Here is a 115,343-nt window from a genome sequence, read left to right as displayed (position 1 = left end):
ATCAATAAAAATACGTGCTTCCTGAAACTGCTGCATCGCATGCGTGATATGACTCCAATCCTCGGCGTTAAGATGACCTGAGCGCATACGTTGCTGATCTATTTTACCGACAGAGCCCAGCATACGGTGCGCCAATTGAGCGGCCCCCATCTCCATAGAAAATACCGCCACCGGCAGTTTCTCGACCAGTGCCACATGCTCGACGATATTCATCGCAAAGGACGTTTTACCCATAGAGGGACGTCCCGCCACGATTAATAAATCGCCACTATGTAAGCCAGAGGTTTGTGTATCGAGATCGGTAAAGCCACTCGGTGTGCCTGTGACATCGCCCTCGCGGCCTTCAAGTTCGTGCAAATTATCCAATACCTGCGTCAGTGCCGCATTAATTGAAATAAAGTCCTGTGTGCCGCGACTCCCTTCCTGTGAGATTCTAAACAGATCAGCCTCGGCTTCATCAAGTAATTGTCGTGCTTCTTTGCCTTTAGGACTCAAGGCCTGAGAGGCGATATGATCGACCACCGTTAAGATTTTGCGTCGAATGGCCGCTTCACGAACAATGTCGGCATAGGATTTGATATTTGCGGCTGAAGGCGTGTTGTGCGCCAACGAATTGAGGTAGTCTAAACCACCACAATCTTCATAATCCCCACTTAAGCGGGCCGCATCAGATACGGTTAACACATCTGCTGGACGTTCAATCTTGATGAGATTTTGGATGTGACGCCAAATCAAACGATGATCTTGGCGATAAAAATCATCCTCTAATAAAATATCACTCACCAACTCAAAGGCAAGATTGTCCAACAATAAGCCACCGAGCACCGCTTGTTCAGCCTGAATCGAGTGCGGTGGCAAGCGGATGTCTTGCAGTGCTTGATTGGAGCGGCTATCAGCCGTTAATTCTTGAGGAGCAATGGCAGGGTCGTTGTCGCTTGGCATCATATCAACTGAGAATTTAACGAAAGTTTAATGGTCTATTTTAAACTAGGATAAGTAGTTTTCCTTAAGCTATCCCAAGCCAATGACCATAAAAAAACGGCTGAGCAAATCAGCCGTTTTTGGGGAGCACTTAATGAACGATTATAAGCGATTCCTCGCTTTTATAAGACCTACGCACTAAGACACTAGGCCTTATGCACAAACATCATTAAGCCATTTCACCTTGAACAATGACGAGGATTTCGGTGTTGACGTCTGCATGTAAGTGCAATTTAACTGGGTACTCACCCACCGCTTTAAGGGCGCCATCGTCCATGTGAACTTGGCTGCGCTCAATCGCCTCAAAGCCAGCGGCGTGTAAACCACGGGTCACGTCCATATTGGTCACTGAACCGAACAAACGACCATCCACACCTGCTTTTTGATTGAAAGTCAGTTTGTAGTCTTTAAGTTGTTCAGCCAATTTTTGGGCAGCGGCTAAGCGCTCTTCTTGCGCTTTTTCGAGTTCGGCGCGACGCGCTTCGAAATCTTTAAGAGCAGCTGGTGTAGCACGTTTGGCTTTGTGTTGTGGGATCAAGTAGTTGCGAGCAAAACCGTTGCGAACGTTTACGACTTCACCCAGGTCGCCCAATTTGCCGATTTTTTCTAATAGAATAACTTGCATGATGAGAGCCTCTTATTGGTGATTGTCAGTGAATGGCAACAAAGCTAAGAAGCGAGCGCGCTTGATGGCTGTATCAAGTTGGCGTTGATAGTGAGCTTTGGTACCGGTTAAACGTGCAGGAATGATTTTGCCTGTTTCAGTGATGAAATCACGTAATGTATCGATGTCTTTGTAATCGATTTCTTCGACGCCTGCTGCTGCGAAGCGGCAGAATTTACGACGTTTAAATAAAGGATTTTGTTGAGCGAATTTACCGCGTTTATCCTTACCCTTTTTCATGTATGCCATGATTATTTGCCTTTATACTTGGTGAGTTTTTAACTCGTATTCTTAAAAATGCAGTTTGCTTAAATAGCTATGAAACGTTGTTGGGACTGATACTGTAATCCTGAATATGTACCACAAAACGCATCGAATTCTTGCGTCGCGGGGCGATAAAACCCTGGATACAGAGTGTAGTGCCGGGGGCTAACTGAGCGATTTGTTGTGCTTTGTCACCTAATACGGTGGCATCACACTGAAAGTTAAGTTGCCGTTCGATCCCTGCTTCTAGCACTACGGAGCTATGCTCCAAAACTATATTCAAAACACTTAAACCAGCGGGTGTATATCGAATCGGATCAACTGCCAGTAATCGTGCCTGAAATCTTAGTCGATTCACAACAACATCAGTCTTGATTAAGACTCAGCTTTTTCTTGAGCTGCCTTGTGACGTGATTCTTCGCGCTCAACTGATTTCATCATGACAGATGGTTCAGTCACAGCGTGTTTGGTTTTTACCGTCAAGAAACGCAAGATCGCGTCGTTGTAACGGAAAGAGTATTCAAGCTCTTCGAGCACTTCGCGGCTGCATTCGATGTTCATGCACAAGTAATGTGCTTTCACTAATTTTTGGATGGGATAAGCTAATTGACGACGACCCCAGTCTTCGTGGCGATGAATCTTACCGCCTTGAGCCGTAATCAATGATTGATAACGCTCAACCATAGCGGGCACCTGTTCGCTTTGGTCAGGATGCACAATTAACACTACTTCGTAGTGACGCATAATTAAACTCCTTGTCTTATGGATATATATCGATCCTTGGCGATCCTTGGATCGAGAGTTTGAATAAAGCACGAACGCCTTATACAGCCACAAAAAGCTAAACTAGCCGTACGCGTTTATTCAGTTGCAATAGCCCGCTACACATATATGATCTTCAATAATTTTATGTAGAACCTTATGTAGATTCCAATCTAAAATCAATCTAGCCTACACCACTATAAAAAGATCACAAACATATAGGCGAGCAAGAAACGATAGATTATAGCACCAAACTTATATCAACCGCAATTATTTTCATTCAAAAACAAGCACTTGACTCACAAATGCAACATTATGGCGCCCGCCCTTCAAGCATGGCATAGGCTGAATGATTATGAATCGACTCGAAATTTTCGACTTCAATTTTGTAATAATTCACTTGCGGTAGTTTTTGGACTTGTAGAGCAACATCACGAATTAAGTCTTCAACAAATTTAGGGTTGTTGTAAGAAAATTCGGTGACGTATTTCTCGTCGGGGCGTTTGAGCATTGACCACAGTTGGCTAGACCCTTGGATTTCGAGTGCCTGAATCAACTCGTTAAGTGCCAATTCTCCGTCTTGATCAAGCGTCACTGTAATATGCGAGCGTTGATTATGGGCACCATATTCGGAGATTTCTTTGGAACAAGGGCATAGCGTCATGACCGGCACCACGACCTTTTTGAGTATTTTAACGCCATCTTCACGGCTAGCATACGCTTGTAAAGTGACCTGATAATCAAGCAGACTTTGGATACCACTCACAGGGGCTGTTTTATTAATAAAATAGGTAAAACTGACTTCGAGTTGTCCCTGATTGGCCTCTAATTTATCAAGCATGGTGGTTGCCATGTCCTCGAGCACCGCTACACTAAAGGCTTGCTGCCGATAGGCGCTAAGCAAGGCCATAAAGCGCGACATATGCGTGCCTTTTTTGGTGGCCGGTAGCTGTACAGTGAGGGTCCACTCACCAACGGTGGCGAGGTGATGGCCTGCGCCATCGGCGACTTTTAGGGGATATTTAACTTGTTTAATACCCACCTGATCAATCAAGATTTGGCGTTGGTCTACATTATTTTGGACGTCAGGGATAAACTCCGGTGTTGTGCTGGAGATACTCATTAAAAAATTATTATCCTTTTTGTTCTAATAGTTTGCTAAAGCGTTTTTGTATAGAGGCTTCGATACCTTCCGTGTGTAAATTGAGTTGCTGCAATAATTGTTTTTGTTCGCCATGATCAATAAAGCGATCCGGAAACCCTAATTGCAAGAGCTCAACATCTAGGTTATGGGCATTCAGAAACTCGGCAACAGCACTGCCTGCTCCGCCCATCAGAGCGCCCTCTTCGAGGGTAACAAAGGCTTGATGTGTTTGTGCCAATTGTGCAATACAGGAGCCATCTAGCGGTTTCACAAAGCGCATATCCACCACAGTGATATCGTATTTTTGGGCCAAGGGTAAAGCTTGTTGTAATAAAGGACCGAAACACAAAATAGCAATAGGACTAGCACCCTGATGACGAAGCACAGCCTTGCCAAGTGGCACAGTTTGCTCTGCGACGGCAAGATCATCACCGACGCCACTGCCGCGTGGATAACGCACACTGGCGGGACCTTGGTATTGATAACAGGTATTGAGCAATAAGCGCGCTTCGGCGCGATCCGATGGCGCCGCCACCACCATATTTGGGATACAGCGCAAATAGGCTATATCGTAATTGCCCGCATGGGTGGCACCATCAGCCCCCACTAAGCCAGCACGATCCAGCGCAAAGGTGACATCGAGATTCTGTAGCGCCACATCGTGAATCAGCTGATCATAAGCTCGTTGCAAAAAGGTTGAATAAATGGCCACTACGGGTTTGAGACCCTCGCAAGCGATCCCCGCCGCAAAGGTGACGGCATGTTGCTCGGCGATCCCGACATCAAAATAACGCTCAGGAAACTGGGCTTCAAATTCGACTAAGCCGCTGCCTTCGCGCATCGCAGGGGTGATAGCATATAATTTGCTGTCTTGTGCCGCACGATCACAAATCCATTTTGAAAAGACCTGAGTAAAGGTGCGCGGTTTTTTAGTGCCCGCACTTTGGATGCCAACATCGGGGTCGAATTTGCCCGGTCCGTGATACAGCACAGGATCAGCTTCAGCCAGCTTATAGCCCTGCCCTTTGCGAGTAACGATATGCAAAAATTGCAAACCACCCGCTTTATTGCAGTTTTCGAGTGCAGGAATTAAGGCATCTAAATCGTGGCCATCGACCGGGCCGATATAATTGAAACCAAACTCTTCGAACATGGTCGCCGAATTAGCGACGGAAGCCGTGGCATTATTGGCGGTGGTCGGGCCAATCATGCTTTTGGCGTGCCCCTTGACCTTACGCGCTAAATCAGCCATAGGCGCTGGCATATGTTCGAGTACCACCTTGCTAAAATCACTCGCTTCGCGATAGAAACGACCATTCAGTAAGTGCACTAAATACTGATTAAGCGCACCTACCGGTGGCGAAATCGACATATTATTGTCATTCAAAATCACCAGTAAATTAACGTCAGGCGTTACACCTGCGTTATTGAGTGCCTCAAATACCATACCGGCTGTCATGGCGCCATCACCGATTACGGCGATGTGACGACGTTGCTTGAGACCCAAATTACGCGCGGCGACGGCCATCCCCAACGCGGCTGAAATCGACGTACTCGAATGCGCTGTACCAAAGGCATCATAGGGCGATTCTTGACGCTTAGGAAAACCAGAAATACCGCCTAACTGACGGATGGTATGCAACTGCTCGCGGCGTCCCGTCAATACCTTGTGCGGATATGACTGATGACCGACATCCCAAATAATTTTGTCTGTCGGAGTATTAAACACATAGTGTAAGGCGATGGATAATTCCACCGTCCCCAAATTCGAGGATAAATGCCCACCTGTTTGTGACACCGATTGCAAAATAAACTGACGCAGTTCATCACTCAAGTCGTGTAATTGTTGACGATTGAGGTATTTGAGATCATCGGGACCAGATATAGTGGCTAACAATTTGCTCATCATGTTCTCTTAGTTACTGCGTTTGAGCACAAACTCGGCAATGCCACGCAGGCGATTAGCGCGCGGACCAAAATGAATAATAGTGTCAAGGGCCAATTCGTGGAGCTCTTTAGCAAAATTTTGGGCTTGCTCTAGACCCATCACAGAAACGTAGTTGGGCTTATTGTGTTGCGCATCTTTGCCCGCCGTTTTGCCAAGTTTCTCTGTGTCCTGAACCTGATCAAGTACATCATCTACTACCTGATAAGCTAGGCCCAGCACAGAACCGAAGGTTTCGAGGGCCTGACGATCCTCGTAATTAGCACCACAAGCGACTGCGCCCAGCATTACGCTACCTTCGATCAAGGCACCTGTTTTGAGGCGATGCATTTGTTGTAATTGTTCGAGCTCGAGCGACTGATTGACATACTTGAGATCTAAAGACTGACCCCCGGCCATGCCCATGCTACCTGATGCAGTGGCTAATAAACGCACCGCTTGCACGACCAAGGCAGGTGCGACCGGCATTTTGACCAGTTGCTCAAAGGCACTGGTTTGCAGGGCGTCACCTACTAATAGGGCTTGCGCTTCACCGTATTTGACATGTACGGTCGGCTTACCTCGACGCAATTTATCGTCATCCATACACGGCATATCATCGTGCACTAATGAATAGGCATGAATCAATTCGACGGCAGCAGCGGCATATTGCAGGGCTTTTAGTAATGAAGAATTAAGCTCATTACGATGCACCGCCAGACCAGTGGCCAGCACCAAGGCTGCACGCACACGTTTGCCGCCCCCTAAGACCGCATAACGCATGGCCTCATGCAATTCGTTCGGAAATTCTTGGTTGGAAGGCAAGATTTCTTTGAGAAATCCTTCCATCGAATCTTGTACATCGGCTTTGAGCCAATGCTCAAAAGAAATTTTTTCGTTCAACATGCCAATTAATCCAGCACTTCATTAAAAAAGAGCGTCATCGTGATCTGATGACGGCGTCGCTTGCCTGTCGGCAGCGCTCGTAGGCGCCTTTGTCTTATTGGCGTCTAGCCATTGATTATCTTGCAAGACCTTGACTTTTTGTTCGGCTTGCTCGAGTTTTTGGCGACAGATAGCCGTCAGTTGCATGCCCTTTTCGTAAGCTTGAATCGCTTCATCCAAGGGTAATTGTTGCTGCTCCATATCATTGACAATCTGCTGCAATTGCGCAATGGCTTCTTCAAAACTGAGTTGATTATCAACGCTCTTGGCTTTTGTGGACGGCACGCCTAACTCCCATATTTACTGTTTAGTAGCTTACTGCTCAAATCGGTGATGTGAATAGATCTAATCCATGTAATATCGGCCTAATAGTGGATAAGAAATCTGTAACATAACACTAACCCTATATTTTAACAATAAATTCACAAAATCATTTAAAGTAAGAAAAATAATAGTTAACCCTAACAAAGGATTTTTGCTTAATGAAGAGAATTTTTCTATTTTTGTTGACAAATATCGCCGTGTTATTGGTGATTTCGGTGATTTTAGCCGTATTGGGGGTGGGCAATTACACCTCACAATATGGCATTGATTATGTGAACTTATTAATTATGTCTGCGGTCATCGGCTTTACAGGCTCGATTATCTCTCTGTTGATGAGCAAAACGATCGCTAAGCACAGTATGGGCGCTCGCGTCATTGACCCACAGTCACCTGCCAACGCTTCAGAGACCTGGTTACTAAATACGGTCTCACAATTGGCTCAAAAAGCCCAAGTAGAAATGCCTGAGGTGGCTATTTATCAAGGCCCGCCCAATGCCTTCGCGACCGGTGCCTTCAAAAATAGCGCCTTAGTGGCGGTGTCTACAGGTCTACTCAATAGCATGGATGAAGAGGAAGTCTGTGCCGTGCTGGCTCATGAGATGAGCCACGTCGCCAATGGCGATATGGTGACCTTGTCGTTAATCCAAGGGGTAGTCAATACCTTTGTGGTGTTTTTATCGCGCATCGTGGCCGAATTTATCGATCGTGCCTTGCGCAGTAACTCAGACTCACAAGGCGGAGGTGGTACGTATTTCGTCTGTGTGCTGGTGCTGCAAACCGTGTTTGGTTTTTTAGCTTCTATGATTGTGGCTTGGTTTTCTCGCTATCGTGAATATCGTGCTGATGCCGGGGCCGCGCACTTAATGCAATCTAAAACCCCCATGATTAAAGCCCTACAGCGTCTCGAGCAAATCAGCAGCGCCGACAATGAGTTGCCACAAGAAATGAACGCCTTTGGGATTACAGGCAAAAACATCGCCTCTTTGTTTGCTTCACATCCACCGCTTCAAGAGCGCATCGAAGCGCTTAAAGCGCTAGAAGTCACACCACTACCTAAATAAACTTGTAGCGTTTTGCTTGCTGGCGCTAAGCCCAGTCGCCTAATGGGCTTGGCGCCAATTTTCACCCTCTCCGGTCTCGACTTCTAACCCTACCTTCAAGTCTGCCACCTCCGTCATTAGGGCTGGTAATTGCTGCAGCACCTGATCTTTTTCGGCCTCGGGGACTTCTAGCACCAATTCATCATGGACCTGCATGATTAACATGCTCTCGAGTTGTTCCTGTTCAAGAAAATGTTGTACGCGAACCATGGCTTTTTTGATCAAATCGGCCGCCGTTCCTTGCATAGGCGCATTAATGGCCGCTCTTTCGGCAGCGGCACGGCGTCTCGCTGGGGCATTTTGTAAATCCCTGAACCATAAGCGGCGGCCAAAGACGGTCTCGACATAGCCTTGTTGGACCGCTTTTTGGCGAATGCTTTCCATATAGGTCGCGACCCCTGGATAGCGTTCAAAATACCGATCGATATAGAGTTGTGCTGCTTCGCGTGTGATATTGAGATTTTTGGCCAAGCCAAAGGCGCCCATGCCGTAAATCAGCCCAAAATTAATGGCCTTGGCTGAACGCCTTTGTTCAGCACTCACCTCCTCAAGAGGAATGTTAAAGATCTCGGCCGCTGTAGCACGGTGAATATCTTGTCCCTCTTGGAATGCCTTAAGTAGATTCTCATCACCCGATAAATGCGCCATCACGCGCAGCTCAATCTGCGAGTAATCAGCCGCGATCAAACACTTGCTTTTATCAGCGACAAAGGCTTCGCGGATTTTGCGGCCCTCTTCTGTACGAACCGGTATATTTTGTAAATTCGGCTCGAGAGAGGCTAAGCGCCCCGTCACAACTGAGGCCTGCGAATAATTGGTATGGATCCGTCCAGTCTGTGGATCAATCATCTCGGGTAATTTATCGGTGTAGGTCGATTTTAGTTTGGCCAGACTGCGATATTGCAAGATGATTTTCGGTAATGGGTAGTCTTCTGCTAATTGACTCAATACTTCTTCGTCTGTTGAAGGTACCCCTTTAGGCGTCTTACGAAGCACAGGCAATTGCAATTTTGCAAACAAAATCTCGCCTAATTGCTTGGTCGAGTTCAAATTAAAGCTAGAGCCAGCCACCTCATGCGCCTTGGCCTCTAATTCCTGCAAACGCTGGGTAATTTCGACACTTTGTGCACGCAAGGTGGCGGTATCTATTTTGACGCCATTGCGTTCAATTTGGCAGATCACAGGCATGACTTGCATTTCTAGCTCATAAGTCGCTTGGTAGCCTGCTTGATCACTGATTTGTGGCTCCAATAATTGCCATAAACGCCACGTAAAGTCAGCATCTTCGCAGGCGTAGTGTGCGGCTTTGTCGATGGCTACTTGATCAAAGGTAATGGCATGTTTGCCCTTACCGCAAAGCGCTTCGTACGTCGTGCCAGTTTCACCAAGGTATTTGCCTGCCAGCTTATCGAGCGCCACCCGCTGCGCCGAATCCAGCACATAGGCCATTAACATCGTGTCATGTTTGACGCCTTTAAGGGCGATACCTTCATTGGCAAACACATGCATATCGAATTTGGCGTTATGCAACACCTTATGACTGTCCGCATCATTCAGCCAAGCCTGAAGTTGCTCTAATACATACTCTTTGTCTAGTTGTGCTTGCGTGAGTTCACCCTGATGCGCCACTGGAATATACCAGCCTTGATGGGCCGCTACAGAGAGTGAGATACCGACTAATTTGGCTTGCATGGGATGCAGAGCATTGGTTTCTGTGTCAAGCGCTACTAAAGGCGCCTCTTTAATCGCCTCGAGACATTCTTGCAACACCTCTTTAGTGACAACGGTTTGATAATCACAGGCGGTTTTGGGCTTGGCTGCGGGCTCGGGATTATCTTCAGTGCTTGCATGCCCGTCTGCAGCAGTCGACTGCGCGGTGTCATGCGCATCATAAATAGCGTTTAAAAAACTATTGAGGCCGTAATGCTTGGCAATCTGCACAAGTTTGTCAACATCGGGTTGCTTAGGCGTGAGATTTTGCAACTGACTGACCTCGTCAGAAATTGCGCAATCTTGCCGTAAGGTAATCAAATCGCGAGTTAAGCCAAACTGCTCAATACTATCGCGAAGGTTTTGCCCGACCACACCCTTGATGTCATCAGCATGTTCGATAAGATTGTCTAAGGTCTGGTATTGATTGAGCCATTTTTCTGCTGTTTTGGGGCCGACTTTGGAGACACCAGGTACATTGTCTGAGGTATCACCAATCAGCATTAAGTAATCAATGATCTGCTCTGGATAAACGCCGTATTTTTGTTTGACCCCCTTGATATCGAGCGCCTCGATATCTTGCTTACCGCGTTTCATGGTATCGAGCAGGGTTACATTGTCGCTCACTAACTGCGCCATATCTTTGTCCCCCGTAAAAATCAGAGTTTGGACATCGGCGTCACTGGCCCACTTCGCGAGAGTCGCGATGACGTCGTCGGCCTCGACCCCTGGCACAGCAATCACGGGCCAGCCCATACTCGCAATGGCTTCATGAATCGGCGCGATTTGTTGCCGTAATTCCTCTGGCATAGCGGGGCGTGTGGCTTTGTATTCTTGATAAAGATCGTGCCTAAAGGTTTTGCCTTTGGCATCAAACACACATGCCATATAATCTGCTTTGTATTCTTTGGCAATTTTACGTACCATATTGATAACGCCACTTAATGCGCCTGTGGGCTCACCATTTGGACTTGTTAGATTTGGCATGGCGTGAAATGCTCTAAACAAATAACTGGAACCATCAATTAGTAATAAGGTTTTTTTCATGTCTAACACAACAAAAAATACAATTCAGGAACAAATTAAGGAGATCAATCAAGAACTGCTAACCGCAGCTGCACACCTCAAAGGCTTGAAAAGCGCCGTCAGTATATTCGGCAGCGCCCGTACTGTAAAGAATACACACTATTACAATCAGGCCAAAGAAATCAGTAAACTCCTGTCTGAGGCAGGTTTTAGTATTATTTCTGGGGGTGGCCCAGGGATTATGGAAGCCGCTAACCAAGGTTGCTTTGAGGCCAATGGCCATAGCATCGGCCTGAATATTCAGTTACCGCACGAACAAAAAGGCAATCAATATCAATCCACCAGCTTGTATTTTAAATATTTTACGTCACGCAAAACCACTTTTTTTATGAATAGTGCCGCCTACGTCATTATGCCAGGTGGTTTTGGAACCCTAGACGAGCTGTTTGAGGCCCTGACACTCATTCAAACTCATAAGAGCCCGCCAGCCCCGATCGTATTTTATGGTCGTGCCTACTGGCAGGGCTTATTAGATTGGATTCATCAGGTCGTCTTGGATCAACATGGCTACATTAATGCCGAAGATATAGAGTTATACCATCTTACCGATGACCCGCATGAAGTGGTGCAATACATCATCGAAGAAAGACAAAAAATCCAAGAACAGAGCGATCTAGAAGTCTACCCCTACAGTCTTTAAAGTAAGCCAGCAGCGGCTCGCAAAAACCAGCTTGTTAAGACACGGGCTGGTTTTTTAGTGTCCTCCAGATGCCTGCTGCTTGCACTACTCTTCGACTTCATTCTCGTTGGCTTGCGCGGGGGCCTGCGCTGCATGGTCATTCTTGTCCTTAGGATCCTTAGGCGTGGGTCGACACGTGACATGCAGAATATGAATGGTTCGATAAATATCCTCTTTGTCATAGACGCTGCCCTTGAAATCACGCTCGCAAGAGCGCTGTAATTTGGCCAGGCAATTGGCTTGATCCTCGGGTTGACACTCAAGCAATAAATGTACATCGCCATCCGTATATAGTGGCGTGGTTTTGCAAGCACTCAAGCCCAATAATAGACTTGGCAAAAGCACCGCGAGTTTTTTCATAAATCTTTAGTCCTTGTCTAGCCGCTCTTAGCTTAATATCCTTTGCTATTGTAAAATCAGATTTTACTGGCATTCAGGTTATAATAAATTTATATTTTTTTGCCTAATTTAACGCAAAATTCACAATAAATTCATTCTAATTATTTGCTAAACACTTAGAGGCTGTCTCAGTGGCTAGATTGAGACAGCATTTATTATTTTCTATTATGCAAGAACAATACAATCCATCCCTCATTGAACAACAAGCCCAACAACACTGGCGCCAAGAACACGCTTATAGCACCACCGAACACGCGCTTAATCCTGATGGCTCCGAAAAACCAAAATTCTATGCATGTTCGATGTTGCCCTACCCAAGTGGCAAGCTGCATATGGGGCATGTGCGCAACTACACCATTAATGATGTGATGGCTCGTCAACTGCGTATGCGAGGCTATAACGTACTGATGCCTATGGGTTGGGATGCGTTTGGTATGCCAGCCGAAAATGCCGCCATTAAATCAAAGGTACCTCCTGCGCAATGGACGTATAACAATATTGATTACATGAAAAAGCAAATGCAGTCCATGGGCTTGGCCATTGACTGGAGCCGCGAGATGTGTGCCTGCGACCCCCAATATTATCGTTGGAATCAATGGCTTTTTCTGAAAATGCTCGAAAAAGGCATCGCCTACCGCAAAACGCAAACCGTCAATTGGGACCCCGTTGACAATACCGTTTTAGCAAACGAGCAAGTGATTGATGGTCGCGGTTGGCGCTCAGGCGCTTTGGTCGAAAAGCGTGAGATCCCGGGTTACTATTTACGCATTACTGATTATGCCGAAGAACTCCTCGATTACGTCAAAAACAAGCTCACTGGCTGGCCGGATCGTGTTCGAGCCATGCAAGAAAACTGGCTCGGTCGCAGTGAAGGGGTACGATTTGCCTTTACACACGAAATTCGTAACGAAGCTGGCGACTTAATCCAAGACGGCAAATTATTTGTCTACACGACACGCGCCGATACGATTATGGGGGTGTCTTTCTGTACCGTCGCTGCCGAACACCCACTAGCCGCCGAAGCCGCTCGTCGCAATCCCAAGATTGCCGAATTTATTGAGTCTGTCAAAAAAGGCGGTACTACCGAAGCCGAGATGGCCACCAAAGAAAAAGAAGGGGTGGCCACCGGCTTATTTGTGCGTCATCCAATCAGTGAGGAACTGATTGAAGTTTGGGTGGGTAATTATGTCTTAATGAGTTACGGCGACGGGGCTGTGATGGCCGTGCCTGCGCACGACGAACGCGACTTTGAATTCGCCCAAAAATATAATCTCCCTATCAAGCAAGTCGTGGCCATTGATGGCAAAGAGTACTCCACGCAAGTTTGGCAAGATTGGTACAGTGACAAAGAACACGGCCATTTAATCCATTCCCAACAGTTCGATGGTTTAAGTTCCAAACAAGCCATTGATCAAGTCAGCGAACTCCTAAGTAGCAAAGGTCTGGGCCAAAAACAAACGGCTTGGCGTCTGCGGGACTGGGGGATTTCTCGCCAACGCTACTGGGGCACCCCGATTCCTATTATTCATTGTAAACAATGCGGCGCTGTGCCCGTCCCCGAACAAGATCTGCCTGTCGTATTGCCCGAGGACTTGATTCCTGACGGTTCAGGCAACCCTTTGGATAAATGCGAAGAATTCGTTAACTGTCGCTGTCCTAATTGTGGTGCGCCTGCTCGTCGCGAAACCGACACCATGGATACCTTTGTGGACTCCTCATGGTATTTCATGCGTTATACCTCAGCCAACAATGATCAAGCCATGGTTGATCAACGCAATGATTACTGGATGCCGATGGATCAATACATTGGGGGTATTGAACATGCTGTGTTACACCTGTTGTATGCGCGTTTCTGGACCAAAGTGATGCGTGATTTGGGTCTGCTTAAGTTCGATGAACCCTTCAAAAACTTGCTATGCCAAGGCATGGTCTTAAATCAAATTTATTCTCGTCGCACCGATAAAGGCGCTATTGAGTATTTCTGGCCACATGAAGTCGAAAATATTTACGATAGCAAAGGGGCCATCATAGGGGCGCGCCTGATTAAGGATAATTCTGAAGTCGACTATAACGGCATTGGCACAATGTCCAAGTCCAAAAACAATGGGGTGGATCCACAAGCCCTTATCGACAATATGGGTGCCGATACCGCACGTTTATTCGTCATGTTTGCCAGCCCGCCAGAACAAACCCTTGAGTGGTCAGAGACGGGCGTCGAAGGTTCACATCGCTTTCTCAAACGCCTCTGGTCAAGTATTTATAAGTGGCAAGAAGCGATCAAGCAAGCGCCAGAGGTCAGTGACATCGACTGGTTGCAAGCACCTAAGGCTTTCAATGAATTGCGTTTGCAGACTCACTCCTTGCTCAAACAGGCCAATTATGACTATGAGCGGATTCAATACAACACTGTAGTCTCCGCCAATATGAAGCTGCTCAATGCAATTGAGTCAACACCATTTGATGACTCCGCCGCCAGCCATGCCGCCCTTAAAGAAGCCGTTAGCATTCTATTGCGTCTGCTCTATCCTGTAGTGCCTCATATCACTTGGCACTTATGGCAAGAACTAGGCTTTGACCAAATACAGGGTGACCTGTTGGATGCGCCTTGGCCCGTCGTCGATGAGCAAGCCTTAGTAGTTGACGAAATTGAACTAATGCTGCAAATTAATGGTAAATTACGCGGCTCAATTACGGTGGCGAGTGAAGCCACTAAGGCACAAATCGAAGCCATCGCCTTACAACACCCAGCCCTCGAAAAATTTATCAGCGGTCAGCCTAAACGCGTTATCGTCGTGCCTGGTCGTTTGGTTAATGTGGTCGGTTAAGACATTGCCAAAGGAAAACTCATGAAAGCCCATAAGCTCGCTAATTCTTTTTATTTATCATGGCATCGTGCATTTATCTTACTGATGCTTGTTAGTTTATCGTTATTAAGTGCCTGCGGCTTTCATTTACGTGGCACCACCGAGTTGCCTTTCAAGACCGTCGCGACCAATATCAACAAGAATTCTGAGTTTGGTAATCATCTTTTACGACGTCTTAAGGCAACTTCGCCAAATACCGACTTTGTGGCCGAAAATGCCAACGCTGATGTCATCTTCCATGAGATCAATAGTCAAGCTGTGCAGCGAGAGATGTCATTGGATGATAATGGCCGTGTCTCAGAATATGAATTGAGCTATATTTATCAATTCCAATTGACGGACCGCAGCGGTCAAATTCTGTTGCCGCCCACCGAAATTATCACGCATCATTTGCTGCCTTATGACGAGGATCAATCAGATGCCGACGGTCAGTTACAAGCTTACCTCTACAAAACCATGAGCCTGAACATTGCCGACCAAATCGTGCGTTACGTGACAGCACCTAAGGTCATTCAGCGCTATCGTGCCCTTCATGGCTTGAGATAAACGTGGCGCATTTATATGTAATTACGGGAGACGAATTATTACTCCGTAATGAGCAACTCGATCGTTTGCGAGCTGATCTACGCCAACAAGGCTTTAGTACCAGCTTTAAGTATTCGATGCAGGCCACAAGTCACTGGGATGAGATTTTGCAAGAGTCACAAAATGTCTCTCTTTTTGCGGAAAGCAAAATCCTAGAAGTCGAGCTCAGTAGTGGCAAGCCCGGACGTAATGGCGCCGAGGTACTGATACAACTGAGCGAGCAAATGGCCAAAAACGCGCTCCCAGATGTCGCCCTGATTGTGCTATTACCAAAACTAGATCGAGCCACGCAAACTAGCAAGTGGGCCAAGGCCCTTTTTGACAAAGCCAAAGTCTTCACTTTGCCGGTGATAACGGCTCAACAATTGCCGCAATGGATTGAGCAACGATTGCAGCAGCAAAAGCAGAGCGTTGATCGTGCCACCTTACAGTGGATTGTCGATCAAGTTGAGGGCAATTTATTAGCGGCACAACAGGAGATCCTAAAATTAGGCCTGGCGTTTGGTGAAGGGCCCATTGCTTGGCAAGATATAGAAGCCTCGATCCAAGATGTGGCTCGCTACAATGTGTTTGCCCTTTCAGAGGCTATGCTAAAGGCCCAAGCGGCGCGCTCAAGTAAAATTCTTCGCGGCTTGCAAGCCGAGGGCGAGCAATTACCGATGGTGCTGGGCTTTATGCTACGGGATATTCGCGATCTCTATGCCTTGGCGCAAGCGCGTGAGCAACATAGCCTGAATGCTAGTACCTTTAAGCAATTACGCATTTTTGGCCCCAGAGAACATCATCTGAAACAAGCCTTAAATCGTTTAAGTTTTAGGCAATTGCAAGGGATTTTGCAGCACGCTCATGATATTGATCGCGGCTTTAAGGGCTTTCCGGCTAAGCATCGTTTGAGCGATCAATGGCAGGAGCTCAATAAGCTGGCGCTACGCATCGCAGCACCCTAGCGTCGCTAGCCCCCAGAGCTGATGAACGCAGGCGCGTTCAGCACGCTTTTTACTCATGCAATCATTCTTAACGTTGATAATTTATGACGCAACTAGACATTAACGCCTATATGCAAGACTTGGGTCGACAAGCCAAACAAGCGGCTCAAGAATTACTCAAAATTTCTGGCGCCCAAAAAAATCAAGCGCTTAACTGCCTTGCTGATTTCATCGAGCAGGAACAAGCGGCTCTTCTGGCCGCCAATCAGGAAGACCTACAAGCAGCACGCGCCAAGCAACTGGCGGCTCCCTTAGTCGATCGTCTCAAAATAACTGAAAAAAGCATAGCGCTCATGACACACGGATTGCGTCAGATTGCTAATATGGACGAGCCTATCGGCACGCTCAGTGCCAGCAAAATTCGGCCCAATGGCATGAAAGTGGCACAAATGCGTGTGCCACTTGGTGTGATCGGAATTATTTATGAATCCCGCCCTAATGTCACCATTGATGCAGCAGCCCTTTGTCTTAAGACCAGCAACGCTTGTATATTGCGAGGAGGCAAAGAAGCCTTCGCCTCTAATCAACTGTTAGGTCAGCTAATCCAAAAAGTCCTACAGACCTGTGATATCCCCGCGCACGCGGTACAAGTGCTCAATACCACCGATCGTCAAGCCGTTGATGCCCTCATTACACTGACGGAATTTGTGGACGTTATCATCCCACGTGGTGGCAAATCGCTATTACAACGCTTGTCTGAGCGTGCTCGCGTGCCGATGATTATGCACCTAGAGGGAAATTGTCATATGTATATCGACGCTGAGGCCGATCCCGCCATGGCGATTAAACTAGCACACCATGCGAAGACCTATCGCTATGGTATTTGTGGCGCTCTAGAAACCCTTTTAGTGCACCAGCAACAGGCCAAACAAGTGTTGCCGACCTTGGCGCAGCTGTTCGAAACGGCCGGGGTTAAGGTCCATGCTTGTAAACGCAGCATTGGTTTTTTTAAAAATGCACAAGCCGCCACGACTGACGATTGGCTAACCGAATACCTAGCCCCAGAAATCGCCATTCGTATCGTCGATAGCCTCGAAGAGGCCATCACTCATATTAACCGCTATAGCTCAGGACATACCGAGAGCATTATTAGCAATAATCTGCAAAATGCCGAAAAATTTCAGCGCTGGGTCGACTCTAGTTCGGTGCTGGTCAATCTGCCAACCGTATTTGCCGATGGCTTTGAATATGGCCTGGGGGCCGAAATTGGCATTTCTACCAACCGTCTACATGCCCGCGGACCGGTAGGTTTAGAAGGCTTGACTACGTATAAATGGGTCTTATCTGGAAATGGTCAAACCCGTCACTAGACTGGACTGTTATAAAACTCATTGTGTAATTTATTCTGTCTTTTTTGGCTAATGTCATGACCTATTTATGGCTCAAAGTCTTTCATATTGTGATGGTAGTCAGTTGGTATGCTGGCTTATTTTATCTACCGCGAATTTTTGTGAACCTGGCTATGCAAACCCATCCAGAGGTTTACGGTGCCTTGCTGGGCATGTCTAAGCGTTTATTACGTTTTATGACGATTATTGCCGCTGTGGCCCTACTAAGCGGCTTGGGTTTAGTGCACTTTATTGGTATTGCACACCCCTGGCTATGGCTTAAGCTCGCGCTAGTTGCCTGTTTGCTCGCTTATCACTATAGTTTGTGGCGCATGTATCGCAAGTTTAACCAAGCGCGCAACCAGCAATCACATGTGTTTTATAGATACTACAATGAGTTACCGTTATTACTACTACTGCTCATAGTGGCCTTAGTAGTCATCAAACCGTTTTAATTATGACTGACGATCAAAACAAGCGCACCACGATTTCTCTCAAAAACAAACCCTTACAAACGCGTAAAGGCCATGAAAATAAGCGCCTAGGGGCGAGGGCTAGGCGCGTCGAACAGGCCCATTATCAACAACAGATCAGTGCCACGGCAGCCCAGACAGAAACCGTGTCGACTAAGCCCGCGAACTCATCGACGGCTAACCGCGTCGTACCAGTTAGCAAACATGCCCAAAAAAACCACACCAAAATCGCCAAACCACATCTCTTTGGTGCTTTTGCTTCTTGCCCTCAAGGTTTAGAACAAGCCTTGTTCGATGAACTCAGTCAGCTGGGATTTAGCCATTTGCAACGCACCCATGCGGGGGTCTTGTTTAGCACCGATATGCAAGGCATTTATCGTGCTAACTTATACTCTCGTATCGCGACACGGATCTTATTGCAACTTAAACAGGCCAAGGTCTACGATGAAGACGAGCTATATGAATTTGCTATGAGTATTGCTTGGGAAGACTGGTTTGGTCCCGAGCATCGTCTACGTGTCGACACCTCGGCAATTCGCAGCCCTATGCAGAGCCTGCAATTTTGTAATTTGCGTGTCAAAGATGCGATTTGTGATCGTCTACGTCAGAAAGAAGGCGCGCGTCCGTCGGTAGATACGGTGCGCCCCGATGCCAAAGTTCATCTTTTTCTCAAAGAAAATCAAGCCACTTTGTATTTAGATAGCTCTGGCGAATCACTGTTTAAACGCGGTTGGCGTCTAGACAAGGCGCAAGCACCGATTCGTGAAAATCTGGCGGCGGGAATTCTCGCACTCTCCGGTTGGCAACCGGGCGAGACGATTCTCGATCCTTTTTGTGGTAGTGGCACGTTACTTATAGAAGCCGCTTGGCAAGCGCAAAATGTGCCACCAGGACTACTGCGGCCGTTTCAATTTCAGCGCTGGCGCGGCTTTAAACAGTCACAATGGATTGATGTCAAAGAACAGGCGCGCGCCCAAATCTTGCCACGCCTAGAAACAGCCTTATTTGCCTCTGATATCAATCCTAATATGCAGTTGCTGTTACAACAAAATTTGCAGCGTGCTAATCTCAGTGCGCAAACGATACAGTTTCGGGCATGTAATGCGCTGGACATAGAAGCACCTGCCAGTTCTGGTCATATCATTACTAACCCACCCTATGGTGAGCGCCTTGATGATGATATCGAGGCCTTGTGGCATCCTTGGTCAGCTGTGCTGAAGCAACGTTTTGACAATTGGCAAGCCCATATTATTACCAGTGATTTAGAATTACCCAAAAAACTGCGTCTCAAACCTCAACGACGTCATCCTTTATACAACGGTAAATTAGATTGCCGTTTATTTACCTTTACTTTAGTCAAAGATAGTTTTCGGAAAGAAGCATGAGTTCCTCTTCATCCACTGCCGCTGCGACTCGACCGAATGTAAAACCCGCTTCTCGCTTCAAATTATTTGCCGCCATGATGTATGAGGGGGTTTTATTATTTGCTGTGGTGTTTATTGCAGCTTTTTTATTTGATACGCTGACACAAAGCCGTAGCGGTCTGCAGCTTCACTGGCAGCGTCAATTCGTGGTGCTTATCGCTATCGGTATCTATTTTGTCCTTTGTTGGTACCGTCGCCAACAAACGGTCGCCATGAAAGCTTGGCATCTCAAACTCATTGCTCTACCGGGTCGCCAGCTCACCCTAGCCCGTTTGGTCTTGCGTTACGTGTTGTGTTGGCCCATACCCCTGCTTGGGGCCTTTGCTATTGAATATTTGACGCAAGTGACCGGCTGGCCGTCATTTTATATGTTTATTGTGTTTTGCCCATTCTTAAATCTGCTCGCCAGCGTTGTTAATCCTCAGGGCCTGCTCTGGCATGATTGGATTTGTGGCACGAGAATTGTAGACGTCAAAATCTAAACATGCTACTTTATAGCGTTTTAAAACAATGCTAGAATGAAACGGGAAATTGTTTATAACGTGCAGCGATCTTGGCTTAATTAAAGCCATCCTTGCAATTATCCATTCCCACCCAAGGCGTTTAAGACAGCCCAGCTGGTTTGACGCAGATTGTCGGCTTATCCACAAAATTATTAAATTATGTCTGACCAATACCAAGAGTTATACAATTCCTTCGAATGGCTAGTACCCAATAACTTCAATATTGCCGAGGCGTGCTGTCACCGTTGGGCCAGTATCAATCAGGAAACTAGACAAACGGCAATCTTTTTTGAAGATCAGGTGGGTCAGCTCACCATGTATCCCTATCGGCAACTTGCCGAAAAAGTCAATAAATTGGCTCATGCCCTAAGCCGCATGGGCATTACTCAACAAGACCGAGTCTTGGTAATTCTAGAGCATTCTGCCGAAAGTATTATCGCCAACTTAGCAATTCTGAGTCTTGGCGCCATTTCCGTACCCTTATCCACCCACTTAAGTGCCGCTATGTATGAAGTACGGGCTCATGATTCTCAGGCCAAAATTGCCATTGTAGATAAGCACTCTATTCAGGCGTTTATGGCCTCGGTCGATAACCACAGTACTATACGGCAAATTATCGGCGTTAATACCACCGAGGAACGGATTATCCACATGGATACCTTGCTGGCACGGCAATCGAGTGAGTTCCCTACTCGCGTCGTTGCCGCAGACACGCCCGCCTTTATTTTTTACCCTGAACACGAGGGTACGAGAATTCGCGGCTCAGTGATTGCACACAAAGCGTTGATTGGCAATTTACCGGGCTTTGTTGCTTCCCAAGATTGGTTTCCCAAAGACAAAGACGTTTTTTGGACGTCTTATAACTGGAACAGCGCTTTTGGCCTACTTATGGCGGTACTACCTGTTATGTATTTTGGGTGTTCTCTGGTGGGTTGTCCCAGTGGACGCACTATCCCGCGTTTATATACCTTGTTAGAGCATTATCAAGTTACCAATGTCCTGGCCAGTGCCGAAGAATTGCAACGTATCAAGGATTTCCAAGAACCTCTAGAGGAGTTTGACTTGGCGCTACGCTGCTTTAGTATGCCAGCCATCTATAAAACAGCAGAGCTCAAAGACTGGATCCAAGCTGAATTTAATAGTTCTCTCAATGGTATTTTTGCCTTACCTGAATTTGGTTATCTGGCGGGCGATAGTGCCGAAAGATGGCCTGATAAAATCGGTACCGCCGGTCGTATTTATCCTGGTCATTGCTGCGCTATTTTGGACCCAAATACCAAACTCACTCCGGCCAATGGCATCGGTAATCTGCACTGCTTGTTCAGAAACAAACAAGGCGTGCCTGATCCTGCGATCGCGACCCAATACTGGCAAGAAGCGCAATTGCACGATATTGATTTACACAGTAATTTTGTAGATACAGGTTTAATTGCCGATTTTGATAAGCAAGGTTATCTGCTTTGTAGCAAAGAGGAGTACCTACATGCCCGTTTATCAAATTGATGACTATCAACCACAAATAGGCAAAGACGTTTTTATTTTTGAGACAGCCGTCCTCATTGGCCAAGTCGTTATTGCCGATAAGGTGAGTATTTGGTCGAATGTGACGATTCGTGCTGATAATGATCGCATTGATATTGGCCCAAACAGCAATATCCAAGAAGGCTCTGTGCTGCACGTGGATCGCGGCGTACCCATGAAGATTTCCGCCAACGTGACGGTCGGCCATAAGGCCATGCTCCATGGCTGTACCATTGGCGAGGGCTCTTTAATTGGTATGAATGCCACCGTCCTTAATCATGCCGTCATTGGTAAAAATTGTTTGATTGGTGCGGGCGCACTGATTACAGAAGGCACCCAAATTCCCGACAACTCGCTCGTAATTGGCATTAACAAAATCGTCCGTCAGCTAAGTGAGCAAGAAATCGCCGCCATGCATGCCGGCACTGAGCACTATGTCGAGCAAGGTCGACGCTATCGCCAAGGTCTCAAAAGACTATAGGCGCTCAGTACAAATTAGTCTTGATCTTTGCCTAGGACCTCGTGCACTTTAAGGTCGTGCTGACAGATATTTTTTAGCGTGCTCTGGCACATTTGCCCCCTTTAAAAGCGCTACTTCGCCCCCACCTCTTGACCATGAAAGACACTTTACACAAATTTCTCTTTGCCGATAATAGCTTACGCATTGAAGCCGTTAATCTCAGCCAATCTTGGCAAGATACCATCGCCCATCAGCACTACCCTAAAGTCGTACAGCAGCTCTTAGGCGAGCTTTGTGCGGCCTCAGTTCTGCTTGCTGCTAATATTAAATTCGAAGGTTCGCTTATCCTACAATTGCAGGGTCAAGGCGCCATTAGTTTAATTGTGGTCGAGTGCAATAATCACTTACAGTTACGTGCCACCGTCAAATTGCGTCCCGAATTTGCGATACGTGCTAATGATAATTTGCAGACCCTCCTAAACGCCGACAAACGGGGACGTTTTTCAGTGATTTTGGATCTAAAAAACCGCCAACCTGGTCAACAAGCCTATCAAGGCATTGTGCCGCTTACAGGTGATTCTGTGGCCTCCGTACTCGAAGAATATATGTCGAGTTCTGAACAACTAGAAACGCGGATTTTACTGGCCTGTGACCATGCCAAAGCCAGCGGTATTCTTTTACAAAAACTCGCGCAACAAGGCGGTCATAGTCAACACCAAGGCGATGCAAATGACAATTGGCAACGAGCAAGTCATTATTTACAAACTGTCAGCCGTGAAGAGCAACTACAACTCGATGAATTGGCGCTTTTGCAACGCTTATTCTGGGAAGATGACTTACGCCAAACAGAAGCGCCCAAAGCCATTGAATGGCATTGCAGCTGTAGTCATGAGCGAGTCGCTGACATGCTGAAATCCCTAGGCGTACAAGAAGTCGAGTCCATTATTGAAGAACAAGGCGAAGTGGCGATTAATTGCGAATTCTGTGGTCAATCCTATGTCTTCGATCCCATCGAAGCCGCTAAGCTCTTTATTGCTAGCGACAAATTAAGTCCCAATAATAGCCAAGTCAGTCACTAAAAAAATCGACGTAGCGCTCTTAGTCCCCTATTTAGGCCGCTTTTTTAGCGGCCTATTTGCTAAGTGTCTAATTAGTTTCTAATAAGTGACTAAACGGCTAGCGCGACAATTCTACTTGGCGTATCAAGTCGCTTTTTGCTGGGCTATGACAAAATCATCGATGCGTAATTCAGCGGATGGTGTTTTCAGAAGTAGACCCGCACACTGTCACTATGAAACATCGTCACTTTTGTCCTCGCCCCTTACACCAGCAACAAGGCCTATCAAGCATTGCTTTCTGCCTGAGTGCTATTCCTTTGTTTTTATTATTTGGTGCCAGTATCGAGACTGCCCGATGGTATATCCATAAATACCAATTGCGCACCGCCTTATTAATGGCAGCGCGACAGGCCGCCTTAGAACACGGCAAGCCGCAAGTAATAAAGACGGTATTCGAACAGCAATTGTCCAAATATCTTGGTCAACACCATCACCGTTCGCTACTGCCTTGGCAAATCACCATACAAAATCCCGATGCCAGCGTCTTTAGTGATTTTAGGGCACCACAAATCCAAGTACCCGGCGCGGCTGGGCTCGCCGTGATACGTAACACTTATCAATATGAACAACATCTGGAACACGGCATTGGCGCGCAAAGTGGCCAAACTATTTATGAAGCCAATCGCTTAACCCTGCAGCTCAATTATCCGTACCAAGCCCTGATACCGGGCGTTTCCTATCTCTTTAAACAGCTTGCTCAGAAGGATGGCAAGAGCCTTAAGCAGGCCTATTTGCAACAAGGCCTCTTGCCTATAGAATTCAATGTCTCTGTGAGCATGCAGTCACACCCTGTGATGTGGCCAGATTTGAGTAATCGCCAAGTGATGCGCAAAACCTCGTCACTACTCGCGGGCTTAAGCCCGTCACCCAACGCGAATGATCTTGATCCATGCCTAGGGCTTTGGTGTCAGCACACAGCGCCACTTGTTAGCAACAAGCCAGTGCCGTCCGATGATATGCCGCAAACACCCGCGCAAGCGCATATACCTATTAACAGTGACCCAGCAACGGCGTCAATGAGTGATACCACGCCCCAACCCGAGCACGCTGAACACCCCCACAGCGCAGACAATTCAAACATTGACCTCAGTAATAGCGAGCCATTCCCTGGTGCAAAACAATGTAATAAATCATAAACTTGCAAAACCTGCTAAACTTATTATATAAGGTTTGACGATAATCAAAATCCATCTATATGTTTGTTAAAATAGCTAGATACAAACTCATCACTAAAGTGGCACAATAGTAAGATTTACTCTCTTTTATTTCTCTAGCCCACCAAGCAATACTAGCTACGCACCTAGGAAGCCATTATGTTAAAACGGGTTATTCTTGATAACACATCTTTTCATTGTTCTAACTGTATGATCGGTCATTTATGCATGGCCGAAACCATTACAGCCAATGATATTAATAATATCGATACCCTTATTAAGGAGCGCATTCGCGTCAATAAGGGCTCATTACTTTTCAAGAGCAATGATCCACTCAAGAGCATTTATAGCATCCGCTCGGGTACCTTCAAGACGCAGCTCGAAAACGAAAACGGCCAAATGCAAATCACGGGTTTCTTTTTGCCTGGCGAATTGATTGGCCTAGACGGCTTTGCCAATGACTATCACAAGTCAAATGCCATTGCTCTTGAGGACAGTGAGGTCTGTGTCATTCGTCTTGCGGATTTGGACCGACTGGCGCTGCACGACTCCGCTGTGCAATCGCAATTTCGCAAGTTCCTGAGCATGGAGATTTCACGCTCGCATCACTTGATTTTATCTTTAGGTTCCCTGCGTTCAGAGCAACGCGTGGCCTCTTTCTTGATTAATCTATCGCAACGCTTTGCGAAGTTAGGTTATTCTCACAGCGAATTTAATCTTCGTATGAGTCGTAGTGACATCGGTAATTATCTCGGCCTAACGCTAGAAACAGTGAGCCGCTTGTTATCTCGCTTTGCGCATGATGGCATTATTGCCATTCACCAACGCGAGGTCAAAATCCTTGATCACGACGCGCTTGCCAAATTACTGCATTCTGACTAATACTTTAGCGCCTCATAGAGGCTAGCCAACGCGTAACCCGCGTATTCAGCTGGCTATCAAATCAAAAAAGCTCCGCCTGACGGCGGAGCTTTTTTGTTATTTAATGACCTTAAATTCTTCTACGTTGGCGCCCGTTGAACTATCGACACGTTCGACAACGAAACCCCGCTTACTGTGCTCAATTTGCACTTGACTGTCGTAATTGTCATTGAGCGCTAGAATGATAGTAATAATGCAGCCAATCATCACCACAAAGGGACCTAACATCAGCAACCATGGCCAGGGTTCGCGATACCAGGGTCTAGGTCTGACAGTCACTAATTCTTTCATGTTAACTCCCTATCTTTATTCTGGAACGAAGAAGCTCGTGTCTTCGTTAATTTTAAGTGAAGGCTTATCGTCTGCATCATCATTGGAATTAATTTTGATATTAATCTCGTGACGGCCAACTTCGGCGCCTTTGACAGGCACACGAATGACGACTGGGATCCACTTATTATCAAACGCGGCAATTTTTACTTGATTGCCTCGACTCTCGATAGACACCTGCGCTGAAGATAAATCAGTGGTATCAGCGGTGATCGCAAATTGACGATCTTGTTCGGTCATATTAATTAATTGCACTTGGTAGACATTTTCGTAGAAACCACCTGGTACTTCACGTCCTAAGGAACCACGGTCACGAACAATATCCATGCGAATATCATTGCGTAAGTAAAGCGAAGTCACAATCCCAGCAATAAAGATAATTAATAAACCAATATATACAAAAATCCTTGGACGCCACAAGCGTTTTTGGGTTTCGTAGGTGCTAAGCCCCATTAACATACCGTTTTCGGAGGTATAGCGAATCAAACCCCGAGGGTATTTCATTTTGTCCATGACTTCATTACAGGCATCGATACAGGCGCCACAGCCAATACACATATATTGCAAGCCATTACGAATATCAATGCCGGTAGGACAGACCTGAACGCACATCGTACAGTCAATACAGTCCCCGAGTCCCAAGTCTTTGGGATTAGCGGTTTTTTTGCGAGCACCACGTGGCTCACCACGCATTTTGTCGTAGGTCACCACCAGCGTATCAGCATCAATCATCACGCTTTGGAAACGTGCATACGGGCACATATAACGACAGACGTTATCACGCAAGATGCCGGCCATCATGTAGGCATAAAAGCCATAAAAAAGTATAAAGAACCACTCGGTGGTGCTGAGATCAAAGTGAATTAAGTCCAAGAAGGCCTGGCGAATCGGCGTAAACCAGCCAATAAAGCTAAAGCCAATCCAAAACGCTAACACCGCCCAGCATAAAATCTTCGTGGCTTTCGTGCGAATTTTAGAGAAGGTCCAGGGTTGTTTATCAAAACGCATGCGTTTGGAACGATCGCCCTCAACTTTGCGCTCAATCCACATAAACATCTCTGTATACACCGTTTGTGGACAGGAATAACCACAGAACAAACGCCCAGCTAAAGCTGTAAATAAGAATAAAGCATAGGCGGCCACAATAAGAATAAACGCTAGATAAAACACGTCCTGCGGCCATAAGACTAGGCCGAAGATATAAAACTTACGGTGTAAGATATCGAATAGAATCGCTTGCCGGCCATTCCAGTTAAGCCATGGCAAAATAAAGAATATAAATTGGGTTAGGCCAATAAACAATAACCGAAAGCTATTAAAGTTACCCTTGATGGAGCGCGCATAGATTTTTTTGCTGAGGTCTTCGATTTCAATGCCTTGCGGCGGTACATCTTCGACAGTTGCCGCCTTACGTTGCATTTGCATGGGTTTCCAATCGGGAACCTTTTCTTCGGGTTTGTCTTGTCTCATGATTCATCCTTGAAACATAACTAAATAGATTTATTCTTATTGTTGTCAATACAGATATCACTGTAATCCTATCGGCATTTTTTTGCTCTGATTAATCGCAAAAAAGCCGCAGATACAGCAATCACATGGTTCCAAACGCACAAAACCCGGACCTAAGCCCGGGTTTTTGTGGCGCAGATGACTCTATTCGCTAGCGCTATGTTCGACGTTAGAGAAACTCCAAACATAAGCCGCTAACATACGAATCTGATCTTCTGTCAGGTGATTCGCTTGCGCTGGCATCACATTGGTACGACCATGTTCAATCGTTTTTACGATGGTATCGACTGAGTTGCCGCCTAACCAAATATTGTCGGTTAGATTAGGTGCACCAATTTGTTGATTACCTTTACCATCTACACCGTGACAAGCCGCACAGATAGTTTCAAAGCCTTTTTTACCTTGGGCTAAGAGCGTAGGATCACTACTTAAACCAGAGAGTGAACGCACATAGTTAGCAATTGCCACACGATCATCCGGTTGCACCGCTGCCGCCAATGGCGCCATTACCCCATAACGACCGTTAGTAATGGTTTGCAGAATATTTTCTGGTTCACCACCATGTAACCAATCATGATCGGTTAAGTTAGGAATATTTTTGGCGCCTTTAGCATCGGAACCGTGACAAGTGGCACAGTTATTTAAGAACAAACGTTCACCAATTTGATGGGCTTTATCGTTTTTGGCGATTTCGGGGATGCTCATGTTTTCAAATTCTTTGTACACTGGTGCAATCGTTTGACGGTACTCTTGAAGTTTTTCTTCAACCTGTTTGTGAGAATTGAAACCGGTGAGACCATCAAAAGAACCCAAGGCTGGGTACAACACCATAATACAAATACCAATAACCACAAGGCCTAGGTACATCACCGTCCACCAACGTGGAATCGGATGGTTAAGTTCCGTAACACCGTCCCATTCGTGACCGGTTTTGGTAACAACGGTTTTGGTACCTAACCAACGTCGTTGCGTCCAGAGCAACCAGAGTACGAACACGACCCCTAATATTGAGACAGCAGCAACCCATATGCTCCATCCACTATGAACAAATTCATTCATGATGATTTTCCTTCGATTTATTACCTGTATTTAAATCCGCTTCGTCTTCGAGGGAGAAAGGTAACATGCTGGCTTCTTCATTGGCACGCTTGCGGCCGGCTGAGTAAGCCCACCACACAATGCCTATAAATAGGACCATGCCCATGATAGTGACAATACCGTTTAAGATAGCCATGACTAATTACCTTTCCCTTGTTTATTGAGACTTAGCCTGAGCCGCTTTGGCTTCAGACTCGCGCATTGCATTCATATAGCCCACACCAAGACTTTGAAGATAAGCCACAACAGCGTCTTCTTCGTTTTTGCCTTTGAGCTCAGCAGGCGCATTGGCAATTTGTTCTTCGGTATAAGGCACACCAAGTGTGACTAGGGCTTTCATACGGGCTTGGATGTCTTCGTTGCTGACATCTTTGTTTTGGAGCCAATAGTAGCCTGGCATGATTGACTCTTTGACGACATCGCGTGGGTTACGAAGGTGAATACGATGCCATTCGTCAGAGTAACGACCACCAACACGACTAAGGTCTGGCCCCGTACGTTTTGAGCCCCATAAGAACGGATGGTCATAGACAGATTCACCGGCTTCTGAGTAAGGACCGTAACGTAAGACTTCGGACTCTAGGGTACGGATTTGTTGGCTATGGCAAGTATTACAGCCTTCTTTGATGTACACATCACGACCAATCAGTTGCAGTGGTGTGTAGGGTTTTACACCAGGCGCCGGCTGGGTGGTGGAGGCTTGGAAGAACAAAGGGATAATTTGTACCAAACCAGCCACTGCCACCGCCAAGATACTCATGATGATCATGACGCCGATATTTTTTTCTATCGTCGCATGAGAGAAAAATTTACTTTTTTCATTAGACATTTTTGAACCTCTATATCAATAATCACTTAAGCAGTGGCGGTTGCCTCTGTATGATCACGAGTCATGCTTTCTGCAGGTGCAGGAACAGCAGGATTAATGGCTTTGTTGCCTTTCATCGTCATGATCATATTGACAAACATTAGGATGATACCTAGCAAGTACAACGCTCCGCCTGAGAAGCGAACAAAGTATAGGATGTGTTTAGCGCTGAGGGCTTGTACAAAACTGTAGGTAAGCGTACCGTCAGGCTCGACTGAACGCCACATCAAGCCTTCCATGACCCCTGCAATCCACATAGACGCGATGTACAAGACAACGCCGATAGTGGCCATCCAGAAGTGAGCTTCGATCCATGATTTGCGATACATGGTGTCGCGACCCCATAAGCGTGGGATGAGGTAGTACAAAGAACCAAAGGTGATCATAGATACCCAACCCAAGGCACCGGAGTGAACGTGCGCAATTGTCCATTCTGTGTAGTGAGACAATGAGTTGACGGTACGAATGGACATCATAGAACCCTCGAAGGTAGACATACCATAGAAGGACAATGCCACGACCATGAATTTGAGGACTGGGTCAGTTCTAAGTTTGTGCCATGCACCAGACATGGTCATAATACCGTTGATCATACCGCCCCAAGATGGTGCCAATAGAATCAAGGAGAACAACATACCTAGACTTTGTGTCCAGTCAGGTAATGAGGTGTATAACAAGTGGTGAGGACCCGCCCACATATAGGTAAAGATCAAGGCCCAGAAGTGAACGATAGACAAGCGATAAGAATAAATCGGTCTTTCGGCTTGTTTAGGCACAAAGTAATACATCATGCCCAAGAAGCTGGTTGTTAGGAAGAAACCTACGGCGTTGTGACCATACCACCATTGCACCATCGCGTCTTGGACGCCAGCATATAGTGAGTAAGATTTGAACCAACTCCAAGGAAGTTCCAAGTTGTTGAAAATATGAAGAATCGCAATGGTTAAGATATAAGAACCGTAGAACCAGTTAGCGACATAAATGTGACGGACACGGCGCATAGCAATCGTACCAAAAAAGACAATTGCATAAGCCACCCACACCAAGGTAATGAGAATGTCAATCGGCCATTCCAATTCAGCATATTCCTTACTGGAGGTGTAACCTGCCGGTAACGTAATGGCTGCTAAGACGATGACCACTTGCCAACCCCAAAATGTAAATGAGGCTAACCATGGTGCAAACAAACGCGTATGACAGGTACGTTGTACAACATAATAAGAAGTTGCAAACAAGGCCGAACCACCAAATGCGAAAATCACCGCATTCGTGTGCAGCGGTCGAAGACGGCCAAAGCCCAACCAATCAACAAAATTTAATTGCGGCCAAATTAACTGGGCAGCTACAAAAACGCCAACCAGCATGCCCACAATGCCCCAGAATACAGCTGTCACTGTAAACTGCCGTACTACCTTATAATTAAAGGTTTCCGTTCCGATACCTTCTATTGAACGCATAGTGTACCTTCCTAAAAAATACAAAAAACAAATTACATCACTTAACATAATGCTGTTTTTTGTAGTTTCGGGGTTTGACTAACATCAAACAACTACACAGATTTTTTACATATTTTTACACTTATAAAATGACACTGTTATTTTTCATATAAAAGTGATTAACATCTGTTAAGTTACGGTAAATATGTAGTTACCAATCGCTTTTTAAGCGTTGTAAAAAGGCACAGAGAGACTCGAAAACGGCTAAATGTAACAAGCGCCGCCAGCACTTAGACGCCTGAAAGTAGAGAACTAAAAGTGGGACTTAATGGTCGCCTAAAAAGGCTAAGAATGAAGCTATCAATGAAGCTATGAAAAAGGCTAAGAATGGTGCTTAGAAGTCGGTGTTGTCGGTGTATCATTGTCTTGCAAAATAGATTCCCCATTGCTCTCGAGGTTCTCGTATTGGCCAGAAAATATGGCCCAATACAAGAAAATCCCAATAAAGACAATAAATACCAAGGAAATAATTAATAAGAGTAACAAAACATCCATGATTTAACCTTTTTGCGTCACCCGTTGATAGGCCGCTTGTTCTTTTTGCCAAAGAATCTTTTTTTCGATGTGACGGAAATTATGCCAAGCATAAGCAGCAACAAACATAGATGACACAAACATAATCACCGCAGCGACCCACGGCAACACATAACCGATCATGGCCAAGGGCATCATTAGTAAATGCCAGGCTAAAGATATATATAAAGCATGCATGGCAGTGCGATGCGTACGCGCTACGGCAAAGGTGGTTTGCTCTGTGGTGAGATCAGGATAACGAACCAACAGCGTGCGGCAACCCGCATAGCTTGTCGGCACCGCCATTGCCATCGCACAAGGACAGCTCATGACAAAACAAGAAATCGTTACGGCCACCGCATGCTCAGGATTGATAAAGACATACCAGACAATACCCGTCACCAAGGCTAGAAGGATTTGTGCCGTCACAAAGTACATAGCCACCTTATCGGCCCTTGTACTATCTATTCGATAAGTCTGTTCAACCACCTGACGGCTTTGCGATTGCACGCTCGCTGATTGCGCCGCACAGAACTCCAAATATCGTGCCGTCAGAATAAAGGCGATGAACATAGAAATAGAGTCATAATAGACTTCGCCTTGATGATGCAAAGTAGCCACCACACTCGGTATAAAAGAAATAACAATACCGATGGCAATGGGCCAATTCATATTAATGACAAAACCATGTAACTGCTTAGACTGAAATAAGCCCTGCCAGATCGGCATGGCACAATAAAAAATCGCAGGCACACAGAGCGATAGGCTAATCCAGTTCATCACGGCAATGGCCGCATCCAGAACAGCAAGTGTCTCGGTTCCGATATAACTATTACGAAAGTAACCAGGCGCTGCAAACATCATCACTTGCATCATAATCAGCCAAGCGAGTCCAAGACGCGCGAGCATGCGTCTTCTGAGCAAGCGCTGCTCTAATGGCAAATCCTTAGCTAAGGCAAATATAGAAGGTGCGGACATAGTTAGGATAATGAGACAAAAAAGTGTAAGATGAGCCAAAAATCAGCATCGATACGCCAAGCATAAGCCAGTGGCACTGGCGTAAAAATACTATGCAGCCTGTTATTGTAGGCCTTAATTGACCGTGACGCATGTGCTTACAGGGCTTTGTTTGTTTTATGTCATGCGCCAAAGCGCAGAAATGCTGAGTTTAGGCCGACTTAGGGCACTGAAATAAACCAGAGGAAACATAGCGATCACCGCGATCACAAACAATAAACAACACCGTCCCCTGCTTCAAACTCGCGGCGACCCGTAATGCTGCCACCAGCGCGCCTCCAGAAGACACGCCTGCAAAAATGCCCTCAACCTGCGCTAATTGTCTTGTCATCACCTCAGCCTCTTGTTGCTCGACATACTCAAGACGATCGATTTGCTCGGCATCATAGATCTCTGGCTCGTAGCCTTTGGACCATTTTCGAATCCCTGTGATCTGTGCACCGGGACTCGGTTGAACGCCGATAATCTGAATGGCTGGGTTTTGTTGTTTGAGGTAAGTGGAGGTCCCCATAATCGTACCCGTGGTTCCCATCGCACTCACAAAATGCGTGATCGTGCCTTGCGTTTGTTGCCAAATTTCTGGCCCCGTACCCATGATATGCGCTTGGGGGTTCGCCGGATTGGCGAATTGATTGAGGATAATTCCCTTACCTTGCGCCTGTAATTGTTGGGCGGTATCGCGTGCTAGCTCCATGCCGCCCTGAGCCGCTGGCGTGAGAACAATATCAGCCCCATAAGCCGTCATGACATCGCGCCGTTCTTGCGAAAGATTATCAGGCATGACGATGGTGATTTTATAACCTCGAAGACAGGCGGCCATCGCTAGAGCAATGCCAGTATTACCACTTGAAGCTTCGATGAGCCGATCGCCCGGCTTGAGTAAGCCCTTTTGCTCGGCCGCCAGAATCATGGCTAAAGCTGCTCTGTCTTTGACTGAGCCGCCGGGATTATGTCCTTCCAACTTAGCGAGGACATTGACCGTATCGGCGACCTGATAACGTGCAGGCAAATGCCGCAGACGCACGATCGGGGTATTGCCAATAATCTCTTCTAAGCTAGGGTAATTCATCATGACCATGGACTCATTAAATACTGGATTTTAGCACGTCACGCCCGGCCTATAGCACTTGTCCACCCCAAGATTTATGCATTAAGCCCACTGCCAATCATCGGCTTTGGTCATTAGGGTCGTTTAATATAATACGGCGCTTGATCCTTGATAGAGGCCGATTTGGGCGTGATATGTATCGGTAGCCGACTCTGAAGATGCTTTTGGTGTTGCTCGATGCCTTGGCTTAACATTTTATTGTGCAGCTCAATCCGAGACGGGCTGAACGTACTCTGTTGTGCAGATTCGGGCTTAGCGATGGACGGCTGCGTTGGGGACGTGTCACCAAATTGGACGCCTTGCGCCTGTAATTTGCGACTTCGCTTGAGCCCAAAGCCCTTAATCCTGGCCGCAAAATCCTCTATATCGCTAAAGTCACCCGCACGCTGCCGCTCTTGAATAATAGTCTGCGCGGTTTTGGGGCCAATGCCCTTGAGAGTTTGTAGCTCTTGTAACGAGGCACGATTAATATTAAGCTCAGCTGTTGCCGCTGTGGTCATAAGACCCAGCCACAACAAGGCTACTGCCTGCAACACCCGGGGGCTGCTGCATAGACTACGTATCGCTCTAAGATGTGTATAACGCATAGACTGCCTTTTTTTGTTGATCACCTGGTTAGATTATGGATCAGGTGCCTACAGAAAAAGGCGGTATAGGCTCTTTTTGTCTAGTATTGATCAGCTAAGGATGGAAACTCAGCACGGCTTTATTGCTTGCCTAGCAAATAATCCACGTAGCGACTAACACCTGTGGCGACATCAAAAAACGTTTGCTGATAGCCGCCTGTATTTTTAAGGTGCTGCAAATCAGCTTGAGTAAAGCTCTGATAGCGACCTTTAAGATCATCCGGAAATTCAATGTACTGCAGTAAACCCTGTTCGACTTGCTGTGCCAGCGTTAGCTCAGCTTGGCCTTGATGCCGACGCACACTATTAATCACGGCGTGGGCAATATCATTAAAGGGTTGACCATGTCCAGTACCGCAATTGAAGACACCGCTGATCTGTGGGTTATCTAAGAAATGTAAATTGACCTTGACAACATCCTCGACCGAAATAAAATCGCGCGTTTGTGCGCCGTTCTCATAACCATCATAAGCACCAAATAAGCGCACCTGACCTTCTTGCATAAACTGATTAAAATTATGAAAAGCGACTGAAGCCATGCGCTGCTTATGCTGCTCTCTTGGGCCATATACATTGAAGTAACGCAAACCAACAATTTGTGCTTGAGACTGAGCTAGGCGCTTACGCACGACTTGATCAAAGAGAAACTTAGAATAGCCGTAGACATTGAGAGGCGCTTCGTTTTTTAGGTCCTCGACAAAGACCTGACCACCCCCATAGACAGAGGCCGATGAGGCATAAATAAAGGGAATTTTGTGCGCTTGAGCATAATTTAATAACTCCAAAGACACCTGGTAGTTATTATCCATCATATAGCGACCATCCCACTCAGTGGTATCGGAGCACGCCCCTTGGTGAATAATCGCTTGTACGTGGGCTAGCTTATCATCACGAATGTTTTGACGAAATAAATCCTTATCTTGGTAGTCCGCTATTTGCAAATCGCTGAGATTCTTGAATTTGCGGCCATCACTCAAATCATCTACCGCTAAAATATCCGTAATGCCCCGTTGATTAAGGCCTTGTACTATATTGCTACCAATAAAACCGGCAGCGCCTGTCACAATAATCATAATAATTCCTCTAAGGTCACAACAGATGTTCCTAATTTGCCAACCACCACGCCACCGGCTTTGTTAGCAAGCTTCATAGCGTCTTGCCAACTCAAGCCTGCTACTTTGGCCACAGCGAGGGTCGCTAACACCGTATCTCCGGCGCCAGAGACGTCAAACACTTCTTGTGCTTGCGCGTTTTCGTGGAACACCCCTTCATCACTATACAATGTCATCCCCTGCTCGGAGCGGGTTAACAATAGCGCTTGCAGGTTTAAGTGCTCTTTTAGGGTCATGGCTTTTTGAGTAAGCTCTGCTTCACTGTGCCAAGGTCCCACCGCCTGTTGTAATTCTAAGCGGTTTGGAGAAATCAAATCGGCATTGTGATAGCGCTTATAGTCCAAGCCCTTGGGGTCTATTAAGACAGGGATTTGGTGTTGGCGCGCCAAGCTGATCAGTTGCTCTACGTGCTGCAACACGCCCTTGGCGTAATCAGAAAGCACTAAGGCATCAAATTGAGGAATGACCTCTTGCACTTGTTGATACAAATGATCGAGTGCGGCGGCTTCTGGAACATCTTCAAAATCGACGCGTAGCATTTGTTGCTGGCGCCCCAAAACACGCATTTTGATAGTGGTATGGGCTTGACTTTGTTCGCCCAAATAGGTCTTTATATGGGCTTGTGCAGCCAATTGCCGAAAGCGGCTGGCGCCCTCGTCTTGCCCAACTAGGCCGGCGAGTGCTGTTTCTACGCCTAAACTCACAATATTACGGGCGACGTTGGCGGCACCGCCCAAACGATCCTCGCGCTTGGCGACTTTGACCACGGGTACAGGAGCTTCAGGAGAAATACGTTCGACCTCACCGAACCAATAGCGATCAATCATGAGGTCACCCACGACAAGGATTTTTTTGGTGGCGGCGATGTCGGCAGAAAATTGCTTCATTAAAGTTCTTCGAGACGTTGTGTGGTATAGGTATCCCATTGATGGCAACCTGGACATTGCCAATAAAAATTCTTAGTTTGGAACCCACATTCATTGCAAACAAAACGATCTAGACGACTAGCCTGCTTATGAATATTGCTACGAATAAATGTCAATTGCTGAGAGGATTTCGTACTTTGCTCATCATCTTGTTTGAGTTCAACTTCTAGAAGCTTGTCCAGTCCCAAGATGGACGGATGATGTTGCAAGCTAGCACGCGCGAATTCCCAAGCATCCTGTTCACTCTGATACTTGCGCTTGTACGCCAGAATTGTTTTAAAGACACTCAGCGATGGATAGGCTTGATAATGCGCTTGCAAATCTGCTAATCCTTCTTCAACTTGCTGACTTTGTTCACAACATTGCATTAAGGGCTCAGCGACTAAATCGGCATAATTCGGAGTGAGGGCTAACACCTGACGTAAATGTTGAGCTTGCGCGGCCACATCGTGTTGGGATTGAGCCATTTGGGCTTGCAAAATCTGTACCCGAGCGGTGCTGGCGCTGGTTTGTAGCTCAGGATGGCGCTCAATAAAATTCAGCGCATGTTGCAGGTGACTATTGGCTTTGCGCACATCTGCTGGTTTTTGCAAAAGCGCTTGTTGCGCTAATTCACAGTAATAATGCACCACTTGTGGTACTGCCTCATCACGCATGGCTTGCAACAATTTCACGGTATCAAGCGCACGACTCCAGTCATGCTCAGCCTCGTAGATACGAATCAAGGCACGTATCGCATCAAGACGATAATGCGTTTCAAGGACTTCTTTAAAGGCATTTTCAGCGCGATCAAACATCCCTGCCTTGAAATAATCCTGACCTAACTCATACAAGGCATGTTGTTGATCAGGTTCAGGTAAATCATCCCGCGTTAGGAGGCTTTGATGGACACGAATGGCTCGTTCAATTTCGCCCCGACGTCTGAATAAATTACCCAAAGCGAAATGTAACTCGATGGTTTCGGTATCCAGTTCTGCCACTTCCATAAAGGCATCAATGGCGCGATCATGATCTTCATTAAAAAGGAAATTCAGCCCTTTAAAGTACGATTCGGGCAAGCGCTTGCTTTCAAACAAGAGCTGGCTTGTATCGCCCTTTGCGGCCAGCCAACCAAGCGCAAAAATAAGTGGAATAAAAACTAACCACCACGCTTCAAAATCCAAAGCCTACTCCTAGCAAATTAAGTTTAGCGGTGCGCTGACGTGGTTGATTGTGGGCTTTGAGGGGTCGTCTTAGAAACAGGCGTTGTCTTGACAGGACTAGTGCTAGTCGGGCTAGGCGCGCTAGAGGTACTTGGGACGTGATTGGGCGTCGAATTGGCCGTTGTCGTTGTTTTGACCGCGGTGCTCGTGGTTTTAGAGTGTGGCACGGCAACGTTATTAGGATTAGGTTCGCTCAGATCGAGTTCGCGTTTGAGGTTTTCAATTTTGCGATTGAGGTGGCGATTCTCGTTGCGTAATTTAGATTTGGCGTGTTGGCTCTTAATGCCTTTTGGAATCATAAACAAAAAGGCTAAGATTGCGCCCACCGCAAAGGTAATAAAGAGCACAATAATAAGCGGCACGTTTTGTACTTTGTAATCTTGGAAGAAATTGACAGTCACAGGGTCGGTATTGTGTAAGGCAAATACTAGCACTACAACAAATACGATTAAGCGAATAAACCAAACAAGATATTTCATTAATGACTCCCTTTTTTTACTTCCCACATTGTAATGCTAAAACTTCTAGTATTGTACCGAATCAAGTTACAAAAAATCCCGGAGACATCAACCACGGCTTAATAAAGCCAAGTCAACATGTCCGGGATAGACGTTGATTAGACGCGCAGTCTAGGCCATCCTACTTTCTTGATAACTAGACTGAACATCACCTAGAGGCTCTCTTTGTGATGTTTGAGTTGACTGTAACGACGCTTGAAAAGCCGCGTCGACACGTTCACGTAACTCTTTACCAGCTTTGAAATGCGGTACCTTTTTGCCGGGTACCTTGACCTGTTCACCAGATTTGGGATTACGTCCTATACGTGCGGCACGTTCAGACAGAGAAAAACTCCCAAAACCGCGTATCTCTATGCGATTGCCTGCTGCCATGGCTTCGACCATGGCATCAAGCAGAGTTTTTACAGAATAATCCACATCTCGGACTTCAAGTTGCTGGAACTGGTCAGCCAAGCTGCTAATAAGTTCTGACTTCGTCACTTTTATTCGTCGTCTTTAGCTTGATCCAGTTTGGCTTTTAACAAAGCACCAAGGTTGGTGGTACCTGTTTGAGCGCCTGAATCTTTGATGCTTTCGAGTTTCTCGGCCGTTTCAGCATTATCACGAGCCTTGATTGATAACTGAATAGAACGAGATTTACGATCGATGTTAATGATCATCGCTTCGATTTCTTCGCCCTCTTTTAGGACAGTTTGAGCATCTTCAACGCGACCATTAGAGATTTCAGAGGCACGTAAGTAACCGTCAACGTCTACAGATAAGGTAACAACGGCGCCTTTAGGCTCAACGGATTTGATCGTACCTTTAACGACAGCACCTTTTTCGTTGCTAGCGACGTAGTTGTTGAAAGGATCACCATCCAATTGTTTGATACCTAAAGAAATGCGTTCTTTTTCGGTGTCAATCGCCAATACAACGGCTTCGACATCATCGCCTTTTTTGTAGTTACGGACAGCTTCTTCACCTGGTTCAGTCCAAGACAAGTCAGACAAGTGAACAAGACCGTCGATACCACCTGGTAAACCAACGAACACACCAAAATCAGTGATGGATTTAATGGTGCTTTTCACTTTGTCACCACGGTTAAAGTTAGCGGCAAAGTCTTCCCATGGGTTAGGACGGCATTGTTTCATGCCAAGAGAAATACGACGACGTTCTTCGTCGATTTCAAGTACCATAACTTCAACTTCTTCACCCACGCTAACCACTTTGCGAGGATCAACGTTTTTGTTAGTCCAATCCATTTCAGAGACGTGAACCAGACCTTCAATACCCGTTTCGACTTCGACGAAGGCACCATATTCAGTCAAGTTGGTGACTTTACCGAAGAGGCGTGTACCTTTAGGGAAGCGACGTGCTAGACCAATCCATGGATCCTCACCCAATTGTTTGATACCGAGTGAGACACGATTTTTTTCTTGGTCGAATTTAAGGACTTTGGCTTCGACTTCTTGACCCACTTGCAATACTTCAGATGGGTGACGGACACGGCGCCAAGCCATGTCAGTAATATGAAGTAGACCGTCGATACCGCCCAAGTCAACAAAGGCACCGTATTCAGTGATGTTTTTGACGATACCAGATACCACAGCGCCCTCTTGAAGCGTTTCAAGAAGTTTTTCGCGCTCTTCGCCCATCGTCACTTCTAGGACGGCACGACGAGACAAGACAACGTTATTGCGTTTGCGATCAAGTTTGATAACTTTGAATTCGAACGTTTTGCCTTCGTATGGTGTAGTGTCTTTGACAGGACGAATATCCACCAATGAACCTGGTAAGAAAGCACGGATGCCGTTAGTCATAACAGTTAAACCGCCTTTAACTTTGTTGGTGACGGTACCATTGACTAATTCGCCAGATTCTAGGGCTTTTTCGAGAGATAACCATGCAGAGAGACGTTTCGCACGGTCACGAGAAAGAACAGTGTCACCGTAACCGTTTTCGAGAGAGTCGATGGCTACAGAAACGAAATCACCTTCTTCGACTTCAAGTTCGCCTTGGTCGTTAAGGAATTCTTCGATAGGAATGAGAGATTCAGATTTAAGACCAGCGTTAACAACGACAAAGTTATGGTCGATTCTGACGACTTCGGCAGAAATCACCTCACCCGTTTTCATGTCTTGGTTTTTTACGCTTTCGGCAAATAAGTCTGCAAAGCTTTCGCCACCAGTGGCTTGTTCTAAAGTTAAGGATGTCATTAAAAATTATCCAATGGCGTTTAACGCCATAAAAAAGCACACCGAAATCACTTCGGTGGAGTTAAAGAAAATTGCTTTGTGCTGATATAAGTGCTGCCATAGCGTCAGCATCATACTCGCGACAAAACAAACCCAAAAAAATATACACAGAGTCTAGTGCGGCTAAGCGCGTATACGCTTAAAGGCTAAAAGCCTTAAAACCTTGGCACGTAAAACACCTGAAATACTTCACGTACTGAGAACACTTAATCGCAAGGCGCCAATTCAACATTGTCACGCCGCTGTCACTTCGAATTAATGTCTTGCCAATAATCGAGGACTTGCTGCACGACAGCTTCTGTGCTCATATGTGTCGAATCAATCGTATAAGCATCTGGCGCCTTTTTGAGGGGACCATTGGCCCGCTCTCTATCGCGCTTATCACGACTCTGTAAGTCTGTAACTAAGTCGCTCATTTTAGCTGAAAAACCTTTTTCTTTCAACTGCTTATAGCGTCTTCGAGCACGCTCTTGGACATCTGCTTCAAGGAAAATTTTGAGAGGCGCCTCTGGAAAAATCACCGTTCCCATATCTCGGCCATCGGCGACTAAACCGGGATCTTGTCTAAAATCTAATTGTTTTTGTAACAAGGCTTGGCGCACTTCTGGATGAGCGGCAACCACCGAGGCCAGATGACCTATTTCCTCGGTCTTGATGGCGTCGCTAACATTGCGCTTATTTAAATATACGCCTTGGGTATCAAAGTGAATGTCTAATTGCGCCGCGATCTGCGCAACCTTGCTGCCATCTTCTGTGTTGATGCCTTGTTGGCGGCAGGCCAAGGCTGTCAGACGATATAAGGCGCCTGAATCCAAAACATGCCACCCCAAGGCCTGCGCAACCAGCGTTGAGATGGTGCCTTTGCCAGAGGCGCTAGGACCATCGATTGTAATGACAGGAGCAAGTGAATTGGACTGCATAGTACTACCTTTTATAAACACAAATGTTGCTATTTAACAACAATAACACGCTATTTGACAGTTAGTTTTTTGAATTCTTCAAAATAATTCGGGAAGGTCTTTGCCACACATCCTGGATCAAGAATAGTCTGCGGCACTGGCCCAAAAGCCGTTAAAGAAAAGCACATTGCCATGCGATGATCATCGTAAGTGTCGATATTGGCCGACTGCCACTGCCGCGGTGGCGTAATTTCTAGAAAGTCTTCACCGCTAACCACCTGGGCACCGACCTTGGTGAGTTCTTGATGCATGGCGGCAATTCTATCGGTCTCTTTGACTCGCCAACTTGCAATATTGCGCAAACGGCAGGGACCGTCGGCAAATAGCGCCAACACCGCGGCGGTCATTGCGGCATCGGGGATTAAATTAAAATCCTCATCAAAACGGCGTAGCGCTTGTTGAGCAATACCTGGCGCAGAAATTTCCAGGTAGTTATAGCCACTTTGGACCCGTGCCCCGAGTTTTTGGACAAAGGCGGCAAAGGCAATATCACCTTGTATACTCGCTTCAGTTAAGCCATACAGGCGGATGGGGCCCTTGCCCAACAAAGCCATAGCCATAAAATAAGAAGCCGATGAGGCGTCGCCCTCTACTTGCACCAAGCCTGCAGCTTGATAGCGAGCGTCGGCGGCAATCGTAAAGTGTTGAAAATTGTCAGCCTGCACCTGCACGCCAAATTTTGCCATCAGATTGAGAGTGATTTGGATGTAGGGTTTAGAAATTAGCTGACCAATAACACGTATGTGCACGCTTTGTTGAGTTTTTTGGGCAATGATAGGAGCCGCCATTAATACAGCACTCAAGAATTGGCTCGAGACCGAGGCATTGACGGCTATCTCGACAGGCTCGCGAAACTGCGGTTGGCCAATACGTAAGGGTAAATAGCCTGGCTTTTGTAAATAGTCAATTTGGCAACCGATGGCCTGCAAGGACTGCACTAAATCAGCGATGGGACGCTCATGCATGCGCGCGACACCACTGAGTTTATAAGCGCCGCCTAAGACCGCAAGTGTAGCAGTGAGTGGTCGCACAGCCGTGCCTGCATTACCTAGAAACAAATCCGCAGCTGGCGTATTAAAGGCCCCCGTGCCATTAATGATCACAGTATTTAAATCAATCGTATGGAGCTCTACCCCTAGCGCTCTCAGGGCATTAAGCATGACCTTAGTATCGTCAGACTGCAACAGTCCCTCGATACGCGTACTACCCTGCGCCAAAGCGGCCAGCAGTAATAAGCGATTAGAAATGCTTTTTGAACCAGGTAGACCAATTTCACCTTGCGCCGTTTGCAATGGCTGTAGATGTAGTTGTGTTGGTGACTCCATAGCACTCCCTAATTATTGCAGTTGCCAATCGGCTCGCGCTTTTGAAGCCGCCTCATACCAATCTAAAAAATCATCGCTTTGTTGGTTTTGGAGGAGTTGTTCAGCCGCTTCTAATTGCGCCTTAAAAACTTGTAGATGCGCTAAGACCGCCTGCTTATTGCTAAAAAAAACATCACGCCAAAGCGGCGCTGAGCTGGCGGCAATACGGGTAAAGTCTTTAAACCCTGTGCCGGCATTGGCCAATAATTGCTCCGCTTGCGCATCTTGGAGAATGGCATGCATATAAGCCGCCGAAATCAAATGCGGTAAATGACTGACGGCGGCAAACATACGGTCATGTGTTTGGGCGTCCATCTCTGACACTTTGGCACCCAGACCGGCCAACAGAAAGCGCAACAGATTAATATCGTTACTCTGATTATCTGCAGAGGGAGTAATAAAAAACGGTCGATGTAAAAATAAATCGGCTCTGGCCGCTTGCAAACCTGATTCATGTGACCCCGCCATCGGGTGAGCCGCAATAAACTGCCCCGCTTGCGCTTGTAATACGCGCTTGGCCGTCTGCAGTGGCTGGCTTTTAGTACTGCCAGCATCAACGATTAAAGTCCCTGCTTGCAGATGTGGCTTTATGTGTTGCAAGATTGGTTCATAAGCATTCACCGGCACTGCCAGAAAAATGAGGTCGGCCTTTTTACTCAGTGTCGCTATATCCGCGATTTGATCGATCACGCCAGCCGTATGAGCGGCCTCGAGTTGCTGCGCATCCGTATCATAGGCCAAAATTTCTTGGCACAAATTCGCCTGACGCATAGCTTTGGCAAAAGAGCCACCAATCAGACCCAAACCCACTATGCCCAAGGTTTCTATAAGGGGTAAGTTTAAGGGGTTGATAAAATCAGAATCAGTCATATTACTTTGTCGTGCTTAGAATTTCGCTCAGCGCTTGGATAAAGCGTTCATTTTCGGCCGGCAACCCTACCGAAACGCGTAAGTGTTCGGGTAAGCCGTCTCCCGCCACTGGCCGCACAATAAGTCCTTTTTGCAGTAATTGCTGATTGATGTTAGCCGTATCGGGACCCGTTTGAACCAAAATAAAATTAGTGGCACTAGGCACGTACTCCAGTCCTAACTTATCAAAGGCTTGACTTAAATAGGCCAGCCCTGCTTGATTGAGTTCAAAGCTTTTTTGTAAAAAATCCTTATCGTTTAGGGCAGCGATGGCGGCGCGTTGCGCCAAAATATTGACATTAAAAGGTTGACGAACACGATTGAGGTAATCAGTGATGGTGCGATTAGCCAAGGCAAAACCAACTCGTAAGCCTGCTAAGCCGTAAGCCTTAGAGAAGGTACGTAAGATCACAAGATTTTGGTATTTTTTGAGCCAAGCGATACTATCGTAGCGTTGCTCAGGCCGCAGATATTCGGTATAAGCTTCATCGAGCACCACCAAAACCTGTTGTTGATACGTGTCTTGGACTTTTTGCAAGAAGGCCTCGATGGCCTGCGCCTCTAGATAAGTGCCGGTCGGATTGTTAGGATTGGCCAAAAAGACTACAGAAGTATCGTCTTGAATCGACTCAAACATGGCCTCTAAATCAGCGCCGTAATGCTTGGCCGGCACTTGTATATGCTTGGCACCGCGTGCTTGTGTACTGAGACGGTATACCAAAAAAGCGTACTGCGAATAAGCGCAGGACTTACTGTGATCTAAAAATGCCAAACTAATCAGTTCAAGTAAATCATTGGAGCCATTCCCCAGGGTAATACAGTCACTATCAAGCTGATAGTGCTCTGCCAGCGCGGCTTTGAGATCAAAAGCATTCGCATCTGGATAACGCCCCAGTTCAGAAACTGGGCTTTGTGTGAGTTGCTCGATTAGGGCCTCTTTGACTTTTGGTGAAAAACCCAGAGGATTCTCATTGGAAGCTAACTTCACAATATCCTTAACAGGTAAGCCTAATTCACGGCCTAATTCTTCGATGGGCTTACCGGCTTGATATGGCGCCATCGCCTCAACACAATCATTGACTGCATAGTGATTTTTTTTCAGTGTCATACTACTCCCCCTCTTAATGGCATTATTGTTGTGGATATGATCCTAAGATTTTTAGGAAAGACGATAATTTATGTAAGTCCGCCAAGGCCTTTTTGACCGCCGCATCCTCCTGATGGCCCAAAATATCGATATAAAAATAGTATTCCCACTGCCCTGTTCGTGCTGGTCTTGATTCAAACCGTGACATGGAAACATTATGTTCGGCAAAAGGCGCTATAAGCTCATGCACGGCCCCAACGCGATTAGGTACCGCCACGATAAGACTGGTTTGATCGCGGCCCGTGCTGTGATTTTCAACATGGCCAATGGCTAAAAAACGGGTTTTGTTATTAGCATCGTCTTGAATACCCTCGGCGACAATATTGACATCCCAGGCCAAGGCGGCATGCGAGCCGGCTATTGCCGCGGCCTCTGGATCTTGGGTCACTAGACGCACGGCTTCTGAATTGCTCGCCACCGAAATCGGGGTAACATTTGGATAATTTTGTGAAAGCCAGTGGTGGCATTGGGCCAGGGCTTGTGGATGCGCTAACACGCGTTTGACCCCGCGCATTGTACCGGTCTGAGTCAATAAGCAATGACGTATAGGTAAAGTACGCTCGCCATGTACTTTAAGGGTGGTTTTAAGAAGTAAATCTTGGGTCCGATTCACGGCGCCCTCAGTGGAATTCTCTACGGGTACCATACCGCAGTCGGCTTGTCCCGCTTCGACCGAACGAAACACCTCATCAAAGGAGGCACAAGGTACGGGGACAATGGCGTGCCCATAAAATTGATAAGCGGCCTGCTCAGAAAATGAACCCTTCGGACCTAAATAGGCAATTCTTAAACCTCGTTCCAGGCCACGGCAGGCCGAGATAATCTCGGTCCAGACGGCATTAACGGCCTCTTTGGGAAAAGCCTGCGTACGATTGCCTTGCTGTAATTTACGGATAATTTGTGCCTCGCGCTCAGGCTTAATAATGCTATCGTCAGCACTAAATTGCAATTTAACTTTGCCGACCTCGATAGCCATTTGGGCGCGTTGATTGAGCAACTGTAATAATTGCTGATCTATGCTGTCAATTTGATCGCGCAGGGGTTTGAGGTGGTCAAGTAAGGATTTATCCATGGCGGCGCTCAAACTCTTGCATAAAATCCACCAACGCCTGCACACCCTCGAGGGGCATAGCATTATAGATAGATGCGCGCATACCGCCAACCGATTTATGACCTTTGAGGTTGAGCAAACCTGCTTGCTTGGCTTGCTTGAGAAACGCCTCATTGAGTGATTCGTCAGCGAGTGTAAACGGCACATTCATGCGTGAACGGTAGCGCCGTTGCACTGGATTATGATAAAAATCAGAGGCATCAATCGTTTGATATAACAACTCGGCTTTGCGTTTATTGCGTTGCTCGATGACGGCTATTCCGCCTTCATTGAGTAACCAACGATACACTAGACCGGCGATATAAATGGCGTAGGTAGGCGGCGTATTAAAGCTCGAATGCGCTTGAGCGACATTGGCATAATTAAAGGCTGAAGGACAGATATCCGCGGCTTTGCCCAGTAAATCCTTACGCACCACCACGATGGTCACGCCCGCTGGACCCGCATTTTTTTGGGCACCCGCATACAATAAGCCGCATTTTTGGACATCAAATTGGCGCGACAAGAAATGCGAAGACACATCGACGACGAGTTCGGTACTTGGTGCCCCTAGGGCATCAAGATCAGGTAAGGTAGCAATTTCGAGGCCACCAATGGTCTCATTACTACAAAAATGCAAATAAGAAGCCTCAGGATCCAGCTGCCACGTCTCAAATTCTGGTATCCACGTGGCGGGCGCATAGTGATGCTCATCAATCACTTGCTCCGTCATATTGCTCGCGGCCAGATGAATTTGGCCATAGCGCTGAGCTTCGTGATAGGATTTTTTGGACCAATTACCCGTCACCACATAGTCCGCTTTGTGAGCGTCTTTGAGAGCGATTAAGTTCAGCGGTACCACAGCGTTTTGGGCTGTCGCCCCGCCTTGCATAAATAGCACTTCGTAATCCTCTGGCGCTTGAATTAAGGTCCGCAAATCTGCTGCCGCTTGCTCATATATCTGCACAAATTCAGCGCCACGATGACTCATTTCCATCACTGACTGGCCACTGCTGTGCCAATTAATCATTTCCTCGGCCGCCTGTTGCAATACGGCCTTCGGTAAAACGGAAGGACCGGCGGAGAAATTCCAAAAAATATCTTGAGTCATTATTCGTCCTCCTTATCTGATGACGGCGCCTCAGTGTCGGTTTTCTGCACGGAGGTATCGGACACTACGTCTGGCGGCGTTGTCGCACTCGCGTCGCTGGCAGGTGTGACAGTTTCGTTTTCTTCGTCAAGCTCCAGATCGTCAATATCAGCTTCTGCAACACGGCTAATACCCGACAAATAATCCCCTTCGTCAATACCAATTAGGGTTACGCCTTGCGTATTACGACCCACCACACTAATTTGGGCGGCACCAGTACGTACAATCACACCCGCATTGGTAATTAACATGACTTCATCACTTTCTTCGACTAGAACTGCGGCCACGACCTTACCGTTGCGCTCAGACGTTTGAATCGAAATTACACCCATGACACCGCGACCATGGCGCGCATAATCGGCCACTTTGGTACGTTTACCATAACCATTTTCGCAAGCGGTTAAGACGGTGAGTTGTTCGTCCTTAGCGACAATTAAAGAGATTAAGGATTGCTCTGCGTCAAGCCGCATGCCTCGGACCCCACGCGTGTTGCGACCCATCGGACGCACATCAGTTTCGGAGAAACGCACGGCCTTACCCGCGTCAGAGAACAGCATAATATCTGAATGACCATCCGTCACACCCGCACCAATCAAATAATCTCCCTCATCGAGCTTGACCGCAATAATGCCGCTCTTACGTGGATTGGAAAAATCGGCCAGCGGTGTTTTCTTGACGGTACCTAATTTAGTGGCCATAAAGACGTAATGATCATCGCTGAATTCTTTGATCGGTAAAACGACGGTAATGCGCTCGCCTTCAGACAATGGTAAGAGATTCACTAATGGCCGTCCCCTTGAAGCCCGTGAGCCTTGTGGCGCTTCGTAGACCTTGAGCCAATAGACTTGACCATGATCAGAGAAACATAAGAGGTAATCATGGGTATTGGCCACAAATAAGGTATCGACCCAGTCATCATCCTTAGTGGTCAGAGCCTGTTTTCCACGGCCACCCCGACGTTGTGATCGGTACTCCGACAATGGTTGTGACTTAATATAGCCACTATGGGAAATGGTCACCACCATCTCCGTCGGGGTGATTAAGTCTTCGATATCGATTTCGGACGTATTCACTTCAATCTCGGAGCGACGGACATCCTTGGCGCCAAACTCTTCTTTGATTTCGTTGAGTTCACTCGCGATAATTGCAGAAATTCGCTCTGGTCTGAAGAGAATATCGATGAGGTCCGCAATCAACAGAATCGCTTGACGGTACTCATCAATGATTTTGTCTTGTTCGAGCCCCGTGAGACGTTGCAAACGCATATTAAGAATTTCTTGCGCTTGGATTTCACTGAGACGATAGCCACCATTGGCTTGTAGACCCAAAGCAGGATCCAAGCCCTCGGGTCTAAAGGCGGCGCTGCCGCCCAAGGCAAATTTGACGACCTCATCGCTTTGTAAAAGATTGCTCACTAGAGAGGAATTCCATTCTCTATCCATGAGGGCTTGACGGGCTTCGTTGGGATTGGCCGCGCTTTTGATGATGGCAATAAAATCATCAATATTATCCAAAGCCACTGCCAGCCCCTCAAGAATATGGCCTCGATCTCGGGCTTTGCGTAATTGATAAACCGTACGACGATTAACGACTTCACGGCGATGCTCTAAGAAATACTCGACTAATTGTTTGAGATTCAATACCCTTGGTTGGCCATTAACTAAGGCCACCAAATTCATACCAAAGGTTTCTTGTAATTGTGTGAGTTTAAAGAGGTGATTGAGGACGATTTCGGGATTTTCACCGCGCTTGAGCTCAATCACGACGCGCATTCCGTCCTTATCGGATTCATCGCGAATATCAGAAATGCCATCAATACGCTTATCGAGTACCAAATCGGCGATTTTTTCTTGGAGCGTTTTTTTGTTGACTTGATACGGAATGGCATCAATCACAATAGCTTGACGTTTGCCGTGATCAAAGTCCTCTATATGGGTCTTGGCACGCATCACCACGCGGCCCTTACCTGTACGGTACCCCTCGCGCACCCCAGATAAACCATAAATAATACCGCCCGTTGGGAAATCCGGTGCCACAATATGCTCAAGCAAATCATCAACGCTGCAATCGGGCTGTTGCAAACAATGTAAACAAACGTTAACAACCTCGGTCAGGTTATGGGGCGGAATATTAGTAGCCATGCCCACTGCAATCCCTGAGCTACCGTTGATTAGCAAATTAGGTATGCGGGACGGCAAGACTAAGGGCTCTTGTTCGCTACCATCATAGTTAGGGCCAAAATCGACCGTTTCTTGGTCAATATCGGTCAGGAGTTCGTGCGCAATCTTGGCCAAACGCACTTCGGTATAACGCATAGCCGCGGCACTATCGCCGTCGATGGAACCAAAGTTACCCTGGCCATCAACCAGCATATAGCGCATAGAGAAGTCTTGAGCCAGACGTACAATCGTATCGTATACTGCACTTTCACCATGCGGATGATATTTACCGATAACGTCACCGACAATACGAGCGGATTTTTTGTGAGCCCGATTCCAACTATTGTTGAGCTCGTTCATAGCATATAAAACCCGGCGATGCACGGGCTTGAGGCCATCACGCACATCGGGTAAGGCCCGCCCTACAATCACACTCATGGCGTAATCGAGGTAGCTGCGTGACATCTCATCTTCTAGAAAAACGGGTAGGGTTTCTTTGGCAAACGCTTCCATACAAACTCACAACTTCATATAGTTATTATTAAAGATTACTAGTTTAGCATTAATACCCTATAGACTCGGATTTGCGAGACGCCAAGCAAGATTTTGCAGACAATTTTGCTTACATAATTTATACTGCTGAAAATATCCAGTCACAAAAGAGAATCATTCTTATTTGTTAATAAACAACAGCAGCGTGCTGGCCTGTGTGGTGATAATGCAATATGTAGCTTTTACACAACAGTAAAATTAAAATCCTTGGCATTTAATCAATTTCCAGCGCTTTTTGACATTTTAAGCTGCAAAAGTTTAGCGAATTATTTTAATATCGTTATTAAGGCACGGGATCCTGTATTTAAATGTTTTGAATCATTTGTAAAGCATTGTTATACTATCCCTGATATCCAATCTGCGGCGGTTTCGCTGCGAGTAACTTTTTAGCTAACAAGCTCATCGAGGAGAAACATGAATAAAGCCTCTAAATTCGCATTAGCATTCGCCATTGCAACTGCTGCAACTACTGGCGTGGCTCAAGCTCAAGCTCAAAGTCAAACGACTATTGATAACTGGCAAAATCCTTACGGTTTAATTTGGATGAACGGTACAGGCGAACATTGCTGGCGTGATAACTACTGGACTCCAGCAACAGCAGCTCAAGGTTGCGGTCGCCCAGAACAACCAAAAGAAATGGTAGCCCAAAAAGTTACCTTCAATGCTGATACTTTCTTTGATTTCGACAAATCAACGATCAAACCAGAAGGTCGTAACATCCTTAACCAAGTGGCTCAACAAACTAACCAAGTGGTTCTTGAGTCTGTGTTAGCTACTGGTCATACTGACTCTGTTGGTACTGATAAATACAACCAAGGCCTTTCTGAGCGTCGTGCTGCCGCTGTTAAAAACTACCTCGTTTCTCAAGGTGTTCCAGCTGACCAAATTATCGCTCAAGGTCGCGGTGAAGCTCAACCAATCGCCGACAACAAAACTCGTGAAGGTCGTGCTCGCAACCGTCGCGTAGAAGTTGAAATTATCGGTACTCGCCGCTAATTCTACTGACTTCTTATGGAAGTGGTCTCAGGCGACTTTCATAAACACTTAAAAAGCCCCTGATCAGGGGCTTTTTTTTAGGCTTTAATTCATTTAGCTCATCTCGCTCTAGTTATGTCTACACATCCAGAAAACGTTGATCCTTCCGAAATTGAAAAATTTACCGCTGTGGCTGCTAATTGGTGGAGTCCAGAGGGCGAGTTCAAACCTCTGCATCGCATCAATCCACTGCGCCTGGCATGGATCGAAGAAGTTTCGGGATCACTCAAGGGCAAAAAAGTCATCGATGTCGGCTGTGGCGGCGGCATTCTCTCAGAGAGCCTGGCGGCCCAAGGGGCGGATGTCACGGGGATTGATCTGGCCAAAAAATCGCTACAAATCGCGCGTTTACACAGCCTGGAGTCTGGCATTAAAGTGCAGTATCAAGCCATCGCCGCCGAAGAGATGGCAGCGCTACACGCCGAGCAATTCGATATTGTGACCTGCATGGAAATGCTCGAGCATGTTCCAGATCCAGCACAAATCATCCAAGCCTGTGCCCAAATGCTAAAGCCAGGTGGCTGGTTATTTTGTTCCACCATTAATCGTAATCGTCGCTCCTATTTCAAGGCTATCTTAGCGGCTGAATACATTATGGGACTTGTGCCTAAAGGGACGCATCAACATAGTAAATTTATCCAACCGAGCGAACTTGCCAATTATCTTCGACAAAATCATTTAGCCCTCAGTGCCATTAAGGGATTAAGTTATAATCCTTTATCAGACACTTACTTTTTAACGAATGATGCCAGCGTGAACTATATGTTGGCAGCTCGCAAATGATTACCACTGTTTTATTTGATTTTGATGGTACCTTAGTCGATAGTGCCCCCGATCTTGTGTATGCCGCCAATCAACAACGGCGGCGACGAGGACTTGAGCCCCTCCCCTACGAGCACTTGCGTAATTTCGCTTCTAAGGGCAGTGCGGGCTTAATTGAACAAGCGCTCGGTATCTTGCCCCAGGATCCTGAATTTGCGACTATTAAGCAGCAGTTCCTTGACGATTACGAAGCGGTGAGCCCGAGCCAGACGAATTACTTTCCGGGAATTTTAGACTTATTAGAAAATCTCGAAAAAAATCGCTTCAAATGGGGTATCATGACGAACAAGGTCGAATATCTTGCTATTCCGATCTTTAAGCACTTTGGGCTAGACCAACGCAGCGCTGTCAATGTTTGTGGTGATACTACAGCACACTCCAAGCCACATCCTCTACCTCTTCTGTACGCTGCCGAGCAAATCAACGAGAAGCCTCAACACTGCATTTATATTGGTGACGACGAACGCGATATCGTCGCTGGTCGTGCCGCTGGCATGAAGACCATCGCTGTCACCTATGGTTACTCACTAAATGCAAAAACTGCCGCCGCTTGTCAAGCAGATGCCATCAGTACCAGCCCCGAAGCACTTTTTAACATCATTCAAAATTTGACTACATAAATAATTCATGAAAGTCTCTGTGTTAAATAGCCGTCCGATTATCCAAGCCTGCACCCTTGGTGCGATGGTCTTGACGTTGAGCGCCTGTGGTACTCAGCACGCCTCGCCCGCCACCCAAAGTGGCAGTCGCTTAGTTTATAACGGCGCTCACAAAAACAAACATTTCTCTTTTTGGCACAAACAAAATAACGATCACTGGAATGAGATAATTGCGCGTCTCCAACAAAACAAACCATTCAAGTCCGCAAAAGTCGATATTACGCCAGTGCAAGACGGTAGTTTGCGCATCTCTGCTACCGTTGACGACCTTCTCAAACGCAATAATAAAAACCTCACGAGCAATGCCCAATCGATTCTCAAAAGCATTGGTAAAGAGCTAGATCAAGATCAAAGCCTACGCCTCAAAATCGTGGGTCACACAGACGATACGGGCTCCGACATGCAAAATCAACTGATTTCACTGAGCCGAGCCAATACCTTGGCTCAGTACTTGATCAAACAAGGGGTCAATAGCATGCGCATTGATGTGGAGGGCCGCGGTTCTATCGACCCTATGTTGCCCAATAATTCTCGCAAAAATCGCAATTTGAATCGACGCGTAGAGCTCTATATTTATCAGCTTGACGAATAAGCTGCTTGTGATTACCAAATCAGCGCCTAGTGCCTAATCCCTAATCCTAAAAGCCGGCAGGTACTCGCATCAACGCATCAATAATCACAATAGCCGCAATAGTTACAAAAAAGGGAGCCGAAGCTCCCTTTAATCCGTTCTGTTGCCAAGTGGATTAGGCTCCTAGCCGCGAAATTAGGCGGCTAATGCATAACTTTCGTCATTAGCATTTATAAGATTTGCTTGATTTACGGTCATCGCCTACCGGCTGCCGATTTCCCTAGCTTCTCCTGTCGAAACCAAGTACGCCCCCAGCAATAAAATACTAGCACCACTAATACGCTATTGGTGGAGGCGGCGGGAGTCGAACCCGCGTCCAGAAGACATTCAGTCAACCAGATAAACAGCTTATCCTCCATTATAAAAAAAACCATCTGAGCAGTCAAACATGAGATTTATGCCCATAATGCACTTAAGCCCTCTGCTTTCTTATTACTGAAACTAATACTGTTAAAATATTAGGTTAAATTAAATAGGTGTATCCCCTTTAAATTAATCATGAATCAGATTTTTGTTATCCCTACAGCGATTAATCTCGAGCCGAGCCAAGCGCCAGAAAAGCTCGATAAATTACTGCACAGTCTACAAAACATCAACGCCCAGGTTCCTGCGGCACGCATTATAGTCGTCGATTATAGTTTTGAGCCCTTAAGTGAGGATGAGAAACAACGCTTTACAGCCAGTGTGGATTTATTTGCCCAACACACGCCCCATCCTGCGGTTCAAGCACTCAGAAAAACCTTGCAAAACGATGCGCAAGTAGCTGAATTGGCCGAGATGCTAGCCCTGACCTGGACCCTATCAACCCTAGGTCATAATCAACTGATCCAAAACGATGATTTTGTGACGATCATCAGTGCCGGCAAAACCTTACAGTCGGATTACTTTAATCTGATTCAACACATCGAAAAATTCCAAAACAAGATTATTTTGCCCAAAAATCCCACCCAGCAAGATGAGCAACGCTGTGGTCATTATTGGTTCTTTGCGGCGCTCCAACTAACTGCAGTGATCGATGCCTTAATGCAAGCGAGCGAACATAAACTCGAACAATTGGAAGCCCACAAAAACATCGGTTTTATGAGCGCTTTATTTAAATATCTGCCTTCTGCTGATATTTACTACCAATAACCTAAACGTTAGAACTATGTTTAAAATTTCCAAAACCTTTAGTTTTGATATGGCGCATTTGCTAGATGGACACGATGGCAAATGCCAGAATCTACATGGCCATACCTATACCCTAGAGGTTGAATTAAGTGCCGAATTGATTGAACATGGCCCCAAAAAAAGTATGGTGGCCGATTATGGTGATATTAAAGCCACGGTCAATCGTTTGATTTTGCAGGACTTGGATCATGCGTTTTTGTACGACAAAAATAGCCCACGCGAAAGCGCTATCGCTGAGCTCCTGATAGAGTTGCAATCCAAAGTCTACGCCCTAGAGACACGTACCACCGCCGAAGAGATCGCGCGTTTTATTTATCGCAAACTCAAAACCCAGAGCGACTTACCCATAAGTGCCGTGCGTTTGTGGGAGACCCCCAGTTCTTTTTGTGAGTACAAGGAATCATGAAAGCCGTCGTTCCTGTTCAAGATATGCGTCACTTACCATCAACTGAAGAACCCAGCTACAAAATAGTAGAGATTTTTCATAGTCTACAGGGCGAAGGCTATAACACGGGCATGCCTAGTATTTTTATACGGTTTGGTACCTGTAATTTGACCTGTGATTGGTGCGACACCGAATACAATAAATTCACACGCCTGAGTTTGTCGCAAATCTACCAAACCGTAAAGCAATATGATTGCAAAAACATCATTATTACGGGGGGTGAACCCACCATTCAGCCGCAAATTCGCACCCTCTTACAAACACTCAAACAAGCGGGTTATTTCCTGGCCATAGAGACAAACGGTCTTACGGCAGTGCCTCCTGAAATAGACTATATCGCCTGTAGCCCCAAAGCCATGTATGCCGAAAAATACCGGGATAAACTCATCGAGTACGCGGATGAAGTCAGAATTGTGTGTGACGACGACATCCTGCCGTTTTGTCAAGCCATTGCTCAACGCTTGACGGCAAAGCATTATTATTTGTCACCCTGTGAACGCGGTGGGGTCATGAATATTCTCGAGACCATTACGGCCATTGGCCAACTCAACAGCAACCCTGAATCGCCCCATTGGCAACTCAGCATCCAGAGCCATAAACTCGCCAATATCGAATAAATAAGTGCAGTCATCAAGACTGCACTTTTGGTAGTAAGGCCGCTTTCTAGCGGCACGCAGATAAGAAATGAACCTTAATCTTTTTTATTCTTTTTGCCCTTTTCAAAGATCTTTAGGTGCGTCATATCTAAGGCGATATTGGCCGCTTCGCGGGCGCTAGTATCGAGGTTTTTCTTGCGCTTTTCTTCATCAGCCAATTCTTTTTTGAGATCGCCCTCTCCGTAAGATAAACCATCATCAAGCTTAAAGACGCCGACGTCTGATTCACCCAGCGCTTTACGGCGCTCATTAAAGGACTCACGTTTTTTCTCCATCTCCTGACGCTCTTTGACGCGATCATCGTAATTTAAGGACGTTTTCTTGCGGTTGGAGAGTTCAAGCGAATATTCCTGCTCTTCTTTAAAGAGCTTCCAGCTATCAGAACTGTCAGCACGTTCTTCGTGTTGTGATTTGAGCTGACTTAGGGCACTGTCAAGATCTAATACGGCTTTGTATTGAGCCGGTTTAATCTCTGACCATTGCATAGCATTGTCGTAACTGGATTCACCTAACTCTTCTCGGTTAAAGGCCGATGGGAAGACAATATCTGGTTCTACCCCCTTGACTTGTGTCGATGAGCCATTGACTCTAAAGAATTTTTGGATGGTCCACTTGAGGGCCCCTAACTGTTCATTCGGTTCACCGCGCATTTGAATAAAGTCAGATAAATCAGACATGGTTTGCACCGTCCCCTTACCCCAGGTACGATCACCGACGACCACACCGCGTTGGTAATCTTGAATCAAACCTGCAAATATCTCTGAGGCCGAAGCAGAAAGACGGTTGACCATCACCACGACAGGTTTTTGCCATAAGGCGTCTGCGTCTCTTGGTGTTTTTAGGACTTTGACTCGACCTTCAGCGTCACTGACTTGTACCACGGGTTTGTCGGCCCCAATAAATAAACCACTTAATCTAGCGGTTTCACCAAGCGAGCCACCGCCGTCATTACGTAAATCTAGGACAAGCGCGGCCACATCTTTGCCTTTGAGATCATTAATGATTTTTTTGACATCATTGGTGATACTCTTGAAGTTCGCTTTACGTTCTTTGTGGGCTTCGAAGTCCTCGTAGAAGCTAGGAATCTCAATCACAGCCACTTTTTTCTTGGTGCTTTTGCCATCACTATCTTTGTCGTCAACCTCCAACATTTTGAGGCGCGCGGCTTGATCTTCCATCATGACCTGATCACGCACAATAGTGGCTATCTTGGTTTTGCTATCAATCCCTTCTTCGCTAGGAATATACTCGATTCTCACGGTACTGCCCCGCTTACCGCGGATTTTTTTGACGATTTCATCGAGACGCCAATCGACCACATCCTCCATCGGGCCATTTTTGCCTTGACCCACGGCGACTATGCGATCACCCGGTTTGAGCTGACCGTTCTTTTGGGCGGGGCCGCCCGCCACGACTTCGCGAATCATGCCGTATTCATCACGTTTTTGGAGCACGGCACCAATACCATCGACGGACAAACTCATCTGTACTTGGAAGTTTTTGGCGGTACTTGGACTCATATAGCTCGTGTGCGGATCGGTACTATCGCCATAGGCGTTTAAGAATAGTTCGGCCACATCTTCGCTATTACTGCGTAGAATTTGGTTGAGGTTATTCTTATAACGACGCTTAAGCTTCTCGACGATTTCCGCGTCTTTAGTGTCGGCTAGCTTAAGGCGCAAATAATCGTTTTTGACTTTTTTGCGCCATAGATCTTGAATTTCTTCTTCGGTGTTGAGCCATGGTGCCTTGGTGCGATCCGCGGTGTACTCTTCTTTTTTGCTAAAGTCAAAAGGCTGCTTTTTGTCAAGCAGACTCATCGCATAATTAAAGCGGCTTTTGACCCGCTCGCGATATAACTTAAAAATATCAAACGGCACTTCTAGGCGACCTGTCTGGATCATATCGCCCATTTGAATTTTGTACTGATCAAATTTATCAATATCACTTTGCAACAAAAATACCTTCATGGGATCCAAGGCTTCAAAATACGATTTGAAGATTTTTTTGGACATCTCATGATCTAAGGGAAGTTTTTCGTACTCTAAGTGCGTGAGCACGCGAGACATAATAAAGGAAGCTTTAGCAAAGCTGCGCTCTGGGACTAATTTAGGTTCTAAAGTTTTGCGCTCTGACTGTGCCGCCTCAGAGTCATCTTTGTCGGCCTGCACCTTGGGGTTGTTTTTAGCGAGCAATGGCTGCGTGGTCTCAAGGGTATGAGCAACAGCATAAGTACTCACCAAGGCTAATGTCGTTGCTAAAAGTGTTTGTTTAAATTTCATACTTAAAAACCTATTTTTTTTGTATCTGTTTATTCTATGCAATGCACAGAGAAATTGTCCATAAGCACTGCTAAAATTAAAAAATGACCGTCAGTCATTGAGGTTTCATTTTTTAGAAAGGTATTTCATGCAAGCAATTCGCCAGACAACTCGCGTTCTTAGTCTCGCAACATTGGTCTTGAGTTTAGCGGCTATGAGCCAGCCGAGCATGGCTCAAGAATCAGCGCAATTTGCGCAGTGTCTTAATAATTTACAAGCCCAAGCCAGCCAAAACGGTGTCAATAGTGCGACTTATCAGCAGCTAACACAGGGTTTGCAGCCTGATTTAAGTATTCTAGACAAACTTGATAAGCAGCCCGAATTCAAGACACCAATTTGGGATTATATGGCTTCATTAGTGGATGAACAACGCATACAAGAAGGTAAACAACAATTACGCAAACATCAAGCAACGTTACAAAAGCTTAAAATTCAGTATGGCGTTGATCCAGAGGTAGTCGTAGCGGTGTGGGGTGTTGAAAGCAATTATGGACAGAACTTTGGTAAGTATCCGCTTATCCAAGCCCTAGGTACCTTAAGCTGTTACGGACGTCGCCAAAGCTTTTTCCGCAAAGAGTTCTTTGCCAGCCTGAGGATTATACAATCGGGAGATATTCAAGCAGATCGCCTCAAAGGCTCTTGGGCCGGTGCTTTTGGTCACACGCAATTTATGCCGAGTACGTTTGAGCGCTTAGCTGTCGATGGCGACGGTGATGGTCGTAGAGATCTCATAGATAATGAAGTCGATGCCTTAGCGTCAACCGCCAATTATCTGGCCAAAAGCGGTTGGCGGCGCGATCAACCCTGGGGCTTTGAAGTCAAACTCCCTACTAATTACCCCGCCTCAAAAAGCGGCCGCAAGTTTCGTCAACCTTTAAGCTATTGGAGTCAGCAAGGCATTAGCAATATCTATGGTCAATCGTTGAGCACCGAAGTCGCGGGCAACCCACAAGCTGCGCTATTGTTACCCGCAGGGGTACAAGGCCCCGCCTTTATCGTCTTTAAAAATTTTGATGCGATTTACAGCTATAACGCTTCAGAAAGCTATGCACTAGCGATTGCACATCTGGCTGATCGATTTAAGGGTAAAGGGGGTTTTGTGACACCGTGGCCGACAGATGATCTCGGCTTGTCACGCCAAGAACGCGTGCAATTGCAGCAAATCTTGCTGCAAAAAGGCTATGACATTGGCCAAGCGGACGGCATGATTGGCGCCAAATCACGCCAAGCTATCCAAAGCGAAGAACAGCGTTTAGGCCTACCCGTCAAAGGCCGAGCTGGCCAAAAAATCCTCCGTTTATTGCAACAAAGCCAATAAAAAAAAACCGTAGCGTCACCATGTGGCGCTACGGTTTGAAACAACTGGCTTAATCGCCGTCAAGAATACTCTGTTCTAGGCGCCCTGCTTCGGCGGCGCTACCCATAGGCACAAATAATTGCCCTTGGGTGAGCGGTTTAGAAATATTAATAATAGAAACTAAGCCACCTTTGTAAGTGACCGTTAGGGCCTTACCTACGTTATTACTGGTGATTTGGCGTAATTTCTCTTGACCCGCCGTGGAAAAATGCAAATTCAGCAAGGGATTATTATTGCTATCTTGCACAGCAATCACATTGTCTAGGTCGCTACGTAACAACGTGTGACGCGGATCGACGTAGATGCTTTGGCCTTTTTGTTCGACTAAGGTGTAACCCTCTTGGGCGCTGCGAGAGGATAAGTAAATCACCAAGGAGGATTTGCTGGTAGGCGCTTTTGTGCTAGTTCTGGCAGGCGCTTGTGGCACAGCGGGTGCAGCGGGTGTCTGGGTTGGTTGATTTACTACTTGCTGGTCATTAGTAAAATGCGTACCAAACCAATGATCTACAGTACTACAGCCCCCTAACAAAGCCAGCGCCGTCAGCGACGTCAATAGAGGAATCTTCTTTAAAGTCATAATCGAGAACTCACACATAAAAAGTTAATTGAGCTAAGAACGTGTTAGCACTTCAATTATATAATTATCTGTATACAAATAAAATTTTTTGTTACTGATTACTGATTTATTTACAAAAAACGCTCATGCGGTTTGAGGTAACGCCACATACCTTGAGGTAAATCGGCCAATAATACATTGCCCATACGCACACGCTTAAGACCTGTGACCTTGAGACCAACAATCTCGCACATACGTCGAATCTGCCGCTTCTTGCCTTCTTGCAATATAAAACGCAACTGGTCCTCATTAATCCACTCAACTTCGGCCGGTTTGAGCGCCGCGCCATCCAACGATAAGCCATGTCTAAGCATTTTGAGACCATTACTTTGCAAATTGCCAGAGACGCGCACAATATATTCTTTTTCGACCTCTGAATCTTCGGCAATTAACTGTCGCGCGACTGTACCATCCTGTGTGAGTACCAGTAGTCCCTGGGAATCAATATCCAAACGTCCCGCCGGCGCCAAACCTTTGAGGTGTTGGGTCGAGAAACTATGCTTGTCTTTATCAAATTGATTTCGCGCCTGTATTAAAGAGGCGGCCGTTTTGTATTGCCCTTCCGCTTGATGCGAGACATAACCCACCGGCTTATTGAGGATTATGGTGACGCGCTCCTGCTGCTTTTCTTGAGCGATTTTATCGAGACTGATGCGTTGCTCAGGGTAGGCTTTTTCGCCCAGTTTAGCCACTCTGCCGTCGACTTTGACCCAGCCTTTTTCGATGTAATGGTCAGCCTCACGTCGTGAACACATGCCTCTGTCGGCGAGAATTTTGGAGATTCTTATTTTTTGCATTGGATAAACACCACTAAGCTACTGAATTACAAGGCATTTTCGTTGATTTCACCGGTTCGTATACGGATGGTTTTGTCAATGGTGGTCACAAAAATTTTGCCATCACCAATTTTTCCCGTATGTGCCGCCGCGATAATAGCCTCGATGCAGGCGTCGACCTGCTCTTGAGTGACAGCAACGTCAATCCGCACCTTAGGCAAAAAATCGACAACGTATTCGGCGCCGCGATACAGTTCTGTATGGCCTTTTTGGCGACCAAAACCCTTAACTTCCGTGACGGTCAGACCATTAATACCAATTTCTGAGAGTGCTTCACGCACTTCATCTAATTTAAAGGGTTTAACAATGGCAGTAATAAGTTTCATAGTAAAAATCTAGTATTTGAAAGCATTCGTGACCGCATAACGACGATCTGGACCAAAGGATCTAGTGGTGATTTGGGGACCCACGGCGCCCTGTTGGCGCTTATATTCGTTAATACGGATGAGGTGCGCGACCCGCTTGACCACGTCTTCTTCAAAGCCTTGCGCCACAATCTGCGGCACCGCCTGATTATGTTCCACAAATTGCTCAATAATGGCATCTAAGATTTCGTACGGCGGTAAGCTGTCTTGGTCTTTTTGATCAGGCGCTAACTCTGCTGAAGGCGGGCGCGTAATAATGATCTCTGGGATCATTTCTGTACCTGCGGTTTGATTACGCCATTTGGCAAGGCGATAGACGAGCGTCTTCGGTACGTCTTTAAGCATAGCAAAGCCGCCCACCATATCACCATAAAGCGTACAATAGCCCGTGGCCAATTCAGATTTATTGCCTGTCGGTAACACCAAACCGCCCAGTTTATTAGAAAGCGCCATTAACAAGGTCCCGCGTATGCGCGCTTGTAAATTTTCTTCCGTAGTATCTACGGCTTTGCCTTGGAAAGGCTCGGCTAAGGCCTTTAAAAATGCTTGTTGCAAGTTTTCAATCGCGACAGTATATGACTGTGAACCAAGATGATCGGCCATTTGTTGGGCGGCCGACACTGAAATATCGGCTGTATACTGAGAGGGCATTAACACCGTGGTGATATTGTGAGCCCCTATGGCATCGGCCGCAATCGCAAAGACCACTGCCGAGTCAATACCGCCGGACAACCCTAATACGGCTTTTTTGAAACCATTTTTCTGGAAATAATCCTGAGTGGCTAGCACCAGCGCTTGCCAAACCTGCTGCTCCAGGCAGGGTTGATTGTCAAAGGATTCTGACGCCGTGCCGTCCAGCGCGTGCCAGCGACCCTCTTGGAACTCATAGACTGACAACGCTTCTTGGAAGGACGGCATTAGATAGCTTGTTTGCGAGTCACTATCCAAGAGCATGGATTGACCATCAAACACGACATTATCCTGGCCGCCGACCGTGTTGCAGTAAAAAATAGTCGCCTTACACTCGGCTTGCAAACCGCTAATAGCCTTATAACGCTGCTCGCGCTGATGAATTTGATAGGGCGAAGCCGCTAATACCAGTACAGTATCGGGTTGATCCTCTAATAATTCCTTGCGCAGTTGCTCATTGCTTAGATCTTGATGAATTAGCAGGCTTAAGCGAAGCCCTTTGACTTCGAAGCCAGTGCGTTCATGACCGACACTAAAATAACGTGCTTCCTCTATACCTGAACCACTGGCCAGTGTACGTTTATGGTATTGCTCCCGTACAGCACCGTGGTGAATCAAGGAAGCGCCGTTGTATAAACCATCTTCTTGGCGTTGCGCATGACCAAGCACAATGTGAAGTTCTGGCCAATCCTTGGAGGCTTGCACGATGTGCTCAAAAAAATGTTGCTGAGCTTCATAAAAGTCATCGCGCCATAATAAGTCCTCTGGCATGTAACCACTCAGACTTAATTCTGGTAAGAGCAATACATCTGTTCCTTTGGCAGCGGCCTCTTGAGCGCTTTTGATGATTTTATGGGCGTTGCTTGCTAAATCCCCGAGACTGGGATTGATTTGTGCCATGGCCACACGTAGAGGTAGAGCTTGATCTGTCATGTTCTGTACCCGAAATCTATAAAACAATAGCTACTATTATATTACTTGAGTCACCAAGTAATAACTAAGACAAACGCGCTTTTAAAAACTATAATAAAAAATTCAGTTTCGTTTTGTGAGCTATTATGTCTGAGAACTCGCCCTCTTCTACCAACCAATTTGCCAACAAAAACAATGCTTGGTCTGCACGTTTTAGTGAACCTGTCTCTGAATTAGTTAAGCGCTATACGGCCTCTGTTTTTTTTGAGCAACGCTTAGCTCCCTTCGATATTCAAGGCTCCTTAGCACACGCCGAGATGCTCGCACATTGTAAGGTCATCTCCAAGCCTGACTATGAAGCCATTGAGCAGGGGCTGAAGACGATTTTGCAAGAAATAGAAGCCGATCAGTTTGTGTGGTCTCTCGATCTTGAGGACGTCCATCTCAATATCGAAAAACGCCTTGTCGAATTGGTGGGCGACGCCGGCAAACGCTTGCATACAGGGCGCTCACGCAATGACCAAGTGGCGACAGATATTCGGCTTTGGTTGCGCCACGAAATTGATCAAAGCGCCGCCCTCCTCAAGTCTCTACAACAGGCACTCGCACAGCTAGCGTTGCAACACTATGACACGATTATGCCGGGCTTTACGCATTTGCAAGTGGCTCAACCCGTGACCTTTGGCCACCATGTGCTCGCCTATGCGCAAATGTTTGGTCGTGATTATGAGCGCCTTCAAGACTGTCGCAAGCGTGTCAATCAAAGCCCACTAGGTGCCGCAGCCTTGGCAGGTACCACTTATCCAATTGACCGAGAACGTAGTGCCCGCCACCTCGGTTTTGAGGGTGTTTGCCGTAACTCTCTCGATGCAGTTTCAGATCGCGATTTTGCGATAGAGTTTTGTGCCGCCGTCAGTTTAGTGATGACCCATATTTCACGTTTTTCTGAGGAACTGGTTTTATGGATGAGCCCACGCGTTGGCTTTATTCAATTGGCGGATCGCTTTTGTACGGGTAGTTCTATTATGCCTCAGAAAAAAAATCCTGACGTCCCCGAATTAGCACGCGGCAAAACAGGTCGCGTTCATGGCAATTTAATGGCGCTACTCACCCTCATGAAAAGCCAACCCTTGGCCTATAACAAGGATAACCAAGAGGACAAAGAAGGCCTTTTTGACTCGGCCGATACCCTACGTGATACCTTGACGATTTTTGTGGATCTGGTTCCTGGTATTCGCGTCAATCGTGATAATATGCGCCAAGCGGCCTTACAAGGCTTCTCGACCGCCACCGATTTAGCGGATTATCTTGTCAAAAAAGGCTTGCCTTTTAGAGATGCCCACGAAACAGTAGCGCTCGCTGTGCGTCAATGTGAAGAACAAGGCAGTGACCTGGCAGATCTTAGTTTGGCGCAATTGCAACAATTACATTCCGCCATCGAGGCCGATGTCTTTGATGTGCTCACACTAGAAGGCTCTGTGGCCGCTCGTCAGCACGTAGGTGGTACCGCACCTGAACAGGTCAAAGCCGAAGCCCAACGCCTACTCTCAGGCGATTGATACGCCTACTACGGCACCTACTGCCGCTTAGAGGGCTCATGAGTCAATAAGCCTGCCCTACTCAAAAAAGCGCCCCAGAAAACCTGGGTCGCTTTTTTAGGATTCATGGTCTAATTTGACGATTTTGTAGACCACATCCGCTGAGAACCCTCGAGCACTAAGAAAGCGAATTTGTTTGGCCTTGTCTTTGAGCGTCAGACAAGGTTTGTGGGCAAATTTGCGTGACCAGACGGCATAAGCGCGATCATATTCGCTCTCACGCAGCTGCTCTTGTACTTCTTGGATCTGTTGGGTACTCAAGTCATGCGGCTTGAGGGCGTCTAAAATCTTACGGCTACCCCACTTAAAGTCGTGGCTGTGAACAAATGCCTGCACAAAGCGCTGATCCGATTGCCAATTTTCTTTTTGGAGACGGGTGATCACAGCATCAATCTCTGCGCGATCTGTACTGAATTTAAGCAGTTTTTGGCGTAATTCTGCCTCGGAGTGCTCACGGCGAGACAGGATAGCGACAGCTTTTGCTAAGAGATTAACCTTATTGGTTTGGTTTGGCTGTGCGGCCTGTTGTAGTTGCGCTTCGAATGCTTGAAATTGTGGATCTCGCTGGCTCATGACGACGCTATGGGTCCTCCTAAAAATCGACGCTTAAAGAAACGCCTGTCGCTCAGGCTAGGGGGACAGACCCCAGCCACTTGCGACAGATCGACTAAGCAAGCTTAGGCATCTGTGGCTGGATCATCGCTGTTTGATGCCTCGGCGCCGACGGTCTGCGCCCGTTGAATAATGCCCATATTCTCACGGATCTTATTTTCGATCTCTATGGCAAGCTCGGGATTTTCTTTGAGATATTCTCGGACATTGTCGCGACCCTGGCCAATGCGGGTGTCGCCATAGCTAAACCAAGAACCCGCTTTATCGATGATGCCAGCCTTAACGCCCAAATCGATAATCTCACCTTCTCGAGAGATACCCGCCCCATACAGAATGTCAAACTCAACTTGTTTGAAAGGCGGCGCAACTTTATTTTTGACCACTTTGACTCGGGTCTCGTTACCCAAGACCTCATCGCCTTTTTTGATGGAGCCGATACGACGGATATCGAGGCGCACAGAAGAATAGAATTTAAGTGCGTTGCCCCCCGTGGTGGTCTCTGGGGACCCAAACATCACACCAATTTTCATGCGAATTTGGTTAATGAAGATCACCATACAATTGGTGCGCTTAATAGAGGCCGTAAGCTTACGTAAGGCTTGACTCATAAGACGCGCTTGCAGACCAGGTAAATTATCCCCCATATCGCCTTCTATCTCGGCGCGTGGTACTAGCGCGGCCACTGAGTCAATGACAATTAAATCCACAGAACCAGAGCGCACCAAGGCGTCTGTAATCTCTAGCGCTTGTTCACCCGTATCGGGTTGAGAAATTAATAAATCAGATAAATTAATCCCCAGGCGCGCTGCGTATTGCACATCAAGGGCGTGCTCGGCATCAATAAAGGCACACGTCCCGCCTTGTTTTTGCATTTCGGCGATGACTTGTAGCGTTAAGGTTGTCTTACCAGAAGACTCTGGGCCGTAAATTTCTATCACCCGTCCACGGGGTAAACCACCAACACCTAAAGCAATATCAAGCCCTAATGAACCTGTAGAAACGACTTTGATATCGTGAGCGACTTCGTTATCGCCATAACGCATCACAGAGCCTTTGCCGAATTGTTTTTCTATTTGGGATAAAGCGGCAGATAACGCTTTGGAGCGCTCGTTACTTTGGTTGCTTTGGTTTTTGTCATTCATAAGGTAAGTCCTTTGCAGTAAAACTGTAATGTATTGGATGCAAATTTAAGGCACAAAATAAGATAATCCAAAATAAACGATCATCTGTCTATACCTAAGCTGCTAAGCATGGCTAATGCAGCCCAAGATGAATCACGACAACGGTGAGAGTCACTTGTTAAACGAATCAATGGGTTACCAGCACAAGCGCAGCACGAGCAACTTAAACGCCCCCACGACTCATAACGCTAAAACCGTTATAGCTGCATTTAACCTAACCTATGCATGACCTAGGCCCGCTATAGTTAAGTTCTGCTTGCCAAGTACTGCTTCATACAAATGTCACTAATGTCACTAATGACATTAATGACCCCTATGTCTGTGATCCATTCTTGGCTAGAATTATGATCGATATTATACTGTATATTTATACAGTTGTGAACTTTCTGTCTACTGTGATTTATTGATCCATTTTAGCACGCGCGGCCTGCCTTTCTTCTACAATAAAACCTGCCGAGGTGGACGTTGTGGTCGTTGCCATTTTCATTACCTATGACACTGACTTGAGGCATCACGACGCTATCAGTCGCGCTACAATATAAGACTTTCTTTTTCAGAAGCAAACTCATTATGTGGTTCAAAAACTTAAAAATATATCGTTTAAATCCGAACTGGCATATCACGGCCGAAGCGCTTTCTGAGGCACTACAGCCGCATGCTTTTAACCCAGGTAACCCTGGCAGAGACACGCAGTTTGGCTGGGTGCCAGTGATGGCTGATGCGGATTTGGTTTATGGTTTACAAAACGTTTTATTTTTGTCCCTAAAGGCCGAAAAAAAGCTCTTACCTGCTTCGGTAATTAATCAATTTGCCCGCGAAAAAGCCAAAGAAGTCGAAGAGCAACAAGGCTATCGTCCTGGCCGCAAGCAACTCAAAGAAATCAAAGAGTTAGTGACCGATACGCTACTCCCAAAGGCCTTTAGTATTTATCGTGAAACCCGCTTGTATCTTGATCTAGAGCACCACTATTTGGTGATTGATGCCGCCTCTCCCACCAAGGCCGACGAGGTCATTTCACAATTGGTCAAAGTGCTCAATCCCATGCCCATTCAATCATATATGACGGCTATTTCTCCTAGTACAGCCATGACCGAATGGTTATATACCGACCAAGCGCCTGCTGGTTTTAGCATTGATCCACATACTGAATTTAAGTCAACCCAACAAGAGCGCGCCACCATTCGTTTTGCCAATATCACGCCCGAACAATCCGAGGTAGCTAAGCATGTCGAGTCTGGCAAAATTTGTTCCAAATTGGGCTTAACTTGGCAAGACAGAGTATCGTTTGTCTTGGATGATACCCTCACTCTCAAAAAAATCACGCCGCTTGAGTTATTGTCAGAAGAAAAAGAACTCGGTAGTTTTGATGAAACCGAGCAATTTGATGCGGATATGACCTTAATGAGTCGTACCTTGGCGCAACTCCTGCAAGACCTCACAGAAGCACTGGGCGGCTTAAAACCAGTCAACTAAGCACATTAAGGCCACACTCGTGGCTACTGCTAGACCATGGCAGATCGATTAGTCGGACATTTTGGGCAAGATTGGGTTCTTAAGGGACAAGGTAATATTATAAATTTGCGGTACCGATTTATCGCGCGCTTGATCTTGCTCTTGTTTGCGCTCAACGTCATTTTTAAAGACTACGCGCAACTCATATAGACCATTGGCGGGGATGGTATAGCTCTTGCCGCTTTTGATGACTTGAGTCTCTGGGCCGAACATAATCATTTCAAATTTATTCGATTGATCAGCCAGAGAGGCCGTAAAACGCTGATTATGCTGGGCGTAGAACTGATAAGAACCATAGCCCGCTCCCTCTATGTAGCCCACATAACTTAAGGTGTTATGCGGTTCAAAGACCACATTTTGGGTGTTGTTAGTGAGGGATTTAATGATAACGTCATCTTGCTCTTGGGTTGTTTGGCTCGACGCTGCAGATTGCACAGGTTCTGGAGTTTGCTCAGTACTAAATAAGCCTGTGAGAGCTACCGCCACAAATGTGACTGCAATAATTGCAGTAATAAGTATTTTTGACCGCGGTGTGATATACATTATGACTCAGCTCAAAAAGCAAAACAGTATGCAAAATCTAAAGAATTAAGCCGACCTTATTGCTAAAGTCGGCTTGTCTAATTTTATACCATAAATCCTTAATTTATTCTATTTTTTACAAATAGGCCTCTGAGCACTTCCCAGAAAATAAAGAGCGCTCCCACGATAAAGACGACGTCGGGAATGGTACGAAGCCAGCGCAATGTGTGCAAGATATCTTGCTGCATAAACGCTTGGCTACGCGCATACCAAAGCCCAACACTCGCACTCGCATGAAATTGGATAATACCTATCGGTAACAGACTGAGCAGCACCATACCCGCTAAGCCAATATTAAGCAACCAGAAGCCTCGGCGCATTCTACGCTCACTAAAGACAAACTCGCGACGGATATAGACCAGCGTCATCAACACAAAGCCAATGGCCAAGAAGCCATAGACCCCGAATAAGGCCGTATGCGCATGTACAGCGGTGGTATTGAGCCCTTGAATGTAATACAGCATTAACGGTGTATTAATCATAAAACCAAAGACACCTGCCCCCATCATATTCCAAAAGCTACAGCCAACAAACATCATGATAGGCCAACGTAAACGTTGCATCCACGGTGCTTTGTGCTGCATGTGCCAGTTTTCCCAGGCTTCATAACCCAAGAGCATTAACGGCACCACTTCGAAAGCACTAAAAGACGCTCCAACGGCTAAGACAGGTGTGGTTGTACCCGCAAAATAGAGGTGATGGAAAGTGCCTGGGATACCACCCGCCATAAACAAAGAGGCAGAGGCTAAGGGAGCCACGGTCGCCATGCGTATGGAGAGTAAGCCCATGTTATAGAAGATAAAGGCCATGGCTGCCGTAGCAAAGACCTCAAAAAAGCCCTCTACCCACAAATGCACGACCCACCAACGCCAATACTCCATCACGGATAGGTTGGAGTGCTCACCATAGAACAAACCTGATCCATAGAAGAGACCAATCGCCACTACGGAAGCCACAAACAAGGCCAAGAGATTTTTGTCTCCTTTTTGTTTGAAGGCTTGACGCATGCCACGGAGCATTAAAAAGAGCCAGAAAGCAATACCGACAAATAAAAGGATTTGCCATATCCGGCCTAAATCTAGGTATTCATAACCTTGATGACCCCACATAAAGTTCAAATTACGCGGCATATGACCGTTAATGGCCAGGTATTGACCCGCAAAAGAACCCACTGTCACGATCAATAAGGCGATAAACAAAAAATTAACGCCGGCTTTTTGCCATTTAGGATCTTGACCACCATTGATAATAGGCGCCAAAAATAAGCCTGCCGTCAAAAAACCTGTCGCAATCCATAAAATCGCACTTTGTAAATGCCAGGTGCGCAAAAGTGCATAAGGGAACCATTCAGCTAAAGGCAAGCCATAGAAAGACTGTCCCTCAATGGTGTAATGCGCAACGGCGCCCCCCAAAAATACCTGAACAATAAATAAAGCCACCGTTAAGAAGCAATATTTACCCAAAGCCTTTTGGGATTCTGTAAGAGGAATCTTCGTAATGGGATCGACCTTTGACGGTGTGACTTGATCAGGGTCAGTGCGACGTAAAAACGCCCAGCCCCACACCAGCAGGCCAATGCCTGCTAGCAACACGATAATACAGGCTAAGGACCACATAATATTTTCGGCTGAAGGCACATTACCTATTAAGGGTTCGTGCGGCCAATTATTAGTATAGGTAACCTCTTCTCCTGGTCTATCCGTAGCCGCTGCCCAGGCTGTCCAGAAGAAAAAGCGACTTAAGGCCTCTCTGTGCTCTGGCTCTGCTAAGGCATTGTTTTTCATGGCATAGTCAGATCGCGTCTGCGCTAAGGCTGGATCATCACCATATAAGCCTTCGTAATATTTTGCGGTGTTGGCGATGGCAGCGGCCCGACGTGCGGAAATATAGACCACACCTTGGTTTTGATCATAGGTGTTTTGTCTATATTCTTTTTTGAGAGCGACTTGGAGCAACGTTTGTTGTGCTTCATCCAAATCCTCATACGGTTTGTGGTATTGCTCTTGAGCCGCCAGCGCTAACCAATTTTCGAGTTCACGATGTAACCAATCGGCAGTCCAATCGGGTGCTTGGTAGGCACCGTGCCCCCAAATCGAACCGACTTCCATACCACCACTACTCTGCCAGGCCGATTGACCCAACAAAATATCGTCTTTGGTCAATAGCACCTCACCGCTGGATTGCACTTTGAATTGATTAGGAATTGGCGGCGCATTGCGATAAACATCCGCACCAAAGAAGCCTAATATTGTCAAAGTCAGCGCTAATACGACGAATAAACTCAGCCAAAGCTTTTTGTATTCCCTCATAATTGCTCCTTATCTAAATAACACGTAGCCGCCTATCGGCCTCGAAAAGTCTGCACTGCAATAACTCGTTACAACGTTGACACAATGAAACATTACAGTACACTTGCAGTGTATAGCGACTGAGAGCAATTAGGTATCAAAGCCCTAACTTAGCTGAGGATAATACTAAGTCATTAGTACTAATTTTTGTAATAAAAAAGGCTTAGTCAGCGGTGATTCCAAAAAAAATCAGAATAATTATAAGATCAAGCACCATGAGCGCAAGAGACTAACTCGAACTGAGTAATAAATGCTGTTGAAGTTTTTGGAGACGATCGCGAGCTGCCGCCGCCTCTTCAAATTCCAGATTTTTGGCATGCTCAAGCATTTGTTTTTCGAGTTTTTTGATTTCTTTGGACAAAGCCTTTTGATCGCCTTCAAAGCGTTTGAGATCTTCGATTTCACTCGTAGACGCGACTTCGGCATCGGACATCACGCCATCAATCATTTCTTTGACGGCTTTATGAATGCTGGTCGGCGTGATGCCATGTTCGGTATTAAAGGCCATTTGTTTGGCACGACGTCTCTCTGTTTCGTCCATGGCTCGACGCATGGAGTCAGTCACATGCTCAGCATACAAAATGGCCGTGCCTCGGACATTGCGTGCGGCCCGACCAATGGTTTGAATCAAACTACGCTCAGAACGCAAAAAGCCTTCTTTATCAGCATCTAAAATAGCAACTAAGGAGACTTCCGGGATATCTAAGCCCTCTCGTAGTAAGTTAATACCCACTAAGACATCAAACTTACCCAGACGCAAATCGCGAATGATTTCAACCCGTTCGACCGTATCAATGTCTGAATGCAAATAACGCACTTTAAGACGGTTTTCTGTCAAATACTCAGTGAGGTCCTCGGCCATGCGTTTCGTGAGGGTCGTCACTAAGACGCGTTCGCCTTGGGCGATCCGCAATTTGGCTTCACCTAATAAATCATCGACTTGGGTAATGGCCGAACGCACTTCTACCACCGGGTCAAGCAGACCCGTAGGTCGCACCACTTGCTCGACAATTTGGTCTGAACGCTCAGCTTCATAATCGGCGGGGGTCGCAGAGACAAAAATGCTTTGTCGCATGCGTTGTTCGAATTCCTCGATCTTGAGTGGGCGATTATCCATCGCCGAAGGTAAACGAAAACCATATTGCACGAGCGTTTCTTTACGGGAACGATCACCCCGATACATAGCCCGTAGCTGCCCCATCATGACGTGACTTTCATCAAAAAACATAATGGCATCTGCGGGTAAATAATCAATTAAGGTCGGTGGTGCCTCACCTGGTTCTGCCCCTGATAAATGGCGCGAGTAGTTCTCAATGCCTTTACAAAAGCCTAGCTCATGCAGCATTTCTAGATCAAAGCGCGTGCGCTGATCCAAACGTTGTGCTTCGACCAGATTGCCATGCTCATAAAAATACGCCAGCCGTTCTGAAAGTTCCTGCTTAATGGTTTCTATCGCACGCAAAATCGTCGGTCTTGGGGTGACATAGTGCGAACTTGGATAAATAGCAAAGCGCGGTAAAGAACGTTGTACCTTGCCTGTGAGGGGATCAAACACTTCGATTTTTTCGATTTCATCATCAAACAAGGTCAAACGTACGGCCATCTCAGCATTCTCTGCGGGGAAAACATCGATAATCTCCCCACGCACTCGAAAATGACCGCGCGTAAACTCCATATCATTACGCTCATATTGCATAGACACGAGGCGTCCAATCAATTCTTGGCGTGGGATGACATCACCCGTGCGTACAAATAACACCATAGAGTGGTAATCAGAGGGATTACCAATACCATAAATGGTCGAAACCGTGCCAACAATCACCGTGTCTCGGCGCTCTAATAGACTCTTGGTAGCAGATAAACGCATCTGCTCAATTTGATCGTTGACAGCTGAATCTTTTTCAATGAACAAGTCACGCGAAGGCACATAGGCCTCAGGCTGATAATAATCGTAGTATGAAACAAAATACTCCACCGCATTGCGCGGAAAAAACTCGCGCATTTCCGCATAAAGTTGCGCCGCTAAGGTCTTGTTGGGGGCCAAAATCAAGGCGGGACGACCTAGACGAGCAATGGTATTGGCCATAGTGTACGTCTTGCCCGAGCCCGTCACCCCCAAGAGCGTCTGAAACATCAAACCGTCTTGCACACCTTGCACCAGCTGTTTGATGGCATTAGGCTGATCTCCAGCAGGCGCATAGGGCTGATACAACTGAAAAGGACTATCCGGAAAATTTTTAAATTCGGCTTGACTCATTGTTTTCTATTTTTTTACTCTATAGGTGTAAACTCTATAGTTTAAAGGGGTAATATAAGATTATCCATAGTAGACCCACCATCCATCAATTTAGGTATACCCAAAATGACAAAACTTTTCAGCCACGTCGAGATGGCACCCCGTGATCCTATTCTTGGTTTAAACGAGCAATTTGCGGCCGATACACGCAACAACAAAGTCAATCTTGGCGTGGGTGTTTATAGTGATGATAACGGTCAGATACCGGTTCTCAAGGCTGTGCAAGAAGCAGAGAAACAGTTAGCTGCCGAGCGCAAACCCTATGCTTATTTACCTATCGATGGCCTCAAAACTTACAACGAAGCCGCCCAAAAGCTTCTTCTAGGTGAGAAATCCCCTGCTCGTCAAGCCAAACGTGCAATCACTGTAGAGGCGCTTGGCGGGACAGGCGCCCTCAAAGTCGGCGCCGACTTTTTGCGCATTGCTAAACCAAATTCTACGGTCTACATTAGTGATCCTAGTTGGGCCAACCATCGTGGTATTTTTGAGCGTTCGGGTTTCAAGGTAGAAACCTACCCCTACTACGACCCAGAGACCCACGGCATCAAGTTTGACGCCCTCAAGGCCTTCCTCAATAACTTACAAGCCGATAGTATCGTCGTTTTACATGCTTGCTGCCACAACCCTACCGGCGTTGATCTCTCTAAAGAGCAATGGCAAGAAATCGCCCAAATTGTCAAAGACAAACAACTCGTGCCTTTCTTAGATATTGCTTATCAAGGCTTTGGGGAGGGTCTTGATCAAGACAATACCGCTGTCAAGATTTTTGATGAGGCTGGTTTAGATGCACTCATTAGCTCATCCTTTTCTAAGTCTTTCTCTTTTTATGGCCAACGCGTGGGCGCACTAACCGTCTTGACCGACAGCCGAGAAACCGCCCAAAAAGTCCTTAGCCAAATCAAAATTGTGATCCGCAGCAACTACTCTAACCCACCTATTTTTGGGGCTGCAATTGTCGCTAAGGTACTCAATACACCTGAGCTTTATCAAATGTGGGAAGAAGAGCTGGCACAAATGCGTGATCGCATCAAAAAAATGCGTAACGAATTGGTCGAAGGCATCAAAAAAGTCGGTGCCCAACAGAATTTTGATTATGTCAAAGAGCAACGCGGTATGTTTTCTTTCTCTGGCTTAACCCCAGAGCAGGTCAATAAATTGATCAATGATTACGGTATCTATGCCGTCAAGAGCGGTCGTATTTGCGTTGCTGCACTTAATTCGAGCAATATCGATTATGTTGCTCAGTCTATTGCTGCAGTGCTTAAAGACTGAGTGCAGATGATCCAACATTAAAAAAGCATATCTAGAAAGGTATGCTTTTTTTATTTGACGCGTCTAGATTGTGGGAGACGTCGTACAAGCTTTTGAAAAACTAATCAATACAACCTAATGCTAGGTATTATGCTTAAAAACGATAGGCAATTTATAATCTACGTAGGCAAATGGCACTAGCATCGCTATAATCGATAATAAGTCTCAATATTATAATAATTAATCTGTCGCTTATGTCATCTACCTCGTCCTTCTTCAAACCCAAACTCACCCTAGGATTGTTGTTGATCGCTTTGAGTGTCTTGTCATTGCTTATAGGCGCCAAAGAATACCACCTCTCATCTTTAGATTTATCAGATCTATGGTTTACCCTGCTCACTAGCCGTTTTCCTAGACTTTTTACACTCGCGCTATGTGGAATTGGTCTGGCCATGTCTGGCATCATACTGCAGCATATTACTCATAATCGCTTCGCCGAGCCGAGCACGACAGGCAGTATGGATGCGGCTAAATTAGGGATTTTGGTATCGCTTAGCACCATTGAAGCTGATAGCGTTTTACTTAAATTATTATTTGCTGTCGTTTTTTGTTTTGTTGCTTGCGCTATTTTTATCGTAATTAGCCAGCGAGTGATTTTGCACAATCCTGTTCTTATACCCATCATAGGTCTGATGTTTGGCAGCGTGCTGAGTGCAATAGCCGAATTTTATGCTTATCAAAACAATATGATGCAAGATATGCAAAACTGGTTAGTGGGCGACTTTTCTAAAGTGGTGCAGGGGCATTATGAAGCGATTTATTTGCTGATACCTACCATTATCATTATCACTTTTTTTACTCGTCACTTTACCCTACTGAATCTTGGTAAAGATGTGGCCACTAGTCTCGGTTTACGCTATAAAGCCATCACAATTTTGGGCTTGGTATTAGTGTCTTGTATGGTTTCCATTTCTGTTGTGATTGTTGGTGCTATTCCATTTGTGGGTTTAGTTATTCCTAATATTGTCGCCATTAAATATGGTGATAATCTCTCTAACACCCTGTCTATTAACGCTCTTGGAGGTGCTGTTTTTACAATTTTCTGTGATCTCATGAGTCGATTGCTTGTCTATCCACTAGAAATACCTATTGGTTTGACAGCAGGTTTCACAGGTGGCGTTGTTTTTATTTTTCTCATTTTGAGGACCTATAAATAATGTTATCGAAAAAGGTCATCAGTTATTGCTTGCCGGCGATCACGCTTATTCTCATGTTTGTTTTTTTGTTGTATGACTCAGATTTGGATTTTTCTCATATCATTCCACACCGCTTGTTGCGCTTAGCAACAATTGTGGTGAGCAGTCTTTGTATAGCCTACTCAGCCATAATCTTTCAAACATTAACGAATAATCGTATTCTTGTGCCCTCAGTCATGGGGTATGAAACTGTCTACTTAGTCTGGCAGTCTGTGTTAGTGCTAATTTTTGGTACAGCGGGTGTGACGTCCTTTGGGGTGTTAGGCGGGTTCATTAGTTCCATCGCCGTGGTTTCGATTTATGCTTTTGTTTTACATAAATATTTATTGCCAATGTGTAAGGGCGATATGTTTGTGTTTTTGCTTTTTGGGTTCGTATTTTCAATGGTGTTACTGACTGTCTCGCAGTTCATACAATTTAGTATCAATCCCGGCGAATTTTCTATATTGCAAAGCATGACCCATACCTCATTTAATCGTGCCAATCTTCCGATGTTAATTCTTAGTGCCATTGTGACTGTCATAGCAGTAGTTATGATCCAGAGATTGCTAGGTGTGTTGGATGTGATGACCCTGGGCAAAGAACAAGCGCAATCACTGGGGGTTAATTATGCATTTTATTTGGGGTTGTTCTTGTCCATCATTTCTGTGCTAACGGCGATTCTGACAAGTCTTATCGGTTTAACTGGTTTTATAGGTATTTTTATTTCGAATATCGCTTACGCCCTGAGTCACAGAAGTAAACACAAAAATATCTTGCCAATCGCGAGCTTATTAACTGTTTTCTTCTTTATCAGCACTCAGTTACTCGTCGAACATGTATTTAATTATCAAACTACTGTCAATATTTTGATGAACCTGGTTTGTGGCATTTACTTTTTTGTAACGCTAATTATTAAGAAAAATTATGTTTGATATCCAAAATATTTCCAAAAAATATAACGAGAAATATGTGCTCAAAAACTGCTCTGTGAGTTTCCTGCCGCAAACTATTACCTCCTTAATAGGACCCAATGGAGCGGGTAAATCCACACTTTTAATGATGATGGCTAAGCTATTAACACCCACATCCGGTAGCATTTTCCTTAGCAATCAAGATATTAGCAATATTGTAAGCGCAGAATATGCAAAAAAAGTAGCTACCCAACGCCAGCACTTGGACAATCACTTTCGCTTAACTGTAAAAGAATTGGTGGAGTTTGGTCGTTTTCCCCATGGCAGAGGCTATTTGAGCGACAGCGATCATCGCATCGTTGCAGAGTCCATTGAATTCTTGGGATTGAAGCAAATTGCAAATGAGCAAATTAATGAGCTTAGTGGTGGCCAAAAACAAATGGCTTATTTAGCAATGGCACTGGCACAAGATACGCCTTGTTTGTTGCTTGATGAGCCTCTTAACAATCTTGATATCAAACACTCCGTCGAGTTAATGCAAGCACTGAATCACCTCAAACTTTATAAACACAAAACCATTGTATTAGTGATACACGATATTAATTTTGCCAGTAATTTCTCTGACTATATCGTGGCGCTCAAAGAAGGGGAACTTTATTGTCAAGGGACGCCACAAGAAGTTATTAATGCCAATAATTTACGAGATTTATACGGTATAAATTTTGAAATTATCCAACAAGAACGAGCAATTTTCTGTAATTACTTTCAAACAAAAGGAGGACGTGATGTCGTTTAAATCTTTAGGTGCTTGCTTGATAATGATGGCGTTATTAGCTGGCTGCAATGATTCACAATCAGAACAAGGCACTCCTAATGGGTCGGATCAAACGAGCGTTACGATCAAGCACCAACTTGGTGAAGCAACCGTATCAGCAATACCTAAAAGAGTCGTCGCATTAGATATGAATGATGTGGATTTTTTGGATTTGCTAGGAGTGAATTTTGTGGCAATGCCTCATGACTTTATACCGAGCTACTTGAAACGCTACGCAAAAGACAAAGATATTGCGGATACAGGCGCTATCGTGCAGCCTAATCTCGAAAAAGTCTACAAAGCCAAGCCAGACTTAATTTTGTCTTCGCCTTTGCACGATGCCAACTATACAAAACTTGAGGAAGTTGCGCCAGTTGTACGCTACGACATCGATTATAAAAATAGCCATAACTATCTGAGTAACCTCAAAAAACATTTATCTGACCTTGGTCGCTTATTTAACCAGGAGACAAAAGCGCAAGAGATAACAGCGGATCTTGACAAACGCGTCAATGAAACTAAGTCTATTACTGAAAAAAGTCCAAAAAAAGCTTTAGTCTTATTACATAACAACGGCAGTTTTAGCAATTTTGGGGTTGAATCTAGATACGGATTTATTTTTCATGATCTAGGTGTAAAACCAGCGGCAAACATATCAAAAGGTAGTTTGCATGGCTATCCTATTTCTAGCGAACTAATAAACCAAGCAGATCCAGATATAATTTATATTATTGATCGCACGGCTGTGATGGAAAACAAAAAAAACGTGGATAAATCTAGTATCAAAAATCCACTATTAGAACAAACAAAAGCCTGGAAAAATGATGAGGTTATTTTTGTTGATGGTGACGCTTGGTATACCACCGCTGCGAGTCCTAACGCTCTCAAAATCATTATCGATGATGTGCTAAAAGGCTACCAGTAAAGCCAATTGTAAGCAGCAGCGTGTAGTAAAGCGTTATGTATTTACAACACTATGACCACAAAATGTAGCAAAGCCTCGCTTTACGAAAAGTAACAAAATATAATTACCTATCAAAATGATAATTATTATATTTTACAAAAGGAAGACAAATGCGTACCCATCAGTCAGTCAGTCAGTCAGTCAGTCAGTCAGTCAGTCAGTCAGTAAAATTATAAAACCTAAACCGCTTTGTGCAATATTATTTGCACTAGGATTTCCTCAAACTGTCTTTGCACAAGACACTCTACAATCATCACCAGCCGTATCTCAATTAGCCCCCATTATTGTTAATAGCGATTACCAAACCTATCCAGGTGGGCAAGTTGCAGTCACTAATGATCTTGGTTTCCTTGGAAAAAAGGATAATAAGGATGTACCGTTCAGTGTGACCAATTTCACAGAAAAATATATCCAAGATACGCAAGCCAAAACGCTTACAGAGGTTCTAGAAAAATCAGACCCAAGCTTTTTCAGTAACAATGCCGTGGGATCATGGAGTGAGAGTTATGCAATTAGGGGTTTTTTAGTTGACCCGAATGATGTCACCGTTGATGGTCTGATAGGGATGGCGCCCTTTTATAGAACCTCCCCTGAAATTTATGAAAATGTGCAATTGCTTAAAGGGCCTGCTGCTATCATGAATGGTATGTCTCCTAAAGGTTCGGTTGGAGGGGTGATTAATGTCATGCCCAAAAAAGCTACAGCAGAGCCAATCACTCAATTAAACGGTAGTTATATGTCCCGTCGTAATGGTACAGCCCATGTAGATTTCGGACGGCGTTTTGGCGATAGTAAGCAATTTGGTATTCGGCTTAATGGCTTAACCCGCGCCGGCGAGGGGCCCGTCAAAGATCAACGAATAAAAAATCAAATAGTTTCGGCTACGCTTGATTGGACTGGCGAAAAAGGTAATATCACGCTTTCTGGATATTTCAGTAAAGACCATGTAGATGGGGTTAATCGAGGAATTTCTAGCCTCGGTAAATATGGTGAGTTACCTTCACCGCCGGATCCAGATCAATTAATTACCCCCGATTGGTCTTTTGTGACAATGTACGATAAGGGAGCCATTTTAAGCTCTGAATATAACTTTACTGACCAGTTCTCTGCCTATGCGAAGGCAGGCTATAGTTACTCAGACTACCACTATAATGGCGCAGCGGGTGGTACCATCGAGGATGGAGAGGGTACATTCACGACCTCTTTAGCTGGCCTTGCCTTTAATGTCGAAAAATTCTCCTCTGATGTGGGTTTAAGAGGTAAATTCCACACTGGGAACATCCGTCATGAAGTGGTCGCTAATGCTACCTATTACGATGAAAACCTTAATGAATTTGGGGGGAGAACCAGACAAACGATTACTACTAATTTGTATGATCCCAAATGGGGTAAAGAAATTTATGTATCGCCTTCGATGCAAATCACAGATAGGGATACGCAGTTATATAGTTTTGGTTTAGCAGACAATATCTACCTCTTTGATGACACTTTGCAACTGACCTTGGGCTTAAGGCATCAGGTAGTCGATGACAAAAAACGTGATCCCATTTCCGATGACAGAACCAATTATAACGAACATGCGACCATTCCAGCGTTTGCTGCGGTATTCAAGGTCACGCCAGCATTTTCAATTTATGCCAATTATATGCAAGGCCTAAGTCAGGGCGCTATTGCTCCACTGACTGCTGAAAATGCAGGCGAAATTTTTGCTCCTTACAAAACTAAGCAAGCGGAAGCAGGGTTTAAATTTGATATCAACCAGTTTTCTAATACAGTTAGTTTGTTCCAAATTAAGAAGCCAAGCAGTTATACAGATCCTAACACCAATGTTTTTTCTTTTGACGGCGAACAGCGCAACCGAGGTGTGGAATATTCCTTTGTAGGCGAGGTTGTGCCACGTTTGCGTTTAATGGGAGGCTATGCTTATATTCAACCTAAACTCACCGAAACAGCTGCAGGAAAAAATGAAGGCAATACAGCACCAGGTGTACCGCGACAACAAGCTAAGATCGGCTTGGAATGGGATACGCCATACATCGAAGGCTTAACTCTGACGGGGAATATGACTTGGAGTTCAAAACAATATTTTGATCAAACCAATGATGTCGAGATTCCTAGTCGTACTATTTTTGATGTGGGTGCCCGATATAGTACTAAGGTTGCTAATCGCGATGTCACGTTGCGTGCAATGGTTAATAATGTAGGTAATAAAAAATATTGGGGTTCGGGCCAAGTACTTGGTGGCGGTAGCGGTTTCCTAACAGTTGGTCAAGGCCGTACCTATCAAGTGTCTGCTTCAATTAATTTCTAAGGCTAATCAAACTAGAAACCTATGTAGCCCAACAAACCACAAGAGGCTACAAAGGTTCTACTACCGTCGCTTTCCCCTGCCCTTCAGAGACAATCTGGAGGAAATACCACCTAGCTGCCTCAAAATCCTGGGCTCATTTGATCGTTTTGCCTCACCATCACGATATAAGTTGTTTTTCAGAAGTTCTTGAAGCACTAATTACTGACCTCACTAAAGGGCACAAATGATAAGTTTCCAGTATTTATCTCCCAAAACTAAGCAAGCGCTAAAGAAACCCTTGCCGTTGTTAAGTGTCAGCATTTTGCTGATCTCTTTGTCCGGAATAAGCCTGCTATTTGGTTTCTGGGAGGTTTTAGACATTGCCAAACGTCAAGAGATGCATAGCTGGGTTTATTGCTTGCTAGCTTGGCTAGTATCAGCCATTAGCTATGCATTATCAAGTTATTTTGCCCATGCTGCCGAGGCTAACTTTGCGCAAAATGTTCGTTATCAGACGGCGCAACATATGGCGCATTTGCCCACTAACACTCTAAACAAGTATGGATCGACTGATCTAAAATCTCTTTTAACGACTGATATTAACCGTGTTCATTATTTAATTGCTCACTTTCCTACTGAGTTTGCTTGCTTTTTTGTGACACCAATGGTCTCTATTGTCTTGTTAGTCAATCTCATTGGACTAAAAGCGTTGTTGGTCTTAGTGCCAGCAGTAATCGCCTCTTTATACTTTTTGCTAGTAGTGCCTTATACCGACTCAAGAGATGGCGAAGCCAGAATGCAAGTCGTAAAAAATATCTTTACAGTCGTCGATGATTTTTTTAAAGGAATTAAAATCCAACGGATGTACGGCACCGAGCAAAATTTTTTGAAACGCTACAGAGAAGAAAGTGCTAAGTTTTCAAGCGAAATGCTTATTTGGGTCAAAAAAGTGGCAACCTTATCAGCCTTTGCAACTGCACTATTACAAGCTGTCACCACATTCGCTCTTGTATATCTTCTAACTTATCAAGAACAGTATGATGTTATTGTGGGCGCCCTTTTCTTTAGTCTAGCGCTTGTAATTCCAGTACTCAGATTAGGTCATGGGGTAGATTACATTCGTACTGGTAAAGCTGCTCTAAATAGACTCAATGATTTTTTTGCAGCATCAGTCATTGTATGGGGTCATGACGATTTAAGAGACCTGAATAGGCCCTTAGTCATCGCTGTGCACAAAGCGACTATTTCCTATAACGACAAAGCCGTTATCAATCAACTATCAATACACTTTCAGGCGTATCAACTCACGGTCATCACAGCCTCAAGTGGCCGTGGTAAAACCACTTTATTAAAAGCGCTAGCCGGCGTGCAATTACTTGATGCTGGTTCAATCACAATAAATGGCAAAGATATTCATGAATATAGTGAAGATTCTTTTTATGAAACAGTATTGTATATTCCCCAATCTGCAGCAACTATAGAGAGCTCACAAACCTCTATAGAGCAATACCTGAAGGAGCTCTACCCTCAGGCCAGTACGAAACAACTAAAAGATGCTTTGCGTACAGCCAATTTACCCCTGACATTAGATAAAGCCGTGATGCAGCTTTCAGGTGGTGAATTACAACGTTTAGTGCTTGCCAAAGTTTTTTTAAGTGACGCTGAAATTATTCTACTCGACGAACCTACTAGTCATCTTGATGACGCCAACACCCAAGCCGTGGGTGCAGTACTTTCCCAAATCGCCAAAAATCAGCATAAATCGCTGATTGTTGTAAGTCATAGCGCAGCCCTAATAGAAATAGCTGATCATCATATTGATATGGAGAAAATTCAGAATGACCAATAAGAATCACTCTCTATATGAACTCATCCCAAAGCCAGTTCGCCCTCTGATTACCAAGACCACAATAGGTTGGGTATTGGTCGCCTTAATCGAAGCGGTATTTTATGTAATGCTTGCTAATGCGATTATCAAGCAACAGACGCCCTTAATCATTTTGGGACTGGCAATCCTTTGCATTGCATTAACAACAGTAGTGGCGAGAAGTGGTTACTTAAGCGGCGTCAAGGTCGCTGGCACCTTATATGAGGGATTAGAGCAAACCCTAAATTTTGCAAAACTGTCTTGGTTCAATCTGGAAAATCAATCAAAAATTAATTCCATGGCCACTCAAGGTGTCTTGTTTTTAATGAGTGTCCCCGCTCATAGCCTGCAACTATTTGTTCATGCATTATGTTTGCCTATTTTTATCACGATAGGTATGGTTCTAGTGCTGAATGTTCAGGTAGCTTTAGTTTCATTGCTAATCTTAGCACTGACATTTTGCTTACAATGGATCGGTCAAAAACGCTTACTCGCCTTAGCACAAGAACAGGAGCATGCTTCTGAAACTATTAATCAAGCGACCACTGCCTTTATTGATAACATTGAACAAAGACGTAGTGAATTGGGCATGTCTAAGTCTGTATCTCAATTACAAGACATCTGGTTAGCTAAGCAGGCAGTCGCCAACAAATTAGCCAAAGCGACGGCTTTTGCTGTTTTCTTATCTTATTTAAGCACACTCTTACCTGTCATTGTGGTGCTTATTTATGCCTTAGGTAACGACTTTTCTGCAATCAATTTATTAATATGGGTGATGCTAATTGCCAGAGCCTCGGCACCTTGTGAATCTTTAGTCATCGCTTTTCTTAGTCTTACTAAGATTAAGCATACGCTGATTAGCTATCAAGAGTTAACGCATGCCCCCAGTCTTAGCGAAGGCGATATCGATCGCATAGTGCCACCACTATTCCCTGTGCAAGTTGAGGATGTATCGCATGGTCCGACTTTGCGAGGCATTAATTTTGCAATAAATGAAAATCAACGAGTACAACTAAAAGGCCCGAGTGGCTCAGGTAAAACCACGTTGTTCGATTTGCTCATGCGTTTTGACGATCCTGAGCAAGGAAATATACAACTTGCGGGTCATTCTCTTAAAGACTATCGCTATGCCTGCTTAGTCGATCAAATGGCCTACGTACCTCAAAAGCCTGTTGTATTTACAGGAACCTTAGCTGAAAATATGCGCTTAGGTAATCAGGCTAGTGAACAAGAACTCATAAATATTGCCAAACAGCTAGGTCTTTCTGAGGTTATCCATAGAGACAAGGCTGGCATTCATCAATTTGTTGGTCACAATGGGTCCATGCTATCAGGCGGTGAGAAACAACGTGTATGTCTTGCTCGGGCCATCCTCAAAAACACTGAAATTTTGCTCCTTGATGAAGTGACCTCAGCGTTAGATGAAGCCACCGAAAAAGAAGTCATAGAATTCATTAAGTCGCTCAACCGAACTATTATTTTTAGTACCCACAAAAACGAAGACTGGTGGCAAGCTGACAACGTCATTTATTTATAATCTACGTTTAACTTAGCGTGATTAAGCCTTGCGTTATTGCCAAAAATCATAGAAAATAACTGGGTATTTATACAGTTATTTTCTATTGATGTTTTATGGTTAAACTTACCGCCCGCCAACAGCAAGTCCTTACATTAATCGCTAGTGCTATAGAGCGTACGGGTTTGCCGCCTACCCGCGCAGAAATAGCCACCCAGCTCGGGTTTAAGTCCACCAATGCTGCAGAGGATCACATTAAGGCCTTAGCCAAAAAAGGCGTCATTACGCTTATGCCTGGTACCTCCAGAGGGATTCGCATCAACCAGGATTGTCAACATTATTTGCCCACTAGCTCGGCTCCGGACCTCAGCGAGCTACCCATGGCAGCCAATGAGGCCGTCAATCAATTGCCAATTATTGGAAAGGTGGCGGCAGGCAACCCTATTTTGGCACAGGCCAACATAGAAAAGCATATCCAAGTAGACAAATATTTTTTTGAAACCAAGCCAGATTATCTGCTTAGGGTCAAGGGCGAGAGCATGATTAATGCAGGGATTTTTGATGGTGACTTACTGGCGGTCAAAAGGGCTCATGACGCGCGCAACGGTCAGATTGTCGTGGCCCGTATCAATGACGAAGTCACGGTTAAGCGCTTTCATAAACTCAGTCATCGCATAGAACTGATTGCAGAGAATGATAATTTCGCGCCGATTATCGTTACCCCCCAAGATACCTTTAGTCTCGAGGGCTTAGCTGTGGGTCTGTTACGCAGTTTTTAGTAGTTTCTAATCGCCGTATATAGCTTTTTAGTTTTTTCTTTTGGTTTGACTACTGCCTCGTCGATTAAATAGTTCAGATTACTTTTCCGTATTTAAACATCATTGGCCTATTAAGGTATTCAACTTCAATAGGCATTTTTGTATCTTTTTTGCTACTAACCTCTAAATTTTAATTTTTTTGCAAAAAAGACTTGCACAACTTCTAAAAATACTTCATAATACAAAACTTATTCAGTTACGCGCCCGTAGCTCAGTTGGATTAGAGTACTTGGCTACGAACCAAGGGGTCGTGGGTTCAAATCCTGCCGGGCGCGCCAGATTCCAAAAAAGGTCTTGATATTCTCAAGACCTTTTTTTATGCCTGCTATCTTCTTATTAATTTTCCTACTTCTTATTTCCCAGTTCTCAATATTGCTATTTGCTGAGGTTGGCTTTTATAAATGTCTAGCACTAGTAATCTTCTGAAGCCTACCCAAACGTATACCACACCCGCTATCTCAACAACCTTGAGTCATCAAACTTACGATTAACAATTCGCTAAGAAATAAATATGACAGCGCCGTTTATGACAATTTAATGAAACATAAGCAAACATCAGGCAAGTCTTTTATAATTTACTGAATTCACCTTTATTTACCTTTAGTAGCCATTTGACTTGTTTTTGGCTAGGTGGGCTGTTATTCTGTAGCCTTAGTTTATAACTATTATCATTATCAATTGTAGTTTTTCCTAGGAGTTCTATATGAAGAAGACCTTTTTATGGGCCGCTTTGAGCAGTGCCCTATTGGTAAGTGCGCCTGCTCTTGCAGACATTACTGTGTATAGCGGTCAACACAAAGAAGGCACACAAGTCGTTGCAGATGCTTTCACTAAAGCCACTGGGATCAAAGTTGACATCAAAAAAGGCTCTGGCGAACAATTAGCCGGTCAATTGATGGAAGAAGGCAAAAAAACGCCAGCCGACGTATTCTGGGTTGAATCTACAGGTACTTTATTAAACCTTTCTGAAAAAGGTTTATTGGCCAAACTTTCAGACGATACTATCAAACAAACCAGTGGGGCTGGTTTCGACTCTGTACCCAAAGCAGAGAATCATGACTGGGTTGCTACCAGTGGCCGTGCCCGTGTAGTCGCTTACAATCCAGACCTCATCAAAGAACAAGACTTAGCCAAATCTGTGCTTGACTACGCTAAACCAGAATGGAAAGGTAAAGTCGCTTACGTGCCTACCTCTGGTGCTTTCTTAGGTCAAGTGGATGGCATCATCAAACTCAAAGGCGAAAAAGCCGCTGAAGAATGGCTCGAAGGCCTCAAAGCCAACGGCAAACAATACGCTAATAACTTCGTCGCTTTACAAGCAGTTGAGCGCGGCGAGATTCCTTTAGCACTTATTAATAACTACTACTGGTTTAACCTGGCCCGCGAAAAAGGCGGCGCCGACAAAATCAAAAGCCGTCTAAACTTTGTTGGTCACAAAGACCCTGGTGCCTTGATGACTTACGCCGCGATTGCTGCGCTTGATAACAGCAAGCACAAAGACGAAGCCCTTAAGTTTGTCGACTTTGTCGTGAGCAAAGAAGGTCAACAAGCGTTCTCTAACGAGCGCGCTGAGTATCCATTACGCTCTGACGTCAAATCATCTTTCAATCTAGAAAGCTATGATGAAATCGATCCACCTGTCGTCAGTGGCACAACCTTTGCTGACAAACAAAAAGCACTTAAACTTTTAGAAAAAACTGGTCTTAAATAAACTATGTTTTTTTAAATAATAAGCCTGCTCAGCCTTGCCTTGAGCAGGCTTTACTGTGTATAAATGAATAAAAAATCACTCTCACTTTCGACGTCTAGCTCTTCATCAACCACCACGGCAGTGTCCATTTTTAACAAAAAACATAAAGGACACAAAACACGCGCCCCCTTATGGTTGCGCTTATTAGTTTTTGCGCTTACTGTACCCTTATTATTTCCCTTCTTGTACTTATTCTTGCGCTCTTATGATGTAGGGCTTAATCGTGCTATCGAATTAGTCTTTCGCGAGCGTGTGTGGATGTTGTTTAGCAACACCATGATTTTATTAGTAGTGGTCACGGGTTTATCTATCGTAATAGGGACAGTGGCCGCCTTTGCACTCGAACGCTATAAAATCTGGGGGGCACCTTTTTTTCGGGTTGCTGCTACTCTGCCCCTCTGTTTGCCCGCGAGTGTGACTAGTTATACCTGGATTAGCTTGAGTTTTAAATTTGAAGGGTTACCAGGGGCCTTATTAGTCATGACCATGGCCTCTGCCCCCCTGGCCTACTTGCCGATTGCCGCCGTCCTCAAACGCATGGATCGCTCGCTTGAAGAGGTCAGCTTATCGCTAGGCAAAAGCAATACTTACACCTTTTGGCATGTGATTTTTCCGCAACTCAAGCCCGCCTTAGGCAGTAGTTTTTTGCTGATTGCTTTACATATGTTGATTGAATTCGGGGCGGTTTCTATTCTCAACTACAACACCTTTACGACGGCAATTTACCAAGAATATGACATGTCTTTTGACAATGCCAGCGCGGCCTTGTTGTCTTTGGTTCTGGTGGTTATGTGTTTAATCGTCGTGGGTTTTGAGTTGATCTTTCGCGGCAATGATTACCTCGCCCGTGAGGGTAAAGGTGTGGCAAGGCAGATGCCTCGGCGGGCGCTATCGCCGCTCAGTCACGCCTTGTATTTAGTGTTTTTTATTGTGCATGCTATCGTGGCGTTAGGCATACCAATCGCCACGCTAATTTATTGGTTGACTGTCGGTACTTCTTTCTCTGGTAATTTCCACCTCATGGAATTCATTAAATCCTTGGGCCTATCGCTAGGGGTCTCTGGGATGGGGGCATTTGTCTCCGTGCTCGTCGCTTTACCGCTGGTCTGGTGCGCCATCCGCTATCGGTCGACGCTGACGATTTGGATTGACCGTTTACCGTTTCTATTGCATGCCATGCCAGGCATTGTGATTGCTTTAGCGATTACTTATTTTACGATTCACTACGCGACGCCGGTTTATCAAACCTTTGTGCCCATGCTAATCGCCTATTTAATGCTGTATTTACCCATGGCACAAACCACTTTGCGTTCGTCTTTGAATTTAATTCCAGCCAACATAGAAAATGTCGGTAAATCGCTCGGGCGTTCAGACTTTTTTGTTTTCCGGACTCTGATTATTCCGGCGATTTTGCCAGGCCTCACCGCGGCGTTTGCACTGGTCTTTTTAAACTTGATGAAGGAATTGACCGCCACCTTAGTGCTCTCTCCGGTAGAACTACAAACGCTCTCCATCGCGGTTTGGGAGTACACCCTGGATATGCGTTATGCCGCGGTAGCCCCTTATGCGTGTGCCTTAATTGTATTTTCTGGAATTCCTGTTTATTTCTTACGTAAATATGGCTTTAAGTAATATGTCTCAACCACTGCTAAGCTTACAACACATCGGTCACGCTTTTGACGACCAGGTGGTTTTACAAGATATCAATCTCACTCTGCATGAAGGCGAGATTTTGTTTTTACTCGGGGCCTCAGGCTCGGGTAAAACCACTTTGCTAAGAATTATTGCCGGGTTTGAGCGTGCGGATGTCGGCCGCATGACCATCCGAGATCAATTAATCTTTGATGATGAACATTTCATGCCACCGCGTTTGCGCCAGTTAGGTTATGTACTGCAAGAAGGTGTGCTGTTCCCGCATATGAATGTGTATCGCAATATCGCTTACGGTTTAGGGGACGGTAAGGGTAAAGACCCTGCCGATCGTCACCGTATTGCCGAAGTCATGGAATTGACGGGGATTACTAATCTCGCCGATCGCATGCCGCACCAGATTTCTGGCGGTCAGCAACAACGTGTAGCCCTGGCTCGGGCCCTCGCACCTAAACCCAAAATCATGTTGCTTGATGAACCCTTTAGTGCTTTAGATGAGCATTTACGTGCGCAAATTCGTAATGATGTGATTGATATTTTGCGTCGCAGTGAATCCGCTGCCATTATTGTGACGCACGACCGTCATGAGGCCTTAAGCTGTGCCGACAAAATCGCTTTGCTGCAAAACTCTTATCTTGCACAATTTGATAGCCCGGCCAATATTTATGAGAATCCTTGCAATGTCGAGGTCGCCAGCTTTATTTGTGATCAAAGCCTATTGATCCCCGCGCGACTCAATGCTGATGGCTGTACAGCCAATTGTCATTTAGGTTCTGCCATTCCGACACGCTTACTCTGTGCACCGGAACCTTCAACCACGAAGGTGCAAGCGCCTCAATCTGAGGCTCAGGGGCAACTCTTAATCCGCTCTGATCAATTAGTGCCCATACTTGAGTCTGGCATCGAAGGTGATTTCACGGCACAAGTTGAGCGTATTACATTCCAGGGTGAAAGCTGCCAAGTACAGCTTAACACTGGGAATATGCAATTTTTAAGTAATATTCAGCATGCTCATCGCGTCTTAAACGTGGGTGATACCATTCCTCTAAAAATTGTGGGTTCGGCTTTATTCTATACTAGCGCTTAAGCATCGGTCTTTCTTTATTAAAAACCATGCAAGATAGATTTATCAGGGCTTAAAAACGTTAGATAGGCCGCTAGTACCTTTCGTGTCATTAGTGCCATTAGTGCCGTTTGTGACCTTAGTACCGCTAGTGCTCTGCGCAGGGCGCCAGCGGCTGCTATCGGGCAAAACGATGGCAATTCAATGCTCTGCAAAAAGCCTTCAAACGCTGACTAGATGGCTTTGGCCGAATCAAGAGCCACCTCCCCTCTCGTTAACTCGTACTGATGGACCTAACCACCTGATGCTTTTATAAGACATACTGCTGCCGTCTTATGGTGACCTATTATGTGTGGAGTTAAACGGCTAGTGATCTTTTTTGGATTCAACCCCGTACAAGCGCACCCGCCCTTTTTGTAAACGGATTTCAGTTTGCTGATGTTTGAGACGCACGTCTCGATCAAAGCCTAATTGATGGACATGGCGTAATTGTTTGAGCCACTCCTGCAAGCGTTTTTCTGAGGGCATTAATTGATGATGTAAGCTGAGCCAATAACGGATCACATTGACCTGCCGCGCTTCACTTAATTCACGCCAGGCCTTCAGCGAAAAGCTCAGATAATCTGTATCGGGCTCTAATTGTTGTAGATCGAGCACGGCTAATTCGTCGAGTAGACCCTGAGTTTCTTGCATGATGTGAGCAAAACGCGCCAACTGATGTGGCCACGTGGGCCATATTTTTTGTAAGACAGGGATCAGTTGCGTGCGAATCGCGCCACGCTTATATTGTTGATCCAAATTACTAGGATCTCGAATATATCGCCATCCCGTTAAGGTCTCCCAATGCTGTGCTAGGTCAATCAGGTAGTGACGTTCAATGTCCAACCAAGGTCGATAGTAGCGTAACGGCTCCGAACTGTGCTGTAGGCCTCGCTGCACTTGCATGCCGCTCATGCCTTTAACCCCAGCGCCTCTAAACAGACGGATCAGCAGATTTTCGGCATGATCTTGTAAATGGTGTGCCAGGAATATGGCTTCCACCTCATGCTCAGCGGCTAATCCTTGCAAGGCCTGATAACGCGCCTGACGTGCGGCCCCCTCCATACCTAAACCCGAATCCTGGTCGACCTTGACTTGTCGAGCCACGAATTTCAGCCCCAACTGATTGGCTAGCTGCTGGCAAGCGTCAAGCCAATCATCGGCCGCTGCCATCAAGCCATGATGGATATGAAACAGAATTAAAGACTTACTTGAAGATTGACAAAGATAGGCTAAGCACAACGCCAAGGCCAAGGAATCGGCGCCGCCACTAAAGGCCAACGCGACTCGTTGACACTTGATTTGTGCCAATAAAGAAGCAGGTCCTTGCATAAGCCGACCTGCTTCAGGAAACGATTGGAAAAGATGATTAAGATTTTTCGACCATACGGCCATAAGATTTGAGGCGCTCAAGACGGCGCTCTAATAATTCATCGATAGGCAAGTCAATCACTTTACGCATCGCGACGCTTAGAGACTTACGTAGATTTTTGACCATTTCTTGCATATCGCGATGAGCCCCACCTACAGGTTCGGGGACGATGTTATCGATGAGGTGGAATTCTTTAAGGCGATTAGCCGTCAAGGCTAAGGCTTCGGCAGCAACGGCCGCTTTATCGGCACTACGCCACAAGATAGAGGCGCAACCCTCTGGGGAAATCACACTATAAGTCGAATATTGCAACATCTGCACTACATCGGCCACGGCAATGGCTAAGGCACCACCTGAGCCGCCTTCACCAATCACGGTAGCAATAATTGGAACTCTGAGTTCAGCCATGGCGTAAATATTGTGGCCAATGGCTTCGGACTGACCACGCTCTTCGGCCCCAATCCCAGGATAAGCCCCTGGCGTATCGATAAAGGTAAACACTGGTAAACCGAATTTTTCGGCAAGACGCATAATTCGTAAGGCCTTGCGATAGCCTTCGGGGCGTGGCATACCAAAATTTCTGAGGGCGCGCTCTTTGGTGTTACGGCCTTTTTGGTGGCCAATCACAACGCAAGGCTTACCATTAAATCGGGCTAGACCGCCCACAATAGATTGATCGTCCGCATACATACGATCGCCATGTAGCTCATGAAAATCCGTAAAAATGCTGTCGATATAATCGAGGGTATAAGGACGTTGGGGGTGGCGCGCCACATTGGCCGTTTGCCATGGCGTTAATTTGCTGAAGATACTTTTAGTTAGGGCTTGACTTTTTTCTTGTAGGCGCTCTATCTCGTCCGAGATATCTATCGCTGAGTCCCCTGAAACCATTCGTAATTGCTCGATCTTTTGTTCGAGCTCACCAATGGGTTCTTCAAAATCTAAATAAATGTTCTTTGTTGCCATTAGTAGGTTTTCCTAGGCATTCTGGTTTAGCTTAAGGTTTGTGGTAGCTGATGAGAACTCGTACGGATCTCAAGTGACGCTGACGAATTAGGGTCTTAACCCAAATAGCGTAAATAACGTCAATAAAGTCTACAAAGACTCGTGACTAGCACTACCACGCAATCGCTCAAAACGCTAGCAAAGCACGCCGTACGCACTCGCACCACGTGCAGCGCTAAGCTTGCTGACGCATGATTTTAACATTTACATGCATTTTACGTGATTTTTTTACATTAACGGCAAATCTTGGACTTTTTGCTCGTATTACTTAAAGTAATACCTTAAAGACGACGCCACTGCGTGACACCTCCAGCCTTGTCTTCAAGCTCAATGCCAGCCTCCTTAAGCGTTTGACGAATCTGGTCGGCGCTAGCAAAGTCCTTGGCTTTTTTGGCCTCCAAACGCTGCGTAATCAAGGCCTCAATCTCAGTGTCGGTCAGTTCTTGGCTAACCTGACTGGCGGACTTAGTATAGCGACTAGGCGTTTTAAAGTAATCGTCTGGGTTTTGTAATAACAAGCCCAATACATTGGCATACGCGCGCATTTGTGAAGCAATACCGATGTCTTTTTGGCGATTGGCGTGATTGGCCATTTCGAAGAGCACGGAGATGGCCAACGCGGTATTAAAGTCGTCATCCATGGCGTGCCTAAAGTCCGAACCAAAATCACTTAACCAGTCTGGCTCGACTTCCTCGAAGCCGATGATTTTGAGGGTTTGATACAAGCGATCCAAAGCCACTTGAGCGTCGTTGAGGTTTTCTGGTGTGAAGTTTTGTGGGCTGCGATAGTGATTACGCACAATAAAGAAGCGTAGCATTTCGGCTTCGCGCGGGTTGTGACGATACTCTGCTTGGTTGCTTGAGCAGTCGATACCGACAATTTGCCGAATGGTCAAAAAATTACCTAAGGATTTGGACATTTTGTCGTTATTGACCATCAGAGGGCCGCAATGCATCCAAACATGTGCCAATTCTTCGTCGTATGCCCCCTCAGATTGGGCGATTTCGTTTTCGTGGTGAGGAAATTTGAGATCAGGGCCACCACCGTGAATATCTATCGGCATCCCGAGAATCTCTTTGCTCATGGCCGAACATTCTAAATGCCAACCAGGGCGTCCCAACCCATAAGGAGACTGCCATTTGGAGTCTTGCGGCTCTTCATCTTTGGCCGCTTTCCAAAGCACAAAATCGAGGGGATCACGTTTGTCCTCAGTTACCGCGATGCGCTCGCCCGCCCGCATATCGTCTAGGGATCGACCGGACAACTTGCCGTAGTTCGGAAATTTGCGTACGGCGTAATGCACGTCGCCATTCGTGCTCTGGTAGGCTAAGCCCTTGTCTTCTAGGGCTTTGATGAGACCGATCATGGCCGTAATATGCTGTGTTGCACGCGGTTCGTGATCGGGTGGTTCCACCGCCAACGCTTTCTCGTCGGCGTGCATAGCGGCCGTATAAAAGTCGGTGACTTTTTGGAGTGGCAAGTGCTGTGAGACGGCTTTGCGGATGATTTTGTCGTCAATATCAGTGATATTACGAACATAGGTGACTTGGTAGCCTTTTTGTTTGAACCAACGCTGCACCACATCAAAGCTTACCAACATACGTGCATGACCAAGGTGACAATAGTCATATACAGTCATACCACAGACGTACATGCGCACTTGGTTGGCTTGGATAGGAACGAATGCTTCTTTGCTGCGCGTTAGGCTATTATAAATCTGCATAAAAACTAAACTAAGGCTACAATGTTAAAACCTTTATTATACCTTTCAGACACCCAAAATATTCACTACGCCAGAGAAAATTATTGAGGATTTACAAACTGTGAACGTTAAATCTTTATTATGCGGTATGAGTGTGCTCGCTTGCCTGGCCGGGCAACCCGCTTATGCGCAATTTGCCAACCAACCCAATCAAGAATTACCGGATGCTCAGCTCGGCAATTATTCTAACGATGAGTATGTTCCCCTTGCGAGTGTGCCCATCAACGCGCACGAAGGCTGGCAAGGCTTAGCTGATCTTTTACATAAACTAGAACCCTCCGTCGACACCTCTATTCCAGAGAGTCGCAGCGAAGCCGCAATACGTATTAGCGGTATCATTAACTCTGGTCGCTACGATCAAGCCTTGGCCGAAATCGCCAAACTCCAAAAGCAAGACGCTTATCTCTTAGAACCTAGCACGGACGTGCAGTTATTATTCCTCAAAGCTCGCGCCTTGGCTGGCAAAAAAGACCTCGCTGGCGCCGAAAAGGCCTACACGGATATGACGTTTAAATATCCTGAGCTGGCTGAGCCTTGGAATAATCTAGGTGTTCTCCAAATGCAAAACGGCCTGGTTGATAAGGCCTATGAGTCGCTCAAAATGGCCGTGACTATTCGACCAAATTACGGTACGGCCAACAAGAATTTAGGGTTACTACATTTAGTGTTAGCGCAACAAGCGTTTAGCCAAGCACAGGCGGCAGGTATCAATACCGAGGGTCAACGCAAGGCGATTAACTATATTCTTTCGGGAGGAAAATAAGTGTTAAAATCCAAAATTGTCCCCACTGCTTTATTCAGTGCAACATGTTTTATGTTTGCGGCTTCAGCGCAAGCACAAACCTTAACTCATCAATCAACACAGGATTCACACATGAGCAATCAACCTCAAGTTAAATTAAGCACCAATTATGGTGATATCGTTTTACAACTAGACGGCGAACATGCACCTGTCACGACCGAAAACTTCATCTCTTATGTCAAAGACGGTTTTTATGACAACACCTTATTCCATCGTGTAATCCCGCGTTTTATGATCCAAGGCGGTGGCATGGAACCTGGTATGCAAGAGAAAAAAACCAAAGCCCCTATCAAAAACGAAGCCGATAATGGCCTCAAAAATGAGAAGTACACCGTCGCTATGGCTCGTACTTCTGACCCTCATTCCGCTTCTTCACAATTCTTTATCAACACCAATAATAATGACTTCCTTAACTTCAAAGCCCCTAGTGGTCAAGGTTGGGGTTATGCCGTGTTTGGCAAAGTCATTAGCGGTACTGATGTGGTCGACAAAATCGAAAAAGTGCAAACGGGTTCTCGCGGCTTTCACCAAGACGTCCCTAAAGACGATGTCGTCATAGAAAAAGCAGAAATTGTTGAATAAGCAAGACTTATCGCAGTTTTCTCTCAACGGCACGGTCTGGATCACCTCAGATATTCATCTGGGGCCTCATATTCCATTGACCTGCCGTTTTTTTTATGAGTTTCTCGCCAAGGCCCAACAAGGCTGCGATCATTTAATTCTCAATGGCGATATTTTTAATGCTTGGGTTGGTGATGATCTGGCCACGCATGACCCTGAGCCCTGGCTACAAGAGGCCATTAAACAGCTGCAAGCCTTCTCGCAGCACAAGCCCTTGTATCTAGTGCGCGGCAATCGTGATTTTTTCTTGGGTAAGCAATTAGCCAATCTAGTCAATGGCAAACTCATGCCCGATCGCTTCGTGCTTATTAACAGCCAGCAAAAATTCCTCATCAGTCATGGCGACGAGTATTGCACCGATGACAAAGGCTATATGTTTTTTAGAGGTTTTAGTCGTATCGCATGGTTGCAAAAGCTTTTCTTGTGTTTGCCATTGAGTTTCAGAAAAAAAATTGGTCAGCGTGTGCGAGCTCGCAGTCAAAAAAAATACCAACGGCTCAGTCATAGCCAGGTGCTCATCAATCGTGGCGATGTTTCAGAGACGGCAATTCGAGACACCTTACGGGCGCACCCAGATATCCCCTGGCTGGTGCATGGCCATACCCATCGCCCGCATGTTCATCACTACCAGATGAATGCTTGCCATTATGAGCGCTGGGTTAACAGTGATTGGGAGCTAGATCACCCCCCTTATCGCGCCGATTATTTTGAAATAAAAAAAGGCGTCATCCGACGCCATGATTTACTTGAATAAGTACCCCTAGAACGAAAGATTATTGCCCTTTAAAATGCGGCGCTCGTTTTTCGAGGAAGGCAGCCACGCCTTCTTTGAAATCGGCTGAGTAACCAACCTCTCGCTGAATATCGGCTTCAAAGTCTATTTGTTCGTCTAGTGAGTTATTGACACCTTGACGCATGAGACGTTTAATACCGCGCAAAGCCAACGGTGCGGTTTGTGATAGTTGCTGCGCCACGGCTTGGATGGTGGACTCTATGGCATCGTCTGCAATTACCTTATAGATTAAGCCCATGCGCTCAGCCTCTGGGGCAGATAATTTATCGGCCAACATGGCCAATGCCATGGCTTTGGGTAAGCCAACGCTATTGATCAAAAAATAACTCGAACCCGCATCAGGAACCAGGCCAATTTTAGCGAAGGCTTGTAAAAAATAAGCCGATTGCGTCGCAAACACGATGTCTGCGGCTAAGGCTAAGCTCATGCCCGCTCCAGCGCAAGCGCCTTGCACTACAGAAATCACTGGACAATGTAAACGCGCCAAGCGTGTGATTAAGGGCTTGTAGTATTTTTGGATAGTCAAACTCAGATCACGCGGCGCATCGCTGTCATGCAAAATGCGTTCACTCAAATCCTGACCGGCACAAAAGGCTTTACCGTTAGCACTTATAATTAAAGCGCGAATCTGCTTTTGGGGTTCGATCTCTGTGAGTACAGCTTGCAGCTCCTCATGCATGGTGGCGTTGAGACTATTGGCTTTTTCGGGGCGATTCAGAACTAAATAAGCGATATTGTCTTGGACCTTAAATTGAATGGTGCTGAAGTGATGCGCTGTCATATTGTCTCCTAACTGTAAATTTACCGTCTCTGCTAGGGTTAAACCCTAGTCACTACCATAGCCATTAAGATATCGGCGGATGATGCTAAGATAAATTAATTATGCCTTTATATTGTCAGCACTTGCCATAGGGATAATAACTAAGTTTGGCTAGTGTTTATGCAGACGCTACTAAACCTTTATACGAGTAGTTATGCCAGTAGCTATGCCAGCATTTCGCTAGCTATAGCCAGCATTTATATCTGTTTTTGTAGCCCTTTATGCGGGTCTTACTCTGGCATTAATCAGGTATTAATCTGGTATTAGTGTGGTATTACAGGCATTAACCGAATATTCATGTAAATCCTCATCGGGCATTGAAGACTTATATTGGCTCATTTTGACTAATCATTATTATGAACACACGTAATTTACCTTTACATGGCATCAAGGTACTGGATCTCACACGCGTGCTTGCGGGGCCTTGGTGTACACAGTATTTAGCCGATTTAGGTGCTGATGTCATCAAAATAGAACACCCTAGCCGTGGCGATGATACGCGTGCATGGGCGCCGCCCTATCTCAAGGACGAATACGGCAAAGACACCAGCGAAGCGGCCTATTACCTCAGCGCTAATCGCAATAAACGCTCGGTGGCGGTGGATTTAGCCAGCGAACGTGGTCAGCGCATTATTATCGAGTTGGCCAAGCAATGCGATGTCTTCATAGAAAACTTCAAAGTGGGCGGTCTCAAAAAATACGGTCTCGACTACAATAGTCTCAAGCAACATAACCCCCGTTTGATTTACTGCTCCATTACGGGTTTTGGCCAAGATGGCCCGATGGCCCATGAGCCGGGTTATGACTTTATTTTGCAGGGCATGGCAGGCTTTATGAGTATTACGGGTGAGCGCGATGGCTTACCGGGGGCAGGCTCCCAAAAAGCAGGGGTCGCTGTGATTGATTTATTTACAGGTATGAATTCCGTAGTTGCCATTCTCGCGGCACTGCACGAACGCCATCACAGTCAGTTAGGCCAATATATTGATATGGCGCTGCTTGACTGTGGGGTCGCGCTTTTAGCTAACCAAAACATGAATTACCTAACCAGCGGCACTATTCCGCAACGGGCGGGCAATGCTCACCAAAATATCGTACCGTATCAAGTATTCCCGACGTCCAATGGCCATATTATTATTACCGCCGGCAACGATGGTCAGTTCAAAAAACTTGCAGATGTATTAGGGCATCCCGAATGGGCCGAAGATGCGCGATATCAGACTAACTCTGCGCGGCTAGCGCATCGTGACGAGATCGTCGGTTTAATCACTGCCATCACCTCGCTCAAACCATCTGAACACTGGCTTCACACTTTGGTGCAGGCCGGTATTCCTTGTGGTCCGATTAATAATCTCAAACAAGTGTTTGAAGACAAGCAAGTGCAACATCGGCAAATTCTTAAGCACCTTAAACACCCATTAGCCGGTCAAACGCCTAGTATTGCCAATCCTATTAAGTTTTCTGCCACTCCCCTACAGTACCAAAAAGCCCCACCTACACTGGGGCAACATACCCAGGAAGTGCTGCAAGAGTTTGGGCTCGAAGATTTACTTGACTAAAAAAAGCTCGCCAGATGGCGAGCTTTTTTGTGTGTTTTGGGGGTATTAGACGGCGGCAAAGCCAACCAATATAGCAATAAAAATCCCAAAAATAATACGATACCAACCAAATGGACGATACGAGTAGCGAGAGATAAATTTGAGGAGCCCTTTGACAAAGATTAGCGCACTAAAGAATGACACCACAAAACCTATGGCTACCATACTCAAATTGTCGCCAGACATCTCGTGACCGTGACGTAATAGGCTTAGCGTGGAGGCGCCTAACATCGTAGGAATGGCTAAAAAGAAGGAAAAGTCTGTGGCGGCACGACGAGGTACGCCGGCCAACATCCCGGCAATAATGGTTGAGCCAGAACGTGAGGTCCCTGGAATCATGGCTAGACATTGCGCTAACCCCACTACTAGGGCTTGCTTCCAAGAAATTTCATGAAGGCCACGTTCGACCTCTTCAGCCGTGTCTGGGCCAGGGGCGGGTTTAGCCATGCTAGGACGGCTCTCGACCCAAATCATGATGAGACCTCCCACAAATAATGTGATGGCATAGATCAACATGTTTTCTTTGGCGTTAAGCAAACTCTCTATGGCATGAATTAACAAATAGCCAATAATGGCAGCTGGCAAGAAGGCAATCAAAAGATTACGCACAAATAATAATTGGGTGCGATCCCCTTTGAAAAAACCACAAATAATATGCAGTAACTCTTGGCGATAAATCCAAATGACAGCAAAAATCGCCCCTAGCTGAATCACAATATCAAAGACAACACTATTGTCCATATCGAAGTTGAGCCAGTCACTGACGATAAGAATATGCGCCGTGCTAGACACAGGTAGGAACTCGGTAATACCTTCGACAATACCAATAACGACGGCCTTAAGTAAGTAAATAATATCCATACAAAAACTAGACTGGGTAAAACAAAAACTTATTCTTCGTTAAGAGCAAGCAACATCTGCGCAAAAATTTTGGGTGAGCCTGCGACGATATTACCGCTACTCATCCAACCTTGTTGACCAAGAAAATCTCCTACTAAACCACCGGCTTCGAGGACTAATAAACTACCTGCCGCGGTATCCCAGGCGTTCCGACGACGCGCGATATAACCATCTAGGCGACCCGCCGCCACATAGGCTAATTCCAGTGCCGTCGTGCCAATGCGACGATAACCGCTGCATTTTTGGATGACATTCGGGATGTTTTGCACAAACTCGGTTTTTTCTTGGGGGGCTAGCACCGTACCAGCAGCGATGAGCGCTTGATGCAAGTGGATGTTGTGAGTATTGACGCGAATACGACGGTTATTCAGAAAAGCGCCGCTGCCACGGGTGGCCGTAAAGATCTCGTTAGCATTGGGATCATAGATGACGGCCAAAATAATTTGAGTCTTGTGCGCCAATGCCAAAGAAATACTATAGCCCGGAAAGCCATGAATGAAATTTTTGGTGCCATCCAATGGATCAATCAACCATTTGTAATCGGATGAGCCAGTGCTTCCAGTTTCTTCGCCAATAATCGCGTGATCTGGATAGGCATCTAATAGGATTTGTTTGATCGCCTCTTCGGCCTCGTGATCAATATTCGTCACAAAGTCATTGGGGCCTTTTTGGGTCACGCTGACTTTTTCTAGGTCTAAACTGGCACGATTAATAATAGAGCCGGCCCGACGAGCTGCCTTAATGGCAATGGTTAGCATTGGGTGCATGGGTTTAACCTATTTCAAAACTGTTTAAAAACGTTTATTTTAAAATAACTAGGTTCATTTATCCTAGTAGATTTATAAAAATATACATATTGAGGTGATTGGTGCCAGTTTTTCAAGATTTTGCCGCGCGTTGTCGATTTATTATGACGCAACCCAGTCATCCGGGTAATGTCGGTTCCGCTTGTCGTGCCCTCAAAACCATGGGCTTTACACAACTTTGTTTGACAGCACCGCGCACGCCCAATATCTTAGTGCACGAGGATGCTATCGCCTTGGCTAAATCAGCCCAAGACGTTTTGCAGCAAACCCAAGTGCTTGACCGACTCGATGCCGCACTAGCGCCGGTGACATTGTCTTTTGCGCTGACCGCCCGACATCGTGACATGGGACCTACGGCACTGAATATTCGCCAGGCCGCTGAGTTGGCACAAGCGCATTTGACACAACACGAGCAGCACCAAGTCGCCATTGTGCTGGGTAATGAACGCAGCGGTCTCAGTAACCAGGAAGTTAGTCTTTGTCATTATATTTGTCATATCCCTGCCAATCCTGAGTACAGCTCACTGAATGTGGCCCAGGCCTTGCAATTGGCGGCTTGGGAGCTGCGTTATGCGCTGGCCGAATCGGCACCAGCGCCCGCGGCAGCAGAGCAGCCGCTATTGGCGACACAAGCGCAAACGGAGGCCCTATTAGCACACTGGCAAGAAGCCTTAGAAGCGATTGGTTTTTTGGATCCACAACACCCCAAAAAACTTATGTTACGCATGCGCTATTGGCTCACGCGTTCGCACATGAGCCAAGAAGAAAATCAAATGCTGCGCGGGGTTTGTAAGCAAATTATCCAGTCACAAAAAAAGCTTTGAGTGACCTCAAAGCTTTTTGGAAGTTTACAGGCTAGGGCTTGTCACTGGCTTGATTAGCGGCCACCACATGCGGCGCGCGATCTGGCGTTTGCTCTGGGCTCGCTGACGGCTTTGCCTCTTGATCCTGACCTTGTGGTGCCTTTGTTTGTGGCTTAGCCGCTGGATAATCTTGGTCTGCAGTAACAGAAGCTTGATTATCATCATCACGATCGTCGTCATTAACTTGCGCTCTAAGTGGTACTGGCAAAGCAAAGCCATTTTGCGTGAGCACCTGACGAATTTGCGCGCGGATTTGCTCTTGGGTGGCCCAAAAATCCTCGACATTGGTCCAAAGACGCATATTGACCACCACCACGCTATCTTTATAGTCACTCACAAAAGCGTAAGAAGTTGGTTCACTCAATATACGAGGATCTTTTTTGATCATCTCCTCAAGCACTTCAAGCACCTTCGTAATATCATCTTGATAAGAAACGGTGACCGCTAAATCCATACGACGGATTTTGTTGCGACTGTAATTGACAATCGTACTGTTCCAAATGCTACTGTTTGGCATCGTCATATAGACGCCATCGGCTTTTTTGAGACGAGTTAAAAAGAGATTGATCTCTTCGACCGTCCCTGAGACCGAGCCAATATCTACACTCTCGCCATTGCGAATCGGGCGCAAACACAACAACATAATACCGGCCGCGATATTTTGTAGGGTCCCTTGCAAAGCGAGACCAATGGCCACACCAGCGGCACCAATAATGGCCACAATACTCGTGGTTTGAATCCCTAAAATACCAAACGCCGTCAATAAGGTAACGATACGTACCGCCCACATTGCCGTATCTCTAAGCATTGGAATGACTGTCGGTTCGATCTTTTGGTTTCTATGGGCGATCTTTACTAGTAATTGGGCGGCTTTTTTGGAAAGCCACCAACCGACACATAACACCACAATGGCGATAGCTAAGGTAATACTAAAATTCACCAATCGGGAAGAGAAATCATGTGCCGTCACATGCTGCATATCCATGCTTATCCTCACTTCGTAAAAAATTGAAATTTAGTCTAACTTTAACAAAAAACACCTTATTATGAAATAATATTTGATAAATCGTAAATAAGCTTATTTTTGCTTTGTTAGAGAGGTCTCAGGAGTTCAGAATGCCGATGCGTGCCAAGACAGTGATTAGCCCGCCATTTACACCACAGCAAAGTTTTACTGATGCCGAAAAAGCTTACCAGCAACTGCTCGCTATTTATGAGCAACAATGCCAATTTATCACCGAGCATTTTCGGGCCTATGTCAAAAATGAACTCCCCAGTCATGTGCATGTACGTGGTTATTATCCGCAGATTCGTTTTCATCTAGAGCAACACCAGCTCGTCGATAGTCGCCTAGCCTATGGCTATGCGACGGAACCCGAGACCTACGTTACCACCGTGACGCGTCCCGAGTTATTCAAAAAATACTTAATCGAGCAAATGGGATTGCTTATCAAAAATCACGGTGTGGCGATTCAAGTCGGTTTGTCACAAACCGCCATTCCTTTACATTTTTGTTATTTCGATAAGCTTTCAGTGGCTGCACAAATCACAGAGTCACAGAACTTATTAATCCGTAATCATTTTGATGTACCTGATCTGACCATTATTGATGATGCGATTGTCAATGGTACATTGCGCTTAGCTCCCGGCGAGGATCACCCACTTGCGCCATTTACGGCGCCGCGTGTGGATTACTCTTTACAACGGCTCGAGCACTACACGGCCACCTTACCTGAACACTTCCAAAACTTTGTGATCTTTACTAATTACCAGTTTTACGTCGATGAGTTCTGCGCACTTTCTAAGCAATGGCTTGAAGACCCTGACTCTGGCTATACCGAGCTCGTCGAACCAGGTAATTTTGTGAGTCGCCAAGGCGCGATCAACCACCAAAAACCAACGCGTCTACCGCAAATGCCAAGCTACCATCTCAAACGTGCCGACAATAATGGCATCACCTTGGTCAATATTGGTGTTGGCCCCTCTAATGCCAAAACAATTACTGACCATATTGGTGTGTTGCGACCTTCGGCATGGATCATGCTTGGTCATTGTGCTGGCTTGCGCAATACTCAGCAACTGGGCGATTATGTCCTTGCCCATGGTTATGTGCGTGATGACCATGTCTTGGATGCTGACCTGCCCTTACATGTGCCACTACCTCCTTTGGCAGAGATTCAAGTCGCTCTCGAGAAAGCCGTCGAAGAAATTTCCGGCCTACAAAATTGGGAGCTCAAACGGATTATGCGCACAGGCACCGTCGCTAGCATTGATAATCGTAATTGGGAATTGTTGGACCAAAAAGACTTAGACCAACATTTATCACAATCGCGAGCCATTGGTCTTGATATGGAATCGGCGACGATTGCGGCCAATGGCTTTAGACTTCGGGTGCCTTATGGGACCTTATTGTGTGTCTCTGACAAACCTTTACATGGCGAACTTAAGCTACCTCGCATGGCCAATTCTTTTTATACTACGCAGATTAATCAACACCTACAAATCGGTTTGAGAGCCTTAGAGTTTTTACGCCAAATGCCCAGCGATCGTCTGTATTCTCGTAAACTTCGTAGCTTTATAGAAACCCCCTTCAAATAATTTGCATGTCCACTCGTTCCACATCAACAGAGAATCCTCCATCATCTGACCCCTTTGCGGGTCACACCCCTATGATGAAGCAATACCTGCAACTGAAACATGAAGCAGGTAATATTTTGCTGTTCTATCGCATGGGTGATTTTTATGAAATGTTTTTTGAGGACGCCATTTATACGGCTAAGCTCCTGAACCTAACCCTCACCAAGCGCGGCAGTTCAAACGGGGAACCTATTCCCATGGCCGGCGTTCCCGTGCATGCCATGGAACAATATTTGGCTCGTCTAGTGGCCATGGGGGAATCCGTCGCGATTTGTGAACAAATTGGGGATCCCGCCAGTACTAAAGGCCCTGTCGAGCGCAAAATTGTCCGCACCGTAACCCCAGGAACATTGACGGATGATGCACTCTTGCCCGCTCATAATGAGCGCCCACTCATGGCGGTTTATCTGCGCTCCAAAGGCCGCAAGTCCATCTATGGTCTAGCCTGGTTGAATCTTTCCAGTGGTGTTTTTAAAGTCTGTGAATGCGAGCCAGCACAATTGGATAGCGAGATTCATCGCATCGCGCCCGCCGAAATCGTCACAGCAGATGGTTTTTCGCTCGAAAAACCCTATCCGGCGGCGATGAGCAAAACCGCCGATTGGCATTTTGATTACCAAAGCAATCATGATTTTTTGTGTCAGCATTACCAGATAGCGTCTTTGGGGGGCTTTGGCTTAGATCATATGCCAGCGGCGGTATGCGCAGCAGGCGCGCTGCTCCGCTATGCAGAACATACGCAGACCCAATCGCTGTCTTATTTACAAGCCATTCAGGTTGATTATCCAGAGCAATATTTAGTGCTTGATCCAGTCACTCGACGCAATCTCGAGATTAGTGAGACTATTCAGGGAGATAAAGGCCCGACCCTATTTAATTTGCTCAATCATTGCAACACGCCCATGGGGGGGCGTTTATTGCGCCAATGGCTGCATCATCCCTTACGTGATACCGCAAGCGTGACCCAGCGTCAAAGCGCGGTGGCCGAATTATTTGCCTGTCAAGGCGCCGGTCAGACAGGTAGCAAGTTGCGTCAAAGTCTTAACAATATGGCAGATATTGAGCGCATTGCGACGCGCATTGCTCTTGCTTCTGTAAGGCCCAAAGAATTAGCTGCCCTCCGAGAGAGTCTGCAACAGTTGCCCGCCGTCAGGGCCCTTATCGAAGCGCAATTTAACGATAGCTCTGCCTTAATGCCTTTGCATCGTGCTCTACAACTCGAGGCGCCGCTGCTGGCGCTTTTACAAAATGCGCTAGCGGCCGAACCCAGCACGCTTGTCCGTGAAGGGGGTGTCATTGCCACGGGATTTGATGAGGAACTCGACGAGTTTCGTCAACTATCTCAAGCTAGCGGTGATTTTTTACTGCAAATGGAGCAAAAAGAGCGCCAAGAGACTGGCATTAGTAATTTGCGAATTGAATACAACCGCGTCCATGGTTTTTATATAGAGGTCAGCAAAAACCAGGCCGACAAAGCCCCTTTGCATTATCGACGCAAACAAACCCTCAAAAATGTTGAACGCTATATCACACCCGAACTGAAGAACTGGGAAGATAAAGTCTTATCCGCCAAAGATCGTTGTTTGAGTCGCGAAAAATATCTTTTTGAGCAACTGATTGAACAATTACAAACCTATGTATCCGCTTTATATGCATGCGCTCGGGCACTGGCGCAACTCGATGTTTTTGCGAGTTTAGCTTGGCATGCCTACAGCAACGACTGGGTCGCCCCACGCCTGAGTGATGAAGCGCAAATTCATATCACTCAAGGGCGTCACGCCATTGTCGAACGTAGCATAGAGCGCTTTACACCGAATGACTGTGATTTAAATACTGAGCGGCGTTTATTACTCATTACGGGCCCTAATATGGGTGGCAAATCTACCTATATGCGTCAAACAGCATTAATCGTCTTATTAGCACGTATGGGTAGTTTTGTGCCTGCCCAACAGGCACTGATTGGTGATATTGATCGGATTTTTACGCGGATTGGTGCGGCCGACGATTTAGCGGGTGGCCGTTCTACCTTTATGATGGAGATGACAGAAGCGGCCAGTATCTTGGCAGCGGCCAGTCCACATAGCTTGGTGTTGATGGATGAAGTCGGTCGCGGTACCTCCACCTATGATGGTCTAGCCTTAGCGTGGTCGATTGCCTGTCATTTGTTGCATCACAACCAAGCCCTAACACTGTTTGCAACTCACTATTTCGAAATTACTAAGCTCGCAGATCAAACTGCACATGCCGTTAATATTCATTTTAGTGCCGCCAAAACTGCTGGTAATATTGTATTTTTGCATGAGGTTCAAGAAGGTCCTGCCAGTCGTAGTTATGGCATTGAAGTGGCACAACGCGCGGGCATCCCGATGGCCGTCGTGCGTCAGGCACAGCGTGAATTAGAGCGCTTGGAACAACAAAATCAAGACCATCAACAACTGGATTTATTTGCTGAACCGAGTCATGCCATGTCAGACGCAGAGCTGGCCACCGCTAATGAGCCAGCCCCTGATCCTGAAGCGCTCGCCCTCAAACAAGCGTTGACGCAGATCGATCCTGATGAATTAAGTCCACGCCAGGCCTTGGATGCACTATATCACTTAAAGCAGCAGTTCACGGACAGGGATTCGTAATTAGTGATTGATATTTAAGAAAAAATAACAAATACAAGCATTCAGGCATTTGCTTTAGTAAGAGCAGAGTGTTATAACCAGCAAGGATAAAGGGCTCGCGCACACCCCTTATCCCAGGCTAATCACTAGCAACGCGATATTGTGCACACAAAAAAGGATGAGAGAAATGAGCAAGGATGTTAACCGCTTAAGTAAAGAACCTAGCCGCGATTACGCCGAAGATAATGCGTATTTCCCTTCCCCCTATTCTTTAAGTCAATATACAGCCCCGAAAACTGATTTTGACGGCGTTAAATTTAAAGATGCCTATAAAGGTGGCAAATGGAAAGTACTGATGATTGCTGCCGAAGAGCGTTATGTGCTTTTACAAAACGGTAAGTTTTTTTCTACCGGTAATCACCCTGTAGAAATGTTGTTACCCTTGCATCACTTAATGGAGGCGGGCTTTGATGTTGACGTCGCTACCCTCAGTGGCTACCCCGTCAAATTAGAATTATGGGCGATGCCACAAGAAGACCAAGCTGTGCAGTCTACCTACCAAAAATTACTCGCTAAGCTTAAACAACCTAAGGTCCTTGAGGACGTCATCAAAAACGATTTAGGTCCTGATTCTGATTACATTGCACTCTTTATTCCAGGTGGACATGCGGCAGTCGTGGGTATTTCCCATAGCAAAGCGGTTCAACAATCGCTCGATTGGGCCCTAGAAAATGACAAGCATATCATTACCTTATGCCATGGCCCAGCGGCCTTATTATCTGCAGGTCTGGATCGTCAAGAGTCACCCTTTAAGGGCTACTCTGTTTGCGTCTTCCCGGATGCCTTAGACGAAGGTGCTAACCTCGATATTGGTTATTTGCCAGGACGTTTGCAATGGTTAGTGGCTGACTTACTCACCCAACAAGGTCTCAAGGTGGTTAACGATAAAATGACAGGACAAACGCATAAAGACAGAAAACTCTTAACTGGCGATAGTCCTCTTGCTTCTAACGCGCTCGGTATATTGGCGGCCGAAGAACTGCTGAATGCCATCAAAGACTAACCACTGACCCGTAATCCTTAAGTACGAATGAATCTCGATAAAAAACTAGACCTGCTCGGTCAATACAGCCCGTGGCAATTTATGCAAGAAGTCTGGCAGCAAAAGCCTCTCTTGATTCGACAAGCCATTGCCAACTTTACACTGCCAATCAGTATTGATGAGCTGCAAGCCTTAGCGCAATCCGAGCAGGTAGAATCTAGACTCATTCGCCACCAAGAGCAGCAGTGGTTTTTACAAAAAGGTCCAATTCACTCTTGTCCAAGCATGAATGAGTCGAATTGGACCTTATTGGTGCAAAGCGTGGATCTACACCATGCTGCCGTGCAGCAACTGGCGCGATTATTTAGTTTTATTCCAGAGGCACGTTTTGATGATGTCATGATTAGCCTCGCGGCCGATGGCGGTGGTGTTGGCCCCCATTTTGATAGCTATGATGTGTTTTTGTTGCAAGCACATGGCAAACGGCATTGGCGTATTAGCCAGCAAGCAGACAAAACACTTATTCCTGGTCTGCCCTGCCGTATTTTGCAAAATTTTCAGCCCGAGCAAGCCTTTACGCTTGAGCCGGGCGATATGTTGTATCTACCCCCGCAATGTGCGCATGACGGGGTGGCGCTGGGCCCCGACTGCATCACGATCTCGATTGGGTTTAGAACCTTAAGTCTGGCGCAAATGGTGCGCGGTATTCTCGAGGCTGCCGCTGATCAAGTCAGTATTAATAACGGTTTAGGCATCGGTTTATATTCGGAACCTGCATTGAAAGGCATGCAGTTTGCGGGGGTTTACGAAGATCGCCATAGCGCGGCTACCAACCATAGCGCTGAACTGCCCCAAAGAATGATTGATACCGGTTTAGGATTAGTTAATGCGCTGCAATTTAGCGAGGATCTCGTGGCTCGCTACTTGGGTTGTTGGTTGACCGAGCCGAATCAATTGAGTGAATTTCAGATCGCCGCAGAACAAATCGAATTAGAGGATCTAAGTGACGACACGCTCCTCTGCTTGGACTTGCAATCACGCATGCTCTACAAAAACCAGGCATTATTCTTTAATGGCGAAGTGGTCGACATAGCGCTCAATCCAATACTTATAGAACTCGCCGATAACAGAGAAATTGCGGTCGCTAAATTACGTGACGCTGATGCTGACACCCAAAATCTCATCCTTCAAGCCTTAGATGACGGTTGGATGCAGATTAAGACTCAGTAACTTAAAAGCGCCACTTTCGTTTTTACCAAACATCACCTCATAAAAATACCCCCATACGCTTGTAAAGCGATGGGGGTGTTTGCAATGTAGGTAGGTTGTGGTCAGCTGTTGAGCTTAGTCTAGTGCATCCATCTATGCGTTTCCTAGACTCAGGCGATTCCGTGATGCGCCTGAAAGATCAAGTCACACAGGCAATGACTTATTCACCGCCTACCATGTTTTCTTCGGACACTTCATCGGGATCAGCATCACGCTCGTCCACGTCCTTTTCGACTTCATGCTCTTTTTGTTCTTCGCTTTGTTCTTTTTCAAATGGTTTTTGCGCTTGTGACATCACAGACTCCTTTTAAGTAGAGGGTTAAGCTACTAATATAGTGGCCTCGGATCCTTAAGGCAAGTGAAGTTACTTTTAAAAACGTAACATAAAATGCCAGATAGGACAATTTATTAGAATAAATGCACTAATAAGTCAATTAAGACGGCTAGCAAAAACACCGCAAAAATTTGCCGGATACGCTTAGTGGGTAAGATGTAAACCAGCTTTGCGCCCAGAGGGGCAAAAAGCATACTGGCAATAGAAATCCCCACAAAAGCGGGCAAATACACATAGCCTAGCGAATGCGCTGGCAACATTGGCTGATGCCAACCATTGAGAATGGCAAAAAAAGCACCTGACAAGGCTAAGACCACGCCCAAAGCGGAGGACGAGCCAATCGCTTGTTGCATGGTATGCCCTACTTTAGTTAGAAGAGGAACGGTAATAGTGCCGCCGCCAATACCGACAAAGCTAGACATAAAACCCACAATGGAACCAAAAAAGGTATAGCGCAGGCGACTGGCCTGCTGCACGCTTTGCTGCTCCGGGTGCCGAGCATTTGAGAGCATTTTAAATGCCGTGTAAGCCAAAAATACACAAAAAATCGCCTTAAGTGAGGTATTACTCAGATAACGAACCACCGTGCTGCCCAGCATGACTCCGATGATGCATCCAATCGCCATAAAGCCAACCACTCGCCACAAGATGGAGCCTTTTTTGTTGTGTGCATACACTGAGGATAAACCGGTCATGACGATCGTCGCAAAAGAGGTCCCCAGTGCGATTTTCATGTGTAGAGCTTCCGCCACACCATGCGAGGCTAAATAGTACAAGAGCACAGGCACGACGATCGCGCCACCGCCCACCCCTAGTAGGCCAGCAAGAATCCCTATGACAGCACCTGCGGCTAAAAACATTAAAATGGTGATCATCACTACTCGTATCTAGCCTGACTAATCTTCGAGCTTAACAATAGTGCCCTGCGCTACCGCACATAATTTACGCGTGTCGTTATTGATGGCATATATCTTCGTCTGAGTCACCGCTTGACGCTTGCCAGCTCCCAATACTGACGCCTCGGCAATGAGCGTCTGTCCAATGCCCGGGCGCAAAAAATTAATCTTAAATTCGGAGGTGATGACCTTGGGCCCCAGGGCAATGCCACCTGCAAAGGTGAGGCTAACATCTGCCAAGAAAGCCACGAGCCCCCCATGGGCAAAGCCAAAATGTTGTGTCACCTTATCAGTGACGGGAACGCTAAGGCTAACATGCTCTTCGGTGTAATCAAGCAATTCCGTTTCTAATAATTGCGAAAACGGTTGCTGTTTGAGGATCTCGCGAGCTTGCTCAAGACTTCTTAACATCTTTGCCCCCTTTATCCTCTGTTTGCGGCTCTTTTACGTCAGTTTGCGCGTCTGTGTTGGCCCCTTGCTTGTCTGTTTGCGGTTTGGGCGCGTACAACTCCGGATTACGTAGAATATGGCTATCGACCTGATTAATATCGGTATGACCACAAAAAGCCATAGAAATATCCAGTTCTTTTTGGATCAGTTCTAACGCTTTGTAGACTCCCTCTTGACCATAGGCTCCTAAACCATATAAATAAGGGCGACCGATAAGTACCCCTTGGGCACCTAGAGCGCGCGCACGCAAGACGTCTTGGCCCTGGCGAACACCACCATCAACCCAGATCTCTGTGTTGTGACCCGCTTGGCGCACCGCTTGAATAATTTCTGGCAACACTGAGATAGAGGACGGTGCCCCATCGAGTTGACGACCACCATGATTGGACACCACGATAGCATCCGCACCTATTTCGGCGGCTTTTATGGCGTCGTCGGTTTCCATAATGCCTTTGATGATGACCTTACCACCCCAATAATCCATGATTTCTTTGACAGAATCCCAATTGAGTTGGGGGTCAAATTGCTCAACGGTCCACGCTGATAAAGACCGCATATCACTGACATTGCTGGCATGGCCAACGATATTACCCATATAACGGCGCTTCGTTTTGCTCATCGCGAAGCACCATTCTGGCTTGGTGGCTAGGTTAAGGATATTTTTGAGGGTAGGCTTAGGCGGGGTACTTAAGCCATTTTTAATGTCTTTGTGACGTTGACCTAGAATTTGGAGATCTAGGGTAATCATAAGCGCACTGCAATTGGCCGCCTTGGCGCGATCAATCAAACGTCTGATAAAGTCCATATCGCGCATAACATACAATTGGAACCAAAACGGTTTATTGGTATGTTGGGCCACATCTTCGATGGAGCACACACTCATGGTCGATAAAATGAATGGCACCCCAAATTCCTCGGCGGCTTTGGCGCCTAGAATTTCACCGTCGGCATGCTGCATGCCGGCTAAGCCTGTTGGGGCAATCGCAACGGGCATGGCGACATCTTGACCAATCATTTGGGTGGCGACGGTGCGATTACTTAAATCGCGCGCGACTTTTTGTCTAAATAAAAGTTTACGAAAATCCTCTTGGTTAGCGCGAAAGGTACTTTCCGTATATGAGCCCGATTCACAATAATCCACAAACATGGTAGGGACTTTACGTAAATAAACCTGACGGAGATCTTCTATACATGTGATTTTGGATAAGTCTGACATAATGGGCTCTTATAGTTTTTAATGTTTACAAATTATCCCTTAATTAAAAACCCTTTAATGTGAAAATGCAATTAGGTGTTATTCTTAGTAAGGAAAATTATCCAGCTTTGAGAAGTCAGATTTAACAAAAAAAATCCCCCAAAGTAATCAATTACCTTGGGGGCGGAGTGTTAAAGCCAATTAGGCTGACTAAAAAATAAAGCGTTGCGTGCTTGTATTATGAGACGATTTTATTATTGTCGTCGTATTTAAAGAAGCCCTCACCCCCTTCAATACCGATTTTGCCTTGATCGATGTACTTCGATTGCAGAATTTTGACAAATTTAGCGGCCGTCTCATCACCGGCTTTTGCTTGGTTAGTATTTACCGCTAAGACCGTGCGTAAACCGACAGTATCCATAATTTCGCAAGGGCCTTTAGGTGAACCGGTCGCATTACGCCACACCTTATCGATATCCTTAGGTTCAGCAATTTCATTGGCAATTAAATAGGCGGTGGCATGCAATAGCGGTACTAAAAGTGTATTGAGCACATAACCCGGTTGTTCTTTTTTGAGAATAATCGGCTCAAAGCCCATGATTTTGGCAAATTGTGCCGCCTTTTCTAGGTATTGCGAATCACTCTTTTGGTTTGGCATGATTTCGCAGATATTGTGAATCCAAATTTCATTGGCAAAATGCATGGTAACAAAGCGCTCAGGGTGACCCGTAGCATCTGCAAAATCTGAAGGTTTAAGGGTAGAGGTATTAGTCGCCAAGACCGCATGATCTGGCGCATTTTTGCCAATCACTGGCCAGATTTCTTTTTTGAGATCGATATTTTCGGGTACAGCTTCAATCACAAGATCCGCTTGGCTGACCGCCTGTGCTAAATCTGAGGTCAATGTTAAATGTTCTTTGGCTTGTTTGATTTTTTCTTCAGTAGCATCCTGCAAATCCGCTATATAATTCTTGCCTAATTTATCAAAGCGTTTCTGAGCGGCTTGCAAGGCCTCATCATTGATGTCGTAACTCGTCACATGATGACCAGCATAGGCCGCTTGATAAGCAATTTGTGCACCGAGCACACCAGCACCAATGACTGTAATATTTTTGGATTCCATACTGACACTCTCCTATTAGAAATGACTGAAGAAAACGCTCGCTTATTGAGCGTTGCATGAGTATTGACTATTTAATAATAGCATGCTTTTGTAGGACAATTTGAGGGGATTGTACTAAGACGACAGTCAGTATTCACTCGCGTCGTGATCGCACTGTCTTAAGCTGTATTGTTTGCTTAAGGACAGCATTCAGTTTTTTCTTTTAGTGGTCTTTTATTTAGCCGGCGCTTTTAATCACTTAAACGCTCTCAAGCATTGACCCGTATGGCTTATACAATAGGATGGCGCCTGACGTCTGTAAGTCGCACTGTCTAATATGAGCGCTGCTGAGCCACTGCAATTGGTGGTTGCCAAAGGTTCAAATGGCTTTGGATTGAAGATATCCATCTTCGTCAATCGCAAGCGACAAATCGCATCCAATAAGAAAGGGTAATGGCACGCCGTTACCCTTTTTAATCGCCCATTAAGGCAGGACTCACCTATGAATTTAATCGCCCATTAAGGCAGGACTCACCTATGAATATAATCGCCCATTGAGGCAGGACTCACCTATTTTTTCTTCAGTATAACGCTAGTCATTCAACATAACAAGCGATATTCTGCAGAGAACCACTAGCGTGCAGATGTTTTCAGCCAGTGTCGTTTCTAATCCATAAAACGGCTAATGATTTAAAGAGATCTACGGGATGAAAAGGATTTTGAGGATTGTTGGGTAGCGGCGTTCTTGGCGCGTTGTATGGCATCATGAGGTTTGACAACCTGCCAGCAGGAATACGAGCGCAATCGCCGCTAAGAGGCGACAGCGCCATTTGAGTTTGATAATCATGAATGCTATTTTCTATACCTAATAAAAAACCCCGTAAATACGGGGCTATTTTTTCATAATTTATCCTGTTTCTTTAATTTACGTTTTACTAGAAAATCGGTAATTTGATAAATCAAAAATAAAGCAAGATAACCAATAATAGGCGTAATCATTACGCTTATAAAAAACCATTTAATAGGATTTTTATCTAAACAATACGCTATATAAGCGACAAGCGCACATCCTAAAAAGTAATAGAACCATACCCCTTGTACGGTTCCAAACTTTGGTAAAAAATCAAACAACCCACACAAGCTACTATATAGAATAAGCATCTTTCACTCCTGTAACGAGTTTTTTTAACCCATTATATACCTATCGCCCCTGCTATCAGGGCTTCTAATGCCTCACTCTCGTTATCAACCTCTGTATCGGGTAACGGCGGGATAAACTCCTATTGCTATCACGTCTTTTTTCTTATCCTCTGGTCGATGGTATTGCAAACACCAATACTTTTGGCCTGATTTATTTGTAAATAAAGACCTAGCCCATCAAAGTGCTTAGAAACACCAGACAGAGGCGATGGGAGTTGTTTAATTTATTTATCGGTTAAAGGCAAGAGTAAACTCTTAGTAATTAACACTAGAAAAGTTACCCTAAAAGTTACCCTAAAAGTTACCCTAAAGTAGAAAAACAGGCATGAACAGACAAAAACAGTAATGAAACAAAAAAACCTATATTTTTCAGTAGCTTACTTTATTTTATGACGCGATATGAAGGCTTGCGAAAAGAGATTTTGGCGCCTCCGGCGAGAATCGAACTCACAACCCCCCGCTTAGAAGGCGGGTGCTCTATCCAGTTGAGCTACGGAGACGTTTTTAGCGAACCAGCATTTTAACCGTTTCACATAAGCTTGACAATGATTGCTCTTTTGCAAATAAATATTTTTAGACAAGCACTCTATGACTTAGCGGCAAATTTAGAAATTTTCCAAAAAGGTATTGACAAGCCTGACAAATGCCGCTAAAATTTTATTCTTATTTGTGGTGGCTGTAGCTCAGCTGGTAGAGTCCCGGATTGTGATTCCGGTTGTCGTGGGTTCGAGCCCCATCAGCCACCCCAAATAGCTTATTACTCTTATTACTATATAAGCTTATTATTAAATAGCTTATTATTTATAGCTTACTAAAAGCTATTTAAAAGCATATTCATCACCTCGATAGCCACTCTTGGAGTGGTTTTTTTGTGCCTACTCATTATATCTAGCCAGACATCACTTGAATAAATAGTCTATCTACGCTAAAAACCGGCAGGGCTACGCTCTGGCTAAGTGACTCCAATACGACTACAAGCTGTTTCACGTTCAATCACATAAAAAAGCCTCGCCAGACTGTGCACAGGCTAGCGAGGCTAATTAAATATTAATCATCTTTACGACTGGCTAAAGTCTAATTCATCACTGACAGGTTTGGCCTTTTTCTGAGGAACGACACCGGTAGGTAAATTATTAAACCCACGCTCGCTACGACGTAGTTTTGCTTGTTCTAGGTTTTCGCAAGTCGGATCCCCTGCTTCAATCTCTCCGGCTTGGCACGCTTTGACGGCCTTATTGTAATATTTATTACTTGAAGCCAATTCATCGACTGTGTAGTGACCGCTAGAACACGCTGAAAGCGTTAGTGCCAAAGACACTGCTATTAGTGGAATACATTTTTTCAAGACCTTCTCCTTGAACGTCAAATTAACTAAGCATATGCTTTTTTAGGGCTATTTTTAATAGTATATATAAAATTAATAGCGCACTTGCCACACCTAAAATAAGATAAATTTGCGTGGCTAATAAGTAGCCGAGCACTATATTACGATTCAGATTGATGAGAATCGAAATCACCACAAAAGCCGTCCCAAAAAAACCGATATAAACAATTAATAAACGTAGGCTTTCGTAGATCTTCCAAAAAGAATCTTTAACGTCTTGGGGCGACTCACGGAAGGTGAAATATATTTTGATAATATCCATGTAAAACTATATTTTTCCTGGGATGAATAATTAGCGCTACGTTTGCCAATCTTCAGTAGATTTAATCAATCAGCGCCTGTAGTTGCTCTCTAAATTTACCTTCAATTTTGATTGATTTACGTTGTTTTTGATCAAAATAAACTGCCACAATACGCGCAAACGCCGTACATTGATCACCCACAAAAATGGCTTGCTCAAAATTAACGGTGCTATTGCCTAAAGAGCTGATGCGCGTACCAACCTCAATTTGCTGGCCTTTTTCTGTCATTTCCTGCAAAAAGTCGAGCTCTAACCGTACAATCACCAATCCCGTATCCTCAGGAAAATCAAGCGCTTGTTGTACCATAAATTCAGTTCGACCCGTTTCTAGATAGCTTGAGTATACGGCGTTATTGACATGACCTTGCACATCTAAATCGCTATAACGAATTTTGTCCTTACCCAAATAATTAAAGTCAGATTTTTTGATTGACTGCGGCATCTTTATCTCCTGTTTATTTTTTTGAATTTGCCATTTTAATGCAAGGACAAGGCAGTCAAGGGGCTAGCGCGCCGCTACATGAAATAAAAAACCACCTATGCATGCATAGGTGGTTAAATTAAACTAACTATCAAAGGAATTTTAAAATGAACTTAAATATGAATAAATACAAAATCACACAAACCAAACTTGCAAGGCCTGCAGTTCTTGAGCATTTGAGATCATATAACCATTGTATTTATTTTTGTTTCATTTTGCAACAATTTTTTTATTTAATTACATTATCACGACGAAGTGTATCTAGCCATACCATTAATAATGTCCACCCTTCTGAGCTCGTTACAATGAGATTGCAGATTTCTTCAATCTTTAGGGAGTATGAATATGTCTAAAAACATTTTGATTTTAACGACAGCGTTTGGTGTGGAGCGTGATGAGCTCACTGTTCCTGCAGAGCAGCTCAAGGCCAAGGGCCATAAGGTGACAATCGCCACGCCAGACGGCAAATCCATCCAAACCGTGACGGCTGACAAAGACTGGGATAAAGTCGTCAGCGCCGATGCCAAAATTGCTGACGTAGAGCAAAATTTCGATGTCGTGGTCTTACCGGGAGGTACGGTCAATGCCGATAATGCACGCATAAACGAAGATATTCAGCAATTCGTCAAATCCCATGCGCAGGCCGGCAAAACTGTCGCTGCGATCTGCCACGCCCCTTGGGTGTTGATTGATACAGGACTAAGCAAAGGCAAGAACTTAACGTCTTATATTTCCATTCGTTTAGACCTAGAAAACGCAGGCGCTCAGTGGCATGACAAATCCGTGGTGCAATGCAAAGACAATGGTTATTTATTGATTACTTCTCGCAATCCAAATGATTTAGAAGACTTTGTCAATGCCATTGATGCGGCTTAGTGACTTTTGAGTTAAAGCGACGCTTAAAATGGCCGCAAGTATCATTCGTATACTTGCGGCTTTTTACTTGATCACTAGAATCAACAAGGAAATTAATGGGGTCATTGACCTCTATAACGCTGCCACTGTTGTACGATAAACGGCCCCGAAACGGCTGCGAGCATGCCCACAGTGATAATACATAACCCCAGCATGGTTTG

The 115,343-nt window shown here is 45.7% G+C and carries 107 protein-coding genes, 3 tRNA genes and 1 other RNA gene (2 of these 111 cut by a window edge); 48 read left to right on the top strand and 63 right to left on the bottom strand.

The features are described 5' to 3' along the window. The 9 genes from dnaB to Q335_RS0106430 all read right to left on the bottom strand — a co-directional run. Nucleotides 1-945, bottom strand: the 5' portion of a protein-coding gene (dnaB, locus tag Q335_RS0106465) for a replicative DNA helicase (protein ID WP_245588289.1). 486 nt of this gene lie to the left of the window's left edge; 945 of the gene's 1,431 nt are visible here — the first part of the coding sequence; the start codon lies at nucleotides 943-945; its stop codon lies off the left edge, out of view. Between the two features lie 205 nt (nucleotides 946-1,150). Next, nucleotides 1,151-1,606 carry a 50S ribosomal protein L9 gene (gene rplI / locus Q335_RS0106460; RefSeq protein ID WP_028357924.1) on the bottom strand — a complete coding sequence of 152 codons (456 nt, stop codon included), beginning with the start codon at nucleotides 1,604-1,606 and terminating at the stop codon, nucleotides 1,151-1,153. 12 nt (nucleotides 1,607-1,618) lie between these two features. Next, nucleotides 1,619-1,894, bottom strand: a complete 276-nt coding sequence (rpsR, locus tag Q335_RS0106455) for a 30S ribosomal protein S18 (RefSeq protein WP_028357923.1) — start codon at nucleotides 1,892-1,894, stop codon at nucleotides 1,619-1,621. Nucleotides 1,895-1,961: 67 nt separating this feature from the next. After that, complete coding sequence (gene priB, locus Q335_RS10145; protein ID WP_169733501.1) at nucleotides 1,962-2,267, bottom strand: primosomal replication protein N; 306 nt, start codon at nucleotides 2,265-2,267, stop codon at nucleotides 1,962-1,964. A 17-nt stretch (nucleotides 2,268-2,284) separates the two neighbouring features. After that, the gene (gene rpsF, locus Q335_RS0106450) at nucleotides 2,285-2,653 is read right to left on the bottom strand and encodes a 30S ribosomal protein S6 (protein ID WP_028357922.1); all 369 of its coding nucleotides are present in this window, start codon (nucleotides 2,651-2,653) and stop codon (nucleotides 2,285-2,287) included. A 331-nt stretch (nucleotides 2,654-2,984) separates the two neighbouring features. Beyond that, nucleotides 2,985-3,788, bottom strand: coding sequence for a GTP cyclohydrolase FolE2 (gene folE2, locus Q335_RS0106445; protein WP_028357921.1), 804 nt, complete (start codon nucleotides 3,786-3,788; stop codon nucleotides 2,985-2,987). A gap of 16 nt (nucleotides 3,789-3,804) precedes the next feature. Beyond that, entirely contained in the window at nucleotides 3,805-5,724 is a 1,920-nt protein-coding gene (gene dxs, locus Q335_RS0106440; RefSeq protein ID WP_028357920.1) for a 1-deoxy-D-xylulose-5-phosphate synthase, read from the bottom strand. 6 nt (nucleotides 5,725-5,730) lie between these two features. After that, nucleotides 5,731-6,645, bottom strand: a complete 915-nt coding sequence (locus tag Q335_RS0106435; protein ID WP_028357919.1) for a polyprenyl synthetase family protein — start codon at nucleotides 6,643-6,645, stop codon at nucleotides 5,731-5,733. A 21-nt stretch (nucleotides 6,646-6,666) separates the two neighbouring features. Further along, nucleotides 6,667-6,969, bottom strand: coding sequence for an exodeoxyribonuclease VII small subunit (locus Q335_RS0106430; RefSeq protein WP_028357918.1), 303 nt, complete (start codon nucleotides 6,967-6,969; stop codon nucleotides 6,667-6,669). A 197-nt stretch (nucleotides 6,970-7,166) separates the two neighbouring features. Between Q335_RS0106430 and htpX the strand changes: the two genes are divergently transcribed. Next, entirely contained in the window at nucleotides 7,167-8,069 is a 903-nt protein-coding gene (htpX, locus tag Q335_RS0106425) for a protease HtpX (protein ID WP_028357917.1), read from the top strand. Between the two features lie 39 nt (nucleotides 8,070-8,108). Here htpX and polA read toward each other — a convergent pair whose 3' ends face one another. Further along, nucleotides 8,109-10,865: a DNA polymerase I gene (polA, locus tag Q335_RS0106420; RefSeq protein ID WP_028357916.1), complete on the bottom strand. Its 2,757-nt coding sequence runs from the start codon at nucleotides 10,863-10,865 to the stop codon at nucleotides 8,109-8,111. Here polA and Q335_RS0106415 point away from each other — a divergent pair. Further along, entirely contained in the window at nucleotides 10,864-11,544 is a 681-nt protein-coding gene (locus Q335_RS0106415) for an LOG family protein (RefSeq protein ID WP_038369451.1), read from the top strand. The genes polA and Q335_RS0106415 overlap by 2 nt on opposite strands. Nucleotides 11,545-11,628: 84 nt before the next feature. Here the strand turns inward: Q335_RS0106415 and Q335_RS0106410 are convergent, their stop codons facing one another. Then, entirely contained in the window at nucleotides 11,629-11,943 is a 315-nt protein-coding gene (locus tag Q335_RS0106410; RefSeq protein ID WP_028357914.1) for a hypothetical protein, read from the bottom strand. Between the two features lie 206 nt (nucleotides 11,944-12,149). On the opposite strand from Q335_RS0106410, the gene leuS reads away from it, so the two are divergent. From leuS to fnr, 12 genes are all read left to right on the top strand, one after another. Further along, nucleotides 12,150-14,807, top strand: a complete 2,658-nt coding sequence (gene leuS / locus Q335_RS0106405) for a leucine--tRNA ligase (protein WP_028357913.1) — start codon at nucleotides 12,150-12,152, stop codon at nucleotides 14,805-14,807. 21 nt (nucleotides 14,808-14,828) lie between these two features. Continuing rightward, nucleotides 14,829-15,392 carry an LPS-assembly lipoprotein LptE gene (locus tag Q335_RS09565; RefSeq protein ID WP_051532350.1) on the top strand — a complete coding sequence of 188 codons (564 nt, stop codon included), beginning with the start codon at nucleotides 14,829-14,831 and terminating at the stop codon, nucleotides 15,390-15,392. 2 nt (nucleotides 15,393-15,394) lie between these two features. Further along, nucleotides 15,395-16,378 carry a DNA polymerase III subunit delta gene (gene holA, locus Q335_RS09560; RefSeq protein ID WP_245588288.1) on the top strand — a complete coding sequence of 328 codons (984 nt, stop codon included), beginning with the start codon at nucleotides 15,395-15,397 and terminating at the stop codon, nucleotides 16,376-16,378. An 83-nt stretch (nucleotides 16,379-16,461) separates the two neighbouring features. Next, nucleotides 16,462-17,727 carry a glutamate-5-semialdehyde dehydrogenase gene (locus Q335_RS0106390; protein ID WP_051532349.1) on the top strand — a complete coding sequence of 422 codons (1,266 nt, stop codon included), beginning with the start codon at nucleotides 16,462-16,464 and terminating at the stop codon, nucleotides 17,725-17,727. 56 nt (nucleotides 17,728-17,783) lie between these two features. After that, a complete protein-coding gene (locus Q335_RS0106385; RefSeq protein WP_028357911.1) occupies nucleotides 17,784-18,200 on the top strand; it encodes a CopD family protein in 417 nt (138 codons plus the stop codon). Continuing rightward, nucleotides 18,200-19,603: a THUMP domain-containing class I SAM-dependent RNA methyltransferase gene (locus Q335_RS0106380; RefSeq protein WP_028357910.1), complete on the top strand. Its 1,404-nt coding sequence runs from the start codon at nucleotides 18,200-18,202 to the stop codon at nucleotides 19,601-19,603. Before Q335_RS0106385 ends, Q335_RS0106380 begins: the two co-directional genes overlap by 1 nt. Beyond that, nucleotides 19,600-20,124, top strand: a complete 525-nt coding sequence (locus Q335_RS0106375; RefSeq protein ID WP_028357909.1) for an RDD family protein — start codon at nucleotides 19,600-19,602, stop codon at nucleotides 20,122-20,124. Before Q335_RS0106380 ends, Q335_RS0106375 begins: the two co-directional genes overlap by 4 nt. A 180-nt stretch (nucleotides 20,125-20,304) precedes the next feature. Continuing rightward, nucleotides 20,305-21,648: an AMP-binding protein gene (locus Q335_RS09555; protein WP_051532348.1), complete on the top strand. Its 1,344-nt coding sequence runs from the start codon at nucleotides 20,305-20,307 to the stop codon at nucleotides 21,646-21,648. Continuing rightward, nucleotides 21,629-22,147, top strand: coding sequence for a gamma carbonic anhydrase family protein (locus Q335_RS0106365; RefSeq protein ID WP_028357908.1), 519 nt, complete (start codon nucleotides 21,629-21,631; stop codon nucleotides 22,145-22,147). The genes Q335_RS09555 and Q335_RS0106365 overlap by 20 nt, the downstream gene beginning before the upstream one ends. Nucleotides 22,148-22,281: 134 nt before the next feature. Next, nucleotides 22,282-23,205 (top strand): Hsp33 family molecular chaperone HslO, encoded by a 924-nt coding sequence (gene hslO / locus Q335_RS0106360; RefSeq protein ID WP_028357907.1) that lies wholly within the window; start codon nucleotides 22,282-22,284, stop codon nucleotides 23,203-23,205. 212 nt (nucleotides 23,206-23,417) lie between these two features. Beyond that, on the top strand, nucleotides 23,418-24,380 hold the full coding sequence (locus tag Q335_RS0106355) for a TadE/TadG family type IV pilus assembly protein (RefSeq protein ID WP_028357906.1): 963 nt from the start codon (nucleotides 23,418-23,420) through the stop codon (nucleotides 24,378-24,380). 177 nt (nucleotides 24,381-24,557) lie between these two features. After that, nucleotides 24,558-25,280, top strand: a complete 723-nt coding sequence (gene fnr / locus Q335_RS0106350; protein WP_028357905.1) for a fumarate/nitrate reduction transcriptional regulator Fnr — start codon at nucleotides 24,558-24,560, stop codon at nucleotides 25,278-25,280. A 96-nt stretch (nucleotides 25,281-25,376) separates the two neighbouring features. Here the strand turns inward: fnr and Q335_RS0106345 are convergent, their stop codons facing one another. From Q335_RS0106345 to gyrA, 23 genes are all read right to left on the bottom strand, one after another. Then, the gene (locus Q335_RS0106345; protein WP_038369447.1) at nucleotides 25,377-25,610 is read right to left on the bottom strand and encodes a hypothetical protein; all 234 of its coding nucleotides are present in this window, start codon (nucleotides 25,608-25,610) and stop codon (nucleotides 25,377-25,379) included. Nucleotides 25,611-25,625: 15 nt separating this feature from the next. After that, the gene (gene ccoG, locus Q335_RS0106340) at nucleotides 25,626-27,119 is read right to left on the bottom strand and encodes a cytochrome c oxidase accessory protein CcoG (protein ID WP_028357903.1); all 1,494 of its coding nucleotides are present in this window, start codon (nucleotides 27,117-27,119) and stop codon (nucleotides 25,626-25,628) included. Nucleotides 27,120-27,302: 183 nt separating this feature from the next. Continuing rightward, nucleotides 27,303-28,217, bottom strand: coding sequence for a cytochrome-c oxidase, cbb3-type subunit III (gene ccoP, locus Q335_RS0106335; protein WP_028357902.1), 915 nt, complete (start codon nucleotides 28,215-28,217; stop codon nucleotides 27,303-27,305). Next, on the bottom strand, nucleotides 28,210-28,392 hold the full coding sequence (locus tag Q335_RS0106330; protein ID WP_028357901.1) for a CcoQ/FixQ family Cbb3-type cytochrome c oxidase assembly chaperone: 183 nt from the start codon (nucleotides 28,390-28,392) through the stop codon (nucleotides 28,210-28,212). The genes ccoP and Q335_RS0106330 overlap by 8 nt, the downstream gene beginning before the upstream one ends. A 21-nt stretch (nucleotides 28,393-28,413) precedes the next feature. After that, nucleotides 28,414-29,085 carry a cytochrome-c oxidase, cbb3-type subunit II gene (ccoO, locus tag Q335_RS0106325; protein WP_028357900.1) on the bottom strand — a complete coding sequence of 224 codons (672 nt, stop codon included), beginning with the start codon at nucleotides 29,083-29,085 and terminating at the stop codon, nucleotides 28,414-28,416. 26 nt (nucleotides 29,086-29,111) lie between these two features. After that, entirely contained in the window at nucleotides 29,112-30,581 is a 1,470-nt protein-coding gene (gene ccoN / locus Q335_RS0106320) for a cytochrome-c oxidase, cbb3-type subunit I (protein WP_028357899.1), read from the bottom strand. Between the two features lie 360 nt (nucleotides 30,582-30,941). Continuing rightward, a complete protein-coding gene (gene ccoS / locus Q335_RS10140) occupies nucleotides 30,942-31,115 on the bottom strand; it encodes a cbb3-type cytochrome oxidase assembly protein CcoS (RefSeq protein ID WP_084493561.1) in 174 nt (57 codons plus the stop codon). A gap of 3 nt (nucleotides 31,116-31,118) precedes the next feature. Then, nucleotides 31,119-32,111 carry a P-type ATPase actuator domain-containing protein gene (locus Q335_RS0106310; RefSeq protein WP_028357898.1) on the bottom strand — a complete coding sequence of 331 codons (993 nt, stop codon included), beginning with the start codon at nucleotides 32,109-32,111 and terminating at the stop codon, nucleotides 31,119-31,121. Nucleotides 32,112-32,301: 190 nt separating this feature from the next. After that, complete coding sequence (gene cysM / locus Q335_RS0106305; protein WP_028357897.1) at nucleotides 32,302-33,228, bottom strand: cysteine synthase CysM; 927 nt, start codon at nucleotides 33,226-33,228, stop codon at nucleotides 32,302-32,304. Between the two features lie 104 nt (nucleotides 33,229-33,332). Further along, nucleotides 33,333-33,845 (bottom strand): ComEA family DNA-binding protein, encoded by a 513-nt coding sequence (locus Q335_RS10050; RefSeq protein WP_084493560.1) that lies wholly within the window; start codon nucleotides 33,843-33,845, stop codon nucleotides 33,333-33,335. Nucleotides 33,846-33,964: 119 nt separating this feature from the next. Beyond that, on the bottom strand, nucleotides 33,965-34,957 hold the full coding sequence (rfaD, locus tag Q335_RS0106295; protein ID WP_028357896.1) for an ADP-glyceromanno-heptose 6-epimerase: 993 nt from the start codon (nucleotides 34,955-34,957) through the stop codon (nucleotides 33,965-33,967). Continuing rightward, entirely contained in the window at nucleotides 34,954-35,883 is a 930-nt protein-coding gene (gene rfaE1 / locus Q335_RS09545; protein WP_051532346.1) for a D-glycero-beta-D-manno-heptose-7-phosphate kinase, read from the bottom strand. The genes rfaD and rfaE1 overlap by 4 nt, the downstream gene beginning before the upstream one ends. Next, on the bottom strand, nucleotides 35,883-37,085 hold the full coding sequence (gene lapB, locus Q335_RS0106285) for a lipopolysaccharide assembly protein LapB (protein ID WP_028357895.1): 1,203 nt from the start codon (nucleotides 37,083-37,085) through the stop codon (nucleotides 35,883-35,885). The genes rfaE1 and lapB overlap by 1 nt, the downstream gene beginning before the upstream one ends. Nucleotides 37,086-37,108: 23 nt before the next feature. Further along, nucleotides 37,109-37,603 carry a LapA family protein gene (locus Q335_RS10045; RefSeq protein WP_051532345.1) on the bottom strand — a complete coding sequence of 165 codons (495 nt, stop codon included), beginning with the start codon at nucleotides 37,601-37,603 and terminating at the stop codon, nucleotides 37,109-37,111. Between the two features lie 150 nt (nucleotides 37,604-37,753). After that, nucleotides 37,754-38,122 (bottom strand): integration host factor subunit beta, encoded by a 369-nt coding sequence (locus Q335_RS09535; protein WP_051532344.1) that lies wholly within the window; start codon nucleotides 38,120-38,122, stop codon nucleotides 37,754-37,756. 2 nt (nucleotides 38,123-38,124) lie between these two features. After that, complete coding sequence (gene rpsA, locus Q335_RS0106270; protein WP_028357894.1) at nucleotides 38,125-39,840, bottom strand: 30S ribosomal protein S1; 1,716 nt, start codon at nucleotides 39,838-39,840, stop codon at nucleotides 38,125-38,127. Between the two features lie 284 nt (nucleotides 39,841-40,124). Then, nucleotides 40,125-40,799, bottom strand: coding sequence for a (d)CMP kinase (gene cmk, locus Q335_RS0106265; RefSeq protein WP_028357893.1), 675 nt, complete (start codon nucleotides 40,797-40,799; stop codon nucleotides 40,125-40,127). A gap of 50 nt (nucleotides 40,800-40,849) precedes the next feature. After that, nucleotides 40,850-42,163: a 3-phosphoshikimate 1-carboxyvinyltransferase gene (gene aroA / locus Q335_RS0106260; protein ID WP_038369445.1), complete on the bottom strand. Its 1,314-nt coding sequence runs from the start codon at nucleotides 42,161-42,163 to the stop codon at nucleotides 40,850-40,852. Between the two features lie 12 nt (nucleotides 42,164-42,175). Further along, nucleotides 42,176-43,072, bottom strand: coding sequence for a prephenate dehydrogenase (locus tag Q335_RS0106255; RefSeq protein WP_028357891.1), 897 nt, complete (start codon nucleotides 43,070-43,072; stop codon nucleotides 42,176-42,178). Nucleotide 43,073: 1 nt separating this feature from the next. Continuing rightward, nucleotides 43,074-44,219 carry a histidinol-phosphate transaminase gene (hisC, locus tag Q335_RS0106250; protein ID WP_051532343.1) on the bottom strand — a complete coding sequence of 382 codons (1,146 nt, stop codon included), beginning with the start codon at nucleotides 44,217-44,219 and terminating at the stop codon, nucleotides 43,074-43,076. A 22-nt stretch (nucleotides 44,220-44,241) separates the two neighbouring features. After that, the gene (gene pheA, locus Q335_RS0106245) at nucleotides 44,242-45,330 is read right to left on the bottom strand and encodes a prephenate dehydratase (protein WP_028357889.1); all 1,089 of its coding nucleotides are present in this window, start codon (nucleotides 45,328-45,330) and stop codon (nucleotides 44,242-44,244) included. Continuing rightward, complete coding sequence (gene serC, locus Q335_RS0106240; protein ID WP_038369444.1) at nucleotides 45,323-46,459, bottom strand: 3-phosphoserine/phosphohydroxythreonine transaminase; 1,137 nt, start codon at nucleotides 46,457-46,459, stop codon at nucleotides 45,323-45,325. The genes pheA and serC overlap by 8 nt, the downstream gene beginning before the upstream one ends. Next, nucleotides 46,459-49,170 (bottom strand): DNA gyrase subunit A, encoded by a 2,712-nt coding sequence (gene gyrA, locus Q335_RS09530; protein ID WP_051532342.1) that lies wholly within the window; start codon nucleotides 49,168-49,170, stop codon nucleotides 46,459-46,461. Before gyrA ends, serC begins: the two co-directional genes overlap by 1 nt. A 453-nt stretch (nucleotides 49,171-49,623) precedes the next feature. On the opposite strand from gyrA, the gene ompA reads away from it, so the two are divergent. From ompA to Q335_RS10040, 4 genes are all read left to right on the top strand, one after another. Continuing rightward, nucleotides 49,624-50,205, top strand: a complete 582-nt coding sequence (gene ompA, locus Q335_RS0106230) for an outer membrane protein OmpA (RefSeq protein ID WP_028357887.1) — start codon at nucleotides 49,624-49,626, stop codon at nucleotides 50,203-50,205. 114 nt (nucleotides 50,206-50,319) lie between these two features. Continuing rightward, complete coding sequence (gene ubiG, locus Q335_RS0106225) at nucleotides 50,320-51,027, top strand: bifunctional 2-polyprenyl-6-hydroxyphenol methylase/3-demethylubiquinol 3-O-methyltransferase UbiG (protein WP_028357886.1); 708 nt, start codon at nucleotides 50,320-50,322, stop codon at nucleotides 51,025-51,027. Then, entirely contained in the window at nucleotides 51,024-51,686 is a 663-nt protein-coding gene (gph, locus tag Q335_RS0106220) for a phosphoglycolate phosphatase (RefSeq protein ID WP_028357885.1), read from the top strand. The genes ubiG and gph overlap by 4 nt, the downstream gene beginning before the upstream one ends. 7 nt (nucleotides 51,687-51,693) lie before the next feature. Beyond that, the gene (locus Q335_RS10040) at nucleotides 51,694-52,317 is read left to right on the top strand and encodes an OmpA family protein (protein WP_051532341.1); all 624 of its coding nucleotides are present in this window, start codon (nucleotides 51,694-51,696) and stop codon (nucleotides 52,315-52,317) included. A 107-nt stretch (nucleotides 52,318-52,424) separates the two neighbouring features. Here the strand turns inward: Q335_RS10040 and ssrA are convergent. After that, nucleotides 52,425-52,756: a transfer-messenger RNA gene (ssrA, locus tag Q335_RS10135) on the bottom strand. Nucleotides 52,757-52,854: 98 nt separating this feature from the next. Here ssrA and Q335_RS0106210 point away from each other — a divergent pair. From Q335_RS0106210 to Q335_RS0106200, 3 genes are read left to right on the top strand one after another with little or no spacing between them, the layout of a single operon-like run. Then, nucleotides 52,855-53,487 carry a hypothetical protein gene (locus tag Q335_RS0106210; RefSeq protein WP_028357884.1) on the top strand — a complete coding sequence of 211 codons (633 nt, stop codon included), beginning with the start codon at nucleotides 52,855-52,857 and terminating at the stop codon, nucleotides 53,485-53,487. A 16-nt stretch (nucleotides 53,488-53,503) separates the two neighbouring features. Continuing rightward, entirely contained in the window at nucleotides 53,504-53,932 is a 429-nt protein-coding gene (gene queD / locus Q335_RS0106205) for a 6-carboxytetrahydropterin synthase QueD (protein WP_028357883.1), read from the top strand. Beyond that, the gene (locus tag Q335_RS0106200) at nucleotides 53,929-54,588 is read left to right on the top strand and encodes a 7-carboxy-7-deazaguanine synthase QueE (protein ID WP_211248248.1); all 660 of its coding nucleotides are present in this window, start codon (nucleotides 53,929-53,931) and stop codon (nucleotides 54,586-54,588) included. Before queD ends, Q335_RS0106200 begins: the two co-directional genes overlap by 4 nt. 74 nt (nucleotides 54,589-54,662) lie before the next feature. Here the strand turns inward: Q335_RS0106200 and Q335_RS09520 are convergent, their stop codons facing one another. Then, on the bottom strand, nucleotides 54,663-56,909 hold the full coding sequence (locus Q335_RS09520) for a carboxy terminal-processing peptidase (protein ID WP_051532340.1): 2,247 nt from the start codon (nucleotides 56,907-56,909) through the stop codon (nucleotides 54,663-54,665). A gap of 127 nt (nucleotides 56,910-57,036) precedes the next feature. Here Q335_RS09520 and Q335_RS09515 point away from each other — a divergent pair, with 127 nt between their 5' ends. After that, nucleotides 57,037-58,266 (top strand): lytic murein transglycosylase, encoded by a 1,230-nt coding sequence (locus Q335_RS09515; RefSeq protein ID WP_038369442.1) that lies wholly within the window; start codon nucleotides 57,037-57,039, stop codon nucleotides 58,264-58,266. 49 nt (nucleotides 58,267-58,315) lie between these two features. On the opposite strand, the gene Q335_RS0106185 is transcribed toward Q335_RS09515, so the two are convergent. From Q335_RS0106185 to Q335_RS0106170, 4 genes are all read right to left on the bottom strand, one after another. After that, nucleotides 58,316-58,882 (bottom strand): SecDF P1 head subdomain-containing protein, encoded by a 567-nt coding sequence (locus Q335_RS0106185; RefSeq protein WP_028357881.1) that lies wholly within the window; start codon nucleotides 58,880-58,882, stop codon nucleotides 58,316-58,318. A gap of 110 nt (nucleotides 58,883-58,992) precedes the next feature. Beyond that, a complete protein-coding gene (locus Q335_RS0106180; RefSeq protein ID WP_028357880.1) occupies nucleotides 58,993-59,718 on the bottom strand; it encodes a pseudouridine synthase in 726 nt (241 codons plus the stop codon). A gap of 26 nt (nucleotides 59,719-59,744) precedes the next feature. Further along, nucleotides 59,745-60,083 carry a P-II family nitrogen regulator gene (glnK, locus tag Q335_RS0106175; protein WP_028357879.1) on the bottom strand — a complete coding sequence of 113 codons (339 nt, stop codon included), beginning with the start codon at nucleotides 60,081-60,083 and terminating at the stop codon, nucleotides 59,745-59,747. Nucleotides 60,084-60,092: 9 nt separating this feature from the next. After that, the gene (locus Q335_RS0106170) at nucleotides 60,093-61,745 is read right to left on the bottom strand and encodes an NAD+ synthase (protein ID WP_038369441.1); all 1,653 of its coding nucleotides are present in this window, start codon (nucleotides 61,743-61,745) and stop codon (nucleotides 60,093-60,095) included. A 125-nt stretch (nucleotides 61,746-61,870) separates the two neighbouring features. On the opposite strand from Q335_RS0106170, the gene argH reads away from it, so the two are divergent. Next, nucleotides 61,871-63,283, top strand: coding sequence for an argininosuccinate lyase (gene argH / locus Q335_RS0106165; RefSeq protein WP_028357877.1), 1,413 nt, complete (start codon nucleotides 61,871-61,873; stop codon nucleotides 63,281-63,283). A 96-nt stretch (nucleotides 63,284-63,379) separates the two neighbouring features. On the opposite strand, the gene recX is transcribed toward argH, so the two are convergent. Beyond that, entirely contained in the window at nucleotides 63,380-63,895 is a 516-nt protein-coding gene (recX, locus tag Q335_RS09510; protein ID WP_028357876.1) for a recombination regulator RecX, read from the bottom strand. Between the two features lie 104 nt (nucleotides 63,896-63,999). Continuing rightward, complete coding sequence (gene recA / locus Q335_RS0106155) at nucleotides 64,000-65,076, bottom strand: recombinase RecA (protein ID WP_028357875.1); 1,077 nt, start codon at nucleotides 65,074-65,076, stop codon at nucleotides 64,000-64,002. A gap of 609 nt (nucleotides 65,077-65,685) precedes the next feature. Between recA and Q335_RS0106150 the strand changes: the two genes are divergently transcribed. Then, the gene (locus tag Q335_RS0106150; RefSeq protein WP_028357874.1) at nucleotides 65,686-66,588 is read left to right on the top strand and encodes a recombination-associated protein RdgC; all 903 of its coding nucleotides are present in this window, start codon (nucleotides 65,686-65,688) and stop codon (nucleotides 66,586-66,588) included. 48 nt (nucleotides 66,589-66,636) lie between these two features. On the opposite strand, the gene Q335_RS0106145 is transcribed toward Q335_RS0106150, so the two are convergent. The 3 genes from Q335_RS0106145 to uvrB all read right to left on the bottom strand — a co-directional run bounded on the left by Q335_RS0106145 (nucleotide 66,637) and on the right by uvrB (nucleotide 71,814). After that, nucleotides 66,637-67,113: a hypothetical protein gene (locus Q335_RS0106145; RefSeq protein WP_156929896.1), complete on the bottom strand. Its 477-nt coding sequence runs from the start codon at nucleotides 67,111-67,113 to the stop codon at nucleotides 66,637-66,639. A 155-nt stretch (nucleotides 67,114-67,268) separates the two neighbouring features. Continuing rightward, entirely contained in the window at nucleotides 67,269-69,518 is a 2,250-nt protein-coding gene (locus Q335_RS0106140; protein ID WP_028357872.1) for a nitric-oxide reductase large subunit, read from the bottom strand. A gap of 268 nt (nucleotides 69,519-69,786) precedes the next feature. Next, entirely contained in the window at nucleotides 69,787-71,814 is a 2,028-nt protein-coding gene (gene uvrB / locus Q335_RS0106135) for an excinuclease ABC subunit UvrB (protein WP_028357871.1), read from the bottom strand. 105 nt (nucleotides 71,815-71,919) lie between these two features. Here uvrB and Q335_RS0106130 point away from each other — a divergent pair, with 105 nt between their 5' ends. The 13 genes from Q335_RS0106130 to Q335_RS0106070 all read left to right on the top strand — a co-directional run bounded on the left by Q335_RS0106130 (nucleotide 71,920) and on the right by Q335_RS0106070 (nucleotide 88,009). Continuing rightward, nucleotides 71,920-73,125: an amino acid aminotransferase gene (locus Q335_RS0106130; protein ID WP_028357870.1), complete on the top strand. Its 1,206-nt coding sequence runs from the start codon at nucleotides 71,920-71,922 to the stop codon at nucleotides 73,123-73,125. Between the two features lie 233 nt (nucleotides 73,126-73,358). Next, entirely contained in the window at nucleotides 73,359-74,321 is a 963-nt protein-coding gene (locus tag Q335_RS0106125) for an ABC transporter permease (protein WP_051532338.1), read from the top strand. After that, entirely contained in the window at nucleotides 74,321-75,274 is a 954-nt protein-coding gene (locus tag Q335_RS09505; protein WP_051532337.1) for an iron chelate uptake ABC transporter family permease subunit, read from the top strand. Before Q335_RS0106125 ends, Q335_RS09505 begins: the two co-directional genes overlap by 1 nt. Beyond that, nucleotides 75,267-76,049, top strand: a complete 783-nt coding sequence (locus Q335_RS0106115) for an iron ABC transporter ATP-binding protein (RefSeq protein WP_028357868.1) — start codon at nucleotides 75,267-75,269, stop codon at nucleotides 76,047-76,049. The genes Q335_RS09505 and Q335_RS0106115 overlap by 8 nt, the downstream gene beginning before the upstream one ends. Beyond that, nucleotides 76,039-76,992 carry a siderophore ABC transporter substrate-binding protein gene (locus Q335_RS0106110; protein WP_028357867.1) on the top strand — a complete coding sequence of 318 codons (954 nt, stop codon included), beginning with the start codon at nucleotides 76,039-76,041 and terminating at the stop codon, nucleotides 76,990-76,992. Before Q335_RS0106115 ends, Q335_RS0106110 begins: the two co-directional genes overlap by 11 nt. A 115-nt stretch (nucleotides 76,993-77,107) precedes the next feature. Next, on the top strand, nucleotides 77,108-79,342 hold the full coding sequence (locus Q335_RS09500) for a TonB-dependent receptor (protein ID WP_084493559.1): 2,235 nt from the start codon (nucleotides 77,108-77,110) through the stop codon (nucleotides 79,340-79,342). A 223-nt stretch (nucleotides 79,343-79,565) separates the two neighbouring features. Then, the gene (locus tag Q335_RS09495) at nucleotides 79,566-81,170 is read left to right on the top strand and encodes an ATP-binding cassette domain-containing protein (RefSeq protein WP_051532335.1); all 1,605 of its coding nucleotides are present in this window, start codon (nucleotides 79,566-79,568) and stop codon (nucleotides 81,168-81,170) included. Beyond that, entirely contained in the window at nucleotides 81,160-82,725 is a 1,566-nt protein-coding gene (locus Q335_RS0106095; protein WP_028357866.1) for an ATP-binding cassette domain-containing protein, read from the top strand. The genes Q335_RS09495 and Q335_RS0106095 overlap by 11 nt, the downstream gene beginning before the upstream one ends. 95 nt (nucleotides 82,726-82,820) lie before the next feature. Next, nucleotides 82,821-83,483: a transcriptional repressor LexA gene (gene lexA / locus Q335_RS0106090; RefSeq protein WP_028357865.1), complete on the top strand. Its 663-nt coding sequence runs from the start codon at nucleotides 82,821-82,823 to the stop codon at nucleotides 83,481-83,483. 239 nt (nucleotides 83,484-83,722) lie between these two features. Then, nucleotides 83,723-83,800 (top strand) — tRNA-Arg (locus Q335_RS0106085). Nucleotides 83,801-84,225: 425 nt separating this feature from the next. Continuing rightward, complete coding sequence (locus tag Q335_RS0106080) at nucleotides 84,226-85,233, top strand: iron ABC transporter substrate-binding protein (protein ID WP_028357864.1); 1,008 nt, start codon at nucleotides 84,226-84,228, stop codon at nucleotides 85,231-85,233. Nucleotides 85,234-85,296: 63 nt separating this feature from the next. Then, nucleotides 85,297-86,904, top strand: coding sequence for an ABC transporter permease (locus Q335_RS0106075; protein ID WP_084493558.1), 1,608 nt, complete (start codon nucleotides 85,297-85,299; stop codon nucleotides 86,902-86,904). A gap of 1 nt (nucleotide 86,905) precedes the next feature. Further along, nucleotides 86,906-88,009 carry an ABC transporter ATP-binding protein gene (locus Q335_RS0106070; protein ID WP_051532334.1) on the top strand — a complete coding sequence of 368 codons (1,104 nt, stop codon included), beginning with the start codon at nucleotides 86,906-86,908 and terminating at the stop codon, nucleotides 88,007-88,009. A 342-nt stretch (nucleotides 88,010-88,351) separates the two neighbouring features. Here Q335_RS0106070 and tilS read toward each other — a convergent pair whose 3' ends face one another. From tilS to cysS, 3 genes are all read right to left on the bottom strand, one after another. After that, on the bottom strand, nucleotides 88,352-89,356 hold the full coding sequence (tilS, locus tag Q335_RS09490) for a tRNA lysidine(34) synthetase TilS (RefSeq protein WP_051532333.1): 1,005 nt from the start codon (nucleotides 89,354-89,356) through the stop codon (nucleotides 88,352-88,354). Nucleotides 89,357-89,393: 37 nt separating this feature from the next. Then, nucleotides 89,394-90,362, bottom strand: coding sequence for an acetyl-CoA carboxylase carboxyltransferase subunit alpha (locus tag Q335_RS0106060; protein ID WP_028357861.1), 969 nt, complete (start codon nucleotides 90,360-90,362; stop codon nucleotides 89,394-89,396). A 320-nt stretch (nucleotides 90,363-90,682) separates the two neighbouring features. Then, nucleotides 90,683-92,125: a cysteine--tRNA ligase gene (gene cysS / locus Q335_RS0106055; protein WP_028357860.1), complete on the bottom strand. Its 1,443-nt coding sequence runs from the start codon at nucleotides 92,123-92,125 to the stop codon at nucleotides 90,683-90,685. A 100-nt stretch (nucleotides 92,126-92,225) separates the two neighbouring features. Between cysS and Q335_RS09485 the strand changes: the two genes are divergently transcribed. From Q335_RS09485 to Q335_RS0106040, 3 genes are read left to right on the top strand one after another with little or no spacing between them, the layout of a single operon-like run. Continuing rightward, on the top strand, nucleotides 92,226-92,927 hold the full coding sequence (locus Q335_RS09485; RefSeq protein WP_156929894.1) for a tetratricopeptide repeat protein: 702 nt from the start codon (nucleotides 92,226-92,228) through the stop codon (nucleotides 92,925-92,927). A gap of 51 nt (nucleotides 92,928-92,978) precedes the next feature. Further along, nucleotides 92,979-93,548, top strand: coding sequence for a peptidylprolyl isomerase (locus Q335_RS0106045; protein ID WP_425393512.1), 570 nt, complete (start codon nucleotides 92,979-92,981; stop codon nucleotides 93,546-93,548). Continuing rightward, entirely contained in the window at nucleotides 93,541-94,341 is an 801-nt protein-coding gene (locus tag Q335_RS0106040; RefSeq protein ID WP_038369439.1) for a UDP-2,3-diacylglucosamine diphosphatase, read from the top strand. The genes Q335_RS0106045 and Q335_RS0106040 overlap by 8 nt, the downstream gene beginning before the upstream one ends. 19 nt (nucleotides 94,342-94,360) lie before the next feature. On the opposite strand, the gene Q335_RS0106035 is transcribed toward Q335_RS0106040, so the two are convergent. Continuing rightward, on the bottom strand, nucleotides 94,361-95,161 hold the full coding sequence (locus Q335_RS0106035) for an enoyl-CoA hydratase-related protein (protein WP_028357857.1): 801 nt from the start codon (nucleotides 95,159-95,161) through the stop codon (nucleotides 94,361-94,363). Between the two features lie 395 nt (nucleotides 95,162-95,556). Here Q335_RS0106035 and Q335_RS0106030 point away from each other — a divergent pair, with 395 nt between their 5' ends. Continuing rightward, entirely contained in the window at nucleotides 95,557-96,759 is a 1,203-nt protein-coding gene (locus tag Q335_RS0106030; RefSeq protein ID WP_028357856.1) for a CaiB/BaiF CoA transferase family protein, read from the top strand. 45 nt (nucleotides 96,760-96,804) lie between these two features. On the opposite strand, the gene Q335_RS0106025 is transcribed toward Q335_RS0106030, so the two are convergent. Both Q335_RS0106025 and Q335_RS0106020 read right to left on the bottom strand, forming a co-directional pair. Next, entirely contained in the window at nucleotides 96,805-97,659 is an 855-nt protein-coding gene (locus Q335_RS0106025; RefSeq protein ID WP_028357855.1) for an undecaprenyl-diphosphate phosphatase, read from the bottom strand. A gap of 29 nt (nucleotides 97,660-97,688) precedes the next feature. Next, nucleotides 97,689-98,465, bottom strand: coding sequence for an inositol monophosphatase family protein (locus tag Q335_RS0106020; protein ID WP_028357854.1), 777 nt, complete (start codon nucleotides 98,463-98,465; stop codon nucleotides 97,689-97,691). A 101-nt stretch (nucleotides 98,466-98,566) separates the two neighbouring features. On the opposite strand from Q335_RS0106020, the gene Q335_RS0106015 reads away from it, so the two are divergent. Further along, nucleotides 98,567-99,328 carry an RNA methyltransferase gene (locus tag Q335_RS0106015; protein ID WP_038369438.1) on the top strand — a complete coding sequence of 254 codons (762 nt, stop codon included), beginning with the start codon at nucleotides 98,567-98,569 and terminating at the stop codon, nucleotides 99,326-99,328. 31 nt (nucleotides 99,329-99,359) lie between these two features. On the opposite strand, the gene Q335_RS09480 is transcribed toward Q335_RS0106015, so the two are convergent. Continuing rightward, nucleotides 99,360-100,352: a mechanosensitive ion channel family protein gene (locus Q335_RS09480; protein WP_051532331.1), complete on the bottom strand. Its 993-nt coding sequence runs from the start codon at nucleotides 100,350-100,352 to the stop codon at nucleotides 99,360-99,362. Between the two features lie 131 nt (nucleotides 100,353-100,483). Between Q335_RS09480 and Q335_RS0106005 the strand changes: the two genes are divergently transcribed. The 4 genes from Q335_RS0106005 to Q335_RS0105990 all read left to right on the top strand — a co-directional run bounded on the left by Q335_RS0106005 (nucleotide 100,484) and on the right by Q335_RS0105990 (nucleotide 106,885). Then, the gene (locus Q335_RS0106005) at nucleotides 100,484-101,965 is read left to right on the top strand and encodes an AMP nucleosidase (RefSeq protein WP_051532330.1); all 1,482 of its coding nucleotides are present in this window, start codon (nucleotides 100,484-100,486) and stop codon (nucleotides 101,963-101,965) included. 5 nt (nucleotides 101,966-101,970) lie between these two features. Continuing rightward, nucleotides 101,971-104,634: a DNA mismatch repair protein MutS gene (gene mutS / locus Q335_RS0106000; RefSeq protein WP_156929893.1), complete on the top strand. Its 2,664-nt coding sequence runs from the start codon at nucleotides 101,971-101,973 to the stop codon at nucleotides 104,632-104,634. Between the two features lie 166 nt (nucleotides 104,635-104,800). Next, nucleotides 104,801-105,676 carry a glyoxalase III HchA gene (gene hchA / locus Q335_RS0105995; protein WP_028357850.1) on the top strand — a complete coding sequence of 292 codons (876 nt, stop codon included), beginning with the start codon at nucleotides 104,801-104,803 and terminating at the stop codon, nucleotides 105,674-105,676. Between the two features lie 27 nt (nucleotides 105,677-105,703). Next, entirely contained in the window at nucleotides 105,704-106,885 is a 1,182-nt protein-coding gene (locus Q335_RS0105990; protein ID WP_028357849.1) for a cupin domain-containing protein, read from the top strand. A 199-nt stretch (nucleotides 106,886-107,084) separates the two neighbouring features. Here Q335_RS0105990 and Q335_RS10415 read toward each other — a convergent pair whose 3' ends face one another. From Q335_RS10415 to Q335_RS0105950, 7 genes are all read right to left on the bottom strand, one after another. Then, a complete protein-coding gene (locus Q335_RS10415; protein ID WP_281172903.1) occupies nucleotides 107,085-107,219 on the bottom strand; it encodes a hypothetical protein in 135 nt (44 codons plus the stop codon). A gap of 113 nt (nucleotides 107,220-107,332) precedes the next feature. Next, a complete protein-coding gene (locus Q335_RS0105980) occupies nucleotides 107,333-108,133 on the bottom strand; it encodes a sulfite exporter TauE/SafE family protein (protein ID WP_028357848.1) in 801 nt (266 codons plus the stop codon). A 21-nt stretch (nucleotides 108,134-108,154) separates the two neighbouring features. Continuing rightward, nucleotides 108,155-108,565, bottom strand: a complete 411-nt coding sequence (locus Q335_RS0105975; RefSeq protein WP_028357847.1) for a PaaI family thioesterase — start codon at nucleotides 108,563-108,565, stop codon at nucleotides 108,155-108,157. Beyond that, nucleotides 108,549-109,820, bottom strand: a complete 1,272-nt coding sequence (locus tag Q335_RS09475) for an alpha-hydroxy acid oxidase (RefSeq protein ID WP_084493556.1) — start codon at nucleotides 109,818-109,820, stop codon at nucleotides 108,549-108,551. The genes Q335_RS0105975 and Q335_RS09475 overlap by 17 nt, the downstream gene beginning before the upstream one ends. A gap of 217 nt (nucleotides 109,821-110,037) precedes the next feature. Then, complete coding sequence (locus tag Q335_RS0105965; RefSeq protein ID WP_028357846.1) at nucleotides 110,038-110,922, bottom strand: 3-hydroxyacyl-CoA dehydrogenase; 885 nt, start codon at nucleotides 110,920-110,922, stop codon at nucleotides 110,038-110,040. 879 nt (nucleotides 110,923-111,801) lie between these two features. After that, on the bottom strand, nucleotides 111,802-112,062 hold the full coding sequence (locus Q335_RS0105955; RefSeq protein ID WP_028357845.1) for a hypothetical protein: 261 nt from the start codon (nucleotides 112,060-112,062) through the stop codon (nucleotides 111,802-111,804). A 462-nt stretch (nucleotides 112,063-112,524) separates the two neighbouring features. Further along, nucleotides 112,525-112,601: transfer RNA gene (locus Q335_RS0105950), tRNA-Arg, on the bottom strand. 172 nt (nucleotides 112,602-112,773) lie between these two features. Between Q335_RS0105950 and Q335_RS0105940 the strand changes: the two genes are divergently transcribed. After that, nucleotides 112,774-112,849, top strand: a tRNA-His gene (locus Q335_RS0105940). Between the two features lie 309 nt (nucleotides 112,850-113,158). Here Q335_RS0105940 and Q335_RS0105935 read toward each other — a convergent pair. The 3 genes from Q335_RS0105935 to Q335_RS0105925 form a co-directional block, all read right to left on the bottom strand. Then, complete coding sequence (locus tag Q335_RS0105935) at nucleotides 113,159-113,446, bottom strand: EexN family lipoprotein (RefSeq protein WP_028357844.1); 288 nt, start codon at nucleotides 113,444-113,446, stop codon at nucleotides 113,159-113,161. A 22-nt stretch (nucleotides 113,447-113,468) separates the two neighbouring features. Next, complete coding sequence (locus tag Q335_RS0105930) at nucleotides 113,469-113,747, bottom strand: hypothetical protein (protein WP_028357843.1); 279 nt, start codon at nucleotides 113,745-113,747, stop codon at nucleotides 113,469-113,471. Nucleotides 113,748-113,808: 61 nt separating this feature from the next. Beyond that, nucleotides 113,809-114,228: a thioesterase family protein gene (locus tag Q335_RS0105925; protein WP_028357842.1), complete on the bottom strand. Its 420-nt coding sequence runs from the start codon at nucleotides 114,226-114,228 to the stop codon at nucleotides 113,809-113,811. Nucleotides 114,229-114,612: 384 nt separating this feature from the next. Here Q335_RS0105925 and Q335_RS0105920 point away from each other — a divergent pair, with 384 nt between their 5' ends. Further along, nucleotides 114,613-115,143, top strand: coding sequence for a type 1 glutamine amidotransferase domain-containing protein (locus Q335_RS0105920; RefSeq protein ID WP_028357841.1), 531 nt, complete (start codon nucleotides 114,613-114,615; stop codon nucleotides 115,141-115,143). A 101-nt stretch (nucleotides 115,144-115,244) separates the two neighbouring features. On the opposite strand, the gene Q335_RS0105915 is transcribed toward Q335_RS0105920, so the two are convergent. Next, nucleotides 115,245-115,343, bottom strand: partial view of a DMT family transporter gene (locus Q335_RS0105915; protein WP_028357840.1) — the 3' portion only. It continues 834 nt past the right edge of the window; 99 of the gene's 933 nt are visible here — the last part of the coding sequence; its start codon lies off the right edge, out of view; the stop codon is at nucleotides 115,245-115,247.

The organism is Brackiella oedipodis DSM 13743 (assembly GCF_000621025.1).
Taxonomy (GTDB): Bacteria; Pseudomonadota; Gammaproteobacteria; order Burkholderiales; family Burkholderiaceae_B; genus Oligella; species Oligella oedipodis.
This window is presented reverse-complemented; position numbering and strand designations above follow the sequence as displayed.

Bases quoted from the DNA above. Each gene is read 5' to 3' on its own strand.
- Q335_RS0106125 (WP_051532338.1), top strand. From the start codon at position 73,359: ATGTCATCTACCTCGTCCTTCTTCAAACCCAAACTCACCCTAGGATTG.
- Q335_RS0106020 (WP_028357854.1), bottom strand. From the start codon at position 98,465: ATGCACCCAATGCTAACCATTGCCATTAAGGCAGCTCGTCGGGCCGGC.
- Q335_RS0106375 (WP_028357909.1), top strand. From the start codon at position 19,600: ATGAGTTCCTCTTCATCCACTGCCGCTGCGACTCGACCGAATGTAAAA.
- serC (WP_038369444.1), bottom strand. From the start codon at position 46,459: ATGACTCAAGATATTTTTTGGAATTTCTCCGCCGGTCCTTCCGTTTTA.
- ccoN (WP_028357899.1), bottom strand. From the start codon at position 30,581: ATGCGTTCAATAGAAGGTATCGGAACGGAAACCTTTAATTATAAGGTA.
- leuS (WP_028357913.1), top strand. From the start codon at position 12,150: ATGCAAGAACAATACAATCCATCCCTCATTGAACAACAAGCCCAACAA.
- Q335_RS09505 (WP_051532337.1), top strand. From the start codon at position 74,321: ATGTTATCGAAAAAGGTCATCAGTTATTGCTTGCCGGCGATCACGCTT.
- cmk (WP_028357893.1), bottom strand. From the start codon at position 40,799: ATGCAGTCCAATTCACTTGCTCCTGTCATTACAATCGATGGTCCTAGC.
- Q335_RS0106035 (WP_028357857.1), bottom strand. From the start codon at position 95,161: ATGACAGCGCATCACTTCAGCACCATTCAATTTAAGGTCCAAGACAAT.
- Q335_RS0106200 (WP_211248248.1), top strand. From the start codon at position 53,929: ATGAAAGCCGTCGTTCCTGTTCAAGATATGCGTCACTTACCATCAACT.
- rplI (WP_028357924.1), bottom strand. From the start codon at position 1,606: ATGCAAGTTATTCTATTAGAAAAAATCGGCAAATTGGGCGACCTGGGT.
- rpsF (WP_028357922.1), bottom strand. From the start codon at position 2,653: ATGCGTCACTACGAAGTAGTGTTAATTGTGCATCCTGACCAAAGCGAA.
- Q335_RS0106045 (WP_425393512.1), top strand. From the start codon at position 92,979: ATGTTTGCGGCTTCAGCGCAAGCACAAACCTTAACTCATCAATCAACA.
- rfaD (WP_028357896.1), bottom strand. From the start codon at position 34,957: ATGATTATTGTGACAGGCGCTGCCGGTTTTATTGGTAGCAATATAGTA.
- Q335_RS0106005 (WP_051532330.1), top strand. From the start codon at position 100,484: ATGCCGATGCGTGCCAAGACAGTGATTAGCCCGCCATTTACACCACAG.
- gph (WP_028357885.1), top strand. From the start codon at position 51,024: ATGATTACCACTGTTTTATTTGATTTTGATGGTACCTTAGTCGATAGT.
- Q335_RS09480 (WP_051532331.1), bottom strand. From the start codon at position 100,352: ATGGATATGCAGCATGTGACGGCACATGATTTCTCTTCCCGATTGGTG.
- hslO (WP_028357907.1), top strand. From the start codon at position 22,282: ATGAAAGACACTTTACACAAATTTCTCTTTGCCGATAATAGCTTACGC.
- Q335_RS0106345 (WP_038369447.1), bottom strand. From the start codon at position 25,610: ATGAAAGAATTAGTGACTGTCAGACCTAGACCCTGGTATCGCGAACCC.
- ccoP (WP_028357902.1), bottom strand. From the start codon at position 28,217: ATGAATGAATTTGTTCATAGTGGATGGAGCATATGGGTTGCTGCTGTC.
- gyrA (WP_051532342.1), bottom strand. From the start codon at position 49,170: ATGGAAGCGTTTGCCAAAGAAACCCTACCCGTTTTTCTAGAAGATGAG.
- cysS (WP_028357860.1), bottom strand. From the start codon at position 92,125: ATGCAGATTTATAATAGCCTAACGCGCAGCAAAGAAGCATTCGTTCCT.
- Q335_RS0105990 (WP_028357849.1), top strand. From the start codon at position 105,704: ATGAATCTCGATAAAAAACTAGACCTGCTCGGTCAATACAGCCCGTGG.
- Q335_RS0105930 (WP_028357843.1), bottom strand. From the start codon at position 113,747: ATGGATATTATCAAAATATATTTCACCTTCCGTGAGTCGCCCCAAGAC.
- Q335_RS0106130 (WP_028357870.1), top strand. From the start codon at position 71,920: ATGACAAAACTTTTCAGCCACGTCGAGATGGCACCCCGTGATCCTATT.
- recX (WP_028357876.1), bottom strand. From the start codon at position 63,895: ATGAGCCAGCGAGATCCACAATTTCAAGCATTCGAAGCGCAACTACAA.
- hisC (WP_051532343.1), bottom strand. From the start codon at position 44,219: ATGACACTGAAAAAAAATCACTATGCAGTCAATGATTGTGTTGAGGCG.
- Q335_RS0105955 (WP_028357845.1), bottom strand. From the start codon at position 112,062: ATGCTTATTCTATATAGTAGCTTGTGTGGGTTGTTTGATTTTTTACCA.
- dxs (WP_028357920.1), bottom strand. From the start codon at position 5,724: ATGATGAGCAAATTGTTAGCCACTATATCTGGTCCCGATGATCTCAAA.
- ccoO (WP_028357900.1), bottom strand. From the start codon at position 29,085: ATGTCTAATGAAAAAAGTAAATTTTTCTCTCATGCGACGATAGAAAAA.
- Q335_RS0106385 (WP_028357911.1), top strand. From the start codon at position 17,784: ATGACCTATTTATGGCTCAAAGTCTTTCATATTGTGATGGTAGTCAGT.
- rpsR (WP_028357923.1), bottom strand. From the start codon at position 1,894: ATGGCATACATGAAAAAGGGTAAGGATAAACGCGGTAAATTCGCTCAA.
- Q335_RS0106185 (WP_028357881.1), bottom strand. From the start codon at position 58,882: ATGACTTTAAAGAAGATTCCTCTATTGACGTCGCTGACGGCGCTGGCT.
- Q335_RS0106390 (WP_051532349.1), top strand. From the start codon at position 16,462: ATGACGCAACTAGACATTAACGCCTATATGCAAGACTTGGGTCGACAA.
- Q335_RS09520 (WP_051532340.1), bottom strand. From the start codon at position 56,909: ATGAAATTTAAACAAACACTTTTAGCAACGACATTAGCCTTGGTGAGT.
- Q335_RS09515 (WP_038369442.1), top strand. From the start codon at position 57,037: ATGCAAGCAATTCGCCAGACAACTCGCGTTCTTAGTCTCGCAACATTG.
- Q335_RS0105975 (WP_028357847.1), bottom strand. From the start codon at position 108,565: ATGTTAAGAAGTCTTGAGCAAGCTCGCGAGATCCTCAAACAGCAACCG.
- Q335_RS10050 (WP_084493560.1), bottom strand. From the start codon at position 33,845: ATGCGTTATACACATCTTAGAGCGATACGTAGTCTATGCAGCAGCCCC.
- Q335_RS0106170 (WP_038369441.1), bottom strand. From the start codon at position 61,745: ATGACAGATCAAGCTCTACCTCTACGTGTGGCCATGGCACAAATCAAT.
- Q335_RS09500 (WP_084493559.1), top strand. From the start codon at position 77,108: ATGATAATTATTATATTTTACAAAAGGAAGACAAATGCGTACCCATCA.
- Q335_RS0106110 (WP_028357867.1), top strand. From the start codon at position 76,039: ATGTCGTTTAAATCTTTAGGTGCTTGCTTGATAATGATGGCGTTATTA.
- Q335_RS09475 (WP_084493556.1), bottom strand. From the start codon at position 109,820: ATGTCAGACTTATCCAAAATCACATGTATAGAAGATCTCCGTCAGGTT.
- Q335_RS0105925 (WP_028357842.1), bottom strand. From the start codon at position 114,228: ATGCCGCAGTCAATCAAAAAATCTGACTTTAATTATTTGGGTAAGGAC.
- Q335_RS0106410 (WP_028357914.1), bottom strand. From the start codon at position 11,943: ATGAAAAAACTCGCGGTGCTTTTGCCAAGTCTATTATTGGGCTTGAGT.
- Q335_RS0106180 (WP_028357880.1), bottom strand. From the start codon at position 59,718: ATGCAAAAAATAAGAATCTCCAAAATTCTCGCCGACAGAGGCATGTGT.
- Q335_RS0105980 (WP_028357848.1), bottom strand. From the start codon at position 108,133: ATGATCACCATTTTAATGTTTTTAGCCGCAGGTGCTGTCATAGGGATT.
- Q335_RS09555 (WP_051532348.1), top strand. From the start codon at position 20,305: ATGTCTGACCAATACCAAGAGTTATACAATTCCTTCGAATGGCTAGTA.
- Q335_RS0106355 (WP_028357906.1), top strand. From the start codon at position 23,418: ATGAAACATCGTCACTTTTGTCCTCGCCCCTTACACCAGCAACAAGGC.
- recA (WP_028357875.1), bottom strand. From the start codon at position 65,076: ATGAATGACAAAAACCAAAGCAACCAAAGTAACGAGCGCTCCAAAGCG.
- queD (WP_028357883.1), top strand. From the start codon at position 53,504: ATGTTTAAAATTTCCAAAACCTTTAGTTTTGATATGGCGCATTTGCTA.
- Q335_RS0106140 (WP_028357872.1), bottom strand. From the start codon at position 69,518: ATGAGGGAATACAAAAAGCTTTGGCTGAGTTTATTCGTCGTATTAGCG.
- Q335_RS0106030 (WP_028357856.1), top strand. From the start codon at position 95,557: ATGAACACACGTAATTTACCTTTACATGGCATCAAGGTACTGGATCTC.
- pheA (WP_028357889.1), bottom strand. From the start codon at position 45,330: ATGGATAAATCCTTACTTGACCACCTCAAACCCCTGCGCGATCAAATT.
- ccoG (WP_028357903.1), bottom strand. From the start codon at position 27,119: ATGAGACAAGACAAACCCGAAGAAAAGGTTCCCGATTGGAAACCCATG.
- argH (WP_028357877.1), top strand. From the start codon at position 61,871: ATGTCTGAGAACTCGCCCTCTTCTACCAACCAATTTGCCAACAAAAAC.
- Q335_RS0105920 (WP_028357841.1), top strand. From the start codon at position 114,613: ATGTCTAAAAACATTTTGATTTTAACGACAGCGTTTGGTGTGGAGCGT.
- fnr (WP_028357905.1), top strand. From the start codon at position 24,558: ATGTTAAAACGGGTTATTCTTGATAACACATCTTTTCATTGTTCTAAC.
- Q335_RS0106095 (WP_028357866.1), top strand. From the start codon at position 81,160: ATGACCAATAAGAATCACTCTCTATATGAACTCATCCCAAAGCCAGTT.
- Q335_RS0106150 (WP_028357874.1), top strand. From the start codon at position 65,686: ATGTGGTTCAAAAACTTAAAAATATATCGTTTAAATCCGAACTGGCAT.
- Q335_RS09565 (WP_051532350.1), top strand. From the start codon at position 14,829: ATGAAAGCCCATAAGCTCGCTAATTCTTTTTATTTATCATGGCATCGT.
- rfaE1 (WP_051532346.1), bottom strand. From the start codon at position 35,883: ATGAAGCAATTTTCTGCCGACATCGCCGCCACCAAAAAAATCCTTGTC.
- ompA (WP_028357887.1), top strand. From the start codon at position 49,624: ATGAATAAAGCCTCTAAATTCGCATTAGCATTCGCCATTGCAACTGCT.
- Q335_RS0106115 (WP_028357868.1), top strand. From the start codon at position 75,267: ATGTTTGATATCCAAAATATTTCCAAAAAATATAACGAGAAATATGTG.
- rpsA (WP_028357894.1), bottom strand. From the start codon at position 39,840: ATGACATCCTTAACTTTAGAACAAGCCACTGGTGGCGAAAGCTTTGCA.
- Q335_RS0106025 (WP_028357855.1), bottom strand. From the start codon at position 97,659: ATGGATATTATTTACTTACTTAAGGCCGTCGTTATTGGTATTGTCGAA.
- mutS (WP_156929893.1), top strand. From the start codon at position 101,971: ATGTCCACTCGTTCCACATCAACAGAGAATCCTCCATCATCTGACCCC.
- tilS (WP_051532333.1), bottom strand. From the start codon at position 89,356: ATGCAAGGACCTGCTTCTTTATTGGCACAAATCAAGTGTCAACGAGTC.
- Q335_RS0106415 (WP_038369451.1), top strand. From the start codon at position 10,864: ATGTCTAACACAACAAAAAATACAATTCAGGAACAAATTAAGGAGATC.
- Q335_RS0105965 (WP_028357846.1), bottom strand. From the start codon at position 110,922: ATGGAATCCAAAAATATTACAGTCATTGGTGCTGGTGTGCTCGGTGCA.
- Q335_RS09495 (WP_051532335.1), top strand. From the start codon at position 79,566: ATGATAAGTTTCCAGTATTTATCTCCCAAAACTAAGCAAGCGCTAAAG.
- Q335_RS0106330 (WP_028357901.1), bottom strand. From the start codon at position 28,392: ATGGCTATCTTAAACGGTATTGTCACTATCATGGGCATGGTCCTATTT.
- htpX (WP_028357917.1), top strand. From the start codon at position 7,167: ATGAAGAGAATTTTTCTATTTTTGTTGACAAATATCGCCGTGTTATTG.
- Q335_RS0106310 (WP_028357898.1), bottom strand. From the start codon at position 32,111: ATGTCCGCACCTTCTATATTTGCCTTAGCTAAGGATTTGCCATTAGAG.
- Q335_RS0106365 (WP_028357908.1), top strand. From the start codon at position 21,629: ATGCCCGTTTATCAAATTGATGACTATCAACCACAAATAGGCAAAGAC.
- lexA (WP_028357865.1), top strand. From the start codon at position 82,821: ATGGTTAAACTTACCGCCCGCCAACAGCAAGTCCTTACATTAATCGCT.
- ccoS (WP_084493561.1), bottom strand. From the start codon at position 31,115: ATGGATGTTTTGTTACTCTTATTAATTATTTCCTTGGTATTTATTGTC.
- Q335_RS0106070 (WP_051532334.1), top strand. From the start codon at position 86,906: ATGTCTCAACCACTGCTAAGCTTACAACACATCGGTCACGCTTTTGAC.
- uvrB (WP_028357871.1), bottom strand. From the start codon at position 71,814: ATGAGTCAAGCCGAATTTAAAAATTTTCCGGATAGTCCTTTTCAGTTG.
- hchA (WP_028357850.1), top strand. From the start codon at position 104,801: ATGAGCAAGGATGTTAACCGCTTAAGTAAAGAACCTAGCCGCGATTAC.
- Q335_RS0106210 (WP_028357884.1), top strand. From the start codon at position 52,855: ATGAATCAGATTTTTGTTATCCCTACAGCGATTAATCTCGAGCCGAGC.
- cysM (WP_028357897.1), bottom strand. From the start codon at position 33,228: ATGGTCATGATGAATTACCCTAGCTTAGAAGAGATTATTGGCAATACC.
- Q335_RS10040 (WP_051532341.1), top strand. From the start codon at position 51,694: ATGAAAGTCTCTGTGTTAAATAGCCGTCCGATTATCCAAGCCTGCACC.
- Q335_RS10045 (WP_051532345.1), bottom strand. From the start codon at position 37,603: ATGAAATATCTTGTTTGGTTTATTCGCTTAATCGTATTTGTTGTAGTG.
- Q335_RS10415 (WP_281172903.1), bottom strand. From the start codon at position 107,219: ATGTCACAAGCGCAAAAACCATTTGAAAAAGAACAAAGCGAAGAACAA.
- Q335_RS0106255 (WP_028357891.1), bottom strand. From the start codon at position 43,072: ATGACTGATTCTGATTTTATCAACCCCTTAAACTTACCCCTTATAGAA.
- Q335_RS0106075 (WP_084493558.1), top strand. From the start codon at position 85,297: ATGAATAAAAAATCACTCTCACTTTCGACGTCTAGCTCTTCATCAACC.
- Q335_RS0106080 (WP_028357864.1), top strand. From the start codon at position 84,226: ATGAAGAAGACCTTTTTATGGGCCGCTTTGAGCAGTGCCCTATTGGTA.
- Q335_RS0106060 (WP_028357861.1), bottom strand. From the start codon at position 90,362: ATGGCAACAAAGAACATTTATTTAGATTTTGAAGAACCCATTGGTGAG.
- aroA (WP_038369445.1), bottom strand. From the start codon at position 42,163: ATGGAGTCACCAACACAACTACATCTACAGCCATTGCAAACGGCGCAA.
- Q335_RS0106435 (WP_028357919.1), bottom strand. From the start codon at position 6,645: ATGTTGAACGAAAAAATTTCTTTTGAGCATTGGCTCAAAGCCGATGTA.
- glnK (WP_028357879.1), bottom strand. From the start codon at position 60,083: ATGAAACTTATTACTGCCATTGTTAAACCCTTTAAATTAGATGAAGTG.
- ubiG (WP_028357886.1), top strand. From the start codon at position 50,320: ATGTCTACACATCCAGAAAACGTTGATCCTTCCGAAATTGAAAAATTT.
- polA (WP_028357916.1), bottom strand. From the start codon at position 10,865: ATGAAAAAAACCTTATTACTAATTGATGGTTCCAGTTATTTGTTTAGA.